The organism is Fodinibius salipaludis (genome assembly GCF_002287075.1).
Lineage (GTDB): Bacteria > Bacteroidota > Rhodothermia > Balneolales > Balneolaceae > Fodinibius > Fodinibius salipaludis.
This window is the reverse complement of the sequence record NZ_NSKE01000001.1, coordinates 173,014-288,356: the sequence shown is the minus strand read 5'-3', so window position 1 is coordinate 288,356 and position 115,343 is coordinate 173,014. Positions and strand designations below refer to the sequence as shown.

The window sequence follows — 115,343 nt, the reverse complement described above, 5'->3', positions numbered from 1 at the left end:
CTTATTTTGAAGGTCTCCTGAAAGGTTATATTGCTCACAATATTACTTTTTATTAAAAAAAGGAAAGTAAACAATCTGACTGGTATCTGAAATAAAGAAAATCCCCGATATTTATAAGATACCGGGAATCTTACCTGTTACTCGGAGTATGGTTACAGGATTATTTACTTCGCCCTTTTTGCCAAACACGATTTCCCCATAGTTTTACATCATCGAGGATAAGATAGATTGCTGGTAAAATGACGAGAGTAACCACCGTAGAAAAGGTGAGTCCGCCGACGATCGCTCGTGCCATGGGAAAGTAGGGTGGACCATCACCGCCAATTTGAGTAGTACCAAAGCAGAGCGGAACCAGCCCAAGAACGGTTGTTCCGGCCGTCATTAATATAGGTCTCATTCGATCTTTACAGCCCTGTATGATGGCTTCAAACCTGGATGATCCCATCTCTCGCAGCTGGTGAATGTGATCTATCAAAACAATACCGTTGTTGACGACAATACCCATCAGAATGAGAATACCAATCATTGCCATAAAGGAGAAGGTTGTCCCGGTAATAAAGAAAAACCAGAAGACCCCAACGATTCCAAAAAATATGGAGGTGATAATGCTGGAGGGAAATAGAACCGATTCAAAAAGCGAAGCCATCACTAAATAGATCAAAAACATCGCTAACAGTATATTAACGATCATCTCGTCCATTGCTTCCTGATCCTGCTGAAAACTTCGCCCTTTGCTCCATCCGTAGCCGGAAGGATAATTGATTTGGTCTAAAACAGGAAATATACGCTCTTGGGCCTTATCCATTGTTATATCGTCAAGGTTGATGGTAATCCCAAGTGATGTTTGGCGATTTTCTCGTTGTATTGTTCTCGGACCACGATCCATCTTATAATCAGCCAATGATGCCAGCTGTACCGATTCCCCATTGTCAATATTTACCGGCAGTTGCATAAGGTCTTCAATCGTCTTTCGGTCAGATTCCTGAATGGCCAGTACGACATCTGTTTCTCCATGTTCGCCACGGACTCGGCGTAAATTCATCCCACGCATGGAATTGGAAACCAGGTTGGCCACTTGTTGAGAGGATACTCCCATATTACGCGCCCGTTCTCTATTTACTTGAACCTGAACTTCTTCGGTCCCGGTTTCGGCCTCTGATCGAACATCAGCAAGGCCCGGTACGTCTTGCAAGCGTCGTTCGACCTCCTCTGCAAGATCCGCAAGTACTTCAGTTGATTCGCCAATTACAAAAACACGCAGTTGCTCACCGCCGGTACGATCTTGGTATTCAAAAGAGGGATCGCCGATGGCAATTTTTGGCATTTGTTCTTCGATTTCTTCTTTGATAATCGTAACATCTTTTTGAGCATCGTCCTCATCCGTTAACAGGATAGTTGAAGTTGCAGAACCGGTTTCAAAATAGGAATAGACGGCATCAATTTCGAGATCTTCTTTGTGGGCGTAGAGAAATTCTTCGACATGGCTTACGGATTTCTCTACGGTTTCGAGGGTATAGGTATCATTAAGGTTATAGTGTAACCGAAGTTCCCGGGATTCTGAGGATCCAAACATTTCTACATTAACGGCATTCATCGGTACAGCAACGCTTAAAAGTGTGCCTAATATGAGGGCTACAGAGAGGTATCTGCGCTTGAGTAACCAGCTGAGCATGCCACCGTACCAATCCTGCAGACTATCAACCCAATCTGTTTGTTCTTTCTTTTCGGGTGGTGCTATTTTAGAAGTCAACAGGGGGATAACAGTGAGCGAAATCAAGAGTGATGCTGAAAGCGCTAAAATAATCGTTATAGCAACATGATAGAGCTGAATAGCGATCATTGAATCTTCACTGATAATATTGGGCAGAAATACAATAATTGTAGTTAATGTACCTGCGGTAACAGCCATTCCCACCTGTTTAACGCCACGTTTTACGGCTTCAGTTTTGTCATCCATCAGATTTTGGTTGCGATGAATGTTTTCAGTTACTACTACCGCATTATCAACCAGCATACCAACGGCGAGCATCAGCCCCATCATGGATAGGATATTGAGCGAAAGTTCCATGAAGTAAAGCAGTCCGAGTGTAACGACAAGTGAGAAGGGGACGGCCAAGGCTACAATTAACGTTGTACTGATGCGTCGCAAAAACAGGTAAAGGATGATGACAGAAAATAGGGCCCCTAACAACCCGGCTTTGAAGAGCTCGGTAAGCGAACTGATTATACCCGTCGCCTGGTTATGCATCTCAAAAATATTGATACCCTGCATTTCGGGCAGTTTGTTGACTTCATCAATTTCAGCTATCACGCGATCGCCAACTTCCACTGTATTGGCACCTGATTCTTTAAAGACATCCAGCCCGATGGCATATTTTTGATCAAGGTGGCGACCGTAATCGCGTTCGGGGCTTCCATAGCCAACCGTTGCGATATCTCGTAGCTTCAGATTATCGGGTCCGACAACAAGATTGGCAAATTCTGCGGGTTTGGTAAGTTCTCCCGTTGGACGTACCAGGTAACGTTTACCGGCATCTTCGACTTTTCCGGCGGTTACCGAAAAGTTACTTTGCCGCAACCTTTGAGCAAGTTCATTAAGATTGATGTTGTGTGATTTGAGTCGATCGGGAATCAGCTCAATTCTGATTTGTCTTTGTTCAACTCCGTACAGATCTACTTGGGCTACGCCCTGAATGCGTTCGATACGTTGTTTGAGATTACGATTTAAGAGTTCATAGGCGTTTGAAAGATCCCGCTCACTGGAAATCCGCAGGTTCATCATCGGATTATCCTGCGCGGAAAATTTATTGACGGTAAAGCGTTCTAAATCGTCCGGGAGTTGGTTTCGAATACCATCAATCTTTTCTTTGAGCTCCATAGCTTTAAGGCTGATATCCGATCCCATCTTAAACTGTACAAAAATACCGGCCTGGTTTTCACTGGAGGTTGAGCTTATCCGCTCGATACCGCTAATGGTTGCAATAGCTTCTTCGATCGGCCGGGTAATATTGCGATCGATCTCTTCGGGGGTAGAGTTTTGATAGGGAACAGAAACATACGCTCCGGGAAAAGAGATATCGGGAAAATATTCCAGCGGCACCATCCGGCTGGCAATGATTCCGATAATTACAAAGCTGATAAAAATCATCATCGTAGTTACCGGCCGCCGTAACGAAAGATCAGTGAATTTCATAATAGCAGTTCCCCCGTTTTAATTTTCTGATTGTTCTATTGCCGGTTGCTTCTTATACACTTTGCGATCCATAATTGCGTACATCGTTGGTATTATGATGAGGGTAAGCAGGGTCGAGATGATGAGCCCCGCAATAACCGTAATGGCCATCGGTGCTCTTAGCTCGGCGCCATCCCCGAATCCTATTGCTAATGGTAAAAGTCCGAGCGTCGTTGTTAGTGTCGTCATGATAATAGGGCGCAGCCGTGATTTACCGCCCTCAAGGATGGCCTTTATTTTATTCATCCCTCGCTCGCGGTATTGGTTGATCAGATCTACCAGCACAATGGCATTATTTACCACAATTCCGGCCAGCAGAATTAATCCGATAAATACGACGACGCTGATGGTTGATCCCGTAATCCACAGACCAAGAATAGCCCCAACCAGTGCCAGTGGAATAGTGAACAGAATTATAAAGGGGTGAAGCAGGGATTCAAATTGTGAAGCCATCACCAGATAGACCAAGAATATTGCCAGTGATAGGGCAAAAAGGAGGGACCGGAATGAATCAGCCATCTCCTCGTTTTGACCGGTTACTTGTGCCTGTATTCCCATTGGAATTGCTGTTTCATCAATAATATTGCGAATTTCTTCCGCAGCAGTGGCAAGATCACCGTAGTTTAAATTAGCGGATACGAGAGCTACGCGCTGTTGTGCTGCCCGGCGGATTTCGCTCGGCCCGGTGGCAACTTCTACATTTGCAATACTCGATAGTGGAACTGGGGATCCGCTGTTAGGGTTAACGATGATATTTTCAATATCCTCGATTGATGAGCGATCCTGTTTTTTTGCACGGACCAGCACATCAATTTTTTGATTTCGCCAGGAATAGCGTGTTGCCACGTCTCCGCGTACTTTACTGACGATAAGATCAGCAACTTCATGCACTTGCAAACCAAGAGATGCTGCCTTTGGACGATCAAAGGTAATTTGAATTTCGGGATTGCCTTGCTCCATGGTAGATTTTACGTCGGCAAAACGTCCATTAGAAGACAGTTTCTCGAGAATATGGTCACTGACCTTTTTCAGATCATCCAAGTTATAACCGGATACTTCTACCTCAACCGGGGTTTTAAAGGTAAACAGAGCGGGTCGTGAAAACTTGTAGTTTAAACCTGGAATACGCTGTAAATCGGTCCGCAGTTCATCCATGGTGGTTTCCTCCAGAGAACGACCCGCACCGCTGGCTAAAGTAACATTCAGTTCGCCCCAGTTTTCGCCTCCCTGGTTGGGATTAGCATCCATCTGGTTACCGGTTCCCGCCACGGCAAAAGTGGTTCGTATGGGGTCAATATCACGAGCAGCCTGCTGAACTTTCTGGAGGGCTCGGTCGGTCTGTTCAATAGGAGTTCCCGGAGGAAGATTAAACTCTACATTAAATTCCCCTTGTGAAAGGGAGGGAATAAGTTCCATACCCAGCTGTGGTACCAGCATTAGTGAACCCAAAAGACTTAAAAAGGCGAAGGAAATAACCACGAAGCGGTGGCGTAATGACCATCGTAAAACAGTGGGATATTTATCTTCCAGCGAGTCAAACCACTTTTCAAAAGCGTTTAACATGGGATTTAAAATAAACATAGCCCCCTTGCTGATAACGCTAATAACTTTAGACCCACCCTTTACGATATAGCTTGGGACGGTCTCAAAAGTGAATATCCGGGCTGTCCGCATCCAGCTGCCTACTTTTGTTTTAGGCTCTTTCAGCTTTGGCTTTTCAACTTCTGATTTTTCTCGTCCTGCCAGTGAAGAAAGCATCGGGATTAATGTTATCGCAACGACTAATGAAGCCAGCAGAGAAAACGTTACCGTCAGCGCCTGATCACGGAAAAGCTGCCCCGCTATACCGTGAACAAAAACAAGGGGAAAGAATACAGCAATGGTTGTGAGGGTAGAAGCAACTACGGCCATCCCTACTTCTCCCGCACCATCACTGGCAGCTTTTAGAGGGTTTTTCCCCATTTCACGGTGACGTGCAATATTTTCAAGCACCACAATGGAGTTATCAACCAGCAAGCCGATACCCAGTGCAATACCACCGAGTGACATAATATTAAGAGTAATATCATTACCGTACATCAGGTTAAAAGTGGCAATGACCGACACCGGTATCGACAAAGAAATAATAACGGTAGCCCAGAGGTTGCGAAGAAACAGGTACAGGATAATGATGGCCAAAATCCCGCCAATTATTCCGGCATCAACAACTTCGCTGACCGCAGAAGAAATAAACGTAGATTGATCAAACACTTTAGTCATTTCCATTCCTTCGGGAAGACGCTCAGACAGATTTTGCATCTGAGCTTCTACATTCTTGGCAACATTGACCGTATTGGCGTCACCCTCTTTATAAATGGCTATTTCTACTGCTTCTTGGCCATTGAGCCGGGTAATAGCTTCTCGTTCTTTATAGCTTTGGCTGATTTCGGCAAGGTCTTTTAAATAAATGGGATTGCCATCCTGACTGCTAATGACAACATCTTTGATATTCTCGACAGACTGAAACTGGTTGAGCGTCCGCACAAGATATTGTTGCGTACCTTCTTCCAGTCGTCCCCCGGATAAATTGACATTCTCAGCTCCGAGCACCTGTGTAATTTGGTCGATCGAAATTCCAAGGTGTGACATCCGATCCTGATTGACAGCCACCTCTATTTCTTCCTCTAATCCGCCGCTTATTTTAATGGAGGCAACTCCAAGTGCAGACTGCAAATCCTTCTTTATCTGTTCATCGGCGTATCGACGCAGTTGTTTGAGTTTGCTTATTTGTTCAACCGATTCCTCTGCCTGATAACTTGCATAGTCAACATTTTTGGGCTGGTCGGGGTTTTTATCCTTGATATAAAAAGCATACCGCATAATGGGATCCAGAGAGGGATCAAAACGAAGTATAACCGGGCGATCTACCTCCAGCGGAAGCTGCAAGGCATCGAGCTTTTCGCGCACGTCGATACTGGCGAAATCCATGTCGGTACCCCAGGCAAATTCCAGGGTAACGTCAGACTGGCCGGATCGAGAAATAGAGCGGACCTGCTGTACATTCTTTACAACTCCTAATGCTTCCTCAATAGGTTTGCTCACCAGGTTTTCGACTTCCGCAGGAGCAGCACCTTCAAAATCAGTTCGCACAGTAAGTGTCGGATAGCTGAGTTCTGGAAGCAGGTTGATATTCAATCGGCTGAGTGAAACCATCCCAAAAAGGATAATACCTATGGTAAACATGGCAATGGTTACCTTGCGGCGGATAGAAAAGTCAATCAATTTCATAGTGAATCCCTTTTAGATAATGATAAGCTAATGTTAGTTATAAGGATACAATATCAACCAAAGCGCTATCCTGGAGACTGCTTTGTCCAATAGTGACTACAGTATCAGAAGGTGCTAAACCATCGAGCACTTCGATATTGTCTCCGTTGGAATAACCGGTATTGATAGTTCTTCGGTGAGCCAGGTTGTTTTTAATAACATATACACTGCTCATACCATCTTCTTCGATAACAGCATTCTTGGGTATCATTAGGGCATTTTGATGGGTGTCGTACACAATACGCACGCGCCCGAACATGCCCGGCTTTAGTTGTTTTGATTCATCCTTGATAGATACGGTGACTTCAAAAGTACCTGTTTGGGGATCTACTGTGGGACTTACGCGCAAGACTTTGCCTTCGAACGATTCGTTTTTAATGGCATCGACTTGAAGTAGAGCTTGTTGACCTTTCTGGATTTTTGACATTTCATGTTCCGGAACTTTTAGAACAGCCAAAATGGGATCGAAATCAGTAATCTCGAATACTTCTTGATCAGTGTTAATCATATTGCCAACCTTGATAAGTCGATCTGATACAACCCCGCTTATGGGAGCTCGAATTTTTGAGTTCTTAATCTTTAGTTGGGCCAATTGGTATTCTGATTTTTGAGCCTGGTACTCAAATTTGGCGTTTTCAAATTCCTGGGCACTGATAAGATTTTTCTTAAATAGTTCTTCTTTTCGGTTGAGCTCATTCTGCAGGCGATCCATGGTAGCCTTAGCCCGCTCAGCTTCTAATTCTAACTGCTCATCCTCTAATTGAGCAAGTACCTCATCAGCATTTACAAAATCGCCTTCCTCAACCCTTATTTCTTTTACCATTCCCCTGACTTTCGATACTACCGTTGATTTATTTTCAGCTTCAAGTGTAGCCGTGCTTGAGTAGTAAGCTGAAATATCGCCGTTGGTAGCCTTGGCAATTTCAACCGGAATGGCAGAAGTGGAATCCTCGTCACTTACATTTTTTGACTGTGATTCTGAACTACAAGAACTTGCAGTAATTGACAGGCAAAACAGTGATCCTAAAACAACCCAATTTATTAACGTCTTCATGTAATTTTTTCTGGTTTTGAAAGATTTTTCAATTAAGAACGATCTGCTTTACATTACGGACAGATCAGAAAAAAAGTTACAGGGTTTTTAAGAGGGGGGGGGCAATTTTTAGGAATGATGAATAAAGAAGGCTGCATGAATGTTAATCATGCAGCCTTTGAAGAAATAGGTTTTGTGAATAATTATTGAGTAAACATTTTGGGATGCTTGGTATGGAAATCTGTCGCCTGCTGATATTTCTGCGAAACACCTAAAATGCGTCCCTCATCAAATAGATCCCCAATAAATGTAATACTTGTGGGCTGTCCTTCATCCGTAAAGCCGTTGGGGACAATGACTGAGGGATGTCCCGTTAAATTAGTAAGCAAGAGGTTGTTGCCCCCGTAGGTGGGAGAGACGTACATATCCACTTGCTGCATCACCGAATCCATTTTTTGGATGAGTACTTGGCGGGCTCGGTTTGCTTGAATATATTCTATCGCCGGGATAAAACGTGCGGATCGAAATAGGTTCGGCCAGGCTGATTTTCCTTGTCGAACCATCTCATCATCTTTGTTGCTGAGAGTAAGCTGATCAAAAGCGGTTGCCCCTTCAGCTGTTAAAATAAAACTGAGATCCGAGACAGGATAGTCCGGCAACTGAATGGGAATGAGTTCGGCGCCAAGCTCTTCCAGTTTTGCCAGTGTAAGACTGTCTCGCTGCCTATTGTCATAATCACTTTTTAATGCAGATTCCAAGTATCCGATTTTTAAATCACTGACATCAATATCTGATTTGTAGTTAAAGGGAAGATCAAACACCGTTTGGTCTTTTCCATCCGGGCCGTGAATAGCATCAAAAACGAGAGCGGCGTCTTTGACAGAACGAGTAATGGGACCAACTTTATCCATGCTCCAGCTCAATGCCATAGCTCCGTGTCGACTTACGCGTCCAAAGGTAGGGCGCAATCCGGTTGTTCCGGTTCTGTTGGATGGAGAAATAATAGATCCCCAGGTTTCGGTTCCGATAGCGAAGGGAAAGAGTCCCGCCGAGGTACCTGCTGCAGAACCTGCTGATGATCCGCTTGATCCTTGCTCAAGATTCCAGGGATTTCGGGTTTTGCCATCAAACCAAACATCTCCAAAAGCCAGAGCACCCAAGGTTGTCTTTGCTACTAAAACTGCTCCGGCCTCTTCCAGTTTTTTGGCTACTGTTGCTGTTTCATTTATTTGTTGATCTTTGTAAGGGATTGCTCCCCACGTGGTTTTATATCCCTCAACAGCAAATAAATCTTTAAGTCCGTACGGAATACCATGAAGCGGCCCTCGATAGTTTCCATTAGCAAGTTCCTGATCCATCTTTTTGGCCTGCTCCAGAGCCATTTCTTCAGTAACAGTAATGATGGCCTCAAGCGTATCGCCATGTTGGGTGATACGCTTGAGAAAGAATTTTGTCAGTTCAACTGAAGATATTTTCTGTTGTTTAATTAACGATGCGAGCTCTTCAACGGTGTAAAAAGCGAGATCAGATCGGTTATCCGGAAGGTTCACATCCTCCGGCAAATTCCAGTCGATCGGTTGATCTGTTTTATTGATAATTTTTCCCGGTGGAATGGGATTAAAATTCAGTGCCGGAGGAATACCATTATCGAGTTTGAGATCTCGAATGCTTTGATATGAGTCTCTATTGGATTCGAGTTCAGCGATCATTGAATCCCGCTCTGCCGCGGTAAAGTCAATACCGATTAATTTCGAGGCCTCCGAAACCACCTTGGGCGTAATATCATCATTTATAAAGTGTACGGAGGTGAAAGCCAGTAAAAATCCAAGAAATAAGCCTAAAAAGAGCGTACCCAATCGTTTGATCATAATAGTTGTTAAATTGGTGAAATGTTTAGAATGGTAATATAAAAGAGTGATACAGAAATGGAAGTGTTATTACATGCTTTAATCTTTAAAGATAAGTTCATTATCAAGTTCATTCTAAATTGGCTTCTCAATATTAATACCGTTATTATCAAGAGCAGAAATTAATTTTACTTACTGATTCAATACAGGTCTGTATTTCGTTTGAAATACAGTTAAAACGGGAATCCGGTGTACCCTAATTTGGGAAAGTCCGGAGCAGTCCCCGCTGCTGTAAGCTCCGACAGCTTTTGATCCTTCATAAACCACTGTCCTGATAATTATTGGATGGGAAGGTTGTTAAAAGTGGAGTAAGCCAGAAGACCTGCCGGTATTGATGACGGAAACAAGCTTTCGGGAGAAAAGCCAAATCCATGGATAGATCACACTTACGCTTTTTTTACCCCCCTATACTTTTATTTGTATGGGTAATTTCGTTCCTACTGATTGGTGGATGTGGCCCTGAAAAAAATGCCGATCCGGAATCTCATTCTAATAACATTGAACAGGTACATTTCGCTGATTCTGTGCATGCAGAATATGCAGAAGGATTTCGGATTACGTATCACCATAACTATAAGTTGCTGGAGATTCTAAAACCCTTTCAAAACCAGGTTGATACGCTGCGATATTCGTTAGTGCCGCGCGACCTTACTGATGAAGTAGAGGTTGAGAATACGACGGAGATTCCCATCCCAATAACAAGTCTTTTGGCCACTTCTACGACGCATATCGGGTTGGCAGAAATGCTTGATGCAACGGATATCATGACCGGAATGGTAGGTGGGGACTATGTTTATAGTGAGGATATTCGAAGCCAGCTGGAGGAGGGTAAAATGGTGAGCCTGCCGCAAGGGGAACTAAACAAGGAAAAGATACTGTCGATGAATCCTGATTTGTTGATGATTTCCGGCGGACAGTCCTCACAGTTCGATAATGTAAAAATTTTGATGGAATCTGATATTGATGTGATGGTTAACTCAGAGTGGTTGGAAACAACGCCACTTGGCAAGGCAGAATGGGTTAAAGTACTGGCTGCGCTGCTGAACATGGAGAATCAGGCTAACGAAAAATTTAGTGCGGTCGCAAAACAATATAACAGTTTAAAATCCAAGGTGAAGGGCATAAATGATAAGCCATTGGTTATCAATAATATGCCTTATAAAGGAGCGTGGTTTGTGTCGGGTGGAGAAAGCTATACCGCTCAGTTTTTGAGGGATGCCGGAGCGGATTATTCATGGTTCGATTCGGATGAGGCCGGAGGATTGCGTAAGAGTTTTGAAGTGGTTTATGAAATTGGATTGCAGGCCGATATGTGGATTAATCCCGGAGCAGTAAACTCAAAAGAGGATATTCTGGCAAAAGATTCTCGGTTTAAGGACTTTAAACCATTCCAAACGGGGCAAATATATAATAATAACAAGCGGATGAGCCCGTCCGGCGGCAATGATTTTTGGGAGTCGGGTGTAGTACATCCCGAAATGGTACTGGCCGATTTAATCAAAATATTCCATCCGCAGCAGCTGCCCGATCACCAGCTTTATTACTATCAGAAAATTGATTGATGGCCAACGAAACTGCAGATATAACGCCAAAACATAAGACAGGTATTCGTCCGCTTTATTTTGGACTGTTGATTGTCATTCTTTTAGTACTTCTGCTGGTTAACTTAGTACTGGGATCAGTTGATATTCCTCTTGGGGATATTGTCCAAATTTTGGTTGGGGGAGAGGCCGCAAGTGAGGTTTGGAATAAAATTATCATTAACATCCGCATTCCCCGGGCCATAACGGCCGTTTTAGCCGGCAGTGCATTGTCAATAGGTGGGTTGCTCATGCAAACACTTTTTCGCAATCCGCTGGCAGGTCCGTCGGTACTGGGTATTACTGCAGGAGCAAGTCTTGGTGTTGCTATTGTAATGCTGGCAGGTGGAACTATTACCAGTATTTTTGCCATTCAGCAACTGTCGGCATTCGGCAGTTGGATTATTGTGATTGCCGCCAGTTTGGGATCGGCTGCTGTGTTACTGTTGATTCTTCTTATTTCTATTAAAGTTCGCGATAATGTAACACTGTTGATTATCGGATTGATGATTGGGAACCTGACGATCGCGTTGGTAAGTATCTGGCAGTACTTTAGCCGACCCGAGCAGATTCAGGATTATCTCATCTGGACGTTCGGGAGTCTTGGCGGTGTGCCTTTAGATCAGTTGTGGATATTGGCCGTTGTTGCATTTGTTGGGATTGGAATTGCGATGGCACTTTCAAAACCGTTGAATGGACTCTTGCTGGGGGAAAATTATGCCCGAAGTATGGGGCTGTCGGTTTCTGGTTCTCGTATCTGGATTATCGTGAGTACCAGTTTGTTGGCGGGTGGAATCACCGCATTTTGTGGTCCCATTGGATTTGTGGGCATCGCTGTTCCTCATCTTACTCGATCCTTGATGGGAACGAATGATCACCGGGTACTCATTCCGGCCACATTATTGATGGGAGCTATACTATTGCTTGGCTGTGATATCATTGCTCAAGTGCCGGGCTCAACAACAACGCTGCCCATTAGTGCTGTTACATCGATGGTAGGATCGCCCGTTGTTATCTGGGTAATCATCCAGCGCAAAAACCTGCAGGCTTCATTTTGATGAGTAAACAGTCTTCCATCATATCGACAAATGAATTGGATATAGGATTTCCCGGAAAAGGGCGTAAGTCTGCTACGGTTGTGGCATCTGATATAAATGTGGCGCTGCATGGTGGAGAGGTTGTATGTCTGTTGGGTCCTAATGGATCGGGAAAATCTACGCTAATTAGAACGTTAGCTAACCTGCATAATCCATTGGATGGAGATGTATTACTTAATGGAAAGAATTTAAATCAACTTGCAGTAAAAGAAATTGCGCAAAAAGTAAGTACCGTTTTGACCGACCGTATTACGATCGGGAATATTAGTGTTTATGAGTTGGTGGCATTCGGACGGTCGCCCTATACCGGTTGGTTTGGATCCCTTAATAAAAAAGATGAAGAAATAGTAGAATGGGCAATTGCGTCCGCAGGGATTGAGCAGTTTGTCGACAGAGATGTGTTGCATCTCAGTGATGGAGAACGGCAAAAGGTGATGATTGCCAGGGCATTGGCACAGGATACTTCGGCGGTATTGCTCGACGAGCCTACGGCGCATTTAGATCTCCCGAACCGGGTAGAAATTATTCGGTTGCTGCGAAAGCTAACTCATGATACCCAAAAGGGTATTTTGTTGTCTACTCATGAGTTGGATCTGGCCCTGAAAGCGGCCGACAGCTTGTGGCTCATTAACAGGGAGGGAGAAGTTATTACCGGTACGCCCGAAGATCTTGTTTTGGATGGCACCTTTGAATCTGTTTTTGAAAAAGACAGTTTTGATTTTGATCGCAGTACCGGCTCTTTTACGCTGCATAATCCAAATAAAGAGGCTGTTTATTTAACCGGTGATGCCGTACCTGTATTTTGGACGCGCCGCGCCCTTGAGCGCGAGGGATATAAGGTAGTCGAAAACAACGGAACAGCTCTTCAGGTTGAGGCCCGTACAAAACAAGAAGCGTTTGAATGGGAAATCATTTCAAAAGAGAATAAAAATTGTTTTACATCTATAAAAGAGCTGCTAAAAGCATTGAAGAAAAATCAGAAATTACCGCAATAGGTTTTGATTTATTCAGCGCACCTCGTATTTTCGGCTCGTGCATTGGTTCCCATCCTAAAAATGTTTTGGGATGGGATTAAAAGGGAATCCGGTGCTCTCGATAATTTTCGGGAAAATCCGGAGCATTCCCCGATGCTGTGAGTTCCATAACCTTTTGATCTTTCTTGAACCACTGTTTCTCTCGGTTTAACCGGGATGGGACGGGAAGGTTGTCAGAAGCGGAACAAGCCAGAAGACCTGCCAACGCACAGCATTCGTAGCTTTCGGGAGAAAAGCGAAGAGTAAATATCGTTTCTGGCTATCAGAACGTATTTATACCTTCCAAGTTTTATACCCAAAGGTACGAGTGATGAATTAATCATCATTTGTAACCTACAATTTTAAATTATGACCATAACTAAACGATTACTTTCAGGGCTTTGTGCCTTGGTGGCTTTTCTTTGGATATCTGTGCCAACGCTGGCTCAACAAAACGATGTAGAAACCGACTCTACAATCTATGAGCTGGACGAAATTATAATCAGTGCCAGTAAATACGAGCAGTCCCCGCAGTCGGTAGGGCGCAATGTTACTGTTATTTCACAGGAGGATATTCAGAATGCTGCATATGCAAATGTCAGTGAGCTGTTGGCGCAACAGCAAAGTGTACATATGATAGGAGCGGGACAAACGCCGGGCTCGCTGCAGCAGGGATTTATCCGCAATGCCAATTCCAATCATTCAGTTGTATTGATTGACGGCGTTCGAATCAGTGATCCTTCTACCAATAATAATTCTATTGATCTTTCGGAGCTTTCACTTACCGGAATAAAGCGCATCGAAATTGTCCGCGGATCACATAGCACGCTCTATGGTTCCTCGGCTATTGGCGGAGTTGTTAATATTATTACAAAAAAGGAAGGAGCAGAAGGATTTAATGTAAATGCAGAAACCAAACACGGGCGATTTGGCGAAGGAACGTATTCCACTACAAACAGCCTTTTTGCTAATTATACTACTGATGGGGGATGGTACGCGAATTTGGGTGCCAACTTTCGGCTGACCAACGGGTTTGATGCAACCATTGATACGACATCCGGCACCAATACGTTTAATCCACAGGATCAGGATGATTTTAATAAACTTGATTTAGTGGGTAAGCTTGGGTATTCGACTGATCAGTATGATTTATATGCATCTTATAGACGTGTAGATCAGCGCAGTGACGTTGATCAGGGTGCTTATCAGGATGATAGTAATGCCTACACCGAATTTCAGCGCGATCTGTTTAATTTTGGGGGTGGCATGGAATTATCAGATCAGGTAGCTTTAGAGTTCCAGGGTGCCTATTCAGATTTAAACAGAGATTTTGTAAACGATTCGTCCCTTGTGAGTCCCAATGATACGTATGACGGGATTTATACAGAGCTTAATGCCGAAGGATCACTCTGGGAAAATGAATTGAAGGCCGTAATAGATGGGAATCATATTCGATTTGTTGCCGGTGCTTCCGCATCGCGACAAACGATGTCTACTCGAAATTATGTGTATAGTCGGTCGCAATTTGGAGTGTATGAATCGACAACCGATTTAGATTCATTAGGATTGAAGGAAATTATTTATAACGGGTATGCCCAGTCCAATCTTAATGGAGGATTAATTGCCGATCAGTTAGAGTTATTTTCATTAGGATTGGGAGGACGATTGGTCCATCACGATGAGTTTGGATCTCACTTTACGTATGAAGTGAATCCCAAACTTCAGGTGACCGAATCCACGCTTTTATATGGTGCAATAACCAGTGGATTTAACGCCCCTTCACTCTACCAACTTTATTCACCGTCACAAAGCGCGGGAAGTTATACAAACCGGGGCAATGAAAATCTGGACCCCGAGTCATCGGTATCTTACGAGCTTGGATGGAAGCAAGAGGTAGGCAATCAGTTTTCTTTTGAATTGTCTGCTTTTAAAACAGTAGTAGATGATGTCATTGAATACGTGTACTTATGGAATGGCGATACCGCGATCGAAAATTTAAGTGCAAGCTTTCCGGATTCAGACTATCTCGGAGATACGTATATTAATGCTTCTGAGCAGCAGGTATCAGGACTTGAAGCATCAGCCTCAGCGAGAATAACTCCCAAACTTACTCTACGAGGAAACGTATCTCTCACCAGATCAACAATAACGTTTTCACCAGATGACATTGATGCAGCATATACGGGAGGAAATCACGTACAAATATATGAGAGCGGAGCCTATGTAACCGAAGAAAAAGAGATTGAAGGCTTAACTCGGCGTCCATCGGTGAATGCCTTTGTCAGTGCATCGTATTTAGCTACTGATAAACTGCGATTTAAAATTGATTCCCGATATGTTGGATCCAGAGATGATGTGTATTACAGTGCAAGCTTAGGTCCGAATGGAGCCCTGGATCGTAGTGATGTTTCGGGTTATAATGTAACAAATGCCACGGTGGGCTATTCAGTTACAGAAAATCTATCTACACTACTAAAAGTAGAGAATCTTTTTAATACTGATTATCAAGAGATTAACGGTTATAATACCCGAGGTCGAGGATACTTTATCAAGTTGCAGTATCAATTATAGAAAAAAATCCCTCAGCTTATTTTAGCCTCCTTTCATAAATTCTGATGAAAGGAGGCTTTTTTTATTGGGATGAATAACTATTTGCTGACCAATAGAAGTTGGACTTGAAAAGCACCTTAGGTGAGCTTTGGCTCCCCAGTAATAGGATTCATGAAAGTTATCCACAATTTTTCTTATACCGGATAAAAAAGTCTGAAAAAATTACGTCAAATATCATGATCTATTGTGGATAACTTCTGCATTTTGTGGAAAAGTTTTGGGCTTTTTGACTTGTTCCATCGTCGCATTCCTTTATATTTAATTAGAAGAAAACGACATGATTTTGTGCTTTTTCAGAGCCTTCCAGTTAAGTAAAAAACTATTAAAGTAAACCGGAGTTAGTAATATGAAATTTACACGATTTTATACACAAGAGGAGTGGGACAGTCCATTTGGAGATATGAATTTTGAGAGCCGCAAATCGGAGATAAAAAATCCCGATGGATCCATTGTTTTTTCAATGGAAGAATTGATTGTACCTGAAACCTGGTCACAGGTTTCAACAGATGTAATTGCCCAAAAATATTTTCGCAAGGCGGGCGTCCCACAAATCACAAAGAAAGTAAAAGAAAAAGGAGTACCGGAGTGGTTGCAGCGATCAGAAGCCGATGAGAAAGCGATGAAAAAGGAAGGGATTGATGAAGATGATTATTATGGCGGAGAGTATGACAGCCGCCAAGTATTTCATCGTCTTGCCGGTTGTTGGACGTATTGGGGATGGAAACACGATTATTTTGATTCTGAAAAAGAAGCCAAGGTTTTTTATGACGAATTAAGCTATATGCTGGCCAATCAAATGGCGGCACCTAACAGTCCCCAATGGTTTAATACCGGTTTACATTGGGCATATGGCATTAATGGTCCGTCACAAGGTCATTATTATGTAGATGGAAAAACAGGAGAACTGACAAAGTCAGAAGATGCTTATACGCATCCACAGCCGCATGCTTGTTTTATCCAGAGTATCGATGACAACCTCGTCAATGAGGGAGGCATTATGGACTTGTGGGTTCGCGAAGCGCGACTCTTTAAGTATGGTTCCGGAACGGGAAGTAACTTCTCAAAAATTCGCGGTGAGGGAGAGCCCTTGAGCGGTGGTGGCAGGTCATCCGGATTGATGAGCTTTCTGAAGATTGGCGACAAGGCTGCCGGTGCTATTAAGTCTGGTGGAACCACACGGCGCGCAGCCAAGATGGTAACGCTGGATCTTGATCATCCCGATATCGAAGAATATGTAAATTGGAAAGTTCGGGAAGAGCAAAAAGTTGCTTCTATGGTTGCCGGCTCCAAGATTTTGGAGAAGCATCTCAAGAAAATCATTAAGCTTTGTAACGAACCGGTTGAAATTGATGGACGTACTTTTAATGGGGCGGTAAGTCGCGATCCCGTTAAAAACAAAGAGCTTGGTAAAGCTATTAAGGAAGCGAAGGAAGATCAGGTACCGCTCAATTATATTGAACGGGTTGTTCAGTTGGCTGCACAAGGATATACCGATCTGGAATTTGATACTTATGATACGGATTGGGATTCTGAAGCGTATCGCACGGTAAGCGGACAAAATTCAAACAACTCCGTACGCATCCCCAATAAGTTTATGCGAGCCGTCAAAAATGACGACGACTGGAACCTTTATTGGAGAACCGAAAAGCGGAAGGCCGCCGAAGAAGGACGCGAGCCAGAACCGCATAAAACGATGCCGGCCCGTGAACTTTGGGATCAGATCTCGAATGCTGCCTGGGCATGCGCCGATCCGGGAGCACAGTATCACGATACTATTAATGAGTGGCACACATGTCCCAATGACGGACCGATTAATGGAAGTAATCCGTGTTCGGAATATATGTTCCTTGATAACACGGCCTGTAATCTGGCGTCATTGAACCTGATGAAATATTTTAAAACGGATGAGTGCAAGGAATTTGATGTTGAGTCACTCCGTAATGCTTCTCGCTTGTGGACGGTCGTACTGGAGATTTCTGTACTGATGGCACAGTTCCCATCTAAAGAAATTGCAGATCTATCGTACAAATATCGTACGCTTGGTCTTGGATTTGCCAACTTAGGCGCAGCACTGATGGTGCAAGGCGTGCCGTATGACAGTGATGAAGGATGTGCTATTGCGGGTGGATTGATGAGCATCATCCATATGAATGCTTATAAAACGAGTGCAGAAATGGCTAAAGAGCTCGGTACTTTCGAGCGTTTTGAAGCTAATAAAGAGCCGATGCTCAAAGTAGTCCGAAATCACAAACGCGCGGCCTATAATGTGGATCCCGATGAGTACGAGGATCTAACCGTAAAGCCAATGGGCATTGATGCGAATGAATGTCCCGAAAATCTTCTTAAGGCTGCTCGCGAAGATTCCGATGAAGCTGTTAAAATGGGTGAGAAGCACGGCTATCGTAATGCGCAGGTTACCGTAATTGCACCGACCGGAACAATTGGTCTGGTAATGGATTGTGATACCACCGGAATTGAGCCTGACTTTGCGCTGGTGAAATTCAAGAAACTTGCCGGCGGTGGACACTTTAAGATTATTAATCAATGTGTGCCCAAAGCGCTGGAGAATCTTGGATACAGTCCCAAAGAGCGTGAAGAAATTATTAACTATGCCAAGGGACATGGATCGCTGGATGGCTGTCCGCATATTAATGAGGAAAGTCTCCGTGAAAAAGGATTCGATGACAAACAGCTTGACGCTATTGAAGAAGCGCTGCCAAGCAGTTTTGAGATTCAATTTGCCTTTAATCAGTGGACCTTGGGCGAAGACTTCTGTAAAGAAGAGCTTGGTCTTTCTGATGAGCAGTTGGCGAATCCTCAGTTTGATGTCCTCAAGCATCTTGGATTTACCAAAGAAGAAATTCAGGAAGCCAACGACTACGTCTGCGGTACAATGACCGTTGAAGGGGCTCCACACTTGAAAGATGAGCACCTGCCGGTCTTCGATTGTGCTAACCGCTGTGGACGTATCGGAACGCGATACATTAAACCCAAAGGGCACATCCGCATGATGGCAGCTGCGCAACCGTTTGTTTCGGGCGCCATTTCGAAGACGATTAACTTGCCGAATGAGGCAACGGTTGAAGACTTTAAGGAAGCGTACATGGACTCATGGGAGCTGATGCTGAAGGCCAATGCCTTGTATCGTGATGGCTCCAAGTTGAGTCAGCCGCTGAATAGTCTCAGTGATGTCTTTGAGGATCTGGATGAAGAAGATCTGGATGAGGAAACGAAGGCAGAACAAGATAAGGTAGTAGAAACTGCTGAGCGGATTGTTCATAAATATGTGGCTGAGCGTAAACGCTTGCCCAGCCGCCGAAATGGATATACCCAGAAGGTGAAAATTGGTGGGCAGAGCGTGTACTTGCGAACCGGTGAATATGAAAATGGCCAGCTTGGTGAAATATTCCTTGACATGCACCGAGAAGGAGCGGCATTTAGAAGCCTGACCAACTGTTTTGCGATTGCAATTTCTCTTGGCCTGCAGCACGGCGTACCGCTCGAAGAGTTTGTGGATGCCTTTACATTTACAAAGTTCGAGCCAAGTGGAACGGTTAGTGGAAGTCCACATGTGAAAATGACGACTTCTGTGATTGACTATATTTTCCGTGAGCTTGCCGTTACGTATCTCGGTCGCGATGATCTGGCGCATGTTCCTGCGGAAGAAGTGATGACGCGCAAGATGCGTCCTTCTGAAGAGGAAAAACAAGCTAGGGGAAAAGCAAATAAGGTTGATACTCCTAAGCAACCTGATAACAATGGGAGTTCTGATCAGCCCGAAACTGTGGTGGAATCACAACCCACGAAACAGGCACAATCCGCAGCTGATGACGACAGTTATCAGAGCGATTATGAAAAGGCCAAGGAGCTGGGTTATACCGGTGATTCTTGTCCTGAGTGCGGTAGTATGACGATGGTCCGTAATGGAACCTGTCAGAAGTGCATTACCTGTGGATCAACCACCGGTTGCTCGTAATTACTAAAGCAAATAATTAAAAACAACAAAAGCCCGCTTTAACGGGCTTTTGTTGTTAATAAATCCTAACTAAAAATAGAAAGGAGGTGTTAAAAATGGCTAAAACTAGCAATGGGAAGAAAAAAGTCTATGTCAAAAAGCATAAGCGAAATGGCAAGACTATTCCTGCCCATTATCGGTCAACACCAGAATAATCACTAATTTTAACCTTTAAATTATCCAACAACCCAGTAGCCCAAACTACTGGGTTGTTTTCTATGCATTAAATAACACCAATATTTTTTTAAATCAAAAACTATTTATCGAGTTAGCCAATCTGAGAATAATCATCCCAATTTGGTTTGTGTTTTTTCAAGGAAGGCATCACGTTCTTTAACAGCCTCGTTGGTCATGTAGTACAGTCGCGTGGCTTCACCAGTGAACATCTGCTGAAACCCATGCCATCGTCCACAAGATGATTAAAGGAATATTTAATTATGCGTTATGTAGCGGGCTTTTTTTATTGCTATCTGATTTTATTTCGATCAATTAAAATAATACCGTATTCCAACTCCACCATTGCCGGCAAGTTCGAGATTAGGAGTAAAATCAAGGATAGGAGTTGCTTCTACAAACAGATCAAAAGGGAGGGTATCAAAGATATAGTTCAATCCAAGTGGAACCCGGACTCCAATTTTTGCGTCATCTGTAAAAATAACACGTCCGCCAATACCATAGTAAAAGGCAAGTCTTCCGCGTTCGATATTCTCAAACCAGGAATGCAGCTGAAAATCGGCATGCAAGTGAAGGGCTTCATCTTCCGAAAGTGACCAGGCAGCACCGATGCTAAAAGCGGATTGATCGCCATTCCAGGATTTGATTGAGAGTCCCGTCGGTTCTCCTAAGATAAGGCCGAGCCCAAAATTGTTTTCGCTATCAGGATTAGCTTGTGCTTTAGTTTCTGAATGACAGAAGAACAATGCAGTGGCACAAATTATAACAACAAATACTCTTGATGATAACATGGTCGCAATTTTTAGTGATTATAGTCCTCACTTATATAGTGAACCTAATTCACCGTTTTATCATTCGCATGTGAGCTACTGTTGTGAGAAAAACTTAGTGAATACTGTCTCTAAGTGTTAACTTCGTTATCCAATCCAAGGATAATCATCCCAGTTAGGTTTACGTTTCTCGAGGAAAGCGTCGCGTCCTTCGGCGGCCTCGTCGGTCATGTAGGCCAGACGCGTCGCCTCACCGGAGAATACCTGCTGACCAACCATACCATCATCCACCAGGTTAAAGGCATATTTAATCATGCGAATAGCTGTGGGACTTTTTTCAAGAATTTCCTGTGCCCACTGGTAGGCCGTTTCTTCGAGTTCATCGTGTGGAACTACGGCATTGACCATCCCCATATCGTAAGCCTCTTGAGCAGAGTAATTACGGCCGAGGAAAAAGATTTCGCGCGCTTTCTTTTGTCCCACTTGGCGCGCCAACAGGGCAGAGCCGAACCCCCCGTCAAAGCTGGCCACGTCGGCGTCAGTTTGTTTGAATATCGCGTTTTCTTTACTGGCAATAGTAAGATCACAGACCACATGCAGACTGTGTCCGCCGCCCACGGCCCAGCCGGGAACAACACAAATAACAACTTTACCCATAAAGCGAATCAGGCGTTGTAAGTCCAACACATTTAACCGAGGCGTTCCGGTGTCATCTTTGTATCCGGCCTTGCCGCGTACGTTCTGATCGCCACCGGAACAGAATGCCCACTTGCCATCTTTCGGGGAAGGTCCTTCGCCCGTAAGCAGTACTACGCCGATGTTTGAATCTTCGCGGACGTCCAGAAAAGCATCCTGAAGCTCGAATAAGGTTTTGGGACGAAAAGCATTGCGAAGATCAGGTCGGTTGATGGCAATGCGCGCTACGCCATTTGATTTTTTGAATGTGATATCTTCATATTCGCTGACAGTTTTCCAATTCATGGTAGTAGTGAGTGTTGAGTAATGAGTATTGAGAAATTCTGTTTATAGACTTCTTAAAAAATCATTTACCCTGTTAGTCAATATTGATGGGTTATTTAGATGGATACGATGTCCTGCCTTAATAGACCAGAAAGTAGCATTTGGAAGTTGGTCTGCCAAATACTGATTGATCCCTTGGTATTTTTCATCGGCCGAGCCTCCCAGTAAGAGAGTGGGTAAATTCAATTCTGATAGTTTATGACAGACAGGAGACATGCTTCCGGTTCCGAATCCGTTTAGAGAAGCTGCGAGGGCACCGGGTGACTGATCGTGTTGAATGTGTTGATATTTTCTGGCAAGAGATTTGTCCACAGGGAGCGGTGATTTAAATAGATTGAGCTTACTCCAATCTGCTAAAAATTGTTCAAAGTCTTCTTTGATTTGTCGGGCTCTCGCTCCATCTGCCTTTTGTCGCTCCTTTCTTTTTTGGGAATCTGAAATGCCACAATTGGTGCTTTCCAAAATTAATCCATTAAATAACGATGGACTATTTAAAGTTACTTTGAGAGCCAATCGTCCGCCCATGCTGTAACCGTATAAAAAAAGCGGAGAAAGATTTTTCGTCTGGATAATGCTTACAATATCTTTAATTTGATTATCCTCATTATATCTCGAAGGGTCGCTGGGGTTTGAAGATGCTCCATGTCCGAGCAAGTCTATAGTTACTGGATTATATAATTCGCAAAGCTCATCAATAAGATGATCAAAAACACGATGATCACCCATAAAGCCGTGTAGCATCAATAGGTAGGGTAGCGTATCATTGTGTTGGTGAACATACACTGCATATTCTTGATTGTTGACCGAAATCTGTTCCATTTTCAGAAATTCCAGAGTTGATTTCGTAATTCCATAGAGGCCTCTGCGTCGGTTTGGCACTCGATAACAGAGAGGCCCTTATTTTGATCTGTAATGGATGCGAGGTCCATTTTTTTAAGCTCAGAGAGCGAACTTATCAAATAATGTGGGATATCATAAGCACTGACGAGCGTTCTGATATTAGCGTTTTGAGGGGTTTCAAAATAGGGCTCAAAATGTTGTTTATTGTTATGGATAGGCAGCATCCTGAAAATGGATCCTCCGCCATTATTAATAACTACGACAACTAAGGATTGAGCTAAGTTTTTATGGTTAAGCAGGGCGTTAGTATCGTGCAAGAAGGCCAGGTCGCCGGTAAAAAGCACGCCTGATTTTTCTAATCCCTTTGATACTCCTAAAGCTGTTGACGTGATGCCATCGATACCGCTGGCTCCGCGATTTACAAAGAGCGGCAAGTTCGTTGTATGTTGACCAAAAAGGTTAACATCGCGGGCGGGAAAAGAATTAGAAACGGCGATAAAGTGATCTTCCGGGATTTGTGGTGTTAACTGATGATATATACTGCCATCAGTTAATTGTGCGTACCGGTTAATTGTTTTTTGATAATAATTGGCAAACTCATGTTCGGTTTGCTTCCAATTTTCTATCCAGGTTGTGCCAGTATTCGTTGTAATATTTTCAATATGAATTTTTTGCCCCATCCAGGCAATGCGTTCTGCGCCCGAAAAGGTGGCATCCTGCCAGGCATTCGTACTTGAAAAATGAAAATGGTGCTGGGGATTCCACTCTTCTAAAGCGGTAGCCAGACTTTTACTTGTAGGCTGAAATCCAAAGCGTAAAATTACATCCGGTTCAAGTTGGTTACGTCTATCCTTGTTGCGTAAAATTCCTGCAAAGCCACGGATGGTATTGGGACTGTCAATGGAAGATTCAGTGAGGACAGGAGCATCAAGTTTATCCCCAAGTTTAGAAATAGAATCCACATCATCAGAGGGTGCTGTGGGACCGATAATAATGAGCGGTTTTCGGACGGATGAAAGTATTTTTTGTAGTGAAGTACTCAGGCTAAGAGCAGTAGAAGTATTTTTATTTTCAGCAGTTGAATTTGGTAGATTCTTATTTTCCTTTTCAATTTTCTTCAGCATTTCATCCGTCGGTTCCAGCGACTTGCGAAATGGGAAATTCAAGTGTACAGGTCCCCGTTTTTCTCGGGATAAGGATACCGATTGCTTTGCCAATATGTTTAATCGCTGCAGATCTTTTGTACCAGATTCGGGTTCGCCAACCTCATGAAAAAAGACCGGGTAATCTCCAAAAATTTTGAGCTGGTCGATAGCTTGATTGGCTCCGGTGGCTCGCAGGTGTGGGGGGCGATCGGCGGTGACTAAAATCATGGGTACGCCTGATTGCCGGGCTTCAATGACGGCCGGATAATAATTGGCTAAAGCAGTTCCTGAAGTACAGATTAAAACGGCAGGAGTATCGGTAGCTTTGCCAATGCCCAGCGCTGTAAAAGCTGCGGATCGCTCATCCAATATAACATGCTTCTGGAGGTGTGGATTTGAAGCTACCGCCAGTGTTAACGGGGTAGAGCGGGAGCCGGGAGATACCACAATATGTTTAACACCATACTTAGAAAGTGCTTGAAAAAAAATGTTGGTCCATTGTAAAGCTATATTACCGTGGTGTCGGTCAGTCATATTGCAGGGCCGAAAGCATTGGCTTCAACTTGAGATTTGTTTCTTCCCATTCGGTTGCTGGATCAGAATCCTTAACAATTCCGCATCCCGCAAATAAGTGTGCATGGTTTTTAGTACATAAAGCACTGCGGATAGCAACAGCAAATTCCATATTCCCCTTGCTGTTTATCCATCCAATAGGGCCGGCATATCTTCCGCGTTCAAAATGTTCAAGATCTTTAATAAAGGGAGCCGCTTTTTCCCAGGGATATCCGCCCACGGCCGGTGTAGGATGCAGCTGACCGAGCACCTCCAGAATGGTTGATTTCTCATTTAATTGTGCCCGGATAGGGGTATAAAGATGTTGTACGTTCGATAATTTTTTGACCTCGGGTGTTGTATTCCGGCTCAATTCTTTTACAAAAGGCTCCAGTCGTTCTTCGATATCTTGAACTACAAAATTATGTTCGTTTTGGTCTTTACCATTTCCAGATAATTTATTTTCTAAGAAAGCATCCTCTGTGGCTGTATTCCCTCGTCCTATACTTCCCGCCAGTGCTTCGGTGAGGAGTAACTTATTTCGGGCAGACATCAATCTCTCAGGAGTAGATCCTAAAAATGTGTTACCGGATGGCTTGTGGATTAAAAAATTATAGCAGTTTGTATACTGTTTGCGGAGGCTGTTAACAACTTGGGTTGGTGGAATTGCAGTACTCTTAGGGACTTTTATACTACGTGCTAAAACAATTTTTTCAAAGGTGTTTTTTCTAATGAGTTCTTTAGCCTTTATAACCGAATCAGTCCATTTCTGGTAATCGGATTCTTGCTTGGGCAGGAGTGTTGGTGAAGCTTCTCCATTTTGATGCGTATTGCCGTCCGACTTTTTTTGCTCTAAGGTAGCATTAAGTTGATCAAGCTGATCAGTGATATAATTATTTAGTTCATGGGCTGCACTAAATGCATTTACATCAATCGAGAATGTAGCCAGCGTAAATTTTCCATCCTTTATAATCATCCATCTTGGAAGGTAAAACGAAGCCGGAGGGAAGTCTTCCCAGAGATCGTCGTTATTTTGATCAAAAAAGGAAAAACCGCCAAGCAGAAACATTCCTGAATAAGGGTGAGATATTGTCGAAAACTCAGCTGTTTGTTGACCAAGAGTGCTAACCTTGTTATTGATTCCGTTAAATCGATTTGGACCGGAGGCTGTAACCGACGTAATTTCACCACCTGCAGCAATAGCAAATTCATCATTTGGCTTTTCCCAGTAATACTGAAAGTCATCTTCCTTCCAGCACATTTCCAGATAGGCCAGGGGATCAATAGAATGGATTGGAAAACTGAATGTAGCGTATCTTGCAGTGGAGCTTTTGAAGAGATTGTCTAAAAAATCATTGTACTCCGACTTATTAAAACGGGTAACCGAAGATGGTAAATGATCTTTTAAATCTGATAAAGGATTATCATTCATGGAGTAATTACAGTTATTCAATATCAGCTTTCATAAGTTTCAATATAAATTGAAAATTGATATTTCCATAATGATAATTAACTGTTGTTGGGTCAGTTTATGTAGATAAAAGCGTTTTTATATAATTCATTAATGAGTTTGCCTGTCTGCATTAAGATTAAGGAAATCCAACCGATAATATTTCATATAAAGTCTAAAATCATTTAGATCCAGATGTCTATGGTAGAAATAAAGGAGTTTGACCTTCAGAATGTATCCATCCACTATAAATGGAATAATGATAGGGAGTTAAATTATTACGATTCTGATTATCCCCATCAGTATGAGAGTTTTGAAGCGTTTTTAAAACGAATAAAGTCCGTTTTGGATGAGCGAAATGAAACCAATGAATTGTTCGAGATACATTTAACTGAAAATAATAAGCTTATCGGTATCGTAGATATTCATGCTATCGATCAATACAACAAGCGTTGTTTCGTGAACTGCACAATTGGTGATCGCAAGTATGCCGGCATGGGTTATGATGTGGAAGCTTTGAAAATTGTACTGTCTCACTGTTTTAATGAGAAAGGAATGCACAAGGTTGGAACAGCAGCCTTTGATTTTAACACCACATGGATAGAAAGTGTTGAAAAACTTGGATTCCAGCAAGAAGGGCAACTGCGAGAGCACGTCATCAAAAATGATGAGTATTGTGATAAACTCTTTTTTGGTTTACTGGAAAACGATTTTCACTTCAACGAGGTAGAAGCTGTTGTTGCCGAATAGTAGTTTGTATAACTATTGGGCGTCTTAGCTGTTCTCAGAATTATTATAGGGATTATAAATGCCGTATTCATTAGGATCATAATCCGCTAATTCAAAAAAGTGATCCCAGGCGGCTTTGCTGTTCCCGTCTTCATCAACCCAGTTTGGATGACTTTGTTTTATGAGTCCTACTGCACGTTCGGCATATTCTATCCGTTCTTCTTCATCTTCAATGCGCGGCAGTGAATCAATCATCCGATCGAGATTGTATCCACAGTCAAAATCTTTTGGCTTTCTCTGTTCTACAAACATATATAGTTTTCTTAGACGTTAATTTTTGAGGAAGATAACAGAGTTGTTCCTTCGAATAAAGAACTTTTTAAACTAATTAGTCTGAATCAACAATGTAATTTAAATCTTTTTTCGAGTAGACAATTCAAAATTCCTATATTCCGACGCTTACACTTTTTCAACTTTTATCGAAATAGCAACCATACGAATTATAAGATGTATTACAATTCCATATTAGATACCATCGGCAATACACCGCTGGTAAAACTAAATAAGGTCGCAAAAGAATTTGAAGGAACTATACTGGCAAAGGTAGAATATTTTAATCCGGGACAAAGTGTGAAAGACCGGATAGGGCTCAAAATGATTGAAGATGCCGAGGAGCAAGGCCTTATAGAACCGGGGGGGACGATTATTGAAGGAACATCCGGAAATACTGGTATGGGATTGGCGCTTGCTGCTACTATTAAAGGGTACGACTGTATTTTTACGACCACTGACAAACAGAGTAAGTCCAAAATAGATCTCTTACGTGCTCTGGGGGCCGAAGTCAAGATTTGTCCTACGGATGTGGAACCCGACGATCCTCAAAGCTACTATTCCGTTGCGAAACGTTTGAGCAAAGAAATACCCAATTCATATTATCCCAATCAATACGATAATCCGAGTAATACCCAGGCTCATTACGAAACCACAGGTCCTGAAATTTGGGAGCAAACCGAAGGTAACGTAACACACTATGTGGCGGGAATGGGTACCGGTGGAACCGTATCGGGGACTTCAAAATATCTGAAAGAACAGAACGCTGATATTAAAACTATTGGTGTTGACAGCGAGGGCTCAGTTTACAAACATTATTTTGAAACTGGTGAATTTGATAAAGATGAAATTCATCCCTACCTGACAGAGGGGATAGGAGAAGATATTATCCCTGAAAATATGGATTTTGATCTGCTGGATGAGGTTGTCCAAGTGAATGATAAAAATGCTTTTCAAATGACGCGGAAGCTGGCCAAGAAGGAAGGCCTGTTTGTTGGTGGATCGTGTGGCGCTGCTGTGTACGGGGCTCTTGAATACGCCCGAAACAATGACTTTGGTGAAGATGATGTCATGGTTATCATTCTGCCGGATAGTGGTACGCGTTATGTTTCAAAGATTTATAACGATGAATGGATGGACAAACACGGATTTTTAGATTCCAGTGAATAATAAACGGCAAATCTAATTTGTAACCTCTTTATTATGGCCGATCAAACAAAAGATTTTGAGCAGGGACAGATTCAAATTGAACTGCCCGAGGAAGAAGCCTCCGGCACGTATTCCAATTTGGTAATGATATCGCATTCGCCTTCTGAATTCATTCTTGATTTTATTTCCGTTATGCCGGGTGCCCCCAAAGCAAAGGTGGTAAAAAGAATGGTGCTTACCCCGGATCATGCAAAGCGATTGATGAATGCTCTTTCTGAAAACATTAAGCGTTATGAGAATGAAAATGGGGCGATATCAAATAGTAATGATGATATAGATGTTCCATTTAACTATCGCGGACCAACACCCGAAGCATAAACCACAGGTTCCATGCTTGAATTTCTGAAAAGGTTATTTAAAAACCAAGATCAGGATCTGACTTTCGTTATTTTTGATGATGATCCGGAATCTTCCACATCCTACAATTTTAAACCTTCAAGGCTGTGGAATCTGTTTTATATCTCGTTGCTGACAGTTACCATTATTGTACTACTATTTGTGATGTTTACGCCTGTTAGTGGTCTGCTTTATAATAGGCAGGATGCTCAGCTGCGTGAGCGAGTTATTGAGGTATCCCAAAAAGTACAGGCTCTCAGGGATTCGTTAGAAGCACGTGATACGCAGCTGGCAGAGATGCAGGAAGTTATTACTACAGGTGATGATACTGCTTTTTCTATTAACGAAGGAAGTTCCGTGGCAATGCAATCAGGGAATCAAAAAAAGTCGGAACTTGACTTTACATCTGAAGTAAGTAATAAGGGAGTGCTGTCTCAAAACGAGATAATTTTCTCGAACATATTTGAGCAGGCACCTGAATTCCCGACAGATTACCCTGTTGACGGTACATTTACCCGGGGATTTAAGCCCGAAAATGGACATTACGGTATTGATATTGCTACAAAGCAGGGAACATCTTTTAAAGCAATAGCCGATGGAGCAATTATTAACCAGGATTGGACAGTCAATTATGGTTATGTGCTGCATGTTCAGCATAGTAATGGTATTATTACGGTGTATAAGCATGCGGCAAGCGTTTCAAAATCTATCGGTGATATTGTTTTAAAAGGTGATATCTTGGGAACAGCAGGTGATGTAGGGGTATTAAGCTCCGGTCCTCATTTACATCTGGAAATTTGGAAAAATGGAGTACCCCAGAATCCGAATACGTATTTAATAAAATCTTAAGAAATTTATGTTTAATAATAAGAAAGAAAACGAATCTATGAGTGCTAATAAATCCGGTAAGAATTTACCCTCAGTAAATATGATAAGTGAAGGCACCGAACTTAAAGGTACCTTGGAAACCAAAAATGATGTTCGCATTGCTGGTACCCTTGATGGAGAGGCAAAAGCGGAAGGCAAAGTTATTGTTTCATCAACAGGTAAAGTTAAGGGTAATATTGAAGCAGTTGATGCTGATATCGCCGGCAATATTGATGGCGAAGTACGTGTTACCAACAAGCTCATTCTTCGCAAGTCAGCTACTATTGAAGGAGATATTTATACGAAAACAATTTTGGCTGAAGAAGGATCACAGATAAACGGTTCGTTCCATATGAGCGAAGATATAAAAGAAGAGATCAAGAAAAACGGTAGTGGTCTATCTTCAAAGCTGGGAAGCTCTAAGTCAAAAGATGATAAGTCAGACAAATCTGTTTCTAAAGGAAAATCTAAGGTTAAAAAGGATTGACGAGTAAAAAACCGACTGATTACTTAGAATATGTTTCGTTGGGGGGGGAAATAGCAGCCGCACTATCGATTCCTATATTTTTGGGATACTGGCTGGACGGTTATTTCGGTCTCAGCCCTTGGCTGCTATTGATCGGTTGCCTTGTGGGTATTACAAATATTTTCATACTGATATTCAGGCTAAGCAATCGATTAAATAAGAAATAAAATAGAAGAGGCGTATTGGATCGGAAGGTGCAAAAGTTGGCGCACAGATTTTTATTGAATTCACTCGTTGCTTTTCTAATAATATTGGGAGTTACTTTTCTTTCGGGGTTACAATATTACTTAGCTGTGAGCACCGGTTTTTTGTTAAGTTTTGTTTTTGTTGGTAGTAATTTTTTTGTCATAAAAGGAGTTAAGACAGAAAAAAGCGCAAAATTTATTACCCGATATTATATATCTCTGGGCCTTCGATTTCTCTTGGTTTTAGTTGCTTTGGTGGTGATTTTGAAGACTACAAAAATTCATCAAATTTACTTTACAGTTAGCTTCATAATTTCTTATATTTTCCACTCTGTAATCGAGATTATTTCAATCAACAAACTACTTGAAACTGATAATTAGAATTTAATGCTAAGGGCCTTCCGCCGACTGTTCGTAACACTCTTACTGGTTCTCTTCTTCACCCCATTAACAGAAGCCTCGGATAAAGCTGCACAAGATTCCGATAGTGCTCCTATTGACGTTGTAGGAAAAGTCGTCGACCATCATGAGTTGGCGGTTTTGGGATATTATGTTCCCCTGCCTCGTATCTTTTTGGTTGAAGGTGATTTATTTGTCTATAGCAGCACAGAAAGTGCTGTTGAGTCCGGTGAGTTTGTTGAGAAGGATGGTGCATTAATGCCCGCTAATGGGGCGGAAATTACGTTGGATTTATCTATCACTTCGCATTTGATGTATGTTTGGTTCGGGCTGATATTAACAGTTTGGATAACCATTGCAATGGCTCGCAGATACCGGCAGGGAGTAGGGCGTAAGACTGAGCCGAAAGGCTGGTTTCAGAATTTGTTTGAGATTGTTTTTGTATTTGTCCGCGATGATATTGCAAAGAAAAATATCCCTGATAATAAATATCAGAAATTTGTCCCCTATTTGTTTACTGTATTTATCGGGATATCATTTATGAATCTTTTTGGATTGTTGCCCTGGGGAGCAACAGCAACTGCTGATATTACGGTTACCGGTGTATTAGCGGCATTTACATTCTTTATTACTCAGTGGAATGGTACAAAGGATCACTGGGAGCATGTTTTTTGGTTTCCCGGCGTTCCCGGCTGGATGCGTATCATTCTAACACCTATTGAAATTATTGGACTCTTCACTAAGCCCTTTGCGCTCGCAGTACGTTTGTTTGCAAATATGCTCTCCGGTAAGATTATGATCATTTGTATTCTGGGATTGATTTTTATCTTTACTGATATTTTCGGAGCTGCGGCCGGAGTTGGTATGAGCTTATTCTCTGTACCACTTACCGTTGCGCTCTATGCACTTAAGGCTTTTGTGGGTGTTTTGCAGGCATATATTTTTACACTTCTTTCGGCAGTATTTATTGGAATGGCGGCCGAAGAGCATGCGCATGATGAAGGAATTGAAGCGCACGCATAACAACAATTTATTTTTATCACATAATCTAAACCTAAACTTAAAACTAAAACAACAGGTAAAAATATGGGTTTATTAGCAGCAGGAATCGGAGCAGGAATCGTAGCAGTTGGTGCTGGAATTGGAATCGGTATGATCGGTAAAAGTTCTGTGGAAAGCATCGCTCGTCAACCTGAAGCATCTGATGATATTCGCGGTGCTATGATCTTGACAGCTGCTCTTATTGAGGGTGTCGCACTTATCGGCGCTATTGTTTGTATTCTCCTTGCTCTTGGAATCGGTTAATAATAATTATTCAACTATAAACTATGATGCTATTTTTAGCAGGCGGAGGAGGAATACTCTCCTTTAGTAGCGGTTTCGCTATTTGGGTAGCAATTTCGCTGATATTATTTCTTGTCCTAATGAGTAAGTATGCGGTGCCATTAATTATGGACGCGCTTCAAGAGCGTGAAACACGCATCAAGGACTCTTTGGAATCAGCTGAACAGGCATTAGAACGTGCCGAAAAGATTTCAAAGGATAATGAAAAAGCATTGCGGGAAGCTGAGAAAAAAGCAAAAGAAATCCGCAAAGAAGCTATCGAAGAAGCTGAAATGCTCCGTGCAGAACGTATAGAAAAATCCAAGGAAGAGGCTGAGCAAATTCTTGAACAAGCTCGTGAAACGATCGAGCAAGAAAAGAAACGTGCTATGATGGAGCTTCGTGATGAGGTTGCACATTTGGCCATACAGTCAGCATCAAAGATCATTGATGCTGAATTGGATGAGAAAAAGAATAATAAGCTGGTAGATAGCTTTATAAAAGACATCTCAAAAAACTAAAGTTAGATGCCTATAACAAAAGCAGCCCGAAGATATGCGACCGCCCTTCTTGAGTTGGGCAAGGAACGGGATGAGGTCGATGAATTACTAAATGATATCGAGTACATCCATAATACGTTGGAAGAATCGCGGGATTTAGTTCTATTTTTGCGAAGTCCTGTTATTAATTTTGATGACAAGATACAGGCTTTGGAAAAAATCTTTTTTGATGAGCTTGAAGAGCCAACTAAGCTGTTTCTGAAGTTGTTATCTCGTAAAGATCGCATAAATCTGTTAGATCAGGTTACTGAGGCTTTTATTGAGAAGTATAAAGAGCATGCCGGCATCATTACTGTGGAGGTATTTGTCGCTCGGGAATTAAGCAATGAGCAGCAAGAACTGCTTCACAAAAACCTGGAGCAAAAAACACAAAAAAATGTGGATATGAATATCACTGTTGATGAAGATTTAAAAGGTGGTATGGCTATCCGTATTGAGGACACAGTAATAGACGGAACGGTTAAGCACAAGCTTAAAGAGCTTGAAGAATCGTTATTGTCAACAACTGTAGAATAGAAATTAAAGACGTTTTAAATAACATTTGAACCAATGAGTCAAGTTAGACCAGACGAAGTATCAGCAATATTACGTAAACAACTATCCGGCTTCGACGATGAGGCAGACACCTATGATGTGGGAACAGTCCTCGAGGTAGGGGATGGTATTGCCCGTGTGTATGGGTTATCCAAAGTACAAGCCGGTGAACTTGTTGATTTGCCTGATTCCATAGATGAGGATGGTAACTCGATTCGTGGAATGGTACTTAACCTTGAGGAAGACAATGTTGGTGTAGTTCTCTTTGGAGGAACCAGCGTGGTTGAAGAAGGGGATACTGTTCGACGAACCAAGAGTATTGCTTCTATAAATGTTGGGGATGGACTTCTCGGACGCGTTATAGATCCTCTTGGACGTCCACTCGATGGTAAGGGACCTATTTCCGGTGATACTATTCAAATTCCACTTGAGCGTAAAGCTCCCGGTGTAATTTATCGTGAACCGGTAAAAGAACCGCTACAAACAGGAATTAAGGCCATTGACTCGTTGATCCCCATTGGTCGAGGACAGCGTGAGCTAATTATTGGTGACCGCCAAACGGGTAAAACATCTGTTGCTATTGACACGATTATCAACCAAAAAGAAACACAAGACACCGATAAGCCGGTACACTGCATTTATGTGGCCGTTGGTCAAAAGGGTTCTACGGTTGCGGGTATTGCAAAGGCGTTGGAAGATAATGACGCTATTGACTACTCAACCATAGTTTCTGCTCCGGCAAGTGTATCTGCTCCAATGCGTTACATTGCACCTTTCGCAGGGGCGGCTATTGGTGAATATTTCCGTGATACAGGCCGTCATGCCTTGGTAGTCTTTGATGACTTATCAAAGCAGGCCGTTGCTTATCGTGAGCTTTCGCTTCTACTTAAGCGACCTCCAGGGCGTGAAGCATATCCCGGTGATGTATTCTATCTACACAGTCGTCTGTTGGAGCGTGCTGCAAAGATTATTGATGATGATAAAATTGCCAAGCAGATGAATAATGTGCCTGAAGAGTTAAAACCCATGATGAAGGGGGGAGGGTCATTGACTGCATTGCCAATTATTGAGACTCAGGCCGGTGACGTATCAGCATACATTCCAACAAATGTGATTTCAATTACTGACGGACAGATTTTCCTTGACACAGATCTGTTTAATTCCGGGGTACGTCCCGCTATTGACGTTGGTACTTCGGTATCTCGTGTTGGTGGTTCTGCTCAGGTAAAATCAATGAAGAAGCTTTCAGGAACGATGAAACTTGACTTAGCTCAGTACCGAGAGCTTGAAGCTTTTGCAAAGTTTGGTTCCGATCTTGATCCCGCTACACAGCGACAGCTCAAACGTGGTGAGCGCACTGTTGAACTCTTGAAGCAGGATATTTATCAGCCGCGTCCGGTCGAAGATCAAATAGCACTGCTTAAAATAAACAGTGAAGGTCTTCTTGACGAACTGGATGTCGATCAAATCCAGGAGTTTGAGGAAGAATACATCGAGACGGTCCACGTCAAATATGATGATGAGATGGCTGAGCTTGCTGAATCAGGAAATCTTGATGAAGATTTTGGTGATAAGTTAATGGAAGTTGCCAAAACGGTAATCGATCAACTTAACGCTGCACAAGAAGAGGAAGCATAATTCATGGCTAATCTTCGCGACATACGAAACCGGATAGAATCGATTAAAAATACGCAGCAGATTACCCGTGCCATGAAGATGGTGGCTGCTGCTAAGTTGCGCAAAGCGCAAGATCGCATTGTTGAAACGCGTCCCTATGCTTCCAAAATGAAAGAAGTCGTGGGACGTCTGGTCGAAAATTCCAGTGAAGATAATGTACTGCTACGTACGCCTGAATCGACAGATAATGTTTTATTTATTGTTGTTGGTTCTGATCGGGGTCTTTGCGGTGCTTTTAATAACAACTTGTTTAAAGCTGTTGAAGATACAATTAGCAATGAGTACAGTGAGTATCATGAAAGTGGCACCTTGTCACTAATGTGTATTGGCCGACAGGCGATCAAATATTTCGGTAAGCGTAATTATAATGTTATAGCGGAATATCCCGGTTTTTGGGATGAAATTGTTTTTAGTAAAGCAACTGACATTATGAAATCAGTTGTTAATGATTTTAAATCAGGGACCTTTGACAAAGTTAAGGTGGCCTATAATGAGTTTAAGTCTGTAATTGCTCAAAACAGGATTGTCGAGTCTGTTTTACCTATTGATCCGACAAAATTGGTAGATGAGGATGAGGAAGAAGATATGTCTTCTACCGAATATATTTTTGAGCCGGATGTAGAAAATATTCTCCAAAAACTGTTACCTTTGCACTTGAATTTACAACTTTGGAGAGCTATTCTGGAGTCGAATGCTGCAGAACAGGGCGCACGGATGACTGCGATGGATAATGCTACAGAAAATGCTCAGGAAATGAAGGAAGATCTTCAGCTTGAGTACAACAGGGCACGACAGAGTGCAATTACGACCGAAATTTCTGAAATTATTTCGGGTGCACAGGCTCTTGAAGAAGCATAAGTAGTTTTTTAATACTTGGAGGGATGGCAGAGCGGTTGAATGCACCGGTCTTGAAAACCGGCAGGCCCTTATGGGTCTCGGGGGTTCGAATCCCTCTCCCTCCGCTCTAATAAAAGCCCCTTCCCAATGGGAGGGGCTTTTTATTTAAATAAATTTGCAGGTTATTCGTTGATAGATATAATATTTCTATTCTAACATTATGACCATGAAACAATATATACCGGCATTACTTTTCTGTTTTTTTTTGCTTCCAATGATAACAGTTGGGCAGGATACTGTAAAAGTGTCGCTTGAATCATTTATCGAGAGAGGAATTGAAAATTCGGGACAAATTGAGTTCGAGCAGCGAAAAGTAGATCTTGCAAATAATCAGATTAATCAGGCACAGTCTCAACGATACCTTCCGCGTTTTGAACTTAGCACCCAGCATGGAATTGTCCCCGGGGTAATTAGCCAGACGAATTTACCTGAGGATCAGTACTATCTTGATCCGAATCTTGAAAATGATTGGGAAAACTGGGCTGTATTTACCCGGGCAGAAGTATCTGCCGTTCAACCTATTTTTGCCTGGGGAGCTCTTAAAAATGCTGTTAAAGCTGCTAAATCTGCTGCTGTTTCTGCTCAAAAGCAGTTTGAAAAGGAAAAGGCTAATGTGCGTCTTCGTTTGTTTGAGCTTTATCAAAGCTATTTATTGACGAATGAAATTTTGGTATTGCTTGATGAGGCGCAAAACCAGATTGATAAGATTGAGCGACAAATTGAGGAAAAACAGGAGGATGGCGATACTGAATTTGATGAATCAGAGTTATTCAAATTCAAGATATTCAAGTCAGAGTTTGATATTCGGGCAGCCGAAGTGCGTGAAGAAGCAGAAACAACCCAACGTATTTGGAATTATGTACTTAATGCTGATGAAAATACGGTTTATATGCCCGATAGTAATTTTTTAGATCCCGTTGCAGGAGAGCTCAGAGAAATAGATTATTATCGGTCATATGCTCTGGCTAACCGATCTGAGATTGATGCCATCGAAGCGGGTATTGATGCTGCTGAATACGGTATGAAAGCACAGAAGCAGAAGAATTATCCATCCCTTTATATAGGACTAAACGGAAGTTATGCAAATACTCCTAACCGTCCGCGGCAGAGCAATCCTTTCATTATTAATAATTCAAACTATGCTTCGGGTTCATTTGGATTTGGTATCCGACAGAATCTCGATTTTTTAAGTATTAAGGCAGATATTGAAAAAGGAAGAATACAGTATCGCCAGGCAAAATATTTAAAAGACGCTGCCGTTGATGGTATAGTTTTAGGGATTAATCAGGCTTATAAAGAGACTTCACTCTCTAAAGTTAAAGTTGACAAGACAGATGAGGCCCACAGAACCAGTAAGAAATGGCTTCGCCAGGAACAACTTGATTATGATTTTGGTATGGGAGATACAAAGGACCTGATCGATGCAATGAAAAAAGAACTGGAGCTTCGGGTTCAGCTGAAACGAGAAGTTTTTAATTTCAATAATAATATTGCTGAATTATATCGTAAATCCGGTCTGCCAATTTTAGAACTTTCGAATGAGAATTAATATGATTACTTCACTAAATAAACTTTCCATAGTATTTCTATCCATCTTTTTGGGATTTGTGTTTTTAAATCCTACAGACGGTTTTGCCCAATTAGATAGTTCCACGGTACGTAACTTGCTCGAAGAGCGTGATGAGGAAATTAAAGATTTGCTTGGTCCTAAAGGGACAGAATATACACAGGAGCAGCGTGATACATTGAAAGATATTATCAACGGAGTTATTGATTATCGGACTATGGCACAGCAGGCATTGCAAGCTACTTATGATACATTGTCGGAAGAGCAGCGAACTGAATTTGTTGATCTCTTTTCGACTATAATTCGTGACCAATCATTGAATAAGCTGGATATTTATCGGGCTGATGTAAAATATGAGCAGATTAAAGTACAGGACAGTTCTGCCACGGTTAAAACCTTAGCCCAGCTCGAAAAGGTACGGACTCCCGTTAGTTATGAGATGAAATACGATGGGCAAAGCAATCAATGGGTAGTTACAGATATGATTATTGATGATGTCTCAACAGCCGGATCTTACAAGCGTCAATTTCAAAATGTGATTCGTAAAAAAGGATACGATTCCCTTTTGGAAACTCTCCGTAAGAGAGCGGCTAAATAAGGTTTAATAAAGAGGTGTCATCCCATTATATTCGTATCAAACTAATTTACTTGTATGTTAAAATCAGTACAACAAAAGCGGTTAGCCCCGGAGGGATACGTATATGCTACCTATGGCCATCCACGCTACTTAAAGCATGCCGTGGCTTCTGTAGTATCACTACGCCGGTATGATGAAGATCGGCCTGTGGCATTAGCTTGTACAGAAAAGCACGAAAATATTCTCGAAGAGCACGGGCTAACAGGGGTGTTTGATTATATCCATACTTTGTCCGAAAAGCATGCTTCTATTGTCGGTTTTAAGCATCATCTGCATGAATTTATGTTTTTTGAGAAAAATATTTTTCTCGACAGCGATATTATTTGGTGCAAAGAACCCGAAAATTTGTGGAAGTCTTTTGAACCCTATCCGTTTACCATAACGGGAACACAAATTTCGGATAATTTCTTTGGTGGGCCCAAGAATATCGGTATCGTCGCTGATATTTTATTTCGGCGTCGAAAGCGTACCTTGGACCATTTTGGACTTACTTATTTGAGCCGCGTACAAACAGGAATGGTCTACGCTCAGGATTACAGCTTGACCAAAAAAGTGTGTGAATTGGCTCAAAAAATGCTGGACCGCAAAGATGAAACTCATTTTCGCAGTCGCACTTTGGAGCAGGGGCGCAGTGAAGAATCCTGTGAGTGGAGCATGGCTATGGCCATGTCCAAGCTCGATTTGCCCGTATATCCTTGGCTGCAGGGGCATACCAGTCCGCAATTAGACTATATTTCGGATTTGACGTCCCACGATGCAGATTTCGAGTATGTAGTCTGCAAATATTACAGCGACCGATTTGTGTATAGTTTTAGGGGATTAAAGAGCAACTTACTCCGCAAGTTACTGATTAATTTATTTTCACTCATCCCCGGAAAAGGCGATTACTTAAAAACCACTCCATATTGCTTGCACTTTGGGTGGTATCATGAAAAACAGCCGTTTTTTGAATTTTCCGAGCGGACGTGGAATCGGTTGGTTAAGAAACAACTCCCAAATTTAGGAGATAGTCAAAGCCGACTAAAGAATCTTCCATAAGGTTTTACCTAAAATCCAAATGTTCACATTCTTTTATTGATGAACTTCTTTATGTCCTGCCAAATATCTTCTCATATAAAAATAATCGCAGTAAAAACTGCTTTATCTAAATTCCGTTAGACAGATATATTGACCTTTTCTAAACTTAAAAAAAGATGGCTGTCTTTTTGGAGGACAAAGACAGGTAAACGAATATCTAAAACATTGCAGTATGTTTTTATTGCGATAGTTATTGGATATCTGATTTATCAGCTTACTGAAATTGGATGGCAGCGGGTTTGGGAATCCCTACCTGTGACACCGTGGTTCTATGTGTTATTTTTATTCTTGTATTTCGCTTTACCAGTGTCTGAACAATTTATATATGGCACGTCCCTCAATTTTTCTTTTAAAAAAGGATTACCAGTCTTCATACAGAAGAAAATCTATAATGCAGATGTGCTTGGTTATTCAGGAGAGGCTTACTTTTTTATCTGGGCAAAAAAGAATCTTAAAGAATCTTCAGGGTATATTTTTGGAGTAATTAAAGACAATAATATTATTTCTTCAGTTACTTCGACGTTGGTTGCAGCGGTATTGTTATCTATTTTCTTATATGTTAGTCAGTTAAATTTGCAGCAGATTATCGAAGTTAACCGAGAGTATTTTTATTATGGTGCAATAGCTGTTGTATTAATATTAGCCTCACTAATTTACTTTAGGCATTATATCATCACAATGTCCTCGGGGATGGCATCCAAAATATTTGGCATACACTTAGCTCGATTACTGTTTGTCTATAGTGTAGAGATTATTCAGTGGATGGTAGTTATGCCTGAAGTACCTTTATATATTTGGTTTACTTATATGGGTATTAAGATTATTTCCACACGTATACCGTTCTTACCGAGTAGAGATTTATTATTTATTGGCGCAAGTTTGGAGATATCCCAATTCTTGAACATTTCGGGAGCAGGAATTGCTGGAATATTATTGGCAAGCAATGTGTTAACAAAACTAATGAACTTGGGACTCTATTCTTTTTTAGCATTTAAAGGAAGTTTGATAAAAAAAGAAGAGACAGATTCTACCCAGAAGGCTACATCTTAAGGCGACTCGGGATAAGTGGGTAAGTTTATTCATTGGATAGATGTCTCTGAGTTGCCAATCGGATAGGGAAGTTTATTGATAATGTAGTAGGGTAGATAAGCAAAAAAACACAACCAATAATTATCGAATTTTATAGAATAAACTAACCATCCCACCTATTTGGTCAGGATATAGCTCACCAGTGTCATAGGCCAAATCCAGTTTTAAATTCATATTGGTCTTTATATTCACTGAAGTTTGCAACAGTAAAGAATACTGGTCTCGACGGCCGGTAAAACCTACTGTGTTTCTTGATCCATAATTCCTGCTATATGTTCCAGTAAAAGAATAGTCAACTTTTCCGATTTCTCCCCCCAAGTCAAACTGGTGAGCAATAACGATATTATTATCTATTCCTATGCCAATGCCATCTGTAAACATTAACGGGTTTCCGATGGTTCGGCCATGGTAAGTCCATCCGCTACGGTAGGTACTATTGCCATAATAACCATCTGCACCGTAAGGAGGATCACCCCGGTGTTCCTGGGAACTCTGCCGTTTGGTATAAAGGTGACTCCATGAAATTCGGTTTATGAGCTGAAATTTCTTATCCCACCTAATTGACGCCCCCCAGAGGCCGTCCCATAAATTTCGGAACTTCGCCCCGGCGCCAGTTTCCATGTAGAACTGGCGATGTATGATTCCACTAAATTCTTTGTAATCATAGCTGGCACCAAAGTCATAAATACCTATAGAGCTGCCCACCGCTTCTCCGGTTGCTGAGGGTTCCGCATTTTCAGCATCACTTTCTTGTGCTGTAAATACATTCCAGAAATCTCCTAATCCATCGGGCAAATCACCATATGTTGGATGCGTGCCTGCCCAGAGGGTACTTTGCACAATCCCTCCAAATAATTGTAGGGGATATCTTTTGGGAAGGGCTTTCAAATAGAAATATTTCTGATGAAGCCAGGGATCATCTATATAACGACCATTTCCCATCCAGCCGTGTCCAAAATATCCTTTAAAGCTAAGCCAGTTTTGAGTTCCAGGTACTCCTACAAATTTAGGAGTATAAATACGAATCTTAGGAATAGGGGAGGTGTTTCCGCTTTGAATCATGGATCCATTTGTAAGACTGCTGTCGGTTATACCGATTCTTTCTTTTTTACGTCCCCCCACAAACTTAAATATCTCCCAGTTCGCTTGTAGGTAGGCTTCGTTAAAAAAGATGGCATTATCCTCGGCGATACGACTAATAATTTCGCCCCCTGCCTGCAATTCAACTGGACCAGCTGATCCTAAGTCGAGTGTTGGGGCCACTCTAACAAAGCCGTTGGTCTGGTTCCGATCAATGATTCCCCAACGATTGCTTTGCAGCCAGAACGGAAGTTCATGCTCCTCGCTAATGGCTGTTCCAAATTCCAAATCGATGTTGAGGTCAGGATTTAGATCGTCTCCCTGATCTTGCCCAAAAGCTATAGAATGTATTCCTATTATAATCAGGGTACTAAGAACTACAAAGCATGACAGTTTTTTAAAACTCATCAACTAAATACAATTTTAGATATTTTAAAAATATGGATGTAAATATATCAATATGGGCAGGCAATTGCGAAGCTGTATAGTTCATCTTTAAAACAATGATCCCAAGAGAAAGTACTGGAAAATAATGACTAAAAGAGAAGGTGATTAGATAGTAGAATTACGAGATTTGGATACTCCATTGATAGATTTTACTCAAGATTGGATTATTTTCAAAATTTAGATAGCGGTCAAAAAGGTTAGCCCAGGGATATCCAATAATGAGTAGTTCATAGATATATACATCAAACATAATGCTCATCGTTAAATACACCCCAAAGTGCATCATTATTAGAGCCGTGGCGATATATGGACGCGTTTTTTCAAACCAGAAGAGAAAGCCGAAAAATTCAGCCAAGAGTCCAAATACGAGAGATAAAGTGCCGAGAAATCGATACTCCATAATCCATTCTTGGATGATGTTTGGAGAAAACTGCCCCGTAGCAGAAGCTACGTCGACACTTCGTTCAGCGATCCAAAGCCAAAGGTGCTCTCCTGCAGGCCATGTGAGTCCAGTCCCGATTAATTTGCTCACAGCTGCCGAGGTATAACCCAAGCCAAAAAAGAAAAAGATGACCCCCATCGTAAATCGACGATATTGAACGGGATGTTTTCCAAAGAAAAACAAGCCAAGACCTAATGCTAGTAAACTCATCCCAATAAAATTGGAACCATGTGATATTTCTCCTAATGAAAACCTTGATACATAATGTAAATGAAAAAGAACTAACGAAAGGAGGTATGAATATTTAGGTAAGATTCGAAAAAAGCCCAAAACTGCAAAAAGTGAGATAAGAAAAGCATTTATTAGGGAGATATTATGCTCAAACATAAAAGAAACATCGATATATTGAGCAATACCCAAGGGGAGTACGACTTCCCCAACTTGTTGAATATATGGCCCCCACTGCCAAGCATATTTTAATACAAATACGATAATAAAAAGCTCAAATATCTTAAAAAATAAAGCTTCTCCTTTTGTTGGCTTTTTATCTGGTTTAAAAATGTTATTCCAAAAATTCACGTCTACTTGATTCTTAGATTTTTATTTAAAAGTGTAGTGTCTGCAGAAAGGTAGAGGTAGGGAATGAATTCTACCTTAGGTTCGTCATTTTCGCTTAGCGATCCTTTGGCCTGATAAACTAATAAGTTGCTTTGATTCAATTTTTTTTGCAATAACTTACGCACTCCTGACTGTTTTTTAGGGGTCCAAATCTCTGTTTTAGATAGATAATTGGCAATGTCATTCGTATTAACATTAAGCTCATTAAGAGCAATAGTTTTCCCGGGTAGGCCACTTTTATCAGTTACTTTCCAAAGCGAATCTATCTCTGCTTGACTAATATCCTGTACAATAGCTCTCTTCCATGGATTTCCAGCCTGAGAAAACATCGGATAAATACTAAACGGCCAAAATTCTCCAAGGTGTGTAGCAACGAGAATCCCATAAATAACTAATGTAGCAAGGGTTACTTTTATTGATTTTTTTAGTGAGTTTTGTCTCTCCAAAATAAGCTCTTGAATGGTTAAAGTTTCAGGCTAAATATATGTACTTTTGACCTACCAATAAAACAAACTGCGGCAAATTAATTCCGATGAATTTACTGTTTATAACTCAGGATTTTCCACCGAAAACAGGAGGAATCGAAACCTATTCTTTTGAATTGGCGAAACGATTCCAAAACCGTGTTGATAAGTTTGGTGTAGTTGCCCCTTCACATCCTCATGCATCGGGTACAGATAGCGAAATGCCTTTTGAAGTTGTTCGAGTTCCTATCAAGGATAGCCTTCTTCCCGTTGCGGCTCCCATAACATTACTTAGTTTGATTGGAAATAGGCTTATCGACACTGTCTTACATGCCCAGTGGCAAACCGCTATTGCATCGGTTATTACAAGAAAACTTATCGGTTATCCCAAGAAAATTTATGTTTCGGCTCATGCCAGAGAACTGTTGATTGAACCTTTTGCAGGTCAGGGAGGTTTTTTATCAAAACAGTTACACGCCTTAAGGAGGAAGCTGTTATCCCAAATAGATGGATTTTTCCCGGTCAGTCGGTATACTGCCAAATTACTTGAAAAAGAGGGAGTACGGAAAGATAATATTCGAGTAGTTGAAAATGGGACTAATCCACTATTTTTTACGCCTAAGAACGCCAATGCATTGGCTAAAAAACTCGAAGTAGAAAATAAGAAAATTATTTTTTCTGTTTGTCGCTTAGTTCCCCGAAAAGGAATGGATGTGGTACTTAAGGCATTGAAAGAAATTGTTCAACAGGATCCCAATGTGATTTATCTTCTTGGTGGAAGTGGGCCTGATGCCAGTCGTCTAAAAGCATTGTGCAATAATTTGGGACTAAAAGACCATGTCAAGTTTTTAGGACGAATTGCAGAACAGGAGTTACCCTACTATTACAGTTTAGCTGATGTATTTGTGATGCCTGCTAAAAATAATCCTCCGGATGTAGAAGGATTTGGAATTGTATTTTTAGAGGCTAATGCCTGTGGAACTCCGGTTATTGGAAGTAAAACGGGGGGCATTCCTGATGCCATAGTTGACGGTGAAACAGGATTACTGGTAGATGAAAATAATATTGAAGAGCTCAAAATAGCTATATCAAAATTGATTACTAATACAGATTTGGCACACAAGATGGGAGAAGCCGGAAGGAAACGAATTTTATCAGAAATTAATTGGGATACCTCAGCGCAACGTATTTTAAATGGTATGGTATAATATCTTTTGGGTTTTAGAGTTTAAGTAACATTATACGTAGTTATAAGATTTAATTTTAATAACCGGTACTTAATTTTGAAAATTATCTACTCAAGAGTTCTATTATTAATTTTGATGGTTACAATACCTCATTCATTAAGTTTGGGACAGTCTCATGTTAAAAAGTTAGAAAATGAGGCAATTTTGTTGGAAAATTTTGAAGATAACCAGGTAGGGGAATTGCCTGGTGACTGGTATGATCGTGATGGGAATAAACTATTATATCAACATAGTATCGGAGAACAAAAAACTTATAAATATAAAATACAGAACGAAGGAAAAAATAAATTCCTTCGTTACAAAGGTACTCGAGCCAAGCACATTAGTTTTCCATTGATCAATGAGGAAAAGGAAAATATTTATGACATTAATCTTTACGAGACCCCCATACTTTCGTGGAAGGTGAGGGCACATAAACTTCCTAAAGGGGCAAATGAGAAATCAAGTGATCGCAATGATTCGGTAGCAAGTATTTATGTGGTATTTGATATGGGGCGCGTAGCATTGGTAAAAAAAGTACCCAAATCGATCCGTTATACGTGGAGTACTACGCTACCGGAAGGAGAGACCGGATCAAAACTATTTGGCAATCAACAGATCATTGTTGTCAATTCGGGGGAACAGGATAAAGGTAAGTGGGTTACTTTTGAGCGAAACTTAGTGGAAGATTATCGACGAATGTTTGGGGATGATCCGCCTAAGAATCCAATAGCTATTCTGATACTCAGCGACGGTGACAGTACAAATAGTTATGTTAAGGCTGATTACGATGATATCCTGTTGAAACCGGAGAAGTAATCTCACCTACTTCATTGTAGATATGTTTTTAAAATGGTTAACTTCACGGCTTAAAAAAGAACAATCTCATTTTAATGGAAAAGATTCTCCATTTTTTTCGACCCCTTATAAAATTTAATGCCTCACATCCATTTTGGGTATTAGGAATTACTATACTATCCGCAATATTTTTAGGTAGTTATGCGCTACAGCTAAAAATAGATACTGACTTGGCCAATCTTCTACCGGATAAGAATCCCCATGTAACGGCGCTGGATGAATTACAAGAGACTGTGGGAGGGGAAACAGCTATGGAAGTAGCGGTAAAGTCGCCCAGTTTTGAAGATAACAAGCGCTTTATTGAGGATCTGGTTCGTGAAAGTTTAAAGCTCTACGATAATGAAGCAGAACGGTACTTTTTTAAAAGAGCCCAGTTTCGTAAGGAGACCGACTTTTTAGAGGATAATGCTCTTTATTTTGCTACCCCCAATGAGCTGGATGATATTAAATCCTACCTGAGGGATGAAATTCAAAAAGCCAAAGAAGATGCTAACCCTTTTCTGGTGGATTTTGATGAGGATGAAGAAGGGGAATCTGCGGAAATAGGAGATTTCGAGGAAAGCTACGATGCATTGATTCCTTCAGAATATCCCATTAGTGCCGATAGTACTGTTGCTGTTTTTAAATTATATCCAACCGGCTCCAAGAGTGATTTGAGTTACTTGCGCCGGACCTTTGCGTCATACGATTCTTTGCTTACAGAGATGAATCCGCAAAAATATAATGCTGAAATGGAAGTGGAGTACGGGGGACGTCTGAAGCGACATCTTTCAGAAATAGACTCTATCATGAGCGATGTGCTCAATAGTTTCGCTTCGGGGATTTCAAGCGTACTGTTGTTAGTAATGTTCTATTTCTCCTTTAAAAAGTATATTAATTATCAGCGCGGGGGTAAAGAGGGCAAAGAGCACAGCTTTTGGGAGCATCTTCTGCGACTGCCCGTACCTATTTTAGTTATTGGCATACCGCTGGTTATTAGTCTTGCATGGACATTTGGGATTACCTATTTCGTGCTCGGTACCCTAAATACTATGACGTCGGTACTTTTTGTGATTCTTTTTGGGATGGGCATCGACTACGGTATTCACTATTATGCCCGATATATTGAGTTTCGTGCTGGTGGAAAACCCATCATGGATTCACTTTTAGATACCTATGAAAATACAGGTTCAGCAATTTTAGTTAGTGGTCTGACTACAGCTTTTTCCCTTTACGTATTAATTTTGGCTCAGTTTAGAGGCTTTTCTGAATTTGGGTTTATCGCAGGATCAGGCATCATCTTGGCGCTGTTATGCATGCTATTCATTATTCCCTCGTTGCTGGTTGTTTTTGAACGCTTTAACTGGATTTTATTTAATGAGAGTGAAACTCCCCAGGATCGTTCAGACAGCCTGTTTCATCGCTTCCCGTTTGCTCGTTCCATCGTTGTAATGGGACTGTTAATTTCCGTTGCCGTGGGTTTCAATTATCAGCACTTGCAGTTTCAGTATGATTTTGGAGATCTGGAACCGGAATTTCCTGAATATGCCGAGTTCAATAAGCTTGAAAACCAGGTTTCCAGCTCTGATAAGCGAAATCCCGCCTATATTTTAGCCGATAATGAGGATCAGGTTATTGAGATTTTAGAGAAGCTTCGCCATCGGATGAAGACTGATACAACAAGTCCTACCATTTTGGATGTAGAGGCTCTGCCTGAGCGCTTCCCGCCTTCTGATACGGCGGCCAAGGCTAAACTACAGGAGATTGCCGAAGTCCGTGAACTGTTAAACGATCCGTTCCTTGTTGACCAGGAAGATGAACAGCTCGATAAACTGCGAAGAGCTGCCCAGACCAGGCAAAAACTCAACATAAATCAGGTGCCCGACTATTTTAAAAGTCAGTTTGTAACCCAAGATGGGGATATTGGTAATTTTGTAATGGTATATCCCAGCGTAGGATTATCGGACGGAGAAAAATCGATAGCCTTTAAAAATGATGTAGGCAAAGTAGAGCTCGATAGTGGAGATGTGTTTTATGCTGCCAGTACTTCGATTATAGCTGCCGAAATGCTGGAGCTTATGCGTGAGGAGAGTCCGTACATGGTTGCCGCCACATTTGTAATGGTATTTTTATTGATGTTGATTTCATTTAGATCCCTTCGTTGGGCTATTATTGCTATGCTTCCGCTATTGGTAGGGCTATTGCTACTATTTGCTATTATGATGTTTACCGGCATGATGTTCAACTTCTACAACTTGGTTGTTCTACCGGCTATTTTAGGAATAGGAGAGGATAATGGAGTTCATTTGGCCAGTCGATATCGAGAAGAGGGCAAAAACAGCATGTGGGATGTCCTGTCGAGCACGGGTCAGCATGTAACAGTGGGTTCCTTAACAACAATGCTTGGGTTTTCGGGTCTGTTGTTTACGAATCATCCGGGCTTGCAATCGCTGGGAATGATGGCTGTTATTGGAATTGGTATGACGCTGGTTGCTGGACTTACCTTTTTACCTGCCTTAATACAGTGGCTTGAGGATACTGGTTGGATTCGATTTTAGTGATTGGATTATTTATTGGTAAAAATTCCTGACTCAAACTTCTAACTGCTAACTCCCAGTTTTTTTCTACCCCCAACTTCAAATCTTTATCGTCTAAGATCTGACATCCGAGTATTACTGTTTCCAGAAGGTGAGAGTAAAGATTAGCAGCACCGTAAAAATTTCGAGTCGTCCAATTATCTGCATTTTCCCATCTGCAAGGGTTACCTGGTTGTTGGCAGATGCCCGTTTCATAAGACGAACAATTTCATGCGCCACACTTAATTCTGGGTGGATAAGTACGTCGATACCTAAGTCGGTGGGCTTTAGTGGGGCATTGGGACGTAAAAGCTCATCACTTCGGATGCGGGCAATAACTTTTTGGGCACCGAGCTGTTTACTCATCATGGAGGCAATCATATTCACCTCGTCAATACTGGTTACAGCAATTAAAATATCTGCGTCTTTTACCCCGGTATCTACAAGGTCTTCGGCCGAAGTGGCATTCCCCTCGGGGTGAGAATATCTAAATTATCAGAGACCTTATTCGGACATTCAGGGGGCCCGATCAAGTACAATAACGTCGTGTTTTATTGCGACAGTACGCTGGTAAGATCATAGCCAATTTCGCTGGCACCAATAATAACTATTTTCAAATCTTACTCCTTCTACTTTCAAAAAGTATGCTAAAAGTCATAAAGTGATACCCAAATTGCAACAGTAATAATATTTATCTGTTGTTAAGGTTGGCAATTGAAGAATAACATAGAAGTGAGTAATTATTTTTATAGTGTTAATGCAAATCTTATCTTCGCATAGATACAAAATTTAACTAAAAAAAATACCGACCGTGAAAGATTCGATCAGGATTGCATCAGGACAAGGTTTTTGGGGAGATCTGCCAAACGCTCCCATCAACCAGGTGCGCAAGGGACCTATTGACTATTTGGTAATGGACTATTTGGCCGAGGTGACCATGTCAATCATGCAAAAGCAGAAGTTACGCAATCCTGACTATGGATATGCCCGGGATTTTGTGGGAGTAGTAAGTGAAATCCTTCCTGATATTGCAGAAAAAGGAATAAAAGTAATTTCCAATGCAGGTGGTGTAAATCCCGAGGCATGTAAAGAGCAAATTCTTGGGGCAATTGAGGAGCAAGGGTATGATGATATCAAAGTAGCAGTGGTGGACGGCGATAATATTTTGGATGACCTCGATACCCTTATTGAGGATGGGCATCCCCTTAATAATATGGAAACCGGCGAACCCATTACGACGGTTAAGGATGAGCTGCTTAGCGCTAATGTCTATTTTGGATCGCGTCCCATTGTGGAAGCCCTCAACAGGGGAGCTGATATCGTGGTTACCGGGAGGGTGACAGATACAGGATTAACTTTGGCGCCGATGATTCACGAATTTGACTGGTCGTTTGATGATTACGATAAAATGTCGGCTGGAACAATTGCAGGGCATATAATAGAATGTGGTGGTCAGGTATCCGGCGGGAATTTTACTGATTGGGAAAAGATTGATGACTTTGTAGATATCGGTTTTCCCATTATTGAAGCTAATCCCGATGGTAGTTTTTATGTGACGAAACACGAGGATACCGGTGGACTAATTAGTAAACAGACCGTAAAAGAGCAGTTACTCTATGAAATCGGCGATCCCACCGAATATATTACACCCGACTGTATCGCTGATTTTACGTCGGTCAATTTGGAAAAAGCGGGTCCTGATCGAGTTAAAGTATCCGGAATAAAAGGTCGGCCTGAAACAGATACCTATAAGATTTCAGCCAGCTATAATGATGGTTATAAGTTATCTTCAACCCTGGTATATTCCTGGCCGGGAGCTTTGAAAAAAGCAAAAAGGGCCGGAGAAATATTGCAGGGCAGGGCTGATGCTTTGGGACTTGAATACGATGATTTCAGAGTAGAATATATTGGCGTTAACGGATGCAGCGAGCAACCTATTACTGATGAGCTCTTAGAAGAGGAGCATGAAGAGATACAGATGCGTGTTTCTCTTTCCGGAAGCAGTAAAGAAGATTTAAATCGTTTCGGTAAAGAAGTTGCTCCTCTTATTTTAACCGGTCCAAGCGGAGTCACGGGATTTGCCGGCGGACGTCCCAAAGCAAGCGGCATTGTAGCTTATTGGCCGGCTCTTTTAGCCAAGTCAGCGGTTTCTCCCAAAGTTCGCATCTTTTAAGGTTAATTGTGAATTAACTTAGAATTTTGGTGTAATATTTCGGATTTTACGGTACTGAAAATAAAACAGTAAATAAGAGTACCTCATAAAAATGGTTATTGGAATTATTGGCTCAAGTATTTCGGGACTTATAGCCGGCAAGCGATTGGCTAAAGCCGGGCATGATGTTACTATTATCGAAAAAAATCGTTCCCTTGGTGGACGCCTCAAAACTGTGGAGTTGGATAGCTTGAATTTAGATGTTGGACTTTCCCGCTTTGATGTAACTACCAATACATTTGATTCTTTTGTAAAAACCCAGGAAGAAGAAGGCATTGTGCAAAAGTGGGCTAAAGAATTTAGTTATTACGATGGATTAGAAGTTATCAATGATGATCCGAATTCTGATTCCCGGCAATATTATACAGGGACAAATGGTCTGCAGCCGTTCGCGGAAAGTATGAGCCGCTGGGTAGATATTAAATCGGAAGAGCAGGCTGGGGGATTGACCTATATCGGTCCTGATCGTAGTAAGAAACGATCCTGGATGATCAACCTAACTGATATTAGTGTTTTTGAGTGTGATGCCGTTATTATTGCCACTTCGGCTGTTGAAGCTTATGGTCTTATGCAAACGGCACAAAATAAAACGGAATCCCGCCGGATTATTCGACACGTGGATGAAGTACGATATGACGGGTGCTTTTCGTTGGCGGCAACCTTCGATAACCAAGAGGTGCCGGATTGGAAGGGAATTGAATGTGAAAACAATTCTATTAGCTGGATTTGCAATGAGTCGTCAAAGTTGAATACTGATAAAACGGCTCTTGTGATACAGTCTACTCCTGAATTTTACCGAAAGCACGCACAAAAGAGCGATGATGAGATTAAAGAGTTGCTTTTTGAGGAAGCCTCCGATATAGTGGGGACGTGGGTTCATCGATCAAAATCGACCTATCTACAGGGTTGGAAGTATTTTAAAACGAAAAATCCTATTAATGAATATTTTATGGAGTTGGAACTCGAAGACGCTCCTCTTGCGTTAATAGGAGACTACTTAGGTGGCTCTTCTCTGGAAAGCGCCTTTGTATCAGGGTATAACCTGTCAGAATATTGGATAAAGAAATACACAGAAATTACTGCTTAATAATCTGAGAGAGTCAGATAGAAAATAGGAAGGTCCCCGTGGGATCGCTACATAAGCTCAATCAATATTTTAAAAAATATAAGGGAACCATTATCCTTGGTTCTCTTTTTCTAACCGCTTCAAATTTCTTTTTGATTTGGATACCGGTATATCTGCGCCGTACGGTGGATGAGGTTTCCAGTATTGATATTGAAAAATCTCCCGAGTCTTTTGACACCATTTTTGAAGTACTTTTTACGAGCAGTGCAAGTTGGGTGCTTGTCAAAAATGCCCTGTTACTTGTTGGTGCCGTTCTACTTTCCGGGTTTTTATTGTTTGCCACACGTCAAACCTTAATTGTTGCCTCACGCAAAATTGAGTTTGATCTGCGTAACGATATTTTTGATAAACTTCTGAAACTGCCCCAGCGTTTTTACAGTAATTATGATTCCGGAGAAGTATATGTTCGCGCTACAGAAGATGTTTCAAAAGTGCGTGAATATTTTGGTCCGGCTTATATGTATACCATTAATACCTTAACGCGTATGGGTTTTATTATCACAATGATGATTATTGTGAGCCCTGAATTGACGATGTGGGCGTTGCTACCGCTTCCATTTCTGTCAGCTTTTGCCTATTGGGTAAGCGGCTATATCAACGATTACTCACGGATTATTCAGGAACAATATTCAACCATAGCGGGACGGGCAAAAGAGTCATTTTCCAGTATTAGGCTGATAAAAGCTTACAATCGTGAAGATTATGAAATGCAGCGCTTTGAGGATGAAAGTGAATCGTATAGAAAGAAAAAGTTGCGCCTCGATCTTGTTGAATCGCTTTTTCATCCCACATTAAACTTACTGATTGGATTATCGGTTGTTATTGTAGTCTGGAAGGCGGGACAACTTGTGATTGAAGGTCAACTTACCGTTGGAAATATTCTGGAATTTATCGTGTATGTTGCATATTTAACGTGGCCCGTAGCTTCATTGGGATATACCGTTAATCGCTTTCAACAATCAATGGCATCATGGAAAAGAATTGATCAGGTGTTGACAGAAGAAGTGAATATTGAAGATAAATCACATACCGATCAGGAGATAGATGAGATACAAGGTGCAATAGAGTTTAAAAATGTTTCTTTTAAATATCCCGGAGCGGAGGAATTTGCATTAAAAGATGTAAATTTAAAAGTGGAGGCCGGGCAAAATGCAGCTATTGTTGGTCGAACGGGAAGTGGAAAAACAACGTTAATAGAATTAGTTCCACGCCTATTTGATACTACGGAAGGAGAAATTTTAGTTGACGGAAAGAATATTGAATCCATTCCGCTGCAATTACTTAGGGAAAGTATTGGGCTTGTGCCTCAGGATACGTTCTTGTTTTCTGATACCATTGGAGAAAATATTGCATTTGGCACGAATAATGCCACACAACAAGAAATTGAAGAAGCAGCTGAGAAGGCCCAGGTACGCGACAATATTTTGGAATTTGATAAAAAATTTGAGACCATATTAGGAGAACGAGGTATAACCTTGTCGGGCGGGCAAAAACAAAGAACCGCCATCGCAAGGGCCTTAATTCGAGATCCTAAAATTATAATACTCGATGATTCGTTAAGTGCAGTAGATACTAAAACTGAAGAGGCCATTCTACAACATCTCAGAAAAGAACTTAAAGGAAGGACAACCTTGATGATAAGCCATCGCATCTCAACAATAAAAGATGCAGATATTATATACTATCTGGAAGATGGCACAGTTGTAGAACAAGGGACTCACGAAGAGTTACTTGAAAAAGATGGCCGATATTCAGTGATGTATAACAAACAGCTCATCGAACAAGAGTTGGCTGAAATTTAACGAACAAATAGGAAATAGAATCACTAACGAACTAAGGTTGATTGTCTGACCGCAATCTAATCTAAAAACAAAAGAGGTATCATAATGATTATTGTACCATTAGGTGTCGGTTCTGCTACACCAACGGCTACACGTCACCTTTCATCAGTAGCTGTATGGAGAGAAGGCAGCGTTTACTTATTTGACTGCGGAGAAAACGCACAAATGAGAATGCTGCAAGGAGGCTTAAAGCGTTCACAAATCGACTGTATCTTTATTTCGCACTTTGATACAGATCACTATTCGGGACTAATCGGATTACTCTCGACTCTTCAGCTTCAGCGAAGAGACAGAGAATTAACCATTGTTGGTCCGGAAGGAATAAAGAAATTTGTAGAATGGAATTTTGATTTTGCGAATATAGATCTCAATTACGAACTCAATTTTGTTGAGGTTGAAGAAGGTTTTGAAGAGGAACGTGTTGTTGATGAGGATGAATTTTATATTGAGGCACGTCCGTTAAATCATACTAAGTTTTGTATCGGATATCGTTTCCAGGAAAAAGATCAACCTGGAAAAGTTGATGCGGAAAAAGCACAGGAACAGGGTATCAGCGAGGACTGGCAATACAAAGAATTGAAAGCCGGCAACGATGTTGAGCTTGATGATGGTACTGTTGTAAAATCAGCAGATATTGTCGGGCATCCACGTCCAGGTGATAGTTTTGCCTACATTACGGATACTAAGTATTGCCCGAATTCAGTGAAACTTGCGATGAATACAAATGTGCTTTTCCATGAGGCTACATTTAGTGAAAGCCTATCTGATAAAGCCGAAGAAACAGGACATTCTACCGCCAAAGATGCAGCACGTGTAGCTAACGAAGCCAAAACTAAGCTGTTGGTGATTACACACTTCTCGGCTCGTTATACAAACGAGTATGTATTGCTCCGCGAAGCTCGAGACGATTTCTTTCCGACATGGGTTGCTACCGAATTGCGTCCGATCTTTACTGATCCGGCTCATGAAAAAGGCATTATCCAGCCGAAGGTTTATCTGAAAGAGATCAACCAAGACAAGAATAAAGGCAACAATAATAACAATGGGGGATCTTCCTCGTCCGGTAAGAATAAACGTAGCCGGAAAAAGAAAAAGCGGTTTCGAAAACGGAAGAACTATTCAGGAAAAGGTAAAAAATCCCGGAAAAAGTATAACAAAAGCAACGACAGCGATTCCGGAAGAAAAAGAAAGCGAAGAAGCAAAAGTAACAGCAAAAAAGATAACAACAAGAATAATAATGGTGGTAACAACGGTGATCAGCGCCAACCCAAGCAGATTACCCCGCGTACCCCATTCGATGACTTCGACCGTTTCTAAATAACTCTAAGTGTGAGCAACTCAACAACTGATAAGGCCGTCGATTCGGATCTACTTCGGCGGCTTTATCAATTTATTCGACCTTATCGATGGTATGTATTGCTGGGCATTGCACTAACCCTAAGTGCGGCCTTTATGGGTACGGTACGCCCTAAATTGACGCAAATAGCCGTTGATGAATACATCCGAAATAAAGACTTCCAGGGACTGCTTTGGATTGTTTTACTGCTTGTCGGTGCATTGGTCGGTGAATTCTTACTGCTCGTTGCCAATACCTATTTAACCCGCTGGTTTGGGCAGGGCACACTCTTTAATTTGCGTAATGCGGTATTTCAAAAGATACAGTCGCTGCATGTACAATTTTTTGATAAAAATCCCATTGGTCGTCTAATTACCCGAACTACCAGTGATATTGAAGCGCTGAGTGATCTTTTAAGTGACGGGGTGGTCAATATCATTGGAGATATGTTTCGGATTTTCTTCATTTTGTATTTCATGTTCAGTATGAGTTGGGAACTATCGCTGGTAGCGATATCAGTATTACCCATCTTATTTTATGCCACCTTCGTTTTTAAAGCAAAAGTCCGGGTTTCATTTCTTAACGTCCGAGATCAAATAGCCCGTCTTAACTCTTTTGTGCAGGAGCATATAAACGGTATGGCCATTGTTCAGCTTTTTAGTAAAGAGGAGCGGGAACGGGAGAAATTCAAAGATATTAATGCGGCCCATCGCGAAGCGTATATAGAAACAATTTTTTACTTTGCCATCTTTTGGCCGCTGGTTGAAATTATTGCCAGTTTGGCTATGGCCTTGGTTATTTGGTACGGTGGCGGACGTGCTTTAATGGGACAAGTAACGTTTGGGATATTGTTAGCCTTCGTTCAGTATGTTCGAGATTTCTTTCGACCCATACAGGGACTTTCAGAGAAGTTCAATACCCTACAGTCGGCGCTGGCGTCATCAGAACGGATTTTTAATGTACTGGATACCGAAAATGAAATTACCGATCCCCAAGAGCCTCAACATATTGATGAGGTTAAGGGTGAAATAGAGTTTGAGAATGTATGGTTCAGCTATAATAAAGAAGAGACGGTATTAAAGGATGTCTCTTTTAAAGCCCAACCGGGAAAATCAATAGCATTTGTAGGAGCTACCGGAGCCGGAAAATCAACGATTATCAATTTATTGCTCCGTTATTATGATATTGACAAAGGGGCTATAAAAATTGATGGGAAAGATATAAGGGAATTGCCCCTTAATGAATTACGCTCTAATTTTGCGCTGGTACTGCAGGATAATGCGCTTTTTTCGGGCAGTATTATGGAAAATATCACCCTCGGAAATCCTGAGATTTCCAAAGAAGAAGTTATTGCAACCTCCCGGAAAATTGGGGCTGATGCTTTTATCAATAAATTGCCGGGTGGATATAGTTATGAGCTTAGCGAACGGGGACAATCTATTTCGATGGGGCAGCGGCAACTTATTTGCTTTATACGTGCGATGGTCTATGATCCCAATATCTTAATTCTTGATGAGGCAACATCCAGTGTAGATTCTGAAACGGAAGAAACGGTAAATAAAGCCTTCAAAAAGTTGATGGAAGGACGAACCTCTATCGTAATTGCTCATCGCTTATCAACCATCCAGGGAGCAGACAAGATATTGGTCATGCACAAAGGAAAGATCCGGGAACGTGGAACGCACCAACAACTTATCGAAAAGGACGAAGGTATTTATCGCAAACTTTATGAATTGCAGTATAAAGATGAACTGCTTCCGACGGTAGAATCAGAATAGTAGTTACCGATCTGCAATTTTTTTAACAACACGTATGAACTGGTCGATTTCAGTTAAGGTGTTGTAATAGTGAATTGAAGCTCTGACAAGGTTGGAGAGATTTCTTTCTTCCATATCCAACAGCGTACTGCTTTTAGAGGAGGTACTTACGTTAATGCCTTTTCCGGAAAGATGATTTTTTATTTCTCGGGATGATATAGAATCTATCGTAAAAGTGATAATCCCTCCCTTTATCTCTCCAATATCGTGGACGGAGACGCGAGGTAATTTGGCCAGTTCCCAGCGTAGTTTTTCTGCCAGCTTGGTAATGCGTTTCCAGATTTGATTGATTCCAATATCGCTGGCATATTCCACAGCTGTTTGCAAACCCATAATTCCGGCATAGTTCATTTCCCAATTTTCAAATCTACGGGCATCGTTACGGAGTTCATATTTTTGCTTTGACGACCATTCAGCAGCATGTAAATCAATAAAAGGAGGGATGAGGTTTTCAATTTGATCCTTTTTGGTATATAAAAATCCGGTACCTCGTGGCCCGCGCAGATATTTTCGTCCTGTCGCGGAGAGCATGTCGCAACCTATTTTTTGGACATCAACAGGATATTGGCCTATCGACTGGCAAGCATCAACTAAATAAAAACAGTCGTACTCTTGGGTAATATCACCAATTTTTTCAACAGGATTAACAAGTCCGCTGTTAGTAGGTATGTGAGTGATGCTGATTAATTTGACATTTTTATCCATCATTTTTTTGAGCGATGATACAGAAGTTTGACCATGTTCATCATTTGGAATGATTTCTAAATTAACATCTGCTTTTTCCTGAAGCCTCAAATAAGAGATAAAATTACTTGCATATTCAGATATTGAGGTTAGAATACGATCTCCATCACTAAAATCAATTGAAAAGAATGCCATATTCCACGCTGCAGTCGCATTTTCAAGAAGAGCAATCTCGTTGGGCCGAGCGTTGATAAATTCTGCGATTGATGAATAAGCCTTATTTATCGAGTCTCTGTTTTTATCCGCCGTTTCATATCCTCCATACAGCGACTCCTCGCGAAGGTAATTTATAACGCTTTCTGAAACATTCTTTGGCATTAGTGATGCACCGGCGTTATTAAAATGTATGACATTTTTAGTGCCCGGGGTATCGTCTCTCAGTGTGTTAATATTCATAACAGAATATAGTTCTGTTGATATACTTTTTTAGGTTGTCATTTAAAAAATACTGTTAAGAGCAGAAAGGGAAGGATATCTAAAATAGAGGCAAATAAAAAAGGCGATGTAAGTTAACACATCGCCTTTTAAAGTATGAATTGTTAAAGTTCTTTAGTTTCCAAATCGCTTGAGAAACTCATCATAAGCTTTTAATGCAGCCTCGTCTTCACCCATTTCATCAAGAGCTTCAGCCCGAACGATCATGGCTTTCTGCAGATATTCTTGATGCTTTCCAGAGTCTTTAAATCTGCTAATAAGCTTTGAGCTGGCATCTAATAGCATAGAAGTATTGTTCTCATCAACAATCAAATCAAATCGTTTACAATGGATCGCATCGAGCTTCTCTTCAAGCAGAAGCTGGGAATTTGAGTCCAGCCTGTTAATGATAGTGTTATAAAGAGGTAGCAGTTCGTCGGATGGAATATTTTTCTTTTCTAAGATATCAATTTTAAAAAGCATTGCTCGTGATGCCTGTTCATAAAACTCCTCATTATCCGAGTCTTTGAAACGATCAATGACAGAATTTAAGGCCGGGAGAGCTTCCTCGCTTTTACCAAGTTTAAGCAGAGCTATAGCTCGGCGAATAACTGCACGTTCTATAGCATTTTTGAGATCAGTGTGTTCCTGATTATCGTAGCGATTAATGATCTCCTCAAGGGTTGGAACAAGTTCTTCCCACCGCTTCATTTTATGAAGCAGATCAGACTTACGAAGTAACGCTTTTTTTACGAATTGATGCTCTTCGGTTACATTTTGCATAGCGTTATTAGGTTTCGTTGCCTGTGACATTGGAAGTTCCAGATCAATAGGATCGATATCTCCGGGTTCTTGTTTTTTGTTTGATTCAGAAGAGTTTGATTCTTGTTCAGGCTGTCCGTTTGTTCCAAGGTCGAAAGCATCATCCTCATTTTCGTCCTGATCCTCTGTTTTTTCAATATTATTTTCTTCTATTTCGTCAAGAGTACCAGAAAGTTCTTCTGACTTGGTCTTCTTCTCTTTTTCTTCTGCTGTTTCAATAGGTTCCTCGGTTGATTCCTCGATACTATTTACAAATTCTTGGATGGGGGGATCATCAGTCTGGTGCGTCTCGGGATTGGGGGTAAATTCTGATTGTTCATTATTAGTGTCTGAGCCCCTATTTTTAGGAGATGATGTTTCAAAACCATTCAGAAAATCATCAATACTATTGTCACTGATTTCTTCTTTTTTTACTTCTTGACCCTCGTTGCTATTAGTTCTCTGATCCCTGCCATTATTACTACTGCTATTTTCATTTCTTTCAGAAGCACTAACTTCTGCCGTTACTTTTTCTTTGTTTGCTTCGTCATTTAACACCGCATCGATAGTAGAAACGCCAATATGAGAAACAATTTTTTGGAACGTTCCCAAAATGTATTTAATGATGAGATCTGTTTTTTTGTCTTTAAAATGTTCTTGAAAGACCTCTTTAATTTTTTCGGGCGACCGTTGATGGATGTTTGGGTGCTGATCAAAAATACCTTTATAAGCAGTAACAAGTCCCTTGGCTAATGCTATTTTGGTCGTCTCAGGATTTTGGAACTCCTCAAAGTATTTGCCAGGCTCACCATTGTTGTCGATAATGGCAAAATCTTTTAGAATTCTAATGACCAAAAGATCATTGGGATCAGAATAGGAGAGGTGTTCCAAGAGATCGCTGTTAATTACGATGTCATCCGCATCGTAGTGAACCAATGACTCAATGATTGGTACAAAGTTTTCTGTGTTTACTAAAAAAGCTTCTGATACCTTCATAGCATGAATAGTTTGTTTTGTATGAAACGTATTTTCTAAAATTCACAGCAAAATTTCTAATTAAAAACTATTAATAAAAGTCTTTTTAGAACTAAAACTTTAGAACCCTTGGTGTGGGGTTATATTGGGGTTGTGGAAAATGCCTTAGCAAAAGCATTCTCTAAACTCTCTTTTGATAATGGTTTCGTTAGGTACGCCACATAATCCGTTTTTTGGGCTCGTTCCAGATCTTTTGGGTCTTCAGAAGAAGTGATATAGACTAATTTTACATCGCGGTGCTTGTTAATTTCTTTAGCTGCCTCAATACCGTCAACATCATCGGCAAGATTGATATCCATTAAAATAAGATCAACCGCTCCAATACGTAGGGCCGATTCTATGGCTTGAGAGCCTTTTGAACTGGAACCAATGACGGTATGTCCCATTTGATTAATAATACGCTCAAGGAATAGTTGTTGAATACTGTCATCTTCTACAATCAGCACTTTTTTTGATTGTAACTGTGTATCTTGAGCCATAATTCTGTATAAAACTATTACAAAGTAAAATGATATTTAGTTGGGTTAGTATGCTAATTTCGCACTAATTTTACAATTCTCAAAGCAAATTTTAATTAATGGGTTTCGACAATTAGGTAATAAATACATAAAGTTCTTTGAATAGAGGATCCTTGTTTTTATATGGCTTAAGCGGATTAGAAAATGTTTAATTAATAAAACTTAAGCGAAAAAAGAGGATAAAATAATTAGTTTAGCCCCCTTCCAAAATTAGTATAAAATGAAATATGGTTTTAAGGTATTACTATAGCAATTAGGACATGGATAATTTAAAAATTTTCATAGTAGATGATTCTCCTATACAGTTAGTACTCTTGGAGAAAGTGTTACTAAAAGAGGGCTTTTCTGTTGAGGCGTTTAGCAAAGGGGCCGATTTGATTAAAGCCCTGTCAGTTGATACGCCGTACTTGATTATTTCAGATATCCATATGCCTGAACTCAACGGTTTTGAACTGATTGAAAAGGTGAGGGGTTTCTCAAAAGGAGAGAACATCCCATGTTTTTTGGTTTCCTCGAAAGCTGATGATGCTATTCGAAAACAAGCACGTACAATAGGAGTAGATAGATTTATTAAAAAGCCTTTTGAATATCAATCTCTACTGGGAATTATTGATGATCTCTTACGAGACAAAGATACTGTTTTGGAATCCAGCTGATTTTGAGATTTCAATTTGATGTTATAGGTAGGTCTTCAAATTGTAATCGGGACATGATTGCCAGGTACCAGTTGCTGCAATTTTTCAACTCGAGGAGAAAATGGTGCCTTGATTAGAAAAGTGTTGAACTCATATTTTGCTATGGACTGAGTGAACAAATAAAGTCTGAATATGTAAAAGTAGAGAGGTACTAATTTGATTTCGTAACAATCGTGGTTTACCGCTTTATATAGGGAGAATTTTCAGACGGGAGACCTCTTGGGATCTTGAGATAAAAATGAATAAAGGTTGATGAGAATAATAACATTATGGGAAGGGGCTATTTGAATTGGTGGGGCACCAAAAAAAGTACAATTTGGGTTGTAGAAATAGCAGTGTATCTCTTATATTCTGTTTCTTAAATTAATTGCCTGAGTGGCGGAATTGGTAGACGCGCCGGATTCAAAATCCGGTGGCCATTGCGGTCGTGGGGGTTCGAGTCCCCCCTCAGGTACTTTTCATTTCTAAAACGGCAAATATTCTGATTATGAAGCCCCAAAAATTTTTTTCTTACGCCGCACTAATACTTCTTATTGCCGGTGGTGCCATCTGGTATATTGTTGATAACTATTATGAGCACCAGGATAACGACTCGACGGCTGAGGTTGTTATGTATAAAAATGAAGGTTGCCAATGCTGTGATAAATGGGCTGTTTACATGCAGGGTAATGGTTATAGTGTTAAATCAGTGAATTCGCATAATCTGTACGGCGTCAAAGCCGATCAAGGGGTGCCACAAGATATGGGAGCTTGTCACACTGCTGTGGTTGGTGATTATGTGGTAGAGGGACATGTGCCAGCCGAGGATATCCAACGGTTGTTAGCAGAAAAGCCCGATGCTCGTGGTTTAGTAGTACCCGGGATGCCCGCCAGTTCTCCGGGAATGAATACAAAAATAAATGAGCCCTTTAAAGTGTATTTACTTAAGAATGATGGTAGTACTGAAGTATTTGCTCAGCATTGATCAATTATGAGGGTAAAGATCTGATAATGAAGAAATCATTCTATTTTTTCGAGTTGTTACTATTGATAACTGCCTTTTTGTTTTGGGGATGTGAGTCGGATAACCAATCCCAAAAAGAAGGTCCCACCAAGCCACTCGAACAACTTGATTCCGGATCGGCACAATTATATCCTGCTCAGCGTGAGGCAAAAGCTCGTGATTTTGAAGTTACATTACTTAGTGATGAGGCGTTTAAACTTTCGGATTATGAAGGACAGGTGGTACTGCTGAATATCTGGGCTACCTGGTGTGCGCCGTGCAGGGAAGAGACTCCTGATTTACAAGAGCTGTACGAAAAGTATAAAGATAAGGGATTGATGATTTTAGGAGTATCCATTGATGAGCAGGGAGAGTCGGTAGTACGACCATTTATTGAGAAGTACGAGGTATCCTATCCAATAGTAATTGATGACGGCACTATCATGGATAAATATGGTCCTACGATGGGAATTCCAACAACGTATGTTATCAATAAGAAAGGAAACTTGGAGTATTTTGCCGTTGGTGCGCTTACGAATAAAGAGCTAGAACCCAGGATTAAAGACCTTCTGCCAGAGTAATTATAAAACTTATATGAGCTGTATAAGAAAGCTAATAGCTCAGATGATATTACGGATGTATTTATAATATCCTCTGTGATGTTTGCAATTAACTAAGAATCTTGTCGTGTTTTGCCGTGGTCTTTTTCTGGCAAACTTCCGGTGTAGGAGATACTTTGATCGATAAACTTTTGAAGAGCTTTTGTATGAGAATACACCTTTTTTTCAATCATGATAAAGTCATCATATAGCCCCTGATCCGGTAAATATTTTCTTATACCGGGACGATCTACCAATGATGATGCCAACTTATCTCCAATTCGGGCTATGAGCAAGTCCTCATAAATCCCCAAGCACATATTCCCGTTGATGAGATAGCCAATTCCGCCTCTTGCTTTCTTTTTTTCCAGCTCTTCATTAGCAATCAGATGGTGATCCAGTAAATCTTCGAGTCTCTCATTATACTCAGCCACAATAACCAGTTTAGTTGAGAATGTTATTTATTTGCTCAAGATGGTTCGCTGACACTTTCTTTTCAAGGTTTTTAATTTTGTGTTCGATATCCAATGGAACAGAGGCATTGGGATTTTTCAACGATCGTTTATATAAAATGAGCGCCTGCCCCATTGACTTTTGAGAACGCTTAAATGACTCATCATATAAAAGTTTCCCTTGTTCTACAAGGAGATCTGCAACTGCTAAAGCCAACTCAGATTCAAAGGTCTTATCTTTAGTAAAAAGCTCAAGTGTTTCCTCAAAGTCAAGTTGGTGGAATGCCTTGGGATGATCTTTGGTAAGTTTGGTTAAAGCATTTTGGATTTCTTCTATAGCCTCTTGATACTTATCTTGATTCTTTTTGAAAATAATCTGCTGCAGCAATTGGGTGAGGAATTGAATTTGCCGCATTAAGAAATCCTGTTCATGCAGATGCATAACAACCTATTTTAGGTTCTGCGTTTTTGCCCGCGAAGCTTCAGCCATCTCTTTATGATAATCAGACAGTTTATCGGCAAGTTCGCTGTTTTTGGTACTAAGCATGCGAATTGCAAGAAGGGCTGCATTACCCGCTTTGCCAATAGCTACTGTAGCTACGGGGACGCCAGGTGGCATTTGAACGATGGAGTAGAGGCTGTCAAGTCCGCTTAACGTGCTCGTTTTAACAGGAACGCCAATAACCGGCAGTGTGGTATGAGCGGCTGTCATTCCGGGAAGATGTGCTGCACCGCCTGCACCTGCAATGATGACTTGAATACCACGTTCCCGGGCAGTTTTTCCGTATTCAGCCATATCATCGGGAGTACGGTGTGCTGAAACCACTTTTTTCTCGTAGGGGATATCAAATTCGTCTAATATTTCGCAGGTAGCTTTCATTGTAGGCCAGTCACTGTCGCTGCCCATGATTACACCGACTTTAGGAGTAGTTTTACTCATACTTTGTTAGAAATATAGATTAGAAATTGTGCTTTGAATATAGTAGTCAGAATTCACAATTCAGAATCAACTAATTCTGACAACTGAATCCTGAATTCTGTAACTGAAATTATATTCTGATCTTTTCTGTGACTTTTTGTGCCGTTTCATAGGTCTTATCCATATCGTTTCCAAGCAGTGTATAGTGCGCCATTTTTCGTCCCACACGACTGTCGAGCTTGCCGTAAACATGAAGATGGCCGTCGCTTCCTGCCAGTGCCTCTAATGCATTATCAACTTGCGCATCGCGCTCATCGGTGCCCAAAAGGTTGATCATTGCCACGGAAGGGGTACGTAATTCTGATGAACCCAGTGGAAGTCCCATGACAGCGCGGACGTGATTTTCAAATTGCGATGTAACACATCCCTCAATGGTGTAGTGACCTGAATTGTGGGGACGGGGGGCAGATTCGTTGAGAAGGAGGTTTCCTTCTTTCGTCAAGAAAAACTCGTAGGCAAAAATGCCTTTTCCATCGATGGCTTCTGTAGCTTTTAGGGCCATCTCTTGTGCCTTTTGCTGGATGGATTGTGAAACAGGAGCCGGAGACTTAACCCCTACACAGATGTGGTTCTCCTGTACCGTTTCACAACAGGGATAAACCACATGTCCAGTCTCATTTCGGGCAACTTGTACTGCCAATTCGTGAGTGAAATCTACAAAAGCTTCAGCTACAATGTCATGATTGTTATGACCGCCCAATTCACGAAATGCTTTTTTAGCTTCTTCAATGTTTCGGACTGTCTCATTACCATAGCCGTCATATCCGCCTTTGGATGATTTGAGAACATAAGGCCAGCCGTAATTTTGTCCAAAGTCCTTTAGGTCTGTCACGGTTTTCACAATTTCGTAGGGAGTAACCGGAATTCCGGCGTCTTCAAAAGTACGCTTTTCGATCAGCTTATTTTCAATTTTTGCGAATGTATTGGGGGAGGGAAATATATTGGTGCCGCTTTGTTCCTGGGCCTCCCTGAGAATTGAAGAATCAATAAATTCATTTTCGAGCGTAAGAACATCACACTCTTTAGCAAAATTGGCAAGATCGTCCGCAGAATCATAGGAGCCGGTCATGGAATGCGGAGTCATAAATTGTACAGGCTCATGTTCCTCCCGGTCAGAAAAAACAGCAAGTTGAATACCGTATCTAAAGGCTTGCAATCCCGACATTCGGGCTAATTGTCCCGCACCCAGAAAGCCGAGTTTAAACGTTGCCGATAACGAATTTTTATCCATTAATCTGTTGTTTTAATAGTTTCAAATTTGTCCCGAACTTAATAATTATTCGATTGGGAATTAAGAAAATAGATCCGGTAATTTGAATAGGTTATCTATTCTTAATTTTGCGGAAAGTATCGTATTTTAATGGCGGTAAAATAGAAAAACACTTCCAAAAGAAGTAGGTATATGGATATTGAAGCAAAGTTAGAGCAGGTAAGAGAACGGTTTGAAGAAGTGACTGCGGCAATGAGTGATCCGTCGGTGTATGACGATCCTGACCGCTATACCGAGCTTACCAAAGAGCACAGTGATTTGAAGGAATTGGTGGAGCTATATGACAAATGGAAAGAAACTAAAAATCAGATTTCCGGTAATAAAGAACTGATTGAAGAGGGAGATGACGAGGAAATTACAGAGATGGCCGAACTTGAACTGGAAGAGCTCAAACCACAGCTCGAAGAGTTGGAAGAAGCTATCAAGTTTAAGCTTATTCCCAAGGATCCGGATGATTCGAAGAACGTAATTGTCGAATTACGTGCCGGTACCGGTGGTGATGAAGCGGCTATTTTTGTGGGCGATCTTTTTGATATGTATCGTCGCTATGCCGACAAAAAAGGTTGGAAGTTAAATCTGCTGAGTCTTAGCGAATCTACAAAAGGAGGATATAAGGAGCTTACGTTTGGTCTTGAGGGCGATGAGGTTTATGGCAAGATGAAGTATGAAAGTGGTGTTCATCGTGTTCAAAGAGTGCCGGAGACCGAGACACAGGGACGTGTTCACACGTCTGCTGCGACTGTCGCCGTATTGCCCGAAGCCGAGGAGGTGGATATAGATGTAAATATGTCGGATATCCGGGTAGATACTTTTCGCGCCAGTGGGGCGGGGGGACAGCACGTAAACAAGACGGATTCGGCTGTACGGTTAACGCATGAGCCCAGTGGTGTGGTAGTAGAATGTCAGCAGGAGCGGTCACAGCATCAGAACAAGGATAAAGCAATGAAAATGCTGCGTTCAAAGCTGTATGAAAAAGAGGAGGAAAAATTACGCAAGGAACGTGAAGAAGAGCGGAATAGCCAGATTTCAACAGGTGATCGAAGTGCTAAAATTCGAACATATAACTTCCCGCAAAGTAGATTGACAGATCATCGCATTAACTTAACGCTGTATAATCTCGAAGATATTATGAAGGGAGAAATTGAAGAGGTTATAGAAGCGCTACGCGTACAGGATAACCTGGATAAGTTGAATGCAGTGATGGAGGAAGGATAGTAGTTATTGGTTATTAGTTATTAGGGAGCTCCCCAATAACTAATAACACTTAACCAATAACTAATTATACTTTAGGTCCGGCTTTGATGAGTTCTTTGCTTGCTTCATCTTCGAACTGCTGGAAGTTTTCGGCAAACATGGCAGCTAATTCCTCTGCTTTTTCATCATAGGCATCCTTGTCACTCCAGGTATTTCGTGGAGTAAGTATCTCTGAAGGAATGCCATCCACTTTATTGGGAATAGCTAACCCGAATACCGGATCGATATCGAAAGTGGCTTCATCGAGATTGCCTTCAAGAGCTACGCTCAACATTTGACGAGTATGACCCAGTTTCATGCGATGTCCTTCGCCGTACGGTCCGCCGGTCCAGCCGGTATTGAGTAACCAAACGGTTGAGTTGTGCTTACGGATTTTATCCGCCAACAGCTCGGCATATACCGTGGGATGCAAGGGCATAAAAGGTGCTCCAAAACAAGCTGAAAATGTTGCCTGGGGTTCAGTGACTCCACGTTCAGTCCCCGCTACCTTAGCCGTATATCCACTGATAAAGTGATACATTGCCTGTTCCGGTGTTAGTTTGGAAATGGGAGGGAGGACTCCAAATGCATCACAAGTTAGGAAAATTACATTACTTGGATGGTTTCCTTGTCCATTATCTGCCGCATTGGGAATGTAATGAATAGGATACGAGCAGCGCGTGTTTTGGGTATAGCTGGTGTCGTCAAAGTCTGGTTCTCGATTTCCATGGAGTACTACGTTTTCAAGGATGGTTCCGGGCATTTTGGTGGTCGCATAAATGAGCGGTTCACCTTCTTCAGAAAGGTTGATGGTTTTAGCATAACATCCGCCTTCGATATTAAAGACGCCGTCTTCACTCCATCCGTGCTCGTCATCACCAATAAGTACCCGACTTTGATCAGATGACAGGGTCGTTTTTCCTGTTCCAGATAACCCAAAGAATACAGCGGTGTCTCCGTCTTGACTCATATTGGCTGAGCAGTGCATAGCCATTACATTCTGCTTGGGAAGCAGGTAATTCATCACAGAAAAAATCCCCTTTTTTACTTCTCCGGAATACAATGTTCCACCGATAAGGATGATCTTCTTATCAAAATTTACGAGTACGAAAGCTTCACTGCGTGTTCCATCTTCTTCGGGATCAGCTTTAAAGTTGGGAGCCGCTACTACGGTAAAATCCGGATCATGATTTTTGAGCTGGTCATTCGTAGGACGGATAAACATGTTGTGTGAGAACAACCCGTGATAAGCTGCTTCACTTACTACTCGTACATTCAACTGGTATTTTTCATCAGCACCGGCATAGCAATCTTTTACATACAACTTCTTATCCTGCATGTAACCGGTTACTTTTTCAAACAAATTTTCAAAAACTTCCTCATTTGTAGGCTGATTTATTTCGCCCCAATCAATATCGTCATGAATGGAAGGCTGATCGACGATAAATTTATCTTTGGGCGATCGTCCGGTGTACTTGCCTGTTAAAACACGAAGTGCATAATCCTTTGTAAGGACCGCTTCTCCATTTTCAATAGCCTCTTCGTAAAGTTCGGGGGCCGTGAGGTTCCAGAGAGTCTCTTCGTTGTTCTCTAACCCTAAATAATCAAGTCCGATTTTACTTCGGGGATGTGAATGCTTACTCATTGATAAGTGAATTTAGATTCCTTTAGCGTTTTTATTATAACAGCTCGAAAAAATAAAAATTGACAGTTACCATCACCGCCAATTTCAAGTGCTAAGTATAAGGATTTTTATGATGAATGTGTTGTGGCTTTAAAGAATGTGAATTCTTTGATAACCGTAAGCGCTTACAGCCTAAAATAAATAAAGATCAATAAGAACTTGTGTTAATTTTATTACCAATCAATATATAGATCAAAAACTAAGTAAAGTGACAAATATATTTCAAAAAGGATTATATGGTAAGGAAGGAGATATAATTCAGGCTATGTCTGTTTAAAAAATTATATAACTATCACTCTGCTAATGGACGTTAGGAATCATCTTCTGCAAGCAAGTTTGAATAGCTTTCTATTCTATCTTTACTTGATGGGTCAACTTCATTATATAATCTCAACAGAATAGAAATCTGACGTTTATTAACTCTGTTGAGCTTGGCTGAGTTATTTTTAAATATTTTTTGGCCCTCGTTAAAATATTTAAGAGAAGCCTCGGGTTTATTGTTGAACTCAAGGTTGGCAGATAGCGCTGCATTTGCAAAAGCAGTCCAAATATGGTTGCTGCCCATGGCACTGGAACAAATTTCGAGGGCTTGACGCAAATATTTTTCTCCTTTATCAAAGATCTTGTAGAGTGTTAGCTGCAGGCCATAGGCAGAATTTGCCTGGCAGGTCATTTTATGTGTATTACCGTATTGTTCAATAGTATACTCAATGTTCTCTTCGCTTAAACTTTGAAATCTTTCCAAGTTACCAAGATCGCTGTTAACGCCTGCTAAATCATTTCTCGCCTTCAGGGTTTTTTCATGTCCTTTTCCTAAAAGTGATTCTGTAATTAACAGGGCCTTTTCCAGATAGGGCACGGCTTTATCAAACTGTTGCTGCCGGATATAGACCCATGCCAGATTTTGATTCCATCGGCTGATAGCTAATGAATCAGTTTGGAGATTATCTTTCGGTCGTGAAAGCAGTTCAAGATAGGCTTCTTCGGCTTTTTGATAGTCCTTTGAATAGTAGTATAGGCGTGCTATCTCCTGATCAACTTCCAATTCTATTGAGGGATTAGGAGTTGTAGATTTGGCAATAATATCTTCTGATCTTTCAAGATAATATCGGGCTGAATCGGTATTTCCGAGGTTATTATGTGTTTTCCCAATTTGAAGCAAAGATTCTGCTGATCTCAAATGATTTTTGCCAAGCAGTTCGGACCGGATGTTATATGATTTTTGATAAAACGGCAGAGCCAAATCAGCATAAACATCATAAGTGTTGCCTATGTCAAAATTAATGGTTGCATATTCAAGGCTTTCTTGCCCATGCGTACGTTTAATTAAATCTTTGGATTGGTTTAAAATTGTAAGGGCGCTGTCTCTATATCCAAGTTTGGCATAGGCCTGACCAATGACAGAAAGCATATTTGCCTGCATAGCCTCATCTATTATTTGATCGGCTTTCTGTCGACCTTCTTGTAGGAGTTCGCGTGCGGTGATGTCTTCCGGCCCTGAATTTGACGGATGACTTGATTCAAACAGGGTTAACAAGAAGTTGGAAATATTCTCGGCCTTTTGTGCCTCTACGCGGGCATGGTTACGTTCTTCTGCAATTTTCCAGGTATAAAATCCGGTTAGACCAATAATCAGTATAAAAATAAAGGCAGCAGCCGTTAGACTTTGTTTATGGCGTCCTATGAATTTATATGAACGATATTGAAAAGAATCGGTCCGGGCTGAAATTGGCAATCCCTTTAAATAATTGTTCAAATCTTCCAGAAATTCTGTTGCTACCCGGTATCGCTGGTTAGGTTCTTTTCTGATTGCTTTTAAAGCTATCGCATTTAAATCCCCCCGTAACGCTTCTGATAAATGGTTATCAGAACATCTGCTGCTGGGCTTGGTAGGAGCTTGGTTTAATATAATCTGTTCGGCTTGATAGGTGGTGCAATCATCTAAATCAAAAGGTGGCCTATTAGATAAAAGTTCATAAAAAATAACACCCAGTGAATACAAATCAGTGGCGGTGGTAATATTGGTTTCTTTAATCTGTTCGGGAGCTGCATATTTGGGAGTCAAAAGCCGTGCTCCTGTCTTGGTAAGAGAAAGATTATGCTCATCCTCTAATAGTTTGGAGATTCCAAAGTCGAGAATCTTAATCTGGCCGCTTTCATCAACTAAAATATTATCGGGTTTTAAATCTCTGTGTATGACCAAATTTTCATGAGCATAGCGAACAGCTTCTAACACTTGTTTGAATAGGTCGATCCGCTTTTCAATTGAACAGTTGTGTTTGCGGCAGTATTTGGTAATGGGTATTCCACAAACGTACTCCATGATGATATAGGGAGTTTCTTTATCTATGATCCCACCATCATAGAGTTGCGCTATACCTGGATGATTTAGACTGGCTAAAATGCGTTGTTCTCTACGGAATCGTTGGATATTTGTCTTAGTAGCCTGACCGTCGCGTATAATTTTGATGGCGACTTGATGACTGAAATTGTCATCCGTATGCTCTGCCAAATATATAAGTCCCATCCCTCCCTGACCGATTTTTTCCTTGATCGTATAGGATCCAACTTGCTGGCCAACAAAATCTTGAGTGGAACTAAGAGATTTTAAGTCTTCCGAGACGTCATCATAAAATTCATGTTTATGATCTTTAAGGTCTTTCAGCCATCCTTCTGAATCAAAAATTGATTCAACTAATTGTGTAACCTCATCCTTCAAGCGCTGATTATGGCCACATGTTTCTTCTATATAGGTATATCGTTTTTCCTCGGGAAGACTTAAAACTTCGTCAATAATCGTTTCTACTTTATCCCAGTTTAGATCATCCATGTCATAAACCTGTATAAGTTATTGTTGTCTGAGAATGCAGTGTATTAAATTTGTGCTACCTATTTAGATGTACGAAGTGTAATGCATGAATCAGTTCACTTACTCTACTTCAAATCTTTGCTTTAACTTTTTATAAAGCCATCCCCGTGCCTTCATCCAATCTCTCTTTACGGTACTTTCAGAAATGTCAAGAGCACTGGCCGTTTCAGCAATAGTCATCTCTCCAAAAAAACGCATTTCAACAACTCTGACGAGCCTCTCATTTAGTGTTTCCAGTTCCTTTAACGCTTCGTCAATATTTATAAATTCTTCCGCTTTTTGTTTTTGAGCATTCAGGATGCCATCAATATAGGTCAGATCTTTATCTTGGCCACCCCGCTTTTGGGCGTGTTTTTTTCTTGCATGGTCAATAAGAATTTGTCGCATACATCGCGATGCAATTGCCAAAAAGTGAGATTTATCGTTGAACTCAATCTGGGTTTGGTCAATCATTTTGAGGTAGGCCTCATGCACCAGTTCTGTTTTGGACAGTGTATGATCAGGGCTTTGCCGGACCATATGAGAGTGGGCCATCTGATGTAATTTCTGGTAGATAAGAGGATAAATTTTGTCAAATACGCCTTCTTCACCTTCCCTAAGACGAACAAGTAGCTGTGTAACTTTTGAACCGGTACCCATTTTGTCTGTAGTATATTTGTTAATCGTGCCTAACGGCATATCCCTAATATTTGCGCCTCATTATTTCTCTATGAATTAGTTAGAGCTAATTAACATAAATTTTTCATTACACGCCAGTTTACTAATACATCTTTCCCATTCATGAAAACAGTTAATCCGAATCAATCGAAAAAACTTTGCCCTATTTGAGCTCTTTTACTTGTTGACTGCGTATTCCATTAGTAGCGGGGATTATTCCCGATGAATAGCTTAAAAAAAACTGTTAATTAAAAATATACGACTTATGAAGATGATACGAACGCTACTTGGAATATCGATCATAGCATTGATGGTATTCAGTTCTTGCAGCAACAGTCCTTCGAGTTCTAACAATTCCGGGAATAACAGTAATCAGCCAACCAATGGGGCACCTACTGCAGTGGCTGATGCAGATGCGCAAACTATTGATGTAGGTCAACAGGTGACTTTAGATGCGTCAAGTTCTTCAGATCCCGATGGTGATAATCTTTCTTTCGTCTGGAGTTTGAATGGGCCGTCTGGAAGTAGTTCACAGCTGTCTGATGATCAGGCTGAAAGTCCCACTTTTACGCCCGATGTGGCCGGCGATTATGTTGCTACCGTAACGGTTAGTGATGGGAATGGTGAATCTGATCAGGATGATGTTACCATAACTGCAGAATCAGATGTTGTAGTAATTACTGAAGATATTACCGAAGATGATACATGGACCGCAGATAATTTGTATCGTGTAACAAACTATATTGATGTTAGATCTGGTGCTAAATTGACTATTGAGCCGGGCGTAACGGTAGAATTTGCCTCAGATGCCGGCATTCATATCAATTCAGATAACTCAGTGCTTGTTTCAGCAGGAACCGAGGAAGAGCCTATTACTTTAACAGGAGAAGAAAAATCAAATGGATACTGGAGTGGAATTTTTATCTCCTCGAATACCGTAGAGAATGAAATAAGCCATACTACTATAGAGTATGCTGGTAGTGTTTCTGCCGGAACCTATTTCGATGCGGCTGCTCTAACAATTGATCAGGCCAAAGTACAGCTGGCTAACGTTACCATCACCAAGAGTGGGGGACATGGAATCCAAACCCGAAGGGACGGGTCCGAATTTCCCATGCAAAACATGACCTTTGCTAACAATAATAATTATCATGCCTACATACATATTAGTCAATTAGGTTATGTAGATGCGGGAAGTACCTTTGACGGTGGATATGTGACAGCCTTCGGCGGTGGCACAACGGGAGATATGAATGTATCAGCTCTTGACGGTGCTAAATACCAAATCGTGAATAATGTGGACTTTGAACATCATATTACAATTGATGAAGGCGCTGAGTTTGAATTTGCGGCTGATGCCGGTATTGTTGTTCGCAACGGTGCTGTTATAGAAGCCATCGGAACAGCATCCAATAAAATTGTATTTACAGGTACCAGTAAAACTGCAGGGGCATGGCGCGGTATACGAATCGTTTCTGCTTCTGTAGATAATATTATGGAGCACGTAGATATTACTTACGGCGGAAGTACGAATATGGCCACCTATTTTGGCAAAACCAATATGGTGATTGACAATGCTAAAATCACTCTCCGCAATGTTTCTCTTACGGGTAGTGCCGGTTATGGAATCCAAACCCGACGCTCCGGTTCCGAGTTTAGCATAGAGAACAGTTATTTCGAAAATAATGCTAATCACGATATGCGTATTCATCCAACACAGGTTGATTTCATTGATAATCAAACTGATTTCAATGGAGGAGATGTGGAGGTTTATGGAGGAGATACAGAGTCTACCGGGTCTGAGACTTGGAGTAATCTGAATAACGGAACCTACTATTTTACTTCTACCGTCTCTATCGAAAAGGGAGTATCTGTTGAAGCTGGAGCACTTTTTGAAATGGGAACTGATGTGGTTTTAAAAGTACCCGGTGGAAACAGTCCCGGACATATTAAAGCGATAGGAACATCCAATGATCCTATTGTGTTCAGCGGCCGATCTAAGGCTAAAGGTGCTTGGGGCGGCATATGGATTTCTTCGGGCTCACTGGAGAATGAAATGGACCATATAGTGATAGAATATGGCGGCGGCAAAGATCTGGATATTTATATGAGTTCCGGGAATTTAGGAGTGCACAGTGACGCATATCTGGATTTATCTAATGCAGCCATTGAGAATAGTGCTAACTATGGCATCATTGTCAGAGAAAGCCGGGGCGCTCAGCTCAATATGGGAAGTAACGTTACCTATTTTGATAACAACAATGACAATTTGTACACCTACTAAAGTAGTAGGATGAATTTACATTCAAATAGCCTATAAAAGTGGGACGTTGAGAGCGTCTCGCTTTTTTTCTTTTGAGCTTATTCTGTTCTGCATTTCGTAGATACCTATGGAAACCCCTGCAACTAATTATATCTAAATAAAAAATTGGAGAGTTATGTATAAAATAAGTCGAATCATATTAAGTATTCTTTTGGTAAGTCTAATTGCATTAGCGTGCGAAGGTCCCTCCGGATCAGAAGGGCCTCAAGGTCCGCAGGGAGAGGCTGGACCGATTGGTCCGGCCGGTGAAGATGGCAGTGTTATGTATGCTGGTCCAGACGCCCCAACTGAAGATATTGGTAACGAGGGCGATTATTACCTGAATTCCAACACCGGAGAATATTATGGTCCGAAAGACAGCAATGGTTGGGGCAATCCGATTATTGTATTGATGGGCGAAGACGGTCAAGACGGGGCTGACGGACAGGATGGGGAGGATGGCAGCCAGATTTATTCGGGCAACGGAGCCCCTGATGCTTCCCTGGGAGTTGAAGGAGATTATTATCTGGATAAAGACAGCTATGAACTATATGGGCCGAAAACCAGCAGTGGATGGGGGAGTCCGCTGAATTTGAAAGGGGCTGATGGAAACGCGAATGTGACGCGGTATATCTTTCCGGGTCATAATTTTGGTAGTATGAATAATGTTTTTCGATTTCTTGATGGCTTAGAAAGCGAATCGGAGATGAAGCAAAGTGCATGGCTTCCATACTTGGTATTTGACACTAATAATGGCCCACAATATTATTCTATTCCGGGATACGCATATGGCACTCTTTCCCAATATGCATTTTCTTTTAGCTGGATGGATAACAGTGAGCGAGTAGGTTTTTATTTCGTAACAGCAGAAGGCTCGGGTGAAGAATATATCCAGATTGAGATTGTACGTATTGAATCTAATGATACAATAAATACCAATCAGGCAAAGATAATGCCCAATTATTTAGATACATCAAGTTACGCGGAAGTAGCCGAGTATTACGGATTCTATAAATGAAATATCCTTGGAAAATAAAATATAGCAGGGTAGATATAGCTGTTGGTGTCAACACTTAATTGTGGTGGCACTATTTTTTTTGAGCTTTTTGACTTTTTTCTGTCGTATGTATTAATGGTTAGCTATAATCTTAAATAATTTAAAAAGAGAGTTATGTATAAAATAAGTCGAATCGTATTAAGTATTCTTTTGGTAAGTCTAATTGCATTAGCCTGCGAAGGCCCCTCCGGATCAGAAGGACCTCAAGGCCCGCAGGGAGAAGCAGGGCCAATTGGACCCGCAGGTGAAGACGGGAGTGTTATGTATGCCGGACCGGACGCCCCAACTGCAGATATTGGTAACGAGGGCGATTATTACCTGAATTCCAACACCGGAGAATATTATGGTCTGAAAGACAGCAATGGTTGGGGCAATCCGATTATTATATTGATGGGCGAAGACGGACAAGATGGTGAAGATGGCAGCCAGATTTATTCGGGCACTGGGGCGCCGGATGCTTCCCTGGGAGTTGAAGGGGATTATTATCTGGATAAAGACAGCTATGAGCTGTATGGGCCGAAAACCAGCACCGGATGGGGGAGTCCGCTGAATTTGAAAGGGGCTGATGGCAATGCGAATGTGACACGGTATATCTTTCCGGGACACAATTTTGAACAGGATTACCGTTATATATTGAATACAAATGGTATTGTAGAAAGTGCAAGCGAGATGAGAGAAAATATTTGGTTGGTTTATGTGATAGACAATATTGGTACTTACCATCATTTGCCAGGAGAGATATCTGGGGGTGCTGGTACGTACAATCGTTATGCAATTAGTCATGAGTGGAATGGAAGTGGGATACGTATTATCGTTGAGCTCACAGATGGAAACGGAGATGAATACAGTGGGCTTGAGGTTGTTCGTATCGAAACTAGCTCAACTGAAGACCGCTCTAAGCGATCAGGAAATAATGCCACGATATATAACGATTTGAATACTTCAAATTATAATGAAGTAGCCGAGTATTATGGTTTTTATAAATAGAGCAAAACTACTCTGATAGAGATAGATACCTTGGGTGCCATCGCTTTCGGGCGGTGGCATTTTTTATTTTAGGATTTCCTAAGGATATGACCCTGCATTTAATTGACCAATGTTATTCTATACCGTTTTATAGGTTAAAATATTCGGCTTGTTCAGACGGAATTTGAACGTCGGGATTCCGCTTACTGATAAATCGCATAATATCAGCTATATCATCTACTTTTAGGGTAATGGATGCAGATTGGTCTCCAAGAAGTTTATGAAAAGTGGCATCATCCTTTTTCTTATAGAGCAGGTGATAATTTGTGGAAAAATCGAACAGGGCTTCATCAGCATCGCGCGGGTCATGTGGGGCAAATTTCAGGTGTTGAATATGATCGACACGAATTTGTAGTGTATTGGTTTTAACATCTCCTTTCTTGATATCGATGACGAGTATATCTCCTTCAAAATAAAGAATAAAATGGTACAGCGGTTCCGATAGTTTGATAATACCCGAAAAGCTAATCCCAAAAAATGCCAGTGCCAGCAACTGTCTGATATTAAAAGGGTACCACTCCATCGTCACAAAAGAGCCGACCAGCAGATAAGTACCTAACGCGGTGGAAACCAGAATTATCAAACCCCAGAAAAGATGGTTGCTTTCCTCAAATACATGCAGTTCATTATGTCTCATTGTATTTTCGTTATGATGCGCCGAATTTATATCAGAATGATTAATAAAAGTCCCAGACGTTTAATATCTTTCGCCATCAAAATGAGTTTACAAAAGTTAATTTAGGTACGATGTTGTTCGGAACTTAATTCGGATTAACATCGTGTATTGAGAACATTCCATAAAGAGTAATATAAATAATAAGTAATGAGCAGTTCGGTTAACGATAATTACGAAGCAGTTATTGGGCTTGAAGTTCATGCCCAGTTATTAACAGAAAGTAAAGCTTTTGCCCCGGTTTCAACAGAATTTGGCGGATCGCCCAACACACAGGTTTCACCGCTTTGTTTGGGACATCCCGGAACGCTGCCGGTCCTCAACGAAAACCTGGTACGTTATATCATAAAAATGGGACTGGCTACAAACTGTGATATCGCCCGAAAATCTATTTTTGCTCGAAAAAATTATTTTTACCCGGATCTTCCCAAAGGATACCAGATTTCGCAATATGATACCCCCATTTGTCACGACGGACATATTGATATTACGACGGATGGAGTGGATAAGAAGATCGGTATTACGCGTATCCACATGGAAGAAGATGCCGGTAAGTCTATTCACGATCAGGATCCCTTTAATACGTTGATCGATCTTAATAGGGCGGGCGTTCCGCTTATTGAGATTGTATCGGAACCAGATATCCGATCAGCAAAAGAAGCTTACGAGTATTTGAAGCGCATCAAGCAGATAGTACAGTATTTGGAGATCTGTGACGGAAATATGGAAGAAGGGAGCCTGCGTTGTGATGCCAACGTCTCGGTACGACCAAAAGGGCGAGAGGAATTTGGTACACGAACGGAGCTCAAAAACATGAACTCGTTCCGTAATGTGGAGCGAGCAATAGATTTCGAAATCGAGCGCCAGATTGAACTCATCGAATCGGGTGGCAAAGTTGTGCAGCAGACATTGCTCTGGGATGCCAATAAGATGGAGACGCGGATGATGCGTTCTAAGGAAGAAGCCCATGATTATCGCTATTTCCCCGAACCGGATATACCGCCGGTGGTCGTGACTGATGAAATGCTCGAAGATATTAAGGAAGAGCTGCCCGAGATGCCCGATGTGCGCAAGCAGCGCTTTATTGATGAGTTTGATATGAGTGATGATGATGCGCAAACGCTGACTGAAGATCGGTATTTGGCCGACTTCTATGAGGAGGTACTGCTCCATGCAGGTAATCCAAAAGCGGTGTCTAATTTGATTTTAACCGAGGTCTTGCGCACGTTAAATGATCGTAGTATTGGCATTAAGGAATTTCCTATTTCCGAGGAGCGGTTGGCTGGATTGGTACAGCTGAGAGAGGATGATAAAATCAATTCATCAGCAATGACTGAGATTTATAACGCTATGCTTGAGGAAGAGAAAACCGCCGAAGAGCTGGCAAAAGAAATGAATTTGGTACAGGTTTCAGATACCGACTTCTTAGAACCGATAGTTGATGAAGTTATTGAACAACATCCGGATGAAGTAGAGCGCTACAGAAATGGTAAAAAGGGATTAATTGGCTTCTTTATCGGACAGGTTATGCAGCGTTCGCAAGGCAAGGCTAATCCGGAAATGGTACGTGAAATGATTTCAGATCGTCTGGAGCAGGAGTAATAAAGTTATCAGAAAATACAACGTTTTATTCCAGTAGAAATTTATGCTAACCAAGTTAAAGTATCTTTTTGTTGTTCTGGCAGTAGGGGTAATCAGTTGGGGATGTTCAAATGAATCAGAAAATAAAACGGCACATATCTCAGGCAACTTTACCGTCTCAGATTCTATAGACTCAAGTGGAGATTATTCGGGTATTGGATTCACTATCATAAAAAAAGATTCTGCCAACGCGGATGCAGACACACTGTACCATGCGGTATCTGACTCTAATGGCAGTTTTTCAGGAATGGCAACGTTTCAGGAAAAACGTCGGTATCCCTTAATTATCAGCCGCAATAACAGAAACTTGGCGCGCAGTGGTGTTATACTGGCCGAGGATGATTCCGTTTTTATCACGGGGCAACTTCCAAATGTCAGGGAAACACTGAAGATTGCATCACGCGAGCATAACGCGATGCAAACCTTTCAACGTTTGGGTAAGAATTTTAATAGGGTAATGCAGCTGGCCCGAGCCGGACAGCTTAAAGGGGACACCCTGCGCGATGAGCTCCAAAAGTGGACTAACCTATATTGGGATGTTTATGAGGAAGAAGAGGGGACCTTTGCATCAAATTTTGCTGCTCGAGAGGCAATAAAAATTCTGGAAGGATTTGACAAGCCCCAAATGATGAATCGCATTCGTAGTGTTGATAACCAGGATGATTTAAGTGATCTTGGGGCTACGTTTGGTAAGCGATATATGGCCGAGAACAAGGGGCTCGATTCGGCGCTGGTATATTTGGATTCGTTATCACAAATAACAGAATCACCCAACAGTTCGAAACAGATTGCCCGCCAAAGAATAAAACTGCTTTACGATAGTGCTCGAGTAGATCAGGCCCAGAAAGAACTGACTACATTTAAAAAGGCTTATCCCCAAGACTCAACAAGTGAGTGGGTTGAGTCTATGAGCTATGATATTAACTATCTGTCGCCGGGTGATACCATTCCTGAATTTCAATTTTCGCAAAATGGGAAAACTATAAGCCGTGATTCGCTTTCAGGAACTCCTTATATTCTGGAAGTTACCCAGCTGAGTAATCGGTTGTATCAGGAACAGTTTGACCGGACGGTAGTAATTCACAGCATTTACAAAAATTATGGTTTGGAGGTTATAACATTACCTCTGGATGAAAGCCAGGTTACGGTTGATGCCTTTTTTGAAGGTCGTGTAAAACCGTGGCCGGTAGCTGATGCGCAGGCATTTGACCGGGAAGAACTACTTGAAAAATTTAATATCCGTTTACTACCCACGCGCTTTCTTGTAGACAAAAATGGACAAATTATCAGGAAGTATGTGGGCAATGAGTTTGAAGATGTAATTCAAGGCATTCAGAAAATTATTAATAAAGATAATAGCGAGGAACCTGCATTATGAGACGATTTTTAATAGCCGGAAACTGGAAAATGAATTGTGGACCTCAGGAGACTTCAACACTTCTGCAAGAGATAGAAAATATTATTGGAAATATGCCGGAAGCTGTTGATGGATTGGTATGTCCGCCTACTATTTCGCTGACAACGGCCTCGGTTGAATTGCAAAATATAGAGGGCCTTGCACTGGGAGCCCAAAATGTCCACTCCGAAGATAATGGTGCTTTTACGGGCGAAGTAAGCACTGAGATGCTTAATGAAGTAAATTGTGAGTATGTAATACTGGGTCATTCCGAACGTCGCCAGTATTTTGGAGAAACCGATAAAACGGTGAATGCCAAGGTCAACAAGGCATTGAATGATGGATTAAAACCGGTGATCTGTGTTGGAGAGTCTTTGGAACAGCGGAAAGCCGATGAACATAAATTGCGTGTCAAGAAACAGATACAGGCTGCTTTAATTGGTGTTGAGGACGAGGATGCTTCTAACCTTGTTATTGCCTATGAACCCATTTGGGCAATCGGAACGGGAGAAACAGCAACTCCTGACCAGGCACAGGAGATGCATAAGATGATTCGGAAGGAAATAGCAGATCTTTATTCCGATGACGCCGCAAATCAGATTCGCATTTTATATGGTGGCAGCATGAAACCGCATAATGCTGAAGAACTTCTGGAGCAGCCTGATGTTGACGGTGGACTTATTGGCGGGGCATCGCTAAAAGCCGATAGTTTTACCGATATTATCCATATAGCTGAGGAACTTGCAAAAAGTAATTAGGTACTTTAGTATTTGAGCATTTATCTTCAACAGAAAAGTTTTTGAATCAATAATAGCTGACAACTTATGAATGTATTACTACTGGGCAGTGGTGGACGTGAACATGCGATGGCGTGGAGTATTGCTAAGTCAGATAGGCTGGATGAACTGTTTATAGCACCGGGGAATCCGGGTACGGATCAGGTAGGTACAAATGTAGATCTTAATCTTTCAGACTTTGAAGCTATTCTTGTTTTTATAGAAGAGAATGATATTGAGTTAACCATTGTAGGACCGGAAAAACCGCTGGTTGATGGTATTACTAACTTTTTAGAAGAAAAGGGACACAAGGTTTTTGGCCCATCCAAGGTAGCAGCACAGCTCGAAGGCAGTAAAAAGTTTGCCAATGAATTCATGAAGGAGAACCGAATTCCTACGGCTGACTTCCAAACATATTCCCGCGACGAATTTGATAAAGCGCTGAAAGTGATTAAAAGCAAGGGGGAGTATCCCGTTGTCTTGAAAGCTGATGGTTTGGCCGGAGGAAAAGGCGTTTTTATTTGTGAATCAGCCGAGGAGGTCGAAAAACGATTGAATGAATTAAAAAAGAATGATCGTTTTGAGGAAGCTGCTCAAAAGCTGGTTGTCGAAGAGTTTTTGAAAGGAGATGAGGCCTCTGTATTTGTTATATCCGATGGGAAAACGGCCAAGATTTTACACTATGCTCAGGATCATAAACGCATTGGAGAAGGCGATACGGGGTTGAATACGGGTGGGATGGGCGCTTATTGTCCTACTCCCATAATAGGCGATCGAATGCTGCAACGGGTAGAGAAAGAGATTATCCTGCCTACAATATCGGCTATGCTGTTGGATGAGAATCCATATAAAGGCATTTTGTATTGTGGATTAATGATCACGGAAGAAGGGCCCAAGGTCGTTGAATTTAACTGTCGATTGGGTGATCCGGAAGCACAGGCAATATTGCCTTCGCTGGAATCTGACCTTTTGGATTTAATGGATGCTGCTGTAAATGAGAAGTTGAATACCAAAGAGGTTAAAATTGATGGTAAGTATCGCTGCTGTGTTGTTATGGCTTCGGAAGGGTATCCGCTGGACTACGAGAAAGGAAAAGAAATTACAGGGATTGATGATGTTGCTGAGGGGTCACTCGTTTTCCATGCCGGTACCAAGGCTGAGGATGGTAAGATATATAGCGACGGGGGCCGTGTTTTAAGTGTAGTTGGCGCTGGGGATTCTTTGCAGGATTCCATCAAAAACACTTATGCAGAAGTAAAGAAAATCGATTTTGACAATAAATATTACCGATCGGATATTGGTACAAAAGGATTGAAATTTATCGGCTAAAAGGAGAACCGGTTTATTAAGAGTTCCCTTTTTGTTCTGCCTGATCTAAAAATAATTCAGGTAACTTGCTGCGGATAACTTTATCTGTCCTTGTTTTGGGTAGTGTATCTACCTGAATAATCTCTTTGGGCACTTTATAATCTGCAAGGCTCTGTTTTAAACTCTCTTTAATAGATGCAGAGTTGATTGGCTCCCCATTTTTGGTAACCACAACGGCTGCAACCTTTTGTCCCCACTCATTGTCTGTTATCCCAAATACCGCAGCTTCTTTAACATGGGTTAGTTTGTTGAGTTTAGATTCAACTTCGAAAGGAGATACATTTTCTCCTCCTGTGACAATGCGGTCGGAACGACGGGAATCAATAAAAAGCTGATTCTTGGCATTAAAGTATCCGAAATCACCCGTTCTAAACCACCCGTCCTCATCAAAAAAGTTTTTATTGTCCAGGTTCAAATACCCATCAAAAACCTGCGGCCCCTTAATCCATATTTCCCCTGTTGTATTGATGCTGGCAGCTTTATCATTCTCATCTCGAATTTGAATGTGATTGGGTTCAAATACGGTGCCCACACTTTTTAATGGTCCATAGGTGCCGCTGGGTTTAAGAATAGGGTTGGCTGCAATTTGTGCACAGGTTTCGGTCATACCATAACTTGGAACCAATGGTATGCCTTTATTTCTGCATTCTTTAATGAGGTCTGTATTTACGGGACCGCCACCAAGTAAAATGGCTTTGAAGTTCTGATGGACAAAAAAATCGGATCGCTCCAACAAACGTCTTAGCATTGTTGGGACCAATGAGGCCGCTTGGAAAAGCTTATTTTCGGTTAAGAAGGTAGCAATCATTTTGGGATGAAAGCTTTTCATCCGGAATATTGCTGATCCGTAGAGAAGAGATCGTAAAATAATTGATATGCCGCCAATATGATTTAAGGGCATACAGAGTAGCCAGAAGTGATTCTTACGAGGTTTGAAGTTTTTGGCTGAGGATTTTGCGGCAAAAAGCATTTGGCGGCGTTTGAGCGGGACAATCTTTGGTGTTCCGGTTGTTGTGCCCGAAGTGAAAAAATATCCAAAAATGTTATCCGGTTCAGTGGTCGGGCTGTAGTTTTTGGCTTCGAAGCCGAGCACAACATCAATATCAAGCGATCGCGTTAAATCAAGCTGCTTGATATCAATGGTATCGCGATGATCAATTTTTGACTGCAGTGCCTGATTAGCAAAAATCAACCCGGGATCAACCTGTTCAAATTGACGATTGAGCTCAGTAGAAGTGGCTTTCGTATCAAACGAAACAAACGGGATACCAAGATTCCAGCAGGCAGCAATCGCAAAAATTAGAGTATCAGAAGAGGGGGCAAGAAATCCTACCGGTTTCTCAAAGTTATGATCAAAATCAAAAAGGAATTGTAAGAAAAAACGTTCAAATTGCTTGAGGTCGCCATAGGAGTGCAGACCAAAGCTGGACCCCAAGAACAAGTCATCTTCTCTGGGGGCTGAAAATATTGGTATTTGATCTGAGTTAGTCACTGCTAAAATACTTTGGTAAAAAACTGTTGATCAAAATTGATCATTGGTAAACGTTGGGAAGATAGATCCATATATCCCTCTGAAATAACATTTTTCTCAGTAATAATATCCTTGGCTAATATAAAACCGGTTGAAAGTCCATGTGCTGTGTTTGGTGATCCCAATCCCGCTGCCAACAAACTTGTAAAATATCGACCAACGCCACTTTCAAGGCTGGTTGTAACCACTACTTTATTGTTATGAGTGTTTGCAAGACGTTTTGTTTTAATATTTCTCTGGAAACTACCGACAATCATCGGCTTCATAATAAGGTATTCTGTAAAGGAAAGTAAGTTTGGCCAGTAAGAATGTTGAGTCATCGATTCATCCAGAGCAAAAGGCAAAGAAGTTTCTTGATATAACTGCTCAATATTTGCCGGAGTAATATTTTTTAGCGGTTCCTCACAATATTCTATACCCAGTTTGTTGAGTTGCTTGCAATGGTGAACTGCTACGTCCAGATCCCAGGCTTGATTGGCATCGACCCTAATGGTTAGTTCGGGATGCTTATGTCTTACTTTATGAAGCAACGCAAGTTCGTTTTCAAAGTGGAGCCCGATTTTAAATTTAATAGTCCTGAAGCCCGATGTGATTTTGCGTGCTACATCTTTCAGGACATCATCAGCTTGAAGCGAAACTAACCCGTTGACACCTACTTTTGGAGATGCATCAGCAAATAAATAGGGGAGTAGCGGTTGTTCATTTTTGTGGGCTTCAATCTGGTAAGCAAGTGTATCCAGGCCAAATTGTAAAGAGGGAGGAACTTCATTATCCTGATAAAATTGTTGAAGCTCTTTAACCGGGTGTGAGCCGATCAACTTTTTGCTGATGGTTTCTTGATAAGAGGTCAGGAGATTTTGAACTGATTTATGGGATTCGGTGGAAAATCCGGGCAAGGGCGCTGCTTCGCCATAAATTTGCCGTCCTTCAGTTGTGTATGACAAAATAAATCCTTCGCGATGCTGAAACCTTTGGCTACTTGTTTGCAGTGGTGTAGAAAACGGGAGTTTATATGAGTAACAGGCTAATTTCATAGATGATCCACAATAATTCCGATACTAAACAAGATTCCATAAAAGGTCATGAAACGAGCGGTGTGTTCCAATACTTTATTGAATTTATGTTTATCATCCCAGAACCACACTTTATAAAGTTGGGCGAATCCATAAGGGCAGATTATAAAGGGAAGGAATATGATTGTACCATATCCCAGTTGAAAATAAAAGTGAGGAGGTATGGCTAATGCCAACAACAACATTAGCAGATATTCCCAGCGCAGGGCATCTTCTCCTAAAAGGACTCCAAGCGTGTTTTTTCCGGCATTCTTGTCCTGTTCAACGTCGCGCAGGTTATTAATAACTAAAATGTTAGTAGCCAGTGCTCCTACGGCCAGCGAGGCCCAAAAAGAAGCGTTACTCCATTCGAGGGCATTAACATAATAGGTGCCCATGACGGCAACGATCCCAAAAAAAATAAATACAAATATATCACCAAGTCCATTATAACCGAGGGGAAAAGGGCCGCCGGTGTAAAGGACTCCAAAGACGAGGGAGGCTACACCGATCCAGAAAATTGCCCACCCGGCATGCCAAACAAGGTACAATCCTAAAAGAAAAGCCAGTCCCATTGTAATGATAGCAGCATTGCGCATCGCTTCGGCAGAAATAAGTCCATTTGCTGTAGCGCGTTCGAAGCCGATGCGTTCTTCAGTATCGGCTCCTTTTTTGAAATCAAAATAGTCGTTGGCAAAATTGGTTCCTATTTGAATGAGGAAAGCACACAGCAGGGCAACGATTGTAGCATCCCATAAAAGTAGTTGGTCGTGATATGCTAAGGCGGCTCCAACGCAAACAGGAACAAAGGCGGCGGGCAGGGTTTGTGGACGCGCAGCTTTGATCCAAATGCTCAGCGTTTTTGAATTAGTCATGTGTAAAATGTGGGAAAAATTGTGGAAAAAGTTTGGCTCCAATTATAGCAATAAATTTCTCGCTTAAAAAAACAAGCTATTTTTAATTTGTAGTAAACTAATTTAACTGAGAATGGAAATAAGATCATCATAAATTAAAATATTAAATATAATTGCCAATTAGACCTTTAAAAATAATATGTTAATAAATTTTTAATTAAATAATTTGTGTTGTAGTCTGAGTTTCAATTATATTTAGGGCAGTTTAAATTCTAACAAACTATCCACACATACTTTTCCAATGACAAAATTAATGCGACGATACGATCCTTTGGCGGCTGCTCGGAACTGGTCGCCAAAATCTAATGGTTCAGAACGAGAGTCTATGAATATTACCGAGATATTCGGTGAGAACACCTTTCAGCAGGAAGATCTTGAAGAACGGCTGCCCCAGGCTATTTGGAAGGATCTGGAAAAAACAATCGAAGAAGGAGAGCAGCTAAATTCTGAAGTGGCTGATGCTGTTGCTGTGGCTATGAAAGATTGGGCTACTGAAAAGGGTGCTACTCACTTTACGCACTGGTTTCAACCGTTAACAGGATTAACTGCTGAAAAGCATGACAGCTTTATAACTCCTAACCAGGGAGGAGGAGCAATTGCCGAATTTTCGGGATCAGATCTTATTCAGGGTGAGCCAGATGCTTCCAGCTTCCCGAGTGGAGGGTTACGGCAGACATTTGAAGCCCGAGGCTATACCGCTTGGGATCCGACATCACCGGCCTTTATTATGGAGAATGATAATGGTTGTTACCTGTGTATTCCCACCGCTTTTGCTTCATGGTCTGGCGAAGCGCTTGACCATAAGACGCCTATTTTGCGTTCCAATGAAACACTTGATAAACAAGCGAAAAGAGCACTTAAGCTTTTTGATGTTGACGCCAAGAGGGTTTCATCAACTGTAGGTTGTGAGCAAGAGTATTTTCTAATTGATCAGGAGTTTTTCTACCGTCGTCCTGATTTAATGACGTCAGGAAGAACACTTGTTGGGGCTAAACCTCCACGTGGCCAAGAACTTGATGACCATTATTTTGGCACTATCCAAGAGCGGGTACTCTCGTTTATGCTGGATGCCGAAAAAGAACTTTACAAGCTGGGAATACCTGTTAAAACACGTCATAATGAGGTGGCGCCGGGACAATTTGAAATTGCACCCATTTTTGAAAGGTGTAATATTGCAGCCGATCATCAGCAGTTGATGATGATTACGTTAAAACGGATAGCACGCAACTATGGTTTTGAATGCCTGCTACATGAAAAACCATTTGACGGCGTAAATGGGAGCGGCAAGCACCTTAATTGGTCGCTTAGCACCAGCGAAGGGATGAATCTGCTTGAACCGGGTGATAATCCGCATGACAATATGCAGTTTCTGTTTTTCTTCACGGCTATTTTAAAGGCTGTTTATGAACATCAGGATCTGCTTCGTATTAGTATTGCGCATGCGGGCAACGATCATCGTCTTGGAGCTAATGAGGCACCTCCGGCTATTATATCTGCTTATATTGGTGATCAGTTGGCAGATGTGATTGATCAACTCTTAAATGGCGGGGCTAAGAAATCAAAACAGGGAGGCCTACTGGGATTGGGAACTCCTGTACTGCCTTCGCTGCCGAAGCATGCAGGTGATCGTAACCGAACGTCTCCGTTTGCTTTTACTGGCAATAAGTTTGAATTCCGTGCTGTGGGTTCCAGTCAGTCTATTTCGTTTCCCATTGTTGTTTTAAATACCATTGTGGCTGATGCTATCGATCAGCTTTGTACTGATCTTGAGGAAAAGGTCGAAAATGGGGAATCGCTGGAAGAATCGCTGGGTGAAGTGATTCGAGAAGCACTTTCCGATTCCGAGGATATCATATTTAACGGTGACGGATATTCTGAAGAATGGGAGAAAGAAGCGGAAGAGCGCGGATTGCTTAATCTTCCCACTACCATGGATGCATTACCTAAGTTGACAGATGATAAAAATATCGATCTGTTTGAGAAGCATCAGGTGCTGAATAAGCGTGAAATACACTCACGACAGGAAATTTGGGCCGAGCAATATTTAACAACGCTCAATATCGAGGCAGATACTACCGAATCGATGGCCAAAACCATGATTTATCCTGCTGCGGTACGATACATGAATGAGCTTGCCGATAATGTGGAGCGTATTGATGGTCTCGGTCTTGAAAACAGGGGATCAATGGAGATGCTCAAAAAGGTTAATAATGGATTGAATGATCTCAACGATGCTTTGGAGGAACTTCGAGAGATTGTCCTTCATAGTGATGATGAGTCGATCCTGGGAAATGCAGCATATGTAAAGGATAATGTACGGCCGGCGATGACAAAGATACGTGACTCAGTCGATTATCTTGAGCGTCATGTAGCCGATGATTATTGGCCGTTACCCATTTATCGGGAGATGCTGTTTGTTAAATAATAGTATTTGTAAACAGTTAACTATTTGAACCCTCAGGATATATAAATTCCTGGGGGTTTTATATTTAGGATCTGTTACAAATGAATGGCTCACTGCATTTTTAGTTATTGAAGAATGATTTTTGCAGATCTGTAATTATTTCAACAAAATAAAAAGGATCGATAACTACGGGTTTAATTAATTTTGATATTATGAACAGAATAGGATTCGGAATACTCATTACAGTACTGTTATTGGGATTACAATGGCCGGCACTGGCACAGCAACAAGATTCCGAAGAACGGTATCAACAGATTAACGAGCAGACCGAAGAAATCTTTGAGCAGGTTTTAGAATGGCGGCGCCATTTTCACCAAAATCCGGAGCTTTCGAATCGGGAAGAGGAAACCGCTGAATATATAGCGGATTATTTACGGGATCTGGGAATGAAAGTTGAAACGGGCGTTGCACACACGGGGGTGGTCGGAATTTTGGAAGGAGGTAAAGAAGGGCCTGTTGTAGGCTTGCGAGCTGATATTGATGCGTTGCCGGTTAAGGAACGGACAGATGTCCCCTCTAAATCAACGAAAACAACGACCTATCTGGGTAAAGAAGTGGGCGTAAGTCATGCCTGTGGGCATGATACCCATATTGCTATGCTGATGGGCGCGGCAAAAATTCTTACCGACATGAAGGATGAGCTGCAAGGTACGGTAAAATTCATCTTTCAGCCGGCTGAAGAGGGTGCCCCTCCGGGTGAGGAAGGCGGAGCCGAATTGATGGTGGAGGAAGGAGTGTTGGAAGATCCTAATGTAGATGTGATTTTTGGTCAGCACATCAATTCACAAACCGAAGTGGGTAAAATTCGATACCGACCTAAGGGCACTATGGCCGCATCTGATCGTTTTGTAATTACCGTAAAGGGGAAACAGACTCATGGATCTACACCGTGGACTGGGGTTGACCCCATCGTAACTTCGGCAAAAATAATTGAGGGATTACAATCCATCATCAGCCGCCAAACTGAACTTACAAAAGCTGCCGCGGTCATTTCAGTTGGAAAGATTGAGTCCGGTGTTCGCAATAATATTATCCCGGAAGAAGCGGAGATGATCGGTACCATTCGCACGCTCGATACTGAGATGCAGGATATCATCCACAAAAAAATACGTCATGTAGCAACAAAGACGGCAGAAAGCATGGGAGCAACGGCGGAGGTTGAAATTGAAGAAGGATATCCGGTGACGTATAACGATCCAGACCTTACCGAGAAGATGTTGCCTACGCTACAAGGAGTTGCCGGTTCAGAAGATGTTATTTTATCGGATGCTATTACCGGGGCCGAGGATTTTTCATTCTTCCAAAAAGAAGTACCCGGCTTGTATTGGTTTGTCGGCGGCATGCCCAAGGGAATGGATCCTGCCGAGGCTGCGCCTCATCATACACCTGATTTTTATATTAAAGAAGAAGGAATGAAGCTGGGTGTAAAATCGATGGTCGGACTTACTGTTGATTACATGAATCAACACAGTAGCCAGTAGTTATAAATTTTAGCTCCATATCTTTTTCAAATCATTTTAGAGTTTTATATAAAGATAACACACAGCGGTCTTAGTGGTTATTGTTATATTAATACTTTTCGGGTGACTAACAACAAAAAGCATTTGAATTCGTATCTATAATAGTCGATGTACGAGTGTTATAAGCTATTAGAATTGACGCTTAGGAACCGTATATTCCATCAAAATAAATTGCTAACAAATATCATTTATTCTTGAATTATCAATCCCCACAATATAGTCCCAATACGCAATTTTCGATATTTCCGCCGGCTGTTAAACATCTGTTGATTATTAATTTGCTGGCTTTTGTAGCATTGAGTACGCCTGTGGTTTCGGAGTATTTATTTACCTACGGAGCACTTTGGCCAATCGACTCCGGACGTTTCGGGGTTTGGCAATTGATCTCTTACATGTTTCTACACGCTGGATTTGGGCATATCTTTTTTAACTTGTTTGCCCTCTGGATGTTTGGTCAGGCTATCGAAAACTTTTGGGGAACCAACCGTTTTGTACTGTACTACTTTTTAACCGGTATTGGTGCGGCTTTGCTGCACATGCTTATTGGCGGAGGTGGTGCACCTACGTTGGGTGCTTCGGGAGCCGTTTATGGAATTCTGTTGGCATTTGGAATGATGTTTCCCAACCGCCCGATTATGCTTCTTTTTCCACCAATCCCCATTAAAGCAAAGTATTTCGTAGCTATATTTGGAGCAATTGAACTCGTCAGTGGGCTAACGAGAACAAACTCTGGGGTAGCACATTTTGCACACTTGGGGGGGATGCTCGTAGGTTTTATCCTGATAAAATATTGGGGATTAAAAAGTGAAGACTCTTACTACTAACAGGGGATTTTTTTAACTTTACGCAATACAGCAATAGTATTAATGGCGAACTACCAACATGTATAACGACTCTTTTGGTAACTCAGTAAAACGCGGTTATTGGGGATTGCCGGCGGCAATCCGTGTGATTGTTACGATCAATGTAGCCGTTTTTATCTTCCAAACAGTACTGAGCATCTTCAGTCCCGCCTATAGCAATCTATTTGTTAATGCATTTGCCTTTTATCCGGAGTGGCAGATGGCTCTTTTTCAGCCGTGGAGAGCGGTTACCTATATGTTTTTGCATGGGGGCGCTTTTCATTTACTTTTTAATATGCTTTGGCTCTGGTGGCTGGGGCGTTCAGTTGAAGAGTCGATGGGGCCTCGGACATTTTCTGTTCTGTTTTTTGGTGCTGGCATCGGTGGAGCGTTATTCAATATTATTGCAGCCCCGGTATTGGGATTTAATCCCGTAATTGGGGCGTCGGGAGCTGTCTATGGTATCATGGTTGCCTTTGCGATGCTGTATCCTACCATGCCCATTATGCTTATTTTCTTTCCACCTATCCAGGCGCGCTACGTCGTAGCCGGACTTATTGCTATTGATGCTTTATTATTGGGATCATCGGACGGTACGGCGCGAATTGTCCACTTGGCCGGAGCCGGTGTTGGTTATTTATTGATGAAATACCATGCTCAGGGGAACGATCTGAGTCGCTGGGTGTTACCTATTGAACAGCTTTGGTATCGGTTGAAGGGAACGTACCAAAAGAAGAAGTCCCGCCCTAAAAACGATAATATGTATTCTGTTTCTGATGTGGAAATTGTTGAAGAAACGGATCAATCTGAACTTGATGCGATCCTGGAGAAGATTTCTCAAAAAGGATATGATGGTCTGACTGATGAGGAAAAGCAAAAACTTTTTGAGCTTAGTAATAAGAATTAATTGCAAAATTTTGAATGATTTTTATCGTACCTGTGGTTCATTAAGGTACGATCAGAAAAAGAAACAACGATATTATGTCTCACATTAAACGGCGAGATTCTATTCAAGTAATGGTTGGTGATGTTCCGGTAGGCGGTGGAGCACCAATTGTGGTACAGTCAATGACGAATACTGATACGTCGGATGTTGACGCGACGGTAGAACAGATTAAGCACTTGCATAGGTCCGGTTCGGAGATCGTCCGTATTACCGTAAATAATGATGCGGCGGCAAAGGCGGTTCCCAAAATTAAGGAAAAGCTGCTTGCGGATGATGTGACGGTACCCATCGTTGGCGACTTTCACTATAACGGGCACAAGCTTCTGGTTGATTATCCGGAAGCGGGACAAGCTCTGTCGAAGTTTCGTATCAATCCCGGTAATACCGGTACCAAAACACGGGATGAGAACTTTTGTACTATTGTAGAGCAGGCGATAAAACATGACAAGCCGGTACGTATTGGAGTAAACTGGGGTTCGCTGGATCAAAAGTTGTTGGCTAAGAAAATGGATGCCAATAGTGAACTCGAAAATCCCAAGTCGTCCAAGCAGGTGATGTTGGATACAATGGTTGAAAGTGCCCGTCGTTCTGCGGAGCTGGCTGAAAGTGTAGGACTTGCCTCCAATAAAATTATCATCAGCTGTAAAATGTCTCATGTGCAGGATGTTGTGCATGTGTATGAACGTATTGCTGAACTGCTCGACTATCCGCTGCATGTGGGGCTTACCGAAGCGGGAATGGGCATGAAAGGAACGGTTGCCAGTACAGCAGCACTGTCTGTGTTATTGCAGCAGGGCATTGGAGATACCATTCGCGTTTCGCTGACACCAAAGCCGGGAGGTGATCGGGCTGAGGAAGTACGAATATGTCAGCAGGTTTTACAATCGCTCGGCATCCGTAGTTTTGTACCTCAAGTAACGGCTTGCCCCGGATGTGGACGTACAAACAGTACGTATTTTCAGGAGCTTGCTGATGAAATTCAGGATTATCTGCGCGAAATGATGCCGATCTGGCGCGATGTTTATCCCGGGGTTGAGGAAATGAACGTTGCGGTTATGGGATGCGTGGTTAACGGTCCCGGGGAATCGCGTAATGCTAATATTGGTATTTCTTTGCCCGGAACCTTTGAAGAGCCCAAAGCTCCCGTTTATATGGATGGTGATCATTATACGACCCTTCGTGGTGACGGTATTGGTGAAGAGTTTCGCAATATCCTGGATGATTATGTAATGCGGAATTATGGCAATACCAATGGAGAAGAGGAAAGCGAAGCTGTTGAAGAAAGTGCATCATAAATAATTGCAATTAATATGCTGCTATGGTTAAAAGGAAGGTATTTTATGTATTCATTATTTTTGCAGTAGCTGTTAGTTTTATTTCATGTTCTGAGGAGAAAGAGCAAAAGGTTGATAAACAGTATCTTGATGCTCAAGACTATTCCACCTTTAAAGAGAATACAGATCAGGAATTAAAAGAGAGTAGCAATTCGGAGAATTTAGCGGATAATTTAGTTGAAGTATCAGATTGTGCTTCTGTTTCAACTTTAGAAATGCCTTTTTCACTTAATTGGGAGGTCTTGAAAAACCTATCATTGAAGGCAGATCCGTGCAATGTAGAAGAAGAACATCAGACGTTAACACTGGTGGCTGAACAAACTTTGGAGGCTCAGACTGTGCGTTGGTTTTTGCTGGATTACCAGTCAGTTTATACGAATGCAGAAGTTATTGTTGCTACGTTTAGTGATAATGAATTACGAAGCTTTAGCACTGTTGGAATGTATGAGAAAATTCCGGCTCACAATATCCAGACAACGATTACGGTAAACGGGGAAGGGAATTCGATGTTAATTCGATCGGAGACCATTCGGGACATCAAGTATCCGGTGGAGCAGAAAAACACCATCACAGTCGAATATAAAATTAATGCCAAGGGTAGTATCAATGAGTTGTGATAAATATATTATCCTGATTAATATCGTTTAACAATAGCTTTGATATAATTTTACGTTATGAATTTATTTAGAAAAGGTATTATTGTTGCTCTTGCTATTTTTGTTTTTCCATTACTGCTTTTTGCCCAGCAAGATCTTGTGGATAAAAAACAACGGGCCGATTCTCTTTATGAATCTTTTCAGGAAGAAGAGGCGCTAAAATTATACCGCGATATTCTGGAAGAAGAACCTAAAAATTACAAGTCACTGTGGCGAGGCAGTTTCTTGTATTCCCGGGTTGGCAACAGGTTGAGTGACGAGGATGATCAGAAAGAATATTTTAATCATGGCATTGATCTTGCCGAACGGGCTCTTCAAGTAGATTCTACTGATGCTCAATCCCATTTTGTGATGTCGGTTGCCATGGGGCGTAAAGCGCTTATTTCGGGGGCTCGTGATCGTGTTGCGGCATCCAGATCTATTAAGAAACATGTGGATAAGGCCCTGAAATATGATGAAAATCATGCAGGTGCCTGGCATGTACTCGGACGCTGGCATTTTAAGGTAGTGAACTTGAGCTGGGTGGAACGGGCAGCAGCAAATACGTTATTTGGTGGTATTCCTGGAGATGCAAGTAACCAAAAAGCTGCGGATGCTATCCAAAAAGCAATCGATTTTAACGATAATAATATTCTGTATTACTATGATCTTGCCAAGGTATATGAAGAGATGGGGCAGGATCAGCAAGCAGTTGAAACTTGCGAAAGGGCGGTAGAGCTGAAAAGTCGAACGCCCGACGATCCCATGCTAAAAGAACAGTGCAGAAAACTTATTTATGATCTTCAATAATTGTTATATTTAGCGCTCAAAATTAGACCGTTGATAGCGGTATTTAGCTTATCTGAATAATTAAGAATTTCAATCCTACAGTAAATAATGGAACGAATAGGTGTATTAACCTCCGGCGGAGATGCGCCGGGGATGAATGCCGCCATACGTGCGGTGGTACGAACTTGCGTATATTACAACATAACACCCTATGGAATTTATCAGGGATATGAGGGATTGATCCAGAATGATATCAAAAAAATGGACGCCGGGTCAGTAAAGCATATTATTCACCAGGGCGGAACGGTTTTAAAATCTGCTCGCAGTCTCGATTTTAAAACCGATGAAGGGATGCAGAAAGCCTGGGAAAATATCCAGAAGCATAACCTTGACGGCCTTGTAGTGATCGGAGGGGACGGAACCTTTACCGGTGCCATGGAGTTTGGGGAGAAGTTTGATTTACCCATTGTTGGAATACCCGGAACGATTGATAATGATATCTATGGTACTGATTTTACCGTGGGATTTGACACGGCTGTCAATACGGTTGTGGAAGCAGTGGATAAAATTCGCGATACGGCAACGTCTCACAATCGATTGTTTTTTATAGAGGTAATGGGACGCGATGCCGGATTCATTGCAGTCTATTCGGGTATTGCAGCCGGGTCCGAGGAGATCCTTATTCCCGAAGAAGATCGGGGAGTTGAAAAGCTTTTTGAGTCGCTGGCAAGAACCTCGAAACGAAATAAGTCATCACGACTTGTTATTGTGGCTGAAGGAGATAATAACGGCAGTGTCTATGATCTCGAAGAAAAAGTGAAGGATGAGTTTGGGGATCGCTACGAAACCAAAGTAACGATTTTGGGACACGTACAACGGGGGGGGCGGCCGAGTTGTGCCGATCGCGTGTTGGCAAGCCGGCTTGGTGTTATTGCTGTTGAAGCTTTACAAGATGGCAAACGGGATATGATGGTTGGTATTCGTGATCGGGAGATTCGCTATACCGACTTTGAAAAGGCGACCAAGCAAAATCCTAAAATGGATAAAGAGCTGCTTCGTATTGCTGATATTATTTCGATTTAAAAGTGTGTATGCCGATATAATGTAATGGAAAACGATCTCGAAAATACATCCCATAATGGAAATCCGGTTGATACTTCTTACCATGCTCCGGAATGGGCGAAGCATGTGGTTTGGTATCAGATTTTTCCAGAGCGGTTTCGGAATGGAGATCCATTCAACGATCCTATACGTGAAAGAGTAGGCGGACCTAAGGGATGGAAAATATCACCGTGGACCGGTGACTGGTATAAACAGGCTGATTGGGAGAAATCATTGGGAGATTCTTTTCGTAATGGCGTTTTTAAACGTCGTTACGGCGGTGACCTGCAGGGTATTATTGATAAGCTTGATTATTTACAGGAGTTGGGAATTGGAGGGATCTATTTAAATCCTGTATTTGACGCAGTGTCTCTCCATAAATATGATACCAGCCACTATCACCATATTGATCGTTTTTTTGGTCCCGATCCCGAGGGGGATGTGGAAATTATGAAGCAGGAAGATCCCGAAGATCCGGATACCTGGCAGTGGACATCAGCGGATAAGCTATTTTTGAAGCTTATTGAAGAGGTTCATAAACGGGAGATGAGAATCATCATTGACGGAGTCTTTAATCATACGGGAACTGATTTTTGGGCTTTTAGGGATGTAATGAAGAACCAGTCCAAATCTCGGTATAAAGACTGGTATTCTGTCAATTCGTTTGCGGATGACAACGGCCAGAAGTTTGATTATGACGGCTGGTGGGGCGTGAAAAGCCTGCCTGAATTAAAGGAAGTAGATGAGACACTGGTAAAGCCCGTACGAGAGCATATTTTTGCTATCACGCGTCGGTGGATGGATCCTGATGGGGATGGTAACCCGTCGGATGGCATCGATGGCTGGCGGCTGGATGTCCCCGAAGAAGTTGGACAAAAGTTTTGGAAGGAATGGAATGCATTGGTTAGACGTGTTAACCCCAATGCTTATACCGTGGGAGAAATATGGACAGAGAAGGGCAGGGAATGGGTGAACGGTGAGCTCTTTACCGCAGCTATGAATTATCCATTTACCGAAGCAGTTCAAGATTATATGATTGATCAATCGGTGTCGGCTACTGATTTTATAAAACGCCTGCGATCAATTAGAGAAGGAGTACCTGATGAAGCTAAACTGGTGCAGCAAAATCTGATGGATAGTCACGATACACCGCGTGTGGCTTCGATGATTGTAAATCCAGGTCGTGAATTTGATACGAAGACCAAGCCAAAAGAGGGTTTTGACGTCCGTAAACCAAATCCCGAAGAACGTCGCCTGCAAAGACTCATTGCGTTATTTCAATATACCTATGTGGGAGCTCCCATGATATTTTACGGTACGGAAGCCGGAATGTGGGGGGCTGACGATCCCGATGACCGGAAGCCGATGGTGTGGCCGGATCTCGATTATGAGCCGGAGGCTACCCATCCGTTGGACAAAGACCGCCCTGCTGATGAAAATTATTTTGATGAGGGGTTATTTAACTGGTATAAGAAATTGGGGGTGATCAGGAATCAGCATTTAGCACTGCGAAAAGGAGAGTTTCAGGAACTGCTCATTGAAAATGATGCGAATGTATTTGCGTTTGTTCGATTTCTAAATAAGAAGATGTTTTGCTTAGTGGTTGTTAATCGTTCAGAACAGACACAAAAAATTAGAATACCACTTAATCATTTTGAAGTTGAAGAAGGGAAGCATCTTGAGAATATGATTACCGGGAATCGTGTGGAGGTATACAACAGCAAAACATCAATTACCCTCCCGCCAATTTCTGGTGCTGTGTTATCCCCCGAGAAGAATTAATTATGCGTATAGATCCCAAACATTTTAATACTTTTTTACTCATTGTAGCGGTCGTAGCCGTTTCCCTGATTTCTTATTTTATCGTTAGTAACCGTACTGCTGAAAAAGCTGATTTTAAGCAGCGTATGTTTGCACAGGATTCCCTTCAAACAACTTGGTGGAATAATGTTCAATCAGACGATAGTGTTAAAGTAGCCGATTTTGAAGGTGCATATGTTGTGTTGGATTTATGGTCAAACTGGTCGGATGCTTCACTGAAATCACATACGGAATTGGCAAAAATTAAACAGAAACATCCAGATGAAGTAGAGGTTTTGGCCGCTGCTGTGGGACTTCAAAAGCAGGAGGTGGAGCGGTATATCCAGAAACATCAGTTCCCTTTTCATTTTGTTGCAGGTTCAAAACAGTTTTCTGAGTTCAATATGCCCGGATTACCCGTTCAATTTGTGTATGATCAAAAACTTGACCTTAAACATGTGTTCTTGGGATATTCGGATGACCGTCAATACGATAGCTTACGGGTACTTATAAAAAAATGAAAACCAGCAATAACTGGGTTATTTTTGATGGCAATATTACTCCGGCAAACCGGCCGGTGGTGCCGGTGGTTTCTCGAGGACTGATGTACGGGGACGGTATTTTTGAAACCTTAAGAACTTATAAAGGCAAAACCGTTCTTTTTGAAGATCATATCGCTCGCTTACATTCCGGAATGTGTATTTTGGGAATGAAAGTTGATCCTGAATTAAAAATTGGAGCAATTAAAGAACAGCTAAGGAAACTGTTGAAAAAGCAGCAGTTATTAAGCACTGATGCTATTGTTCGTATGCAAGTATGGAGAGACGGTCAACGGGGGTATCATCCGCAAGATAAGAGCGATATACATTATTCAATAACTGCTTCGGTCTGTCCCGATAATTTTTCTACTCCCACATTGGCTACTGTTGATAGAAGGCGCGTTCCTTCCCGGTCGATACCATCATCAGTTAAGTTTACGAACGGGATTAACTATATCCTGGCTGCTCAGGAGGCTGCGGAAAGAGGAGGGGATGATGCCCTGATGCAAACAATTGACGGGTTTATTTCAGAAACCACCATTGCTAATATTTTTTGGGTCAAGGGGAATACCATTTTTACACCTGATGAAGAATGTGATCTTATTCCCGGAATCACCCGAAATATCGTTTTAGAAATAATAGAAAAAAGTAATCGGTGGAAATATAAAGAAGGAAAATATTATCTTGATCATCTTTTGGATGCCGATGCTGTGTGGATTTGTAATTCAGTCCGAGAGGTATTAGCTGTAGAAACAGTTAATAATCAAGACTTTGCTGTTGATCACCCTGTAATAGGCGAATTGCAAAACCGATATACTCAATTTCGCAGAGATAACGGAAACCTACTAAAACGTAATTAGGGATGGTCGATCTGCTTACATTGACGCAGTATTTTGCCTCCCGGGGTGATGTGATTTTATTACAGTCACAGTCTGAAGACCACCCTTCATCCAATGTATCTTATTTGGCGGCGCAGCCTGAGTCTATTATTAAGGCGCATGGCAATCAAATAATTGAAATTACGGGTGTCGAAGAACAGCAGTATAATCAAAATCCGTGGGACGCCTTACAGAGTTTTCGAAACCGAGTGGATAGCTGGTTATTTGGCTATTTGGGATATGATTTAAAAAATAATATCGAGCAGTTAGACTCTTCCAACCCTGATCCGGTAGGAGCCGGGGATATGTACTTCATGGAGCCCGGCTTTTTACTTCGGTACGATCACAAATCCCAAAAGGAGGAGTTGATTATAGGAGATATGCCATCAAAAGATGAAATTATTGATTCGGTTATTTCTTTGAAGGAAGAATGTGAACTTGGAAGGCTGAAACCTCAGACAAGCCGGCAGCGTTATATTCAAAAAATTGAAAAGTCGCAGTTTTTGATTACAGAGGGAGATTTTTACGAAATCAATCTTTCACATCAAATGATAGCCCCTTTTAAAGGTTCTGCACTGCAATTATATCAAAGGATGCGTGAAATAGGTCCCGTACCATTCGGAAGCTTTTTGCAATTTGATGAACTATCGGTTTGTTGCCAGTCGCCTGAGCGATTTCTTAGGAAGAAGGGAAGTACCGTTTATTCGCAACCTATTAAGGGAACAACTAAACGGGGAGCATCAATTAACGAAGATGATATTTTAAGAAAAGAATTACTTTCATCAAAGAAGGAGCAGGCCGAAAACCTGATGATTGTTGATTTGGTTCGGAATGACTTAAGTCGGATTGCAAAGGAGGGTACGGTTAAAGTCCCTGAGCTTTTTGATATACAGTCATTTGGAACGGTACATCAGATGGTATCTACCGTTACAGCCGAAGCGAAGGAGGAAGATCCGGTAAATATTCTCCGGGCTTGTTTCCCGATGGGATCAATGACAGGAGCTCCTAAAATAAGTGCCATGGAAACTATTGAAGAACTTGAAGATTATAAGAGGGGGATATACTCTGGTGCAATTGGATATATAACCCCTGGCGGAGATTTTGATTTTAATGTGGTTATTAGAACAGCGATCATCAAAAATAATTATTTATATTATGGAGTAGGGGGCGCAATCACCGGTGATTCTGATCCCCAGAAAGAATGGGAAGAAACACAGATTAAGGCTCGCGCGCTTTCGGATGTATTTGAGAACTGTGAAGAAAAGTAATTACTTTAATAAAATGCTGTTATATAGCTATGAAGGTCTATTTTAGGGATATAAATGAGTAGTTGCGAAATCCTTAAAATTAGTTGTTATTAGAAATGTAAGCCCTTACATTTTTTACATAAACTGTCATTTTAATCAGGATATTTAGAGGGATAGACAATTGGCTGGAAGTACAATATATGACATTGCAAAAAAAGCGGGTGTAAGTATTGCCACCGTTTCTCGTGTTGTTAATAACAGTGATGGAATTGCGGATAAAACAAGAGAGAAAGTATTAAAAGTGGCTGATGAGCTGGGATATTATCCGCAGGCCTATGCACAGGGACTTGCGCGTAAGAAAAAGAATATAATTATGGTAGTAGTGCCGGTGCTGTCCAATTACTTTTTTATGGAAGTGTTGGCAGGTATTCAGGATGAGATTTCCAATTACAATTATGATCTGAATATTTTTAATGTACAGAGCAATGGGAAAGATAACATGTTTCCCCAGGTAAAGAATATTATAAAGCGCCAGTGGGCCGACGGGTATCTTTTTATTTCAACACATTTGCGAGATACAGAACTCGAGCAGTTGCAAGATTATGACATGCCGATTACGCTTATCGATGAGTCTTATCCCGGGATGGATTCTGTTTCTGTCGATAATGAGGAGGGTATCGAAAAAGCAATGAATTATTTCTTGGAAAATGGGTTGACCCGCATAGCCATAATCAGTGCAATGAAGACCTCAAAACCCGGCAGAAAGCGTATAGAGGGATATGAGAAGGCACTTAATGAAGCAGGAGTTACTGTTGAGGAAGATCTTATTGTTACGGGAGATTCTATGTATCGAGATGGCTTTTCGGAACAGAACGGTTACGAAGCAATGATTAAGTTACTGGAATTGCCGAATCCTCCGCAAGCCTGTTTTTGTACTTCCGATATACAGGCCGTAGGTGCGATGAAAGCAATGGAAGAAAAAGGGATGGAAATACCCATCATAGGCTATGATGATATAACGATTTCGAATTATATAGGTTTGTCAACCATTCGTCAGCCAATGTATGATATGGGTACGCTGGCTACTAAGAAACTGATGAAAAGAATGAAAAATAGAGAAGCAGAGCCCGAGCATAAGGTTTTTGCACCGGAGCTTATTCTGCGCTCCTCTACCGAAAAAGAAATAAAGGAAAAGGCGTGATAAATATATTGGTCTGTAGTAAGGAAATAGAAGTTCAAATTATTTTGTGATTTATGGTTAAAGTTGATGCATGTATTTTTGATTTAGACGGCGTTATTGTTGAAACATCAGATGCCCATTTTAAAGCTTGGCAGCGACTTGCTAAATCCTTGGGAATTTCATTTGGTGAAGAATTTAATGAACAGTTAAAAGGAGTAAGTCGACGAAAATCCATTGAGAAAATTTTAGCTCTTGACGATCGTGAATTGCCCGAGGAGGAGATTCAACAACTGATGGATAAAAAGAATGGTTGGTATCAGGATGCTATCGCTGAATTAACGCCCGATGATATCTTGGAAGGTGTGCCCAGTTTTATAGAATCATTGCAAGGGATGAATATTCCGCTGGGTATCGGATCATCCAGCAAAAATGCACCCTACATTATTGACTATCTGCAGCTTAATGATACTTTTGAGGTTATTATTGACGGTACAAAAGTAGAAAATACCAAGCCTGATCCAGAAGTATTTCTGAAAGGAGTAAAAGCAATGAATGCCGATCCGTCAAAAACAATCGTCTTTGAAGATGCTGTTTCCGGAGTGGAGGCAGCCAATAATGGTGGATTTATGAGCGTAGGTGTTGGTTCCGAAGAGTATTTGGGGGATGCTGATTTGGTTGTCCCGAATTTTATTGGACTGACGCCTAAAGAATTGTTTGAAAAACTTAGCGACGAGTAACAGGTAAGTAACAATATTTTGATCTAAAATTTTCGATATATGGACAAGTATCTGGAAACTGATGAATGGAAAATTATTGAAGAAGGTTTTGATCCCCAGCGCCAACGCTCATCGGAGAGTATTTTTAGCATTGGTAACGGACATATGGGGCAGCGGGCCAATTTTGAAGAGCATTACAGCGGCGATTCGCTACAAGGCAGCTATATTGGGGGCATTTATTATCCTGATCCTACTAAAGTAGGGTGGTGGAAAAACGGTTACCCCGACTATTTTGCCAAGGTACTTAACTCAGTAAATTGGATTGGCATTGATGTCTATGTGAACGGAGAACAGTTAGATTTGGCTGAATGTTCGGTCACGGATTTTACGCGCACCCTCGATATGAAACAGGGATTGCTACAGCGCAGTTTTGTTGCCGAGCTGCAAAGCGGCAATAAAATTGCGGTGGAAGCGTGCCGATTTGTAAGCATGGAACGAACCGAGGTGGGAGTCATAGAATATAAAATTAAGGCGCTGAATTTTTCCGGTACTGTTAAACTTGCGCCCTACATAAACGGGGAAGTGTATAATGAAGACGCCAACTATGATGAGATTTTTTGGGATGAGGGAACACAGGATTCTTTTGATGATGGCGGTGTGGTAACAACGAAAACGAAAAAGCTTGCTTTCCATGTCGCAGCAGCAATGAAAAATACCGTCCAAAAAAATGGAAAGTCACTGGATCTTGAAGCGACCGCTTCCGTTTCCTCAATGTATGTTGATCAGGCCTATGAGATCTCAGTTGAGGAAAATGACGAAGTTCAACTTCAGAAATATGCCGTAGTTTCTTCTTCTTTGAACCATGCTCGTAAGCGCTTACATTCCCATACTAAGCAATCAGTAGACGATATAGCGAAGGTCGGTTTTAAGCAATTAAAGAAGGAGCATACCGATCGCTGGCTCAATATTTGGAAGGGGAGTGACGTGCATATCGAGGGGGATGACGAGGCCCAACAGGGTATTCGATTTAACATTTTTCAGCTGTACCAAACATATACCGGTGAAGATGAACGCCTAAATATTGGTCCCAAAGGGTTTACAGGTGAAAAATACGGCGGTTGTACATACTGGGATACCGAAGCGTATTGCTTGCCGTTTTATTTGAATACTGCTCCCGACAAGGTAGCCCGACAACTGTTGTGGTATCGTTACCGACACCTGCCCAAGGCAATAGAAAATGCCCAAAAGCTTGGGTTTACCGATGGGGCAGCATTGTATCCCATGGTGACAATGAACGGGGAGGAGTGTCATAACGAGTGGGAAATCACGTTTGAGGAAGTTCACCGCAACGGTGCTATCGCTTATGCGATTTACAATTATATCCGTCATACGGGCGACGAATCGTACCTCGAAGAAGCCGGCTTGGAAGTTCTGATTGCTATCTCAAGATTTTGGAGTCAACGGTTTAACTTTTCTGAAAAACGTCAGAAGTATGTAATGCTGGGAGTAACGGGGCCGAATGAGTACGAGAATAACATCAATAACAACTGGTATACTTCGTATATCGCCTGCTGGTGTATGCGCTATACGATGGAAGCCATTGAAAAAGTGCGCGATGAGTCCCCGGAACAGTTTGAGGAAATTCGCCAAAAAACCTCTTATGATGATGCTGAGACAGAGCACTGGAATGATATTTTAGATCGTGTTTATCTTGGTGAAGATGAGGACTTGGGGATCTTTTTGCAGCAAGATAATTATCTGGATAAAGTTCAGCGTACGGCCAGCGAGTTAGACAAGAGCGAACGACCTATTAATCAGCACTGGTCTTGGGATCGAATTCTACGCTCCTGTTTTATCAAGCAAGGTGATGTGGTGCAGGGGCTGTACTTTTTTGAGGATCATTTTGATGAAGATACTATCCGCCGCAATTTTGATTTCTACGAACCGAGGACGGTGCACGAGTCGTCACTTTCGCCCTGTATTCACGCTATAGTTGCTTCAAAGCTGGGTTATAGTGATAAGGCCTATCAGCTGTATTTGCGTACGGCACGCCTCGATCTCGATGATTACAACAAAGAGGTACACCAGGGATTACATATCACGAGTATGGCCGGTACATGGATGTCGATTGTAGAAGGCTTTGCCGGAAAACGGGCCAAGGAAGGAAAACTGCATTTTTCACCGTCGCTGCCTGACGAATGGCAAGCCTATTCTTTTAAAATACTGCACAAAGGCAATCGACTGAATGTTCGGCTTGAACCGGAACAGGTTATCATAACCTGTGAAAAGGGCAGTGGTTCAACCTGTTATGTTTATGGAGAAAAATACGAGATTTCTCAAGATAAAGAAGTTATAATATCAGCGCCTGTACTGAGCAAATAACATATTTTAAGATCAACTAAAATAATACCGCTATGAATAATCGTTCCCCATTTTATACCAGAATAGTCCCGCTCGTTTTACTGCTTTCCGTATCGTTACTGACGTTGGGATGCACTGAATCGATAGAAGAGGATGTTCAGGCCCGAGATCATATTGAGCATCCGGAATGGTCGAAAAGTGCCAACATGTACGAAGTAAACATCCGTCAATATACCGAGGAGGGCACTTTTGAAGCTTTTCAGAAACACCTGCCACGTTTAAAGGAGATGGGCGTTGATATCCTGTGGCTGATGCCGATTCATCCTATTGGAGAAAAAAAGCGTAAAGGCGAGCTGGGCAGTTATTATTCGATTCAGGATTATACGGCCGTCAATCCTAACTTCGGCACGATGCAAGATTTTAAGGCTCTTGTCAAAGCAGCGCATAAGCATGATATGAAACTCTTTTTGGATTGGGTTCCGAATCATACGGCGTGGGATCATCCGTGGACGGAAGAGCATCCTGAATATTACATGAAGGATTCTACTGGAGCAATTACGTATGAAGCCGATTGGACCGATATTGCTCAGCTCAATTATGAAAACAAAGAGCTTTGGGATAAAATGATCGATAAAATGAAGTTCTGGATTGAGGAGACCAATATTGATGGTTATCGCGTGGATCATGCGGGACATGATATTCCGCTGGATTTCTGGAAGAAGGCTATTCCCGAGGTTAATGAGGCAAAAGAAGATTTCTTCTGGCTGGCAGAGTGGAACACCCCCGATATGCACCCTTGGTTTGATGCAACATACACCTGGGAATACTTTCATCTGTCAACTGAGATAGCCCAGGGCGATACCTCGGTTGGTACAATTACGGAGTACATGGCCCAGGAAGAGGAGCGTTTTCCGGAGCATGCCATGCGACTTTATTTTACTTCCAATCATGATGAAAACTCCTGGAACGGTACCGACGAGGAACTCTTTGGTGATAATTTCGAAAACTTTACTGTGATGGCTGCAACCATTGATGGTATGCCGCTGGTGTACAGCGGACAGGAGACCGGTCTTGATAAGCGCCTGGAGTTTTTTGAAAAAGATCCCATTGAGTGGGACGGATTTGAATACGAGGATTTTTACCGAACCTTGTTTGAGTTAAAAGATCGTAATGAAGCACTCTGGAACGGTCAGTACGGCGGTGATTTTGTTGCGGTTCCTACAGAATCAGCGGGACAAACATACGCTTATAAGCGAGTAAAAGGCGACCATGAAGTTTTTGTGATCCTTAATTTCGAAGATAACGAACAGGATATTTCTTTTCCGAACCTTGAGGACTCTGCCAGTTATACCGATGTATTTGGCGGAGAAGATGTTACAGTGGACAGTGAAGGAGTGACGCTCGAAGGTCATAACTATTTAGTGCTTGAAAAGTGATTCCGCTTGCAAATACTCAAATCTGATATGCAAAAAGTGACGCTATGAATAAGAAAAATGAAAAGCCGAGATTAAGTTTTTGGGAAATATGGAATATGAGTTTTGGGTTTTTGGGCATCCAATTTGGATTTGCTCTCCAAAACGCAAACGTCAGCCGTATCTTCGAAACGCTCGGCGCCAGCGTTGATGATATTCCCATCCTTTGGATTGCCGCTCCCGTCACAGGTTTGGTTGTGCAACCCATTATTGGTCACCTTAGCGACAAAACCTGGAATAGTTTCGGACGTAGAAGGCCGTATTTCTTGGTTGGAGCTATTTTTGCCTCATTGGCGCTGATTATTATGCCTAATTCGCCCGTTCTCTGGGTGGCGGCCGGTATGCTCTGGATTATGGACGCCTCTATCAATATTTCGATGGAGCCGTTTCGCGCTTTTGTAGGGGATATGCTTCCCGCTGAACAGCATACCAAGGGTTTTGCCATGCAGACTTTCTTTATTGGTACGGGAGCTGTTATTGCATCGGCATTACCTTATATCATGACAAATTGGATTGGATTGTCGAACACCGCTGCGCCAGGAGAGATTCCCGCTGCAGTTAAATGGTCGTTTTACATTGGTGGGATTACATTTCTGGGCTCGGTACTTTGGACAGTCTTTAAGACCGAAGAATATCCTCCCGAAGAGTTGGAGCGGTATTCAGAGAACGAGCCGGGCGAAGGTTCAATCATTGATGCTGCCAAGGAGGCTGTTGATACAGGTAATGCCAAGCGGAAATTAACGGCTGCCTCAATTCTAATAGGGGTCGGATTAGCTTTAACATATTATATTTACGGAGCCAATTTTGAGCAAGAGTTATATATATTCAGTATTGGCGTAGCTGTGTTTGGACTGGTAATGGGCGTAGCCGGATTTATGCAAAAAGTGCTGGATAAGGACGAGCACGGTTTAGTTGTTGTAGTTTCTGATTTCTTAAATATGCCGAAAACGATGGTTCAGCTTTCGGCTGTGCAGTTTTTCTCATGGTTTGCACTATTTGCCATGTGGATCTATACCACGGCGGCCGTAACTTCTCATGTGTACGGGACAAGCGATACTACCTCGGTACTTTACAATGAAGGTGCTGATTGGGTGGGAATCCTATTTGCTATCTACAATGGTTTTGCAGCTCTTATTGCATTTGCCTTACCGTACTTTGCTAAATTGACAAGCCGTAAGATTGTACATGCCATTTCTTTATTGATTGGAGGAATAAGCCTTGCGAGTATCTACCTGATAAGTGATCCGATGATGTTGATTCTTCCCATGTTAGGAATCGGTATAGCTTGGGGCAGTATCTTAGCCATGCCGTATGCAATTCTTTCCGGAGCTATTCCCTCAAAGAAGATGGGCGTGTATATGGGACTTTTTAATTTCTTCATCGTGATACCCCAGATTGTGGCTGCCAGTATTTTAGGGACGATGCTCAGAAATCTCTTTAACGGCGAAGCAATTTTTGCCCTCATAGCAGGAGGCGGAGCAATGGCCTTTGCAGCACTAATGATGATTTTTGTGGATGATAAAGCTGCTCAGGAAATGAATGAATCAAGTGAAGCCATTGAGCCAGCGGAATAATTTATATATTTGAGCCAACAGGTTTTATATTCTTTTTTTTGAGAATCAACAAAAAACATCCTGCACTATAAAAGTGCAGGATGTTTTAATTTTATTCGGGCTTGATCGGAGTGGCACTCCGATCTACAGCTTTATTCCAATTCTAAGATAAGTACCCATCGAGCCGGGATTTCGAGATTATCGAGAGTATAGGTTTATCTGGTTCCGTACCTCTGGTGCGGAACCAAAAGAATAAGAGAGATATAGTTGTTAGGGCTCTTTTCGTTCCATAGTCGAGCTATGCAACGAGATATCTTCCATCGTTTCCGTACCCCTACTGCCGAAACCGGTAAAAAGTAGATTATGAAAGGATGAGTTGATCCCAAAGACAAATGCCCGGCACTTTTAAAGTGCCGGGCATTCAATCTTTAACTTTGATCTGCCTTGATCAGAGTACCACTCTAATCTACGATTATTTTAATTCCAGGATGAGTACCGATCGAGCTGGAATCTCGAGATCATTTAACATATAGGTTTTATCTGTAATGATGTCCGTTCCCTTTGTATAACCATCGAGTCGCTCGTAATAGTAATCGCTATCTAAGGACATTGCTTCTTCGCTTTTATTGAATGCCACCATCACTGATTTTTCTTCGTTATAACGAAAATATACATAAAGGCCATCATGTTTGGGGGCGTACTGCATCAGTTCACCGGTATGAATAACAGGATTTTCTTTACGCCAGTTGACCAGCTTCTTTACAAATGCTTTTGCTTCTCTTTGCTTATCAGATAGCCCTTTACCGGTAAAACCATTTTTAGTATCACTTTCCCATCCGCCGGGAAAATCCTCCCGAATTTGTCCGTGATCGTGTTCTTTTTCATTGCTCATCAACAGCTCAGTACCGTAATAGAACTGGGGAATACCGCGTATCGTCATGATATAGGCCAATCCCATTTTATACAGGTCTAAGTCCTGATTCACCTGGCGATAAAAGCGATCCATATCGTGATTTTCAGGAAAGATCACCATGTTAAAGGGATTTGCGTATGCATAGTCTAAGCTCAAGGTCTCATAAAGATCAACGAATCCGCTGCCCCAGTTTTCTTCACTGGTTAGAGCATCGACAAGGGTAGTCTGGATAGGGAAGTCCATCAGGCTGGGCAGGCAAGAGCTAAAGTTCTCGGGTTTGTCGCTTCCGCGCTGCCATTTAGATAATACCAACGGATCAACGGACCATTCTTCGCCCACAATATTAAAGTTGGGATATTCTTCCATGATACGGCACGTCCACTCAGCCATAAATTCCTGTCCGGCGTAAGGATGTGTATCGTGACGAATGCCTTGCAGTCCGGCATATTCAATCCACCACAAACTGTTGTAAATCAGGTAGTCAGCCAGCAGGGGATTATCCTGATTCAGATCCGGCATCGATTTGACGAACCATCCATCGGTAAATACGTTCTTATCCTTTTCCGAGGCATAGGGATCATGCAGGGTGGTTCGGCGGTGATTGGTTTGCTGATACTCATCCGGATAATGCACCCAGTCCTCGGTTGGCAGATCATCCATCCACCAGTGGTTAGAGCCCGAGTGATTCATAATCATATCCATGATCAGCTTAATGTCTCGTTTTTCAGCTTCTTTGCTTAGTTTTTTATAGAGCTCGTTGCTGCCGTACCGCGGATCCACTTTGTAATAATCCGTAGTGGCATAACCGTGGTAGGAGGAGCTTTCCATCGCATTCTCTTTCACAGGATTGAGCCAGATGGCCGTAAAACCCATATCTTCAATATAATCGAGATGGTCAATAATACCCTGAATATCCCCGCCATGACGTCCATAGTCGTCATCTCTGTCGAGGCTATCTGCATATCCCGCTACGCTGTCGTTACTGGGATTGCCGTTCGCAAAACGATCGGGGGTAATCAGGTACATCACGTCTGAGGAGTTGAACCCTTCTCGCTGCGCTGAATGTTGCTCCCGTTCTTTGAGCTCATAAGTGTGGCTAAGCTCCTGTTTTCCATCCTTTAAGAGGGCAATATCAAAGGTTCCGGGCTTGGTATCTTTGGAGATATTCAGATACACAAACAGGTAGTTATCGTTTTCTACTTTTTGGATGCGCTTAATAGTTACTCCATCATAATCAACAGCAGGAGAGAGGTCCCCAACATCATCACCGTAGACCATGACTTGCAGCTCGGGATTCTCCATCCCTACCCACCAGTGGAGGGGTTCGACGCGCTCAATGGCATAATCCTGGGCATGGCTTGAGGTGAATCCAAATAATAAGGCAAATGCAGTTAATAATAGAAAGCGGGTTATACGTTGCATGGCTGGATATTTACAGTGATATGTTAATGAGTGTTGAAATTATAAATAATAAATGATTGAAGCCTTTGAAATACCTGTCTGCCGGTTATTGTGAACTGTCAGATGAATGCTTTGTAAAACCGTCCGACTACAAATACAGTGTTCGGAAGGAGGATATTTGTACCTATAAACGTCTTTCTAATATCATTTAGCTAAGTGTTTTAGTTATTATGAATTTACTGTCAATTCTCCTGTCCTCCTTCTCCAAGGAGGAACTTTTTGTTTTTATTATAAGCTTTCAATCAAATGGGAGCACTTAAAAGTCCCTCTTAGAAAAGAGGGATTTAGGGAGATTGAATGAGCCTTAAAGAATTAAGTACTAATTTCTCAGTATTGACTTAATGTACAGCTTCACGGTTGTATAGTCGTGAATAGGTAGTTGATTGTAATCATATCTTAATTCTTTAGGTTTATTTTAATTAGTAATTAATTTGAATAGTTCTACCGTAATACTTTCATGAACAGTAATTACTTAATCATCATCATTTTTCGGTCCTCGATCTGGTCTCCGGCGTACAGGCGGTAAATATATACTCCGGAAGATAAATTGGATAGATCAACGGAAATTTCTTTACCAGTTCCGGCTGTCTGTTGACCCAAGTCCTGTTCAAATACCTTTCGACCCAAAATATTAAAAACTTCTAAGTGCACTTCAGTATTTTCGTGCAAATCGAAGGGGATAGTCGTAGATGGATTAAATGGATTGGGATAATTTTGATGGAGCTTTAATTCCTCAACGGATTCACCTTCTCCGCCACCATTGTTATTTTCAAATGAAACGGGATTACCTGACGGTGTCTCGAACTTTTCAGTAGTATAAATATGAAATTCACCGGGCTTCATAGTTATTGTTGTATCAGTATCATTTACCGAGAGCGTATCGCCGGAGAAGAAATTGTACCAGTCCCCGGATTGGGTGAATTGCGGCTGTATTTCGTTATCAGTGACACCAAAATTACCTGCAATAGTAACTTCCAGCTCCGGATGGCTTATTGTGATGCGTTTGGTGGCATCATCAACATCCATCGTTACATCGGAGGTTTCAGAGGTAAAAGCTTCATGCGAATTGCGGAGTCGGATAAGCGCTTTGTAGGTGTCGTAAAGTTTTTTGCGTTCCTCATCCTCAAAATACTCCCAGCGAATGGGCTTTTCTCCCGTACGGCCGTTTTGATTGATATCCACCTCGTATCCCAGTTCCCCGAACTGCCAAAACATCTTGGGGCCCGGTACGGTAAAGAAGAACGCTGACGATAGCTTAATTCGATTTAAGGCCGTACTTAACTCAGTAATATCATAGGATCCGCTGCTATTACTGTTACCATAATTGAGATTTTCGTACATGAGGCGCTGTTCGTCATGGCTCTCCATATATCCCACTAAATTGGGATTACTCCAGTTACGGTTCTTATGGTAGACCCTCGAAAAATCACTTTCATCCTGGTATCCCATGGCGGCCTGTTTGTAATTGTGGTGCATGTTACCCCAGAGCAGCATGCCGTAGTCAGCTAATTCCTGTTCTTCGCTGTTATCAGTAAGGTGCTCCAGGATTACATAAGAGGAATCATCCACTGCCCACTGTCTGTCGGCCATCCGTTTTAAAATGCGGATGCGATCCTCATCCCGAGCCCAGCCATCACCGGAATTTTGCGTAAAGCCTTTGGTAAAGTCGAACCGATAGCCGTCGGCATTAAATTCCTCCAGCCAGTAGCGCGTTACCCGATCTACGTAGTACTGGGTAGCTTGGGATTCGTGATTGAAATCGTATCCCCAGGAATATGTTTGATTGGGAGATTCGACATTCAGGTATGGATTCTCCGTAGTAGGCTGACCGTAATCGCCCTCGTTCCAGAGCCGTACCAAAGGTGACTGTCCATACACGTGGTTTAGCACGATATCCAAAATAACGGCCATACCTCGGGAATGGGCCTCGTCGATAAAGGCTTTAAGATCGTCGGCGGGTCCGTAATATTTGTCGGTAGCAAAAAGGAAGGCGGAATTATACCCCCAGCTGATATTGCCCTCAAATTCCATCACCGGCATTAGTTCAATAGCATTAACGCCCAACCGATCGAGGTAATCGAGGGTGTCAGTCAGGGTTTGGTAATCATGGTTTTCGATGAAGTCCCGAACCAACAATTCGTACACAACCAGCTCATCTTTATCGGGACGATCATAGTTTTGGTGCTGCCACTGGAACTCCGTTTTTCCGGGCTGCAGAACACCCACTGCGAAATCCGTTTGGTCGCCGGGGTAGGGTTTTAAATTTGGATAGGTTTCTTCGCTGATATGTTGGTCGTCAGGTTGCAATACCTTTTCGGAATAGGGATCGGCAACGCGTATTTCACCATCCACTAAATACTGAAATCCATACTCTTGGCCCGGATTAAGCCCGTCAATTTCGATCCAGTAGTAGCTACTGTCGGCATTCACTGTTTCAGGATTCATAAAATACTCCGGCTGTGGCTGCCAGCTGTTAAAATCACCAAGTACGTACACAAATTCTTTATCGGGGGCAAAGAGGGAAAGGCGAACAGTGGAGTCATCTACATAGGTGATACCATCTTTAAGGTTTTGCGGGCGATTTTGTTCGACAATTTCGGGATTGATAACTAAGCTTTGATTAACTTCATCAGTATTGGAACCCTCCGTACCTTCCAGCTTGATTTCAAAATTCCCCTCATTTTGGGGAGTGTATTCATATTGCAGTGTATCGTTATTAACTTGGGTTACTTGCTGCCCGTCAATTGAGAGAGATAGCTCTACGCCAGAGGCCTCAGAGGATGCGACGCCTTCAATATCGACCGTGCTGCCTTGTTCATAAAAAGCGGGATCTTTGGTAGGTTGGGTAAACTTTACGTTAAACTGATTTTGATAAACTTCAGCAAAAATATCCTCGCCACCGGTGGCTTTTCCTTCTAAGGATCCATCGCTATTGCGGAATACAAAAGCCATCTGCTCGATTGTTTCTCCATCCGGTACACCATAAAATTCTCGAATAGTAGGGGAGATTTCCAGCTCATATAAGTTATCTCCAACGCGTTCCAGCTTGGCTTTTTCAATGTTTTCATCCCATTCTGCTATAACATATTGCCAGTCTGAATTATCTGCACTTTCATCAGTAATTACACCGGTATGAGCATACACATCGCCAGTATGGTCTTCCAGACCGCCCGTACCTTCGGTAGCATCAAAAGTAATGGTTACCGACTGACCGGCCGTGGGAAATTCGGGAGTGGTGGTAATAACCTGGGCGTTAACAATCGAAAATAGACCCAGAATAAATAAGAGGGTAGTGGCTATACGTTGCATAAAAAAGAGTTAATAAAAAAGCCCACCCATCAATGGGATGAGTGGGCTTTGGAAGTTTACTGGCTAACTTATTTTTCCAGTACCAAATAATCCCAAGAACTTAATTCAATAGGATCACTATTTATGGTGAATTCTGATTCTGCAAAAATATCTGTATAGGTTGTTGATTCTATGTCTTGTAAAGTGACGGTTTGACTCTGGTCACTTAGATTTAGAAGAACCAAAACTTCATTTTCTTCTTTCACACGTCTAAAAGCGAAAATATTACTGTTATTTGTACTTATTCTTTCATAGTTCCCCCCAGCTTCTCCATTCCATAAAGCAGGATTATTTTGATTTAGCTGAAGAAGCTTAGTGTAAAACTCTTCAAGTTCATAACCGCTCCATTCAATTTGGTCTTTTTGGAAGAATGCAAGTTCTTCGTCTATACGTGCTTCTTGGCCATTATACACTAATGGCATGCCATTCAGGGTACTTGCTAATACAGCCATCGTTTCTAGAGCAGGACCATATCGATCAACTGCAGAATTTTCCCATGAATTTATGTCGTGATTACTTGTGTAATACATCCGATAATCAGAATTATCAAACTGATCTTGCTCGTTCAACATGTAGGTATGGATTGCATTGGGACCGGCATTCCCATCAGCAATTTGATGAGTTAGATTGGGAAAACTCCAAGCGTAGGACATATCGAAAGCATGCTCATGGAATTCAGGCTCCTCTGCTTCCGCAAGTAAAAAGGTTGGCTTGATTTCGTTAAGGTCATGTCTTACTCGGTTCCAGAAATCCATAGGTACACCGCTGGCAAAATCTGCACGAAATCCATCAATATTAAACTCTTCAACCCAATAACTCATTTCATCAACCATTTCATCACGCATGTCTTCTATGTTGTAATTTAGCTCAATTACATCAGACCAATCTTGCGGAGTAACAAAATTCCCGTTTTCATCCTTTGTATACCAATCAGGATTAGATTCAGTCCATACATGATCCCACGCGGTGTGATTAGCTACCCAGTCTAAAATAACTTTCATATCATTGTTATGGGCTGTTTGGACCAGTTCTCGAAGATCTTCTTTAGAACCGAATTCAGGGTTAACTTCTCCGAAATCTTGAACAGAGTAGTAGCTACCGAGTTCACCTAGCCTGTTCTCTTCACCAATTGGATGAATAGGCATTAACCACAATACTTCAACTCCCATCTCTTTTAAACGAGGGATATCTTCAGTAAAAGCGTCAAAGGTTCCTTCCTGTGAATATTGACGAATATTTACTTCATAGATGGTAGCATTATTTGCCCACTCCGGATGTTCTACTGGTGAATAGGAGATAGGTTCTTCGGTATCGTCATCATCAGATCGGGTTGGTTCTGTGCTTGTATTACATCCACCCAGAATAATTAAAAACGATACTAAAAGAAGTATTGGCTTATTCAATTTCATGGTATCACCTCGTAGCAAGATATAGGTAAATTTTTAATTTTGGTGCTACTTCTTTAAAACTCGATAGCCCCACGGATCCATATCAATGGGTTCCTCTCCAATTTCTAGATTACTCTCAGAAAATACATCGGTGTAAGTGGTGTTAGGGAAATCCTTAAGTGTTACAGTTTGTTTTTGATCACTTAGATTAAGTAGTACAAAAACTTCATTATTATTTTTAACACGTTTATAGGCATAAATTTCATTTTTATTGTTAGTGTTTACTCTTACAAAATCTCCACCGGCCTTTCCATTCCAAAGAGCAGAATTATTTTGATTTAATTGAAGAAGTTTTGTGTAAAACTCATCTAGTTCAGAACCTTCCCAACGAATAGTGTCTCTTTGAAAGAATTCTAGTCGTTTATTGATACGGGTTTCTTGACCACTGTAAACAAGAGGCATACCATCAATGGTACTGGTTAATACTGCCATAGCTTTTAATGCAGGCCCATAACGTTCTACTGCTGTACCATTCCATGAGTTTTCATCGTGGTTGGAAGTAAAGTACATTCTATATGCGTGGTTTGGAAAAGTAGAATCTTCCCAAGCCATGTATTGGTCGATATCTTTTGGACCGGCACTGTCATGTGCAATCTCATTGGTCAGTTCATGGAATTTCCAGGCATAGCTCATATCAAAAGCCTTATTATGATGATCAGATTGTTCTGCTTCGGCCAACATAAAAACGGGTTTGATCTGATCTAACTCTTCACGTGCACGGTTCCAAAATTCCGTAGGTACATCCATCGCATAATCAGCACGATAACCATCAATATTGGCTTCTTTTACCCAGAATTCCATGGCATTTACCATGGCATCACGCATTTCGTGATTGTCAAAATCCAATTCAATAACGTCGGACCAATCTTCGATAGGAGGCTGAAAATTCCCATTTTCATCTTTAGTATACCATCCAGGATGTTTTTTAGTCCAAATATGATCCCATGCAGTATGATTAGCTACCCAGTCTAAGATAACTTTCATATCATTTTCGTGAGCTGTTTTGACTAACTCTTTTAAGTCTTGAATAGTACCGAATTCGGAGTTAACCGCCTTGTAATCCTTTATAGAATAGTAACTCCCTAATTTACCCTTCCGGTTTTTTTCTCCAATAGGATGGATGGGCATTAACCATAAAACTTCTATCCCCATTTTTTTTAGCCGGGGAATATGTTCTTCAAAAGCATCAAAAGTACCCTCAGGTGTATACTGGCGAACATTCACTTCGTAAATTGTTGCATTTTTAGCCCACTCAGGATGTTGAAATTCACTTGCCTCCGTAGTTAATTGGTTGGTCTGTGACTTTGACTGTTGAGAGCAGGCAGAGCTAAATACAAATATGACTAAGAGCAGGAACAGATTAAAGAAAGTTTTGGTATTCTTGAAGTTTTTCATTGGTTGATAATTTTACCTAGGCTGAATGTTTTAACTTTAGGAGACCAAGGGTTAAGAAAAAGGGCCCACCTATTTCTCTAATCGTAGATGAGCCCAATTTATTTATTAGTTCTGTGTTACTGTATAGGTGTAATTAGTGCCATTTAGATCTATCTCGATGGTATAGTTACCAGCTTCTGGTATATTTATAGCACCGTCAGTTTGGATTAGATCTCCCTGAAGAGCGTCAGCATTGGCAGGGCCATAATTGATATCCCAAGCATCATTTGCTCTAAATTTAAGAGCACCTGAAGTTAGATCTGTTGTTATAGACCATGTTTTTGAACTTGAGTCAAAAGTCATATCCTGATCTGAATTCCAGTCATCAGCAGTAGCTGTACCAATAATTCCCCATTCTGTTCTAACAAGTGAATACGAGAGATTAGGAATATCCGCATAGATTTGATAGTAGCCAGCCTGACCGATGCTGATATTGCCTCCATCAAACTCAAGGGTACCGCTATTATCTGGTGTTCCCCAGTTGCTGTCCCAACCTGTATTTGTACCTGTTAGCTTGAATCCGGCTCCAGAACTGAAATAGACATAGCCTTCGTAGATGTCACCTCCACTCACACTGCCCAAAGCAGGTGCATCTCCGGGTGTCCAGTCGCTACCATATCCACTTCCCGATTGATAGCCTCCTGGCACATAAATGGCAGGACAGAACTGACATAGTGAGTAGGGAGTGAACCCAAGGGATATAGGTTCGGATACTTGCTCCTCTACTGAGTCAGCGATTGTTGCTACAACTCGAAGATCTAGGCTAGTTTCTTGGTCCGCTGGCAAGTTTGCCCCAAGAAGTGTTATGTTCATGTTTTGAACAGTTATTGACCAGCTCGTTTGATTAGTGGTAGCTAATTGCATTGGATTAGCAAAGTTCCCACCTTGCGTAGTATCCAACTGAATAGCATAGGTCGTAACAGTTGAAACTCCATAATCAGGTGCTGTCCACTCCATTGTCATAAGAGTATCAGCTGCATTGTCTT

The 115,343-nt window shown here is 41.6% G+C and carries 90 protein-coding genes, 2 tRNA genes, 2 pseudogenes and 2 riboswitches (2 of these 96 only partly in view); of the genes and pseudogenes, 59 read left to right on the top strand and 35 right to left on the bottom strand.

Annotated elements, in window-relative coordinates; all coding sequences use genetic code 11:
• The 5 genes from CK503_RS01190 to CK503_RS01170 form a co-directional block, all read right to left on the bottom strand.
• Positions 1-38, bottom strand: partial view of an acyl-[acyl-carrier-protein] thioesterase gene (locus tag CK503_RS01190; protein ID WP_176466176.1) — the 5' portion only. 691 nt of this gene lie to the left of the window's left edge; only the first 38 of its 729 coding nucleotides appear in the window; its start codon is at positions 36-38; its stop codon lies beyond the left edge, outside the window.
• Between the two features lie 122 nt (positions 39-160).
• Positions 161-3,193 carry an efflux RND transporter permease subunit gene (locus tag CK503_RS01185; protein ID WP_095604949.1) on the bottom strand — a complete coding sequence of 1,011 codons (3,033 nt, stop codon included), beginning with the start codon at positions 3,191-3,193 and terminating at the stop codon, positions 161-163.
• Between the two features lie 18 nt (positions 3,194-3,211).
• Positions 3,212-6,499, bottom strand: coding sequence for an efflux RND transporter permease subunit (locus CK503_RS01180; protein WP_095604948.1), 3,288 nt, complete (start codon positions 6,497-6,499; stop codon positions 3,212-3,214).
• Between the two features lie 37 nt (positions 6,500-6,536).
• Positions 6,537-7,592 (bottom strand): efflux RND transporter periplasmic adaptor subunit, encoded by a 1,056-nt coding sequence (locus CK503_RS01175; RefSeq protein ID WP_095604947.1) that lies wholly within the window; start codon positions 7,590-7,592, stop codon positions 6,537-6,539.
• Positions 7,593-7,774: 182 nt separating this feature from the next.
• Positions 7,775-9,439, bottom strand: coding sequence for an amidase (locus tag CK503_RS01170; protein ID WP_095604946.1), 1,665 nt, complete (start codon positions 9,437-9,439; stop codon positions 7,775-7,777).
• A 169-nt stretch (positions 9,440-9,608) separates the two neighbouring features.
• Positions 9,609-9,822: riboswitch (cobalamin riboswitch) on the top strand.
• Between the two features lie 27 nt (positions 9,823-9,849).
• On the opposite strand from CK503_RS01170, the gene CK503_RS01165 reads away from it, so the two are divergent.
• From CK503_RS01165 to CK503_RS01145, 5 genes are all read left to right on the top strand, one after another.
• Positions 9,850-11,040, top strand: a complete 1,191-nt coding sequence (locus CK503_RS01165) for an ABC transporter substrate-binding protein (RefSeq protein ID WP_095604945.1) — start codon at positions 9,850-9,852, stop codon at positions 11,038-11,040.
• Positions 11,040-12,116: an iron ABC transporter permease gene (locus CK503_RS01160; protein WP_095604944.1), complete on the top strand. Its 1,077-nt coding sequence runs from the start codon at positions 11,040-11,042 to the stop codon at positions 12,114-12,116. Before CK503_RS01165 ends, CK503_RS01160 begins: the two co-directional genes overlap by 1 nt.
• Positions 12,116-13,150 (top strand): ABC transporter ATP-binding protein, encoded by a 1,035-nt coding sequence (locus CK503_RS01155; protein WP_095604943.1) that lies wholly within the window; start codon positions 12,116-12,118, stop codon positions 13,148-13,150. Before CK503_RS01160 ends, CK503_RS01155 begins: the two co-directional genes overlap by 1 nt.
• 26 nt (positions 13,151-13,176) lie before the next feature.
• Positions 13,177-13,409, top strand: a riboswitch (cobalamin riboswitch).
• 128 nt (positions 13,410-13,537) lie between these two features.
• Complete coding sequence (locus tag CK503_RS01150; RefSeq protein WP_095604942.1) at positions 13,538-15,739, top strand: TonB-dependent receptor plug domain-containing protein; 2,202 nt, start codon at positions 13,538-13,540, stop codon at positions 15,737-15,739.
• Positions 15,740-16,124: 385 nt separating this feature from the next.
• The gene (locus CK503_RS01145) at positions 16,125-19,754 is read left to right on the top strand and encodes a vitamin B12-dependent ribonucleotide reductase (protein ID WP_095604941.1); all 3,630 of its coding nucleotides are present in this window, start codon (positions 16,125-16,127) and stop codon (positions 19,752-19,754) included.
• Positions 19,755-20,080: 326 nt separating this feature from the next.
• Here the strand turns inward: CK503_RS01145 and CK503_RS16375 are convergent.
• The 6 genes and pseudogenes from CK503_RS16375 to CK503_RS01115 form a co-directional block, all read right to left on the bottom strand.
• A pseudogene (locus CK503_RS16375) lies at positions 20,081-20,235 on the bottom strand (1,4-dihydroxy-2-naphthoyl-CoA synthase); the annotation flags it as partial.
• 43 nt (positions 20,236-20,278) lie between these two features.
• Positions 20,279-20,758: a hypothetical protein gene (locus CK503_RS01135; protein ID WP_255233300.1), complete on the bottom strand. Its 480-nt coding sequence runs from the start codon at positions 20,756-20,758 to the stop codon at positions 20,279-20,281.
• Positions 20,759-20,884: 126 nt separating this feature from the next.
• Positions 20,885-21,718: a 1,4-dihydroxy-2-naphthoyl-CoA synthase gene (locus CK503_RS01130; RefSeq protein WP_095604940.1), complete on the bottom strand. Its 834-nt coding sequence runs from the start codon at positions 21,716-21,718 to the stop codon at positions 20,885-20,887.
• 42 nt (positions 21,719-21,760) lie between these two features.
• Positions 21,761-22,576, bottom strand: a complete 816-nt coding sequence (gene menH, locus CK503_RS01125) for a 2-succinyl-6-hydroxy-2,4-cyclohexadiene-1-carboxylate synthase (RefSeq protein ID WP_095604939.1) — start codon at positions 22,574-22,576, stop codon at positions 21,761-21,763.
• Between the two features lie 2 nt (positions 22,577-22,578).
• Positions 22,579-24,276 (bottom strand): 2-succinyl-5-enolpyruvyl-6-hydroxy-3-cyclohexene-1-carboxylic-acid synthase, encoded by a 1,698-nt coding sequence (gene menD / locus CK503_RS01120; RefSeq protein ID WP_095604938.1) that lies wholly within the window; start codon positions 24,274-24,276, stop codon positions 22,579-22,581.
• Positions 24,269-25,726 (bottom strand): isochorismate synthase, encoded by a 1,458-nt coding sequence (locus CK503_RS01115; protein WP_095604937.1) that lies wholly within the window; start codon positions 25,724-25,726, stop codon positions 24,269-24,271. The genes menD and CK503_RS01115 overlap by 8 nt, the downstream gene beginning before the upstream one ends.
• Before the next feature lie 213 nt (positions 25,727-25,939).
• Between CK503_RS01115 and CK503_RS01110 the strand changes: the two genes are divergently transcribed.
• A complete protein-coding gene (locus CK503_RS01110) occupies positions 25,940-26,494 on the top strand; it encodes a GNAT family N-acetyltransferase (protein WP_095604936.1) in 555 nt (184 codons plus the stop codon).
• Positions 26,495-26,518: 24 nt separating this feature from the next.
• Here CK503_RS01110 and CK503_RS01105 read toward each other — a convergent pair whose 3' ends face one another.
• Positions 26,519-26,785 carry a DUF4290 domain-containing protein gene (locus tag CK503_RS01105; RefSeq protein ID WP_095604935.1) on the bottom strand — a complete coding sequence of 89 codons (267 nt, stop codon included), beginning with the start codon at positions 26,783-26,785 and terminating at the stop codon, positions 26,519-26,521.
• Between the two features lie 195 nt (positions 26,786-26,980).
• Between CK503_RS01105 and CK503_RS01100 the strand changes: the two are divergent.
• The 16 genes and pseudogenes from CK503_RS01100 to CK503_RS01020 all read left to right on the top strand — a co-directional run.
• Positions 26,981-27,967: pseudogene (locus CK503_RS01100) on the top strand (PLP-dependent cysteine synthase family protein); the annotation flags it as partial.
• Positions 27,968-28,006: 39 nt separating this feature from the next.
• A complete protein-coding gene (locus tag CK503_RS01095) occupies positions 28,007-28,330 on the top strand; it encodes a DUF3467 domain-containing protein (protein WP_095604933.1) in 324 nt (107 codons plus the stop codon).
• A gap of 12 nt (positions 28,331-28,342) precedes the next feature.
• Positions 28,343-29,197 (top strand): M23 family metallopeptidase, encoded by an 855-nt coding sequence (locus CK503_RS01090; protein ID WP_095604932.1) that lies wholly within the window; start codon positions 28,343-28,345, stop codon positions 29,195-29,197.
• A gap of 37 nt (positions 29,198-29,234) precedes the next feature.
• Complete coding sequence (locus tag CK503_RS01085; protein WP_176466175.1) at positions 29,235-29,702, top strand: bactofilin family protein; 468 nt, start codon at positions 29,235-29,237, stop codon at positions 29,700-29,702.
• A complete protein-coding gene (locus tag CK503_RS16370) occupies positions 29,699-29,908 on the top strand; it encodes an AtpZ/AtpI family protein (RefSeq protein WP_095604930.1) in 210 nt (69 codons plus the stop codon). Before CK503_RS01085 ends, CK503_RS16370 begins: the two co-directional genes overlap by 4 nt.
• A 405-nt stretch (positions 29,909-30,313) precedes the next feature.
• Positions 30,314-31,348 carry a F0F1 ATP synthase subunit A gene (gene atpB, locus CK503_RS01070; protein ID WP_095604928.1) on the top strand — a complete coding sequence of 345 codons (1,035 nt, stop codon included), beginning with the start codon at positions 30,314-30,316 and terminating at the stop codon, positions 31,346-31,348.
• Between the two features lie 63 nt (positions 31,349-31,411).
• Entirely contained in the window at positions 31,412-31,630 is a 219-nt protein-coding gene (atpE, locus tag CK503_RS01065; protein ID WP_095604927.1) for an ATP synthase F0 subunit C, read from the top strand.
• A gap of 23 nt (positions 31,631-31,653) precedes the next feature.
• Complete coding sequence (gene atpF, locus CK503_RS01060) at positions 31,654-32,169, top strand: F0F1 ATP synthase subunit B (RefSeq protein ID WP_095604926.1); 516 nt, start codon at positions 31,654-31,656, stop codon at positions 32,167-32,169.
• 6 nt (positions 32,170-32,175) lie between these two features.
• The gene (atpH, locus tag CK503_RS01055) at positions 32,176-32,724 is read left to right on the top strand and encodes an ATP synthase F1 subunit delta (RefSeq protein WP_095604925.1); all 549 of its coding nucleotides are present in this window, start codon (positions 32,176-32,178) and stop codon (positions 32,722-32,724) included.
• A gap of 33 nt (positions 32,725-32,757) precedes the next feature.
• Entirely contained in the window at positions 32,758-34,380 is a 1,623-nt protein-coding gene (atpA, locus tag CK503_RS01050) for a F0F1 ATP synthase subunit alpha (RefSeq protein ID WP_095604924.1), read from the top strand.
• Positions 34,381-34,383: 3 nt separating this feature from the next.
• On the top strand, positions 34,384-35,277 hold the full coding sequence (gene atpG / locus CK503_RS01045; protein ID WP_095604923.1) for an ATP synthase F1 subunit gamma: 894 nt from the start codon (positions 34,384-34,386) through the stop codon (positions 35,275-35,277).
• A gap of 17 nt (positions 35,278-35,294) precedes the next feature.
• Positions 35,295-35,381, top strand: a tRNA-Ser gene (locus tag CK503_RS01040).
• Positions 35,382-35,482: 101 nt separating this feature from the next.
• Entirely contained in the window at positions 35,483-36,865 is a 1,383-nt protein-coding gene (locus tag CK503_RS01035) for a TolC family protein (RefSeq protein WP_095605172.1), read from the top strand.
• A 1-nt stretch (position 36,866) separates the two neighbouring features.
• On the top strand, positions 36,867-37,481 hold the full coding sequence (locus CK503_RS01030) for an MlaC/ttg2D family ABC transporter substrate-binding protein (protein WP_095604922.1): 615 nt from the start codon (positions 36,867-36,869) through the stop codon (positions 37,479-37,481).
• Positions 37,482-37,535: 54 nt separating this feature from the next.
• The gene (locus CK503_RS01025; RefSeq protein ID WP_095604921.1) at positions 37,536-38,558 is read left to right on the top strand and encodes a hypothetical protein; all 1,023 of its coding nucleotides are present in this window, start codon (positions 37,536-37,538) and stop codon (positions 38,556-38,558) included.
• 204 nt (positions 38,559-38,762) lie between these two features.
• Entirely contained in the window at positions 38,763-39,647 is an 885-nt protein-coding gene (locus CK503_RS01020; protein WP_141239850.1) for a hypothetical protein, read from the top strand.
• 120 nt (positions 39,648-39,767) lie between these two features.
• Here the strand turns inward: CK503_RS01020 and CK503_RS01015 are convergent, their stop codons facing one another.
• From CK503_RS01015 to CK503_RS01005, 3 genes are all read right to left on the bottom strand, one after another.
• A complete protein-coding gene (locus CK503_RS01015; protein ID WP_095604919.1) occupies positions 39,768-41,174 on the bottom strand; it encodes a capsule assembly Wzi family protein in 1,407 nt (468 codons plus the stop codon).
• Between the two features lie 157 nt (positions 41,175-41,331).
• Positions 41,332-42,234 carry a hypothetical protein gene (locus CK503_RS01010; protein WP_176466174.1) on the bottom strand — a complete coding sequence of 301 codons (903 nt, stop codon included), beginning with the start codon at positions 42,232-42,234 and terminating at the stop codon, positions 41,332-41,334.
• A 2-nt stretch (positions 42,235-42,236) separates the two neighbouring features.
• Positions 42,237-42,719, bottom strand: a complete 483-nt coding sequence (locus tag CK503_RS01005; RefSeq protein WP_095604918.1) for a hypothetical protein — start codon at positions 42,717-42,719, stop codon at positions 42,237-42,239.
• 86 nt (positions 42,720-42,805) lie between these two features.
• Between CK503_RS01005 and CK503_RS01000 the strand changes: the two genes are divergently transcribed.
• From CK503_RS01000 to CK503_RS00990, 3 genes are all read left to right on the top strand, one after another.
• Positions 42,806-43,945, top strand: a complete 1,140-nt coding sequence (locus CK503_RS01000; RefSeq protein WP_095604917.1) for a glycosyltransferase family 4 protein — start codon at positions 42,806-42,808, stop codon at positions 43,943-43,945.
• A gap of 114 nt (positions 43,946-44,059) precedes the next feature.
• On the top strand, positions 44,060-44,782 hold the full coding sequence (locus CK503_RS00995) for a DUF3047 domain-containing protein (protein WP_095604916.1): 723 nt from the start codon (positions 44,060-44,062) through the stop codon (positions 44,780-44,782).
• 74 nt (positions 44,783-44,856) lie between these two features.
• The gene (locus CK503_RS00990; protein WP_095604915.1) at positions 44,857-47,358 is read left to right on the top strand and encodes an efflux RND transporter permease subunit; all 2,502 of its coding nucleotides are present in this window, start codon (positions 44,857-44,859) and stop codon (positions 47,356-47,358) included.
• Positions 47,359-47,472: 114 nt separating this feature from the next.
• Here the strand turns inward: CK503_RS00990 and CK503_RS00985 are convergent, their stop codons facing one another.
• Positions 47,473-47,787: a hypothetical protein gene (locus CK503_RS00985; protein WP_434081863.1), complete on the bottom strand. Its 315-nt coding sequence runs from the start codon at positions 47,785-47,787 to the stop codon at positions 47,473-47,475.
• Between the two features lie 400 nt (positions 47,788-48,187).
• On the opposite strand from CK503_RS00985, the gene CK503_RS00980 reads away from it, so the two are divergent.
• The 5 genes from CK503_RS00980 to CK503_RS00960 all read left to right on the top strand — a co-directional run bounded on the left by CK503_RS00980 (position 48,188) and on the right by CK503_RS00960 (position 55,669).
• On the top strand, positions 48,188-49,549 hold the full coding sequence (locus CK503_RS00980; RefSeq protein ID WP_095604913.1) for an acyclic terpene utilization AtuA family protein: 1,362 nt from the start codon (positions 48,188-48,190) through the stop codon (positions 49,547-49,549).
• 91 nt (positions 49,550-49,640) lie between these two features.
• Positions 49,641-50,675: an NAD(P)/FAD-dependent oxidoreductase gene (locus tag CK503_RS00975; protein ID WP_095604912.1), complete on the top strand. Its 1,035-nt coding sequence runs from the start codon at positions 49,641-49,643 to the stop codon at positions 50,673-50,675.
• Positions 50,676-50,713: 38 nt separating this feature from the next.
• Positions 50,714-52,516 (top strand): ABC transporter ATP-binding protein, encoded by a 1,803-nt coding sequence (locus tag CK503_RS00970; RefSeq protein WP_255233299.1) that lies wholly within the window; start codon positions 50,714-50,716, stop codon positions 52,514-52,516.
• A gap of 84 nt (positions 52,517-52,600) precedes the next feature.
• Entirely contained in the window at positions 52,601-53,872 is a 1,272-nt protein-coding gene (gene rnz / locus CK503_RS00965; protein WP_095604911.1) for a ribonuclease Z, read from the top strand.
• Positions 53,873-53,884: 12 nt separating this feature from the next.
• Positions 53,885-55,669: an ABC transporter ATP-binding protein gene (locus CK503_RS00960; protein WP_095604910.1), complete on the top strand. Its 1,785-nt coding sequence runs from the start codon at positions 53,885-53,887 to the stop codon at positions 55,667-55,669.
• A gap of 3 nt (positions 55,670-55,672) precedes the next feature.
• On the opposite strand, the gene CK503_RS00955 is transcribed toward CK503_RS00960, so the two are convergent.
• The 3 genes from CK503_RS00955 to CK503_RS00945 form a co-directional block, all read right to left on the bottom strand.
• Complete coding sequence (locus CK503_RS00955) at positions 55,673-56,848, bottom strand: aminotransferase class V-fold PLP-dependent enzyme (RefSeq protein WP_095604909.1); 1,176 nt, start codon at positions 56,846-56,848, stop codon at positions 55,673-55,675.
• Between the two features lie 153 nt (positions 56,849-57,001).
• Positions 57,002-58,663, bottom strand: coding sequence for a DUF5343 domain-containing protein (locus tag CK503_RS00950; RefSeq protein ID WP_095604908.1), 1,662 nt, complete (start codon positions 58,661-58,663; stop codon positions 57,002-57,004).
• Between the two features lie 119 nt (positions 58,664-58,782).
• Complete coding sequence (locus CK503_RS00945) at positions 58,783-59,181, bottom strand: response regulator (RefSeq protein ID WP_095604907.1); 399 nt, start codon at positions 59,179-59,181, stop codon at positions 58,783-58,785.
• Between the two features lie 299 nt (positions 59,182-59,480).
• Here CK503_RS00945 and CK503_RS00940 point away from each other — a divergent pair, with 299 nt between their 5' ends.
• The 4 genes from CK503_RS00940 (at position 59,481) to CK503_RS00925 (ending at position 61,478) form a co-directional block, all read left to right on the top strand.
• Positions 59,481-59,876, top strand: a complete 396-nt coding sequence (locus CK503_RS00940; protein WP_095604906.1) for a response regulator — start codon at positions 59,481-59,483, stop codon at positions 59,874-59,876.
• 408 nt (positions 59,877-60,284) lie between these two features.
• A tRNA-Leu gene (locus CK503_RS00935) sits at positions 60,285-60,369 on the top strand.
• Positions 60,370-60,402: 33 nt separating this feature from the next.
• Positions 60,403-60,879, top strand: coding sequence for a DUF411 domain-containing protein (locus CK503_RS00930; protein ID WP_141239848.1), 477 nt, complete (start codon positions 60,403-60,405; stop codon positions 60,877-60,879).
• A 26-nt stretch (positions 60,880-60,905) separates the two neighbouring features.
• Positions 60,906-61,478: a TlpA disulfide reductase family protein gene (locus CK503_RS00925; RefSeq protein WP_141239847.1), complete on the top strand. Its 573-nt coding sequence runs from the start codon at positions 60,906-60,908 to the stop codon at positions 61,476-61,478.
• A 92-nt stretch (positions 61,479-61,570) separates the two neighbouring features.
• Here CK503_RS00925 and CK503_RS00920 read toward each other — a convergent pair whose 3' ends face one another.
• The 4 genes from CK503_RS00920 to CK503_RS00905 all read right to left on the bottom strand — a co-directional run bounded on the left by CK503_RS00920 (position 61,571) and on the right by CK503_RS00905 (position 64,158).
• Positions 61,571-61,930 carry a hypothetical protein gene (locus CK503_RS00920; protein WP_095604903.1) on the bottom strand — a complete coding sequence of 120 codons (360 nt, stop codon included), beginning with the start codon at positions 61,928-61,930 and terminating at the stop codon, positions 61,571-61,573.
• Positions 61,931-61,940: 10 nt separating this feature from the next.
• Positions 61,941-62,363 (bottom strand): hypothetical protein, encoded by a 423-nt coding sequence (locus CK503_RS00915; protein WP_176466173.1) that lies wholly within the window; start codon positions 62,361-62,363, stop codon positions 61,941-61,943.
• Between the two features lie 33 nt (positions 62,364-62,396).
• Entirely contained in the window at positions 62,397-62,888 is a 492-nt protein-coding gene (gene purE / locus CK503_RS00910; protein WP_095604901.1) for a 5-(carboxyamino)imidazole ribonucleotide mutase, read from the bottom strand.
• A 109-nt stretch (positions 62,889-62,997) separates the two neighbouring features.
• On the bottom strand, positions 62,998-64,158 hold the full coding sequence (locus CK503_RS00905; protein WP_095604900.1) for a 5-(carboxyamino)imidazole ribonucleotide synthase: 1,161 nt from the start codon (positions 64,156-64,158) through the stop codon (positions 62,998-63,000).
• 171 nt (positions 64,159-64,329) lie between these two features.
• On the opposite strand from CK503_RS00905, the gene prfA reads away from it, so the two are divergent.
• Positions 64,330-65,412 (top strand): peptide chain release factor 1, encoded by a 1,083-nt coding sequence (prfA, locus tag CK503_RS00900; RefSeq protein WP_176466172.1) that lies wholly within the window; start codon positions 64,330-64,332, stop codon positions 65,410-65,412.
• Positions 65,413-65,476: 64 nt separating this feature from the next.
• On the opposite strand, the gene pckA is transcribed toward prfA, so the two are convergent.
• From pckA to CK503_RS00885, 3 genes are all read right to left on the bottom strand, one after another.
• Positions 65,477-67,075 (bottom strand): phosphoenolpyruvate carboxykinase (ATP), encoded by a 1,599-nt coding sequence (gene pckA, locus CK503_RS00895; RefSeq protein WP_095604899.1) that lies wholly within the window; start codon positions 67,073-67,075, stop codon positions 65,477-65,479.
• Positions 67,076-67,424: 349 nt separating this feature from the next.
• Positions 67,425-69,944, bottom strand: a complete 2,520-nt coding sequence (locus CK503_RS00890; RefSeq protein ID WP_095604898.1) for a serine/threonine protein kinase — start codon at positions 69,942-69,944, stop codon at positions 67,425-67,427.
• A gap of 99 nt (positions 69,945-70,043) precedes the next feature.
• A complete protein-coding gene (locus CK503_RS00885) occupies positions 70,044-70,661 on the bottom strand; it encodes a sigma-70 family RNA polymerase sigma factor (RefSeq protein ID WP_095604897.1) in 618 nt (205 codons plus the stop codon).
• Positions 70,662-70,905: 244 nt separating this feature from the next.
• Here CK503_RS00885 and CK503_RS00880 point away from each other — a divergent pair, with 244 nt between their 5' ends.
• The 3 genes from CK503_RS00880 to CK503_RS00870 all read left to right on the top strand — a co-directional run bounded on the left by CK503_RS00880 (position 70,906) and on the right by CK503_RS00870 (position 74,986).
• A complete protein-coding gene (locus tag CK503_RS00880) occupies positions 70,906-72,924 on the top strand; it encodes a beta-helix domain-containing protein (RefSeq protein ID WP_095604896.1) in 2,019 nt (672 codons plus the stop codon).
• 154 nt (positions 72,925-73,078) lie between these two features.
• Positions 73,079-73,960, top strand: coding sequence for a collagen-like domain-containing protein (locus CK503_RS00875; RefSeq protein WP_095604895.1), 882 nt, complete (start codon positions 73,079-73,081; stop codon positions 73,958-73,960).
• A 153-nt stretch (positions 73,961-74,113) separates the two neighbouring features.
• Complete coding sequence (locus CK503_RS00870; protein ID WP_095604894.1) at positions 74,114-74,986, top strand: collagen-like domain-containing protein; 873 nt, start codon at positions 74,114-74,116, stop codon at positions 74,984-74,986.
• A gap of 127 nt (positions 74,987-75,113) precedes the next feature.
• Here CK503_RS00870 and CK503_RS00865 read toward each other — a convergent pair whose 3' ends face one another.
• The gene (locus tag CK503_RS00865) at positions 75,114-75,662 is read right to left on the bottom strand and encodes a hypothetical protein (RefSeq protein WP_095604893.1); all 549 of its coding nucleotides are present in this window, start codon (positions 75,660-75,662) and stop codon (positions 75,114-75,116) included.
• A gap of 186 nt (positions 75,663-75,848) precedes the next feature.
• On the opposite strand from CK503_RS00865, the gene gatB reads away from it, so the two are divergent.
• The 4 genes from gatB to purD all read left to right on the top strand — a co-directional run bounded on the left by gatB (position 75,849) and on the right by purD (position 80,840).
• Positions 75,849-77,300: an Asp-tRNA(Asn)/Glu-tRNA(Gln) amidotransferase subunit GatB gene (gene gatB, locus CK503_RS00860; RefSeq protein ID WP_095604892.1), complete on the top strand. Its 1,452-nt coding sequence runs from the start codon at positions 75,849-75,851 to the stop codon at positions 77,298-77,300.
• 43 nt (positions 77,301-77,343) lie between these two features.
• Positions 77,344-78,717 carry a TlpA family protein disulfide reductase gene (locus CK503_RS00855; RefSeq protein ID WP_095604891.1) on the top strand — a complete coding sequence of 458 codons (1,374 nt, stop codon included), beginning with the start codon at positions 77,344-77,346 and terminating at the stop codon, positions 78,715-78,717.
• Positions 78,714-79,493, top strand: a complete 780-nt coding sequence (tpiA, locus tag CK503_RS00850; RefSeq protein WP_095604890.1) for a triose-phosphate isomerase — start codon at positions 78,714-78,716, stop codon at positions 79,491-79,493. The genes CK503_RS00855 and tpiA overlap by 4 nt, the downstream gene beginning before the upstream one ends.
• A 66-nt stretch (positions 79,494-79,559) precedes the next feature.
• Positions 79,560-80,840 carry a phosphoribosylamine--glycine ligase gene (gene purD / locus CK503_RS00845; protein ID WP_095604889.1) on the top strand — a complete coding sequence of 427 codons (1,281 nt, stop codon included), beginning with the start codon at positions 79,560-79,562 and terminating at the stop codon, positions 80,838-80,840.
• A gap of 16 nt (positions 80,841-80,856) precedes the next feature.
• Here purD and CK503_RS00840 read toward each other — a convergent pair whose 3' ends face one another.
• The 3 genes from CK503_RS00840 to CK503_RS00830 are packed head-to-tail and all read right to left on the bottom strand — an operon-like array spanning position 80,857 to position 84,337.
• Positions 80,857-82,371 (bottom strand): AMP-binding protein, encoded by a 1,515-nt coding sequence (locus CK503_RS00840; protein ID WP_255233297.1) that lies wholly within the window; start codon positions 82,369-82,371, stop codon positions 80,857-80,859.
• A gap of 2 nt (positions 82,372-82,373) precedes the next feature.
• Positions 82,374-83,444: an o-succinylbenzoate synthase gene (gene menC, locus CK503_RS00835; protein WP_095604888.1), complete on the bottom strand. Its 1,071-nt coding sequence runs from the start codon at positions 83,442-83,444 to the stop codon at positions 82,374-82,376.
• Positions 83,441-84,337 (bottom strand): 1,4-dihydroxy-2-naphthoate polyprenyltransferase, encoded by an 897-nt coding sequence (locus tag CK503_RS00830; RefSeq protein ID WP_095604887.1) that lies wholly within the window; start codon positions 84,335-84,337, stop codon positions 83,441-83,443. The genes menC and CK503_RS00830 overlap by 4 nt, the downstream gene beginning before the upstream one ends.
• Before the next feature lie 292 nt (positions 84,338-84,629).
• Between CK503_RS00830 and CK503_RS00825 the strand changes: the two genes are divergently transcribed.
• The 17 genes from CK503_RS00825 (at position 84,630) to CK503_RS00745 (ending at position 105,774) form a co-directional block, all read left to right on the top strand.
• Complete coding sequence (locus CK503_RS00825) at positions 84,630-86,801, top strand: glutamine synthetase III family protein (protein WP_217988289.1); 2,172 nt, start codon at positions 84,630-84,632, stop codon at positions 86,799-86,801.
• Between the two features lie 191 nt (positions 86,802-86,992).
• A complete protein-coding gene (locus tag CK503_RS00820) occupies positions 86,993-88,321 on the top strand; it encodes an amidohydrolase (RefSeq protein ID WP_095604885.1) in 1,329 nt (442 codons plus the stop codon).
• Between the two features lie 233 nt (positions 88,322-88,554).
• On the top strand, positions 88,555-89,184 hold the full coding sequence (locus CK503_RS00815; protein WP_095604884.1) for a rhomboid family intramembrane serine protease: 630 nt from the start codon (positions 88,555-88,557) through the stop codon (positions 89,182-89,184).
• Between the two features lie 58 nt (positions 89,185-89,242).
• The gene (locus tag CK503_RS00810; protein ID WP_095604883.1) at positions 89,243-90,109 is read left to right on the top strand and encodes a rhomboid family intramembrane serine protease; all 867 of its coding nucleotides are present in this window, start codon (positions 89,243-89,245) and stop codon (positions 90,107-90,109) included.
• Between the two features lie 74 nt (positions 90,110-90,183).
• Entirely contained in the window at positions 90,184-91,443 is a 1,260-nt protein-coding gene (gene ispG, locus CK503_RS00805) for a flavodoxin-dependent (E)-4-hydroxy-3-methylbut-2-enyl-diphosphate synthase (protein ID WP_095604882.1), read from the top strand.
• 23 nt (positions 91,444-91,466) lie between these two features.
• Positions 91,467-92,099, top strand: coding sequence for a hypothetical protein (locus CK503_RS00800; protein ID WP_095604881.1), 633 nt, complete (start codon positions 91,467-91,469; stop codon positions 92,097-92,099).
• Between the two features lie 57 nt (positions 92,100-92,156).
• Positions 92,157-92,927 carry a tetratricopeptide repeat protein gene (locus tag CK503_RS00795; protein WP_095604880.1) on the top strand — a complete coding sequence of 257 codons (771 nt, stop codon included), beginning with the start codon at positions 92,157-92,159 and terminating at the stop codon, positions 92,925-92,927.
• Between the two features lie 87 nt (positions 92,928-93,014).
• Positions 93,015-93,989 (top strand): 6-phosphofructokinase, encoded by a 975-nt coding sequence (gene pfkA / locus CK503_RS00790; RefSeq protein WP_095604879.1) that lies wholly within the window; start codon positions 93,015-93,017, stop codon positions 93,987-93,989.
• Positions 93,990-94,013: 24 nt separating this feature from the next.
• On the top strand, positions 94,014-95,789 hold the full coding sequence (locus CK503_RS00785; protein ID WP_095604878.1) for a glycoside hydrolase family 13 protein: 1,776 nt from the start codon (positions 94,014-94,016) through the stop codon (positions 95,787-95,789).
• A 2-nt stretch (positions 95,790-95,791) separates the two neighbouring features.
• Positions 95,792-96,328, top strand: a complete 537-nt coding sequence (locus tag CK503_RS00780) for a peroxiredoxin family protein (protein ID WP_095604877.1) — start codon at positions 95,792-95,794, stop codon at positions 96,326-96,328.
• Positions 96,325-97,206: an aminotransferase class IV gene (locus tag CK503_RS00775; protein WP_095604876.1), complete on the top strand. Its 882-nt coding sequence runs from the start codon at positions 96,325-96,327 to the stop codon at positions 97,204-97,206. The genes CK503_RS00780 and CK503_RS00775 overlap by 4 nt, the downstream gene beginning before the upstream one ends.
• Positions 97,207-97,208: 2 nt before the next feature.
• Positions 97,209-98,492, top strand: coding sequence for an aminodeoxychorismate synthase component I (pabB, locus tag CK503_RS00770; protein ID WP_095604875.1), 1,284 nt, complete (start codon positions 97,209-97,211; stop codon positions 98,490-98,492).
• Positions 98,493-98,652: 160 nt separating this feature from the next.
• Positions 98,653-99,672: a LacI family DNA-binding transcriptional regulator gene (locus CK503_RS00765; RefSeq protein ID WP_095604874.1), complete on the top strand. Its 1,020-nt coding sequence runs from the start codon at positions 98,653-98,655 to the stop codon at positions 99,670-99,672.
• Positions 99,673-99,725: 53 nt separating this feature from the next.
• Entirely contained in the window at positions 99,726-100,388 is a 663-nt protein-coding gene (gene pgmB / locus CK503_RS00760) for a beta-phosphoglucomutase (protein ID WP_095604873.1), read from the top strand.
• A gap of 39 nt (positions 100,389-100,427) precedes the next feature.
• Positions 100,428-102,749, top strand: a complete 2,322-nt coding sequence (locus tag CK503_RS00755; RefSeq protein WP_095604872.1) for a family 65 glycosyl hydrolase domain-containing protein — start codon at positions 100,428-100,430, stop codon at positions 102,747-102,749.
• A gap of 32 nt (positions 102,750-102,781) precedes the next feature.
• The gene (locus CK503_RS00750) at positions 102,782-104,164 is read left to right on the top strand and encodes an alpha-amylase family glycosyl hydrolase (RefSeq protein ID WP_095604871.1); all 1,383 of its coding nucleotides are present in this window, start codon (positions 102,782-102,784) and stop codon (positions 104,162-104,164) included.
• 44 nt (positions 104,165-104,208) lie between these two features.
• Positions 104,209-105,774, top strand: coding sequence for an MFS transporter (locus tag CK503_RS00745; RefSeq protein WP_095604870.1), 1,566 nt, complete (start codon positions 104,209-104,211; stop codon positions 105,772-105,774).
• A gap of 451 nt (positions 105,775-106,225) precedes the next feature.
• Here the strand turns inward: CK503_RS00745 and CK503_RS00740 are convergent, their stop codons facing one another.
• The 5 genes from CK503_RS00740 to CK503_RS00720 form a co-directional block, all read right to left on the bottom strand.
• Entirely contained in the window at positions 106,226-108,088 is a 1,863-nt protein-coding gene (locus CK503_RS00740; RefSeq protein ID WP_095604869.1) for a glycoside hydrolase family 13 protein, read from the bottom strand.
• A 507-nt stretch (positions 108,089-108,595) separates the two neighbouring features.
• A complete protein-coding gene (locus CK503_RS00735; protein WP_095604868.1) occupies positions 108,596-111,436 on the bottom strand; it encodes an alpha-amylase family glycosyl hydrolase in 2,841 nt (946 codons plus the stop codon).
• A gap of 68 nt (positions 111,437-111,504) precedes the next feature.
• A complete protein-coding gene (locus CK503_RS00730; protein WP_141239846.1) occupies positions 111,505-112,902 on the bottom strand; it encodes an alpha-amylase family glycosyl hydrolase in 1,398 nt (465 codons plus the stop codon).
• A gap of 27 nt (positions 112,903-112,929) precedes the next feature.
• Positions 112,930-114,318: an alpha-amylase family glycosyl hydrolase gene (locus CK503_RS00725; RefSeq protein ID WP_095604866.1), complete on the bottom strand. Its 1,389-nt coding sequence runs from the start codon at positions 114,316-114,318 to the stop codon at positions 112,930-112,932.
• A gap of 105 nt (positions 114,319-114,423) precedes the next feature.
• Positions 114,424-115,343 carry the 3' portion of a SusE domain-containing protein gene (locus CK503_RS00720; RefSeq protein WP_095604865.1) on the bottom strand. The gene runs 151 nt beyond the window's last position, so the window shows 920 of its 1,071 coding nt (coding positions 152-1,071); its start codon lies off the right edge, out of view; its stop codon occupies positions 114,424-114,426.

What these genes read in the sequence shown, in the direction of transcription:
- CK503_RS01185 (WP_095604949.1), bottom strand. Translation starts at nt 3,193, where the DNA reads ATGAAATTCACTGATCTTTCGTTACGGCGGCCGGTAACTACGATGATG.
- CK503_RS01180 (WP_095604948.1), bottom strand. Translation starts at nt 6,499, where the DNA reads ATGAAATTGATTGACTTTTCTATCCGCCGCAAGGTAACCATTGCCATG.
- CK503_RS01175 (WP_095604947.1), bottom strand. Translation starts at nt 7,592, where the DNA reads ATGAAGACGTTAATAAATTGGGTTGTTTTAGGATCACTGTTTTGCCTG.
- CK503_RS01170 (WP_095604946.1), bottom strand. Translation starts at nt 9,439, where the DNA reads ATGATCAAACGATTGGGTACGCTCTTTTTAGGCTTATTTCTTGGATTT.
- CK503_RS01165 (WP_095604945.1), top strand. Translation starts at nt 9,850, where the DNA reads ATGGATAGATCACACTTACGCTTTTTTTACCCCCCTATACTTTTATTT.
- CK503_RS01160 (WP_095604944.1), top strand. Translation starts at nt 11,040, where the DNA reads ATGGCCAACGAAACTGCAGATATAACGCCAAAACATAAGACAGGTATT.
- CK503_RS01155 (WP_095604943.1), top strand. Translation starts at nt 12,116, where the DNA reads ATGAGTAAACAGTCTTCCATCATATCGACAAATGAATTGGATATAGGA.
- CK503_RS01150 (WP_095604942.1), top strand. Translation starts at nt 13,538, where the DNA reads ATGACCATAACTAAACGATTACTTTCAGGGCTTTGTGCCTTGGTGGCT.
- CK503_RS01145 (WP_095604941.1), top strand. Translation starts at nt 16,125, where the DNA reads ATGAAATTTACACGATTTTATACACAAGAGGAGTGGGACAGTCCATTT.
- CK503_RS01135 (WP_255233300.1), bottom strand. Translation starts at nt 20,758, where the DNA reads ATGTTATCATCAAGAGTATTTGTTGTTATAATTTGTGCCACTGCATTG.
- CK503_RS01130 (WP_095604940.1), bottom strand. Translation starts at nt 21,718, where the DNA reads ATGAATTGGAAAACTGTCAGCGAATATGAAGATATCACATTCAAAAAA.
- menH (WP_095604939.1), bottom strand. Translation starts at nt 22,576, where the DNA reads ATGGAACAGATTTCGGTCAACAATCAAGAATATGCAGTGTATGTTCAC.
- menD (WP_095604938.1), bottom strand. Translation starts at nt 24,276, where the DNA reads ATGACTGACCGACACCACGGTAATATAGCTTTACAATGGACCAACATT.
- CK503_RS01115 (WP_095604937.1), bottom strand. Translation starts at nt 25,726, where the DNA reads ATGAATGATAATCCTTTATCAGATTTAAAAGATCATTTACCATCTTCG.
- CK503_RS01110 (WP_095604936.1), top strand. Translation starts at nt 25,940, where the DNA reads ATGTCTATGGTAGAAATAAAGGAGTTTGACCTTCAGAATGTATCCATC.
- CK503_RS01105 (WP_095604935.1), bottom strand. Translation starts at nt 26,785, where the DNA reads ATGTTTGTAGAACAGAGAAAGCCAAAAGATTTTGACTGTGGATACAAT.
- CK503_RS01095 (WP_095604933.1), top strand. Translation starts at nt 28,007, where the DNA reads ATGGCCGATCAAACAAAAGATTTTGAGCAGGGACAGATTCAAATTGAA.
- CK503_RS01090 (WP_095604932.1), top strand. Translation starts at nt 28,343, where the DNA reads ATGCTTGAATTTCTGAAAAGGTTATTTAAAAACCAAGATCAGGATCTG.
- CK503_RS01085 (WP_176466175.1), top strand. Translation starts at nt 29,235, where the DNA reads ATGAGTGCTAATAAATCCGGTAAGAATTTACCCTCAGTAAATATGATA.
- atpB (WP_095604928.1), top strand. Translation starts at nt 30,314, where the DNA reads ATGCTAAGGGCCTTCCGCCGACTGTTCGTAACACTCTTACTGGTTCTC.
- atpE (WP_095604927.1), top strand. Translation starts at nt 31,412, where the DNA reads ATGGGTTTATTAGCAGCAGGAATCGGAGCAGGAATCGTAGCAGTTGGT.
- atpF (WP_095604926.1), top strand. Translation starts at nt 31,654, where the DNA reads ATGATGCTATTTTTAGCAGGCGGAGGAGGAATACTCTCCTTTAGTAGC.
- atpH (WP_095604925.1), top strand. Translation starts at nt 32,176, where the DNA reads ATGCCTATAACAAAAGCAGCCCGAAGATATGCGACCGCCCTTCTTGAG.
- atpA (WP_095604924.1), top strand. Translation starts at nt 32,758, where the DNA reads ATGAGTCAAGTTAGACCAGACGAAGTATCAGCAATATTACGTAAACAA.
- atpG (WP_095604923.1), top strand. Translation starts at nt 34,384, where the DNA reads ATGGCTAATCTTCGCGACATACGAAACCGGATAGAATCGATTAAAAAT.
- CK503_RS01035 (WP_095605172.1), top strand. Translation starts at nt 35,483, where the DNA reads ATGAAACAATATATACCGGCATTACTTTTCTGTTTTTTTTTGCTTCCA.
- CK503_RS01030 (WP_095604922.1), top strand. Translation starts at nt 36,867, where the DNA reads ATGATTACTTCACTAAATAAACTTTCCATAGTATTTCTATCCATCTTT.
- CK503_RS01025 (WP_095604921.1), top strand. Translation starts at nt 37,536, where the DNA reads ATGTTAAAATCAGTACAACAAAAGCGGTTAGCCCCGGAGGGATACGTA.
- CK503_RS01015 (WP_095604919.1), bottom strand. Translation starts at nt 41,174, where the DNA reads ATGAGTTTTAAAAAACTGTCATGCTTTGTAGTTCTTAGTACCCTGATT.
- CK503_RS01000 (WP_095604917.1), top strand. Translation starts at nt 42,806, where the DNA reads ATGAATTTACTGTTTATAACTCAGGATTTTCCACCGAAAACAGGAGGA.
- CK503_RS00995 (WP_095604916.1), top strand. Translation starts at nt 44,060, where the DNA reads ATGGTTACAATACCTCATTCATTAAGTTTGGGACAGTCTCATGTTAAA.
- CK503_RS00990 (WP_095604915.1), top strand. Translation starts at nt 44,857, where the DNA reads ATGGAAAAGATTCTCCATTTTTTTCGACCCCTTATAAAATTTAATGCC.
- CK503_RS00975 (WP_095604912.1), top strand. Translation starts at nt 49,641, where the DNA reads ATGGTTATTGGAATTATTGGCTCAAGTATTTCGGGACTTATAGCCGGC.
- rnz (WP_095604911.1), top strand. Translation starts at nt 52,601, where the DNA reads ATGATTATTGTACCATTAGGTGTCGGTTCTGCTACACCAACGGCTACA.
- CK503_RS00955 (WP_095604909.1), bottom strand. Translation starts at nt 56,848, where the DNA reads ATGAATATTAACACACTGAGAGACGATACCCCGGGCACTAAAAATGTC.
- CK503_RS00950 (WP_095604908.1), bottom strand. Translation starts at nt 58,663, where the DNA reads ATGAAGGTATCAGAAGCTTTTTTAGTAAACACAGAAAACTTTGTACCA.
- CK503_RS00945 (WP_095604907.1), bottom strand. Translation starts at nt 59,181, where the DNA reads ATGGCTCAAGATACACAGTTACAATCAAAAAAAGTGCTGATTGTAGAA.
- CK503_RS00940 (WP_095604906.1), top strand. Translation starts at nt 59,481, where the DNA reads ATGGATAATTTAAAAATTTTCATAGTAGATGATTCTCCTATACAGTTA.
- CK503_RS00930 (WP_141239848.1), top strand. Translation starts at nt 60,403, where the DNA reads ATGAAGCCCCAAAAATTTTTTTCTTACGCCGCACTAATACTTCTTATT.
- CK503_RS00925 (WP_141239847.1), top strand. Translation starts at nt 60,906, where the DNA reads ATGAAGAAATCATTCTATTTTTTCGAGTTGTTACTATTGATAACTGCC.
- CK503_RS00915 (WP_176466173.1), bottom strand. Translation starts at nt 62,363, where the DNA reads ATGCGGCAAATTCAATTCCTCACCCAATTGCTGCAGCAGATTATTTTC.
- purE (WP_095604901.1), bottom strand. Translation starts at nt 62,888, where the DNA reads ATGAGTAAAACTACTCCTAAAGTCGGTGTAATCATGGGCAGCGACAGT.
- CK503_RS00905 (WP_095604900.1), bottom strand. Translation starts at nt 64,158, where the DNA reads ATGGATAAAAATTCGTTATCGGCAACGTTTAAACTCGGCTTTCTGGGT.
- prfA (WP_176466172.1), top strand. Translation starts at nt 64,330, where the DNA reads ATGGATATTGAAGCAAAGTTAGAGCAGGTAAGAGAACGGTTTGAAGAA.
- pckA (WP_095604899.1), bottom strand. Translation starts at nt 67,075, where the DNA reads ATGAGTAAGCATTCACATCCCCGAAGTAAAATCGGACTTGATTATTTA.
- CK503_RS00890 (WP_095604898.1), bottom strand. Translation starts at nt 69,944, where the DNA reads ATGGATGATCTAAACTGGGATAAAGTAGAAACGATTATTGACGAAGTT.
- CK503_RS00885 (WP_095604897.1), bottom strand. Translation starts at nt 70,661, where the DNA reads ATGCCGTTAGGCACGATTAACAAATATACTACAGACAAAATGGGTACC.
- CK503_RS00880 (WP_095604896.1), top strand. Translation starts at nt 70,906, where the DNA reads ATGAAGATGATACGAACGCTACTTGGAATATCGATCATAGCATTGATG.
- CK503_RS00875 (WP_095604895.1), top strand. Translation starts at nt 73,079, where the DNA reads ATGTATAAAATAAGTCGAATCATATTAAGTATTCTTTTGGTAAGTCTA.
- CK503_RS00870 (WP_095604894.1), top strand. Translation starts at nt 74,114, where the DNA reads ATGTATAAAATAAGTCGAATCGTATTAAGTATTCTTTTGGTAAGTCTA.
- CK503_RS00865 (WP_095604893.1), bottom strand. Translation starts at nt 75,662, where the DNA reads ATGAGACATAATGAACTGCATGTATTTGAGGAAAGCAACCATCTTTTC.
- gatB (WP_095604892.1), top strand. Translation starts at nt 75,849, where the DNA reads ATGAGCAGTTCGGTTAACGATAATTACGAAGCAGTTATTGGGCTTGAA.
- CK503_RS00855 (WP_095604891.1), top strand. Translation starts at nt 77,344, where the DNA reads ATGCTAACCAAGTTAAAGTATCTTTTTGTTGTTCTGGCAGTAGGGGTA.
- tpiA (WP_095604890.1), top strand. Translation starts at nt 78,714, where the DNA reads ATGAGACGATTTTTAATAGCCGGAAACTGGAAAATGAATTGTGGACCT.
- purD (WP_095604889.1), top strand. Translation starts at nt 79,560, where the DNA reads ATGAATGTATTACTACTGGGCAGTGGTGGACGTGAACATGCGATGGCG.
- menC (WP_095604888.1), bottom strand. Translation starts at nt 83,444, where the DNA reads ATGAAATTAGCCTGTTACTCATATAAACTCCCGTTTTCTACACCACTG.
- CK503_RS00830 (WP_095604887.1), bottom strand. Translation starts at nt 84,337, where the DNA reads ATGACTAATTCAAAAACGCTGAGCATTTGGATCAAAGCTGCGCGTCCA.
- CK503_RS00825 (WP_217988289.1), top strand. Translation starts at nt 84,630, where the DNA reads ATGCGACGATACGATCCTTTGGCGGCTGCTCGGAACTGGTCGCCAAAA.
- CK503_RS00820 (WP_095604885.1), top strand. Translation starts at nt 86,993, where the DNA reads ATGAACAGAATAGGATTCGGAATACTCATTACAGTACTGTTATTGGGA.
- CK503_RS00810 (WP_095604883.1), top strand. Translation starts at nt 89,243, where the DNA reads ATGTATAACGACTCTTTTGGTAACTCAGTAAAACGCGGTTATTGGGGA.
- ispG (WP_095604882.1), top strand. Translation starts at nt 90,184, where the DNA reads ATGTCTCACATTAAACGGCGAGATTCTATTCAAGTAATGGTTGGTGAT.
- CK503_RS00800 (WP_095604881.1), top strand. Translation starts at nt 91,467, where the DNA reads ATGGTTAAAAGGAAGGTATTTTATGTATTCATTATTTTTGCAGTAGCT.
- CK503_RS00795 (WP_095604880.1), top strand. Translation starts at nt 92,157, where the DNA reads ATGAATTTATTTAGAAAAGGTATTATTGTTGCTCTTGCTATTTTTGTT.
- pfkA (WP_095604879.1), top strand. Translation starts at nt 93,015, where the DNA reads ATGGAACGAATAGGTGTATTAACCTCCGGCGGAGATGCGCCGGGGATG.
- CK503_RS00785 (WP_095604878.1), top strand. Translation starts at nt 94,014, where the DNA reads ATGGAAAACGATCTCGAAAATACATCCCATAATGGAAATCCGGTTGAT.
- CK503_RS00780 (WP_095604877.1), top strand. Translation starts at nt 95,792, where the DNA reads ATGCGTATAGATCCCAAACATTTTAATACTTTTTTACTCATTGTAGCG.
- CK503_RS00775 (WP_095604876.1), top strand. Translation starts at nt 96,325, where the DNA reads ATGAAAACCAGCAATAACTGGGTTATTTTTGATGGCAATATTACTCCG.
- pabB (WP_095604875.1), top strand. Translation starts at nt 97,209, where the DNA reads ATGGTCGATCTGCTTACATTGACGCAGTATTTTGCCTCCCGGGGTGAT.
- pgmB (WP_095604873.1), top strand. Translation starts at nt 99,726, where the DNA reads ATGGTTAAAGTTGATGCATGTATTTTTGATTTAGACGGCGTTATTGTT.
- CK503_RS00755 (WP_095604872.1), top strand. Translation starts at nt 100,428, where the DNA reads ATGGACAAGTATCTGGAAACTGATGAATGGAAAATTATTGAAGAAGGT.
- CK503_RS00750 (WP_095604871.1), top strand. Translation starts at nt 102,782, where the DNA reads ATGAATAATCGTTCCCCATTTTATACCAGAATAGTCCCGCTCGTTTTA.
- CK503_RS00745 (WP_095604870.1), top strand. Translation starts at nt 104,209, where the DNA reads ATGAATAAGAAAAATGAAAAGCCGAGATTAAGTTTTTGGGAAATATGG.
- CK503_RS00740 (WP_095604869.1), bottom strand. Translation starts at nt 108,088, where the DNA reads ATGCAACGTATAACCCGCTTTCTATTATTAACTGCATTTGCCTTATTA.
- CK503_RS00735 (WP_095604868.1), bottom strand. Translation starts at nt 111,436, where the DNA reads ATGCAACGTATAGCCACTACCCTCTTATTTATTCTGGGTCTATTTTCG.
- CK503_RS00725 (WP_095604866.1), bottom strand. Translation starts at nt 114,318, where the DNA reads ATGAAAAACTTCAAGAATACCAAAACTTTCTTTAATCTGTTCCTGCTC.